The organism is Gilliamella sp. W8126 (assembly GCF_016102185.1).
GTDB lineage: Bacteria > Pseudomonadota > Gammaproteobacteria > Enterobacterales > Orbaceae > Gilliamella > Gilliamella apis_A.
The window spans coordinates 1-115,343 of record NZ_JACFPE010000005.1; the positions used below are offsets into that span (position 1 = coordinate 1).

General features: G+C 32.8%; 104 protein-coding genes, 4 tRNA genes, 4 pseudogenes and 1 riboswitch (1 of these 113 running past the window's edge). Of the genes and pseudogenes, 48 read left to right on the plus strand and 64 right to left on the minus strand.

Features of this window, described 5'->3' with window-relative positions; genetic code table 11:
* Window positions 1–302: 302 nt before the first annotated feature.
* Both H3S74_RS09305 and H3S74_RS09310 read right to left on the minus strand, forming a co-directional pair.
* Window positions 303–758 (minus strand): DNA polymerase III subunit chi, encoded by a 456-nt coding sequence (locus H3S74_RS09305; protein WP_198247736.1) that lies wholly within the window; start codon window positions 756–758, stop codon window positions 303–305.
* A 13-nt stretch (window positions 759–771) separates the two neighbouring features.
* Complete coding sequence (locus H3S74_RS09310) at window positions 772–2,256, minus strand: leucyl aminopeptidase (RefSeq protein WP_198247737.1); 1,485 nt, start codon at window positions 2,254–2,256, stop codon at window positions 772–774.
* Window positions 2,257–2,394: 138 nt separating this feature from the next.
* On the opposite strand from H3S74_RS09310, the gene lptF reads away from it, so the two are divergent.
* The gene (lptF, locus tag H3S74_RS09315) at window positions 2,395–3,498 is read left to right on the plus strand and encodes an LPS export ABC transporter permease LptF (protein WP_110447732.1); all 1,104 of its coding nucleotides are present in this window, start codon (window positions 2,395–2,397) and stop codon (window positions 3,496–3,498) included.
* 10 nt (window positions 3,499–3,508) lie between these two features.
* Window positions 3,509–4,573, plus strand: a complete 1,065-nt coding sequence (lptG, locus tag H3S74_RS09320) for an LPS export ABC transporter permease LptG (RefSeq protein ID WP_198247738.1) — start codon at window positions 3,509–3,511, stop codon at window positions 4,571–4,573.
* Window positions 4,574–4,789: 216 nt separating this feature from the next.
* Here the strand turns inward: lptG and msrB are convergent, their stop codons facing one another.
* Genes msrB through msrA form a run of 3 tightly spaced genes read right to left on the minus strand, consistent with a single transcriptional unit; the run spans window position 4,790 to window position 6,370 of the window.
* The gene (gene msrB / locus H3S74_RS09325) at window positions 4,790–5,227 is read right to left on the minus strand and encodes a peptide-methionine (R)-S-oxide reductase MsrB (RefSeq protein ID WP_110447730.1); all 438 of its coding nucleotides are present in this window, start codon (window positions 5,225–5,227) and stop codon (window positions 4,790–4,792) included.
* Window positions 5,228–5,287: 60 nt separating this feature from the next.
* Window positions 5,288–5,818, minus strand: a complete 531-nt coding sequence (locus tag H3S74_RS09330; RefSeq protein WP_110447729.1) for a cytochrome b — start codon at window positions 5,816–5,818, stop codon at window positions 5,288–5,290.
* Between the two features lie 3 nt (window positions 5,819–5,821).
* On the minus strand, window positions 5,822–6,370 hold the full coding sequence (gene msrA, locus H3S74_RS09335; protein ID WP_110447728.1) for a peptide-methionine (S)-S-oxide reductase MsrA: 549 nt from the start codon (window positions 6,368–6,370) through the stop codon (window positions 5,822–5,824).
* Window positions 6,371–6,523: 153 nt separating this feature from the next.
* Here msrA and H3S74_RS09340 point away from each other — a divergent pair, with 153 nt between their 5' ends.
* Entirely contained in the window at window positions 6,524–6,796 is a 273-nt protein-coding gene (locus H3S74_RS09340; protein WP_198247739.1) for a DksA/TraR family C4-type zinc finger protein, read from the plus strand.
* Between the two features lie 61 nt (window positions 6,797–6,857).
* Here the strand turns inward: H3S74_RS09340 and H3S74_RS09345 are convergent, their stop codons facing one another.
* A complete protein-coding gene (locus tag H3S74_RS09345) occupies window positions 6,858–7,520 on the minus strand; it encodes a DUF421 domain-containing protein (RefSeq protein ID WP_144188008.1) in 663 nt (220 codons plus the stop codon).
* A gap of 205 nt (window positions 7,521–7,725) precedes the next feature.
* Here H3S74_RS09345 and H3S74_RS09350 point away from each other — a divergent pair, with 205 nt between their 5' ends.
* Together H3S74_RS09350 and H3S74_RS09355 are read left to right on the plus strand one after the other, a co-directional pair.
* A complete protein-coding gene (locus H3S74_RS09350; protein ID WP_198247740.1) occupies window positions 7,726–7,935 on the plus strand; it encodes a hypothetical protein in 210 nt (69 codons plus the stop codon).
* Window positions 7,936–8,079: 144 nt separating this feature from the next.
* Entirely contained in the window at window positions 8,080–8,238 is a 159-nt protein-coding gene (locus H3S74_RS09355) for a hypothetical protein (RefSeq protein WP_158092547.1), read from the plus strand.
* Between the two features lie 38 nt (window positions 8,239–8,276).
* Here H3S74_RS09355 and H3S74_RS09360 read toward each other — a convergent pair whose 3' ends face one another.
* Window positions 8,277–8,816, minus strand: a complete 540-nt coding sequence (locus H3S74_RS09360; RefSeq protein WP_198247741.1) for an HPP family protein — start codon at window positions 8,814–8,816, stop codon at window positions 8,277–8,279.
* Window positions 8,817–8,931: 115 nt separating this feature from the next.
* Here H3S74_RS09360 and H3S74_RS09365 point away from each other — a divergent pair, with 115 nt between their 5' ends.
* From H3S74_RS09365 to H3S74_RS09390, 6 genes are all read left to right on the plus strand, one after another.
* Window positions 8,932–9,096 (plus strand): TetR/AcrR family transcriptional regulator, encoded by a 165-nt coding sequence (locus tag H3S74_RS09365; RefSeq protein WP_198247742.1) that lies wholly within the window; start codon window positions 8,932–8,934, stop codon window positions 9,094–9,096.
* Between the two features lie 137 nt (window positions 9,097–9,233).
* Complete coding sequence (locus H3S74_RS09370; protein WP_198247743.1) at window positions 9,234–9,926, plus strand: DNA alkylation repair protein; 693 nt, start codon at window positions 9,234–9,236, stop codon at window positions 9,924–9,926.
* Between the two features lie 3 nt (window positions 9,927–9,929).
* Window positions 9,930–10,862, plus strand: a complete 933-nt coding sequence (locus H3S74_RS09375) for a DUF1848 domain-containing protein (protein WP_198247744.1) — start codon at window positions 9,930–9,932, stop codon at window positions 10,860–10,862.
* A 337-nt stretch (window positions 10,863–11,199) separates the two neighbouring features.
* Window positions 11,200–12,057, plus strand: coding sequence for a methylated-DNA--[protein]-cysteine S-methyltransferase (locus H3S74_RS12600; RefSeq protein ID WP_367274794.1), 858 nt, complete (start codon window positions 11,200–11,202; stop codon window positions 12,055–12,057).
* Between the two features lie 252 nt (window positions 12,058–12,309).
* A complete protein-coding gene (locus H3S74_RS09385; protein WP_198247745.1) occupies window positions 12,310–13,521 on the plus strand; it encodes an MFS transporter in 1,212 nt (403 codons plus the stop codon).
* Between the two features lie 585 nt (window positions 13,522–14,106).
* Window positions 14,107–14,658, plus strand: coding sequence for a TetR/AcrR family transcriptional regulator (locus H3S74_RS09390; RefSeq protein ID WP_110447721.1), 552 nt, complete (start codon window positions 14,107–14,109; stop codon window positions 14,656–14,658).
* 253 nt (window positions 14,659–14,911) lie between these two features.
* On the opposite strand, the gene H3S74_RS09395 is transcribed toward H3S74_RS09390, so the two are convergent.
* The 9 genes from H3S74_RS09395 to H3S74_RS09435 form a co-directional block, all read right to left on the minus strand.
* A complete protein-coding gene (locus H3S74_RS09395; RefSeq protein WP_198247746.1) occupies window positions 14,912–15,373 on the minus strand; it encodes a hypothetical protein in 462 nt (153 codons plus the stop codon).
* Window positions 15,374–15,697: 324 nt separating this feature from the next.
* Window positions 15,698–17,758, minus strand: coding sequence for a BglG family transcription antiterminator (locus H3S74_RS09400; RefSeq protein ID WP_198247747.1), 2,061 nt, complete (start codon window positions 17,756–17,758; stop codon window positions 15,698–15,700).
* A gap of 51 nt (window positions 17,759–17,809) precedes the next feature.
* Window positions 17,810–18,448, minus strand: coding sequence for a ketohydroxyglutarate aldolase (locus H3S74_RS09405; RefSeq protein ID WP_065651934.1), 639 nt, complete (start codon window positions 18,446–18,448; stop codon window positions 17,810–17,812).
* 18 nt (window positions 18,449–18,466) lie between these two features.
* On the minus strand, window positions 18,467–19,348 hold the full coding sequence (dapA, locus tag H3S74_RS09410) for a 4-hydroxy-tetrahydrodipicolinate synthase (RefSeq protein ID WP_198247748.1): 882 nt from the start codon (window positions 19,346–19,348) through the stop codon (window positions 18,467–18,469).
* Entirely contained in the window at window positions 19,342–19,938 is a 597-nt protein-coding gene (locus H3S74_RS09415; RefSeq protein ID WP_198220418.1) for an SIS domain-containing protein, read from the minus strand. The genes dapA and H3S74_RS09415 overlap by 7 nt, the downstream gene beginning before the upstream one ends.
* 75 nt (window positions 19,939–20,013) lie before the next feature.
* Window positions 20,014–21,273: a PTS ascorbate transporter subunit IIC gene (locus H3S74_RS09420; RefSeq protein WP_086366104.1), complete on the minus strand. Its 1,260-nt coding sequence runs from the start codon at window positions 21,271–21,273 to the stop codon at window positions 20,014–20,016.
* Window positions 21,274–21,290: 17 nt separating this feature from the next.
* Window positions 21,291–21,581, minus strand: coding sequence for a PTS sugar transporter subunit IIB (locus H3S74_RS09425; protein WP_198220419.1), 291 nt, complete (start codon window positions 21,579–21,581; stop codon window positions 21,291–21,293).
* The gene (locus H3S74_RS09430) at window positions 21,574–22,038 is read right to left on the minus strand and encodes a PTS sugar transporter subunit IIA (RefSeq protein ID WP_198220420.1); all 465 of its coding nucleotides are present in this window, start codon (window positions 22,036–22,038) and stop codon (window positions 21,574–21,576) included. Before H3S74_RS09430 ends, H3S74_RS09425 begins: the two co-directional genes overlap by 8 nt.
* A gap of 1,068 nt (window positions 22,039–23,106) precedes the next feature.
* Window positions 23,107–23,376, minus strand: coding sequence for a DUF1883 domain-containing protein (locus tag H3S74_RS09435; protein WP_198247749.1), 270 nt, complete (start codon window positions 23,374–23,376; stop codon window positions 23,107–23,109).
* A 313-nt stretch (window positions 23,377–23,689) separates the two neighbouring features.
* Here H3S74_RS09435 and H3S74_RS09440 point away from each other — a divergent pair, with 313 nt between their 5' ends.
* Both H3S74_RS09440 and H3S74_RS09445 read left to right on the plus strand, forming a co-directional pair.
* The gene (locus H3S74_RS09440; RefSeq protein WP_198247750.1) at window positions 23,690–24,577 is read left to right on the plus strand and encodes a DUF1837 domain-containing protein; all 888 of its coding nucleotides are present in this window, start codon (window positions 23,690–23,692) and stop codon (window positions 24,575–24,577) included.
* A complete protein-coding gene (locus H3S74_RS09445; protein ID WP_198247751.1) occupies window positions 24,544–26,895 on the plus strand; it encodes a DEAD/DEAH box helicase in 2,352 nt (783 codons plus the stop codon). The genes H3S74_RS09440 and H3S74_RS09445 overlap by 34 nt, the downstream gene beginning before the upstream one ends.
* Before the next feature lie 85 nt (window positions 26,896–26,980).
* Here H3S74_RS09445 and H3S74_RS09450 read toward each other — a convergent pair whose 3' ends face one another.
* From H3S74_RS09450 to erpA, 6 genes and pseudogenes are all read right to left on the minus strand, one after another.
* Window positions 26,981–27,469, minus strand: coding sequence for a hypothetical protein (locus H3S74_RS09450; protein WP_198247752.1), 489 nt, complete (start codon window positions 27,467–27,469; stop codon window positions 26,981–26,983).
* A 103-nt stretch (window positions 27,470–27,572) separates the two neighbouring features.
* Window positions 27,573–27,758, minus strand: a pseudogene (locus H3S74_RS12710) (DNA-binding protein); the annotation flags it as partial.
* Window positions 27,733–27,912: an Arm DNA-binding domain-containing protein gene (locus H3S74_RS09455; protein ID WP_370547594.1), complete on the minus strand. Its 180-nt coding sequence runs from the start codon at window positions 27,910–27,912 to the stop codon at window positions 27,733–27,735. The pseudogene H3S74_RS12710 and the gene H3S74_RS09455, both read right to left, overlap by 26 nt.
* Before the next feature lie 265 nt (window positions 27,913–28,177).
* Window positions 28,178–28,253 (minus strand) — tRNA-Gly (locus H3S74_RS09460).
* Between the two features lie 17 nt (window positions 28,254–28,270).
* Window positions 28,271–28,358: transfer RNA gene (locus H3S74_RS09465), tRNA-Leu, on the minus strand.
* 201 nt (window positions 28,359–28,559) lie between these two features.
* Window positions 28,560–28,898, minus strand: coding sequence for an iron-sulfur cluster insertion protein ErpA (gene erpA / locus H3S74_RS09470; protein WP_160408775.1), 339 nt, complete (start codon window positions 28,896–28,898; stop codon window positions 28,560–28,562).
* Between the two features lie 158 nt (window positions 28,899–29,056).
* Between erpA and hemL the strand changes: the two genes are divergently transcribed.
* Together hemL and bcp are read left to right on the plus strand one after the other, a co-directional pair.
* Window positions 29,057–30,349, plus strand: coding sequence for a glutamate-1-semialdehyde 2,1-aminomutase (gene hemL, locus H3S74_RS09475; protein WP_198247806.1), 1,293 nt, complete (start codon window positions 29,057–29,059; stop codon window positions 30,347–30,349).
* Window positions 30,350–30,418: 69 nt separating this feature from the next.
* The gene (gene bcp / locus H3S74_RS09480; protein ID WP_110447716.1) at window positions 30,419–30,892 is read left to right on the plus strand and encodes a thioredoxin-dependent thiol peroxidase; all 474 of its coding nucleotides are present in this window, start codon (window positions 30,419–30,421) and stop codon (window positions 30,890–30,892) included.
* 153 nt (window positions 30,893–31,045) lie between these two features.
* Here bcp and H3S74_RS09485 read toward each other — a convergent pair whose 3' ends face one another.
* Window positions 31,046–32,572 (minus strand): MFS transporter, encoded by a 1,527-nt coding sequence (locus tag H3S74_RS09485; protein WP_110447715.1) that lies wholly within the window; start codon window positions 32,570–32,572, stop codon window positions 31,046–31,048.
* A 479-nt stretch (window positions 32,573–33,051) separates the two neighbouring features.
* On the opposite strand from H3S74_RS09485, the gene H3S74_RS09490 reads away from it, so the two are divergent.
* Entirely contained in the window at window positions 33,052–33,336 is a 285-nt protein-coding gene (locus tag H3S74_RS09490) for a helix-turn-helix transcriptional regulator (RefSeq protein ID WP_110447714.1), read from the plus strand.
* Between the two features lie 285 nt (window positions 33,337–33,621).
* Here the strand turns inward: H3S74_RS09490 and H3S74_RS09495 are convergent, their stop codons facing one another.
* The gene (locus H3S74_RS09495) at window positions 33,622–34,707 is read right to left on the minus strand and encodes an AI-2E family transporter (protein ID WP_110447713.1); all 1,086 of its coding nucleotides are present in this window, start codon (window positions 34,705–34,707) and stop codon (window positions 33,622–33,624) included.
* A gap of 49 nt (window positions 34,708–34,756) precedes the next feature.
* Entirely contained in the window at window positions 34,757–36,274 is a 1,518-nt protein-coding gene (locus H3S74_RS09500; protein WP_110447712.1) for a helicase HerA-like C-terminal domain-containing protein, read from the minus strand.
* Between the two features lie 108 nt (window positions 36,275–36,382).
* Between H3S74_RS09500 and H3S74_RS09505 the strand changes: the two genes are divergently transcribed.
* The gene (locus tag H3S74_RS09505; RefSeq protein WP_110447711.1) at window positions 36,383–36,598 is read left to right on the plus strand and encodes a YdcH family protein; all 216 of its coding nucleotides are present in this window, start codon (window positions 36,383–36,385) and stop codon (window positions 36,596–36,598) included.
* A gap of 384 nt (window positions 36,599–36,982) precedes the next feature.
* Here H3S74_RS09505 and mgtA read toward each other — a convergent pair whose 3' ends face one another.
* Window positions 36,983–39,691 carry a magnesium-translocating P-type ATPase gene (gene mgtA / locus H3S74_RS09510; RefSeq protein WP_110447710.1) on the minus strand — a complete coding sequence of 903 codons (2,709 nt, stop codon included), beginning with the start codon at window positions 39,689–39,691 and terminating at the stop codon, window positions 36,983–36,985.
* 698 nt (window positions 39,692–40,389) lie between these two features.
* Here mgtA and H3S74_RS09515 point away from each other — a divergent pair.
* The gene (locus H3S74_RS09515) at window positions 40,390–41,076 is read left to right on the plus strand and encodes a hypothetical protein (protein WP_110447709.1); all 687 of its coding nucleotides are present in this window, start codon (window positions 40,390–40,392) and stop codon (window positions 41,074–41,076) included.
* Between the two features lie 57 nt (window positions 41,077–41,133).
* Here the strand turns inward: H3S74_RS09515 and H3S74_RS09520 are convergent, their stop codons facing one another.
* The 8 genes from H3S74_RS09520 to hutW all read right to left on the minus strand — a co-directional run bounded on the left by H3S74_RS09520 (window position 41,134) and on the right by hutW (window position 49,338).
* Entirely contained in the window at window positions 41,134–43,050 is a 1,917-nt protein-coding gene (locus tag H3S74_RS09520) for a DNA topoisomerase III (protein WP_110447708.1), read from the minus strand.
* Window positions 43,051–43,239: 189 nt separating this feature from the next.
* Window positions 43,240–43,434: a GNAT family N-acetyltransferase gene (locus H3S74_RS12715; protein ID WP_110447707.1), complete on the minus strand. Its 195-nt coding sequence runs from the start codon at window positions 43,432–43,434 to the stop codon at window positions 43,240–43,242.
* A 426-nt stretch (window positions 43,435–43,860) separates the two neighbouring features.
* Window positions 43,861–44,862, minus strand: coding sequence for a zinc transporter ZntB (zntB, locus tag H3S74_RS09530; protein WP_181414658.1), 1,002 nt, complete (start codon window positions 44,860–44,862; stop codon window positions 43,861–43,863).
* Window positions 44,863–44,950: 88 nt separating this feature from the next.
* Complete coding sequence (locus H3S74_RS09535; protein ID WP_370547596.1) at window positions 44,951–45,727, minus strand: heme ABC transporter ATP-binding protein; 777 nt, start codon at window positions 45,725–45,727, stop codon at window positions 44,951–44,953.
* 13 nt (window positions 45,728–45,740) lie between these two features.
* Window positions 45,741–46,727, minus strand: coding sequence for an iron ABC transporter permease (locus tag H3S74_RS09540; RefSeq protein WP_294883886.1), 987 nt, complete (start codon window positions 46,725–46,727; stop codon window positions 45,741–45,743).
* Window positions 46,728–46,750: 23 nt separating this feature from the next.
* The gene (locus H3S74_RS09545) at window positions 46,751–47,389 is read right to left on the minus strand and encodes an NAD(P)H-binding protein (protein ID WP_198247755.1); all 639 of its coding nucleotides are present in this window, start codon (window positions 47,387–47,389) and stop codon (window positions 46,751–46,753) included.
* Window positions 47,390–47,406: 17 nt separating this feature from the next.
* Complete coding sequence (gene hutX, locus H3S74_RS09550; RefSeq protein ID WP_110447703.1) at window positions 47,407–47,907, minus strand: heme utilization cystosolic carrier protein HutX; 501 nt, start codon at window positions 47,905–47,907, stop codon at window positions 47,407–47,409.
* Between the two features lie 15 nt (window positions 47,908–47,922).
* Window positions 47,923–49,338, minus strand: coding sequence for a heme anaerobic degradation radical SAM methyltransferase ChuW/HutW (hutW, locus tag H3S74_RS09555; protein WP_198247756.1), 1,416 nt, complete (start codon window positions 49,336–49,338; stop codon window positions 47,923–47,925).
* Window positions 49,339–49,590: 252 nt separating this feature from the next.
* On the opposite strand from hutW, the gene H3S74_RS09560 reads away from it, so the two are divergent.
* The 5 genes from H3S74_RS09560 (at window position 49,591) to H3S74_RS09580 (ending at window position 58,068) form a co-directional block, all read left to right on the plus strand.
* Complete coding sequence (locus H3S74_RS09560) at window positions 49,591–50,442, plus strand: hemin ABC transporter substrate-binding protein (RefSeq protein ID WP_198247757.1); 852 nt, start codon at window positions 49,591–49,593, stop codon at window positions 50,440–50,442.
* A 104-nt stretch (window positions 50,443–50,546) separates the two neighbouring features.
* Window positions 50,547–52,850 (plus strand): TonB-dependent receptor domain-containing protein, encoded by a 2,304-nt coding sequence (locus H3S74_RS09565; RefSeq protein WP_198247758.1) that lies wholly within the window; start codon window positions 50,547–50,549, stop codon window positions 52,848–52,850.
* A 365-nt stretch (window positions 52,851–53,215) separates the two neighbouring features.
* A complete protein-coding gene (locus tag H3S74_RS09570) occupies window positions 53,216–54,067 on the plus strand; it encodes a hemin ABC transporter substrate-binding protein (RefSeq protein ID WP_110447700.1) in 852 nt (283 codons plus the stop codon).
* 90 nt (window positions 54,068–54,157) lie between these two features.
* On the plus strand, window positions 54,158–56,461 hold the full coding sequence (locus tag H3S74_RS09575; protein ID WP_110447699.1) for a TonB-dependent receptor domain-containing protein: 2,304 nt from the start codon (window positions 54,158–54,160) through the stop codon (window positions 56,459–56,461).
* A gap of 986 nt (window positions 56,462–57,447) precedes the next feature.
* Window positions 57,448–58,068: a hypothetical protein gene (locus H3S74_RS09580; RefSeq protein ID WP_198247759.1), complete on the plus strand. Its 621-nt coding sequence runs from the start codon at window positions 57,448–57,450 to the stop codon at window positions 58,066–58,068.
* Window positions 58,069–58,093: 25 nt separating this feature from the next.
* Here the strand turns inward: H3S74_RS09580 and H3S74_RS12720 are convergent.
* The 4 genes and pseudogenes from H3S74_RS12720 to dusA form a co-directional block, all read right to left on the minus strand.
* Window positions 58,094–58,629: pseudogene (locus H3S74_RS12720) on the minus strand (terminase TerL endonuclease subunit); the annotation flags it as partial.
* A 74-nt stretch (window positions 58,630–58,703) separates the two neighbouring features.
* Window positions 58,704–58,780 (minus strand) — tRNA-Arg (locus H3S74_RS09595).
* Window positions 58,781–59,087: 307 nt separating this feature from the next.
* Entirely contained in the window at window positions 59,088–61,103 is a 2,016-nt protein-coding gene (gene rep / locus H3S74_RS09600; protein ID WP_198201135.1) for a DNA helicase Rep, read from the minus strand.
* A gap of 96 nt (window positions 61,104–61,199) precedes the next feature.
* Window positions 61,200–62,126, minus strand: a complete 927-nt coding sequence (gene dusA, locus H3S74_RS09605; RefSeq protein ID WP_110448048.1) for a tRNA dihydrouridine(20/20a) synthase DusA — start codon at window positions 62,124–62,126, stop codon at window positions 61,200–61,202.
* Between the two features lie 125 nt (window positions 62,127–62,251).
* Between dusA and H3S74_RS09610 the strand changes: the two genes are divergently transcribed.
* A complete protein-coding gene (locus H3S74_RS09610) occupies window positions 62,252–62,626 on the plus strand; it encodes a DUF5362 family protein (protein WP_110447673.1) in 375 nt (124 codons plus the stop codon).
* 80 nt (window positions 62,627–62,706) lie between these two features.
* On the opposite strand, the gene bamE is transcribed toward H3S74_RS09610, so the two are convergent.
* Window positions 62,707–63,162 (minus strand): outer membrane protein assembly factor BamE, encoded by a 456-nt coding sequence (bamE, locus tag H3S74_RS09615; RefSeq protein WP_198247762.1) that lies wholly within the window; start codon window positions 63,160–63,162, stop codon window positions 62,707–62,709.
* Window positions 63,163–63,372: 210 nt separating this feature from the next.
* Here bamE and H3S74_RS09620 point away from each other — a divergent pair, with 210 nt between their 5' ends.
* Window positions 63,373–63,984 (plus strand): FKBP-type peptidyl-prolyl cis-trans isomerase, encoded by a 612-nt coding sequence (locus H3S74_RS09620; RefSeq protein ID WP_110447671.1) that lies wholly within the window; start codon window positions 63,373–63,375, stop codon window positions 63,982–63,984.
* A 37-nt stretch (window positions 63,985–64,021) separates the two neighbouring features.
* Here H3S74_RS09620 and H3S74_RS09625 read toward each other — a convergent pair whose 3' ends face one another.
* Window positions 64,022–65,215 carry an MFS transporter gene (locus H3S74_RS09625; RefSeq protein ID WP_198247763.1) on the minus strand — a complete coding sequence of 398 codons (1,194 nt, stop codon included), beginning with the start codon at window positions 65,213–65,215 and terminating at the stop codon, window positions 64,022–64,024.
* A 134-nt stretch (window positions 65,216–65,349) separates the two neighbouring features.
* Between H3S74_RS09625 and dapB the strand changes: the two genes are divergently transcribed.
* The 5 genes from dapB to H3S74_RS09650 all read left to right on the plus strand — a co-directional run bounded on the left by dapB (window position 65,350) and on the right by H3S74_RS09650 (window position 72,889).
* The gene (dapB, locus tag H3S74_RS09630) at window positions 65,350–66,171 is read left to right on the plus strand and encodes a 4-hydroxy-tetrahydrodipicolinate reductase (RefSeq protein WP_110447669.1); all 822 of its coding nucleotides are present in this window, start codon (window positions 65,350–65,352) and stop codon (window positions 66,169–66,171) included.
* Between the two features lie 9 nt (window positions 66,172–66,180).
* A complete protein-coding gene (gene tadA / locus H3S74_RS09635) occupies window positions 66,181–66,651 on the plus strand; it encodes a tRNA adenosine(34) deaminase TadA (RefSeq protein ID WP_110447668.1) in 471 nt (156 codons plus the stop codon).
* A 160-nt stretch (window positions 66,652–66,811) separates the two neighbouring features.
* Window positions 66,812–67,351, plus strand: a complete 540-nt coding sequence (hpt, locus tag H3S74_RS09640; RefSeq protein ID WP_110447667.1) for a hypoxanthine phosphoribosyltransferase — start codon at window positions 66,812–66,814, stop codon at window positions 67,349–67,351.
* Between the two features lie 53 nt (window positions 67,352–67,404).
* The gene (locus H3S74_RS09645) at window positions 67,405–69,087 is read left to right on the plus strand and encodes an autotransporter assembly complex family protein (RefSeq protein ID WP_181414675.1); all 1,683 of its coding nucleotides are present in this window, start codon (window positions 67,405–67,407) and stop codon (window positions 69,085–69,087) included.
* Between the two features lies 1 nt (window position 69,088).
* Window positions 69,089–72,889 (plus strand): translocation/assembly module TamB domain-containing protein, encoded by a 3,801-nt coding sequence (locus tag H3S74_RS09650; RefSeq protein ID WP_198247764.1) that lies wholly within the window; start codon window positions 69,089–69,091, stop codon window positions 72,887–72,889.
* Window positions 72,890–72,938: 49 nt separating this feature from the next.
* Here H3S74_RS09650 and mnmD read toward each other — a convergent pair whose 3' ends face one another.
* Window positions 72,939–73,652 carry a tRNA (5-methylaminomethyl-2-thiouridine)(34)-methyltransferase MnmD gene (gene mnmD, locus H3S74_RS09655; RefSeq protein ID WP_198220440.1) on the minus strand — a complete coding sequence of 238 codons (714 nt, stop codon included), beginning with the start codon at window positions 73,650–73,652 and terminating at the stop codon, window positions 72,939–72,941.
* 85 nt (window positions 73,653–73,737) lie between these two features.
* Between mnmD and H3S74_RS09660 the strand changes: the two genes are divergently transcribed.
* Window positions 73,738–74,466, plus strand: coding sequence for a 1-acylglycerol-3-phosphate O-acyltransferase (locus tag H3S74_RS09660; protein WP_198200183.1), 729 nt, complete (start codon window positions 73,738–73,740; stop codon window positions 74,464–74,466).
* A 21-nt stretch (window positions 74,467–74,487) separates the two neighbouring features.
* The gene (gene cmoM, locus H3S74_RS09665; protein ID WP_198247765.1) at window positions 74,488–75,264 is read left to right on the plus strand and encodes a tRNA uridine 5-oxyacetic acid(34) methyltransferase CmoM; all 777 of its coding nucleotides are present in this window, start codon (window positions 74,488–74,490) and stop codon (window positions 75,262–75,264) included.
* A gap of 50 nt (window positions 75,265–75,314) precedes the next feature.
* Here cmoM and H3S74_RS09670 read toward each other — a convergent pair whose 3' ends face one another.
* From H3S74_RS09670 to H3S74_RS09685, 4 genes are all read right to left on the minus strand, one after another.
* Window positions 75,315–76,655, minus strand: coding sequence for a gluconate:H+ symporter (locus H3S74_RS09670; RefSeq protein WP_363317448.1), 1,341 nt, complete (start codon window positions 76,653–76,655; stop codon window positions 75,315–75,317).
* 205 nt (window positions 76,656–76,860) lie between these two features.
* Window positions 76,861–77,862 carry a 4-hydroxythreonine-4-phosphate dehydrogenase PdxA gene (gene pdxA, locus H3S74_RS09675; RefSeq protein ID WP_198247766.1) on the minus strand — a complete coding sequence of 334 codons (1,002 nt, stop codon included), beginning with the start codon at window positions 77,860–77,862 and terminating at the stop codon, window positions 76,861–76,863.
* 75 nt (window positions 77,863–77,937) lie between these two features.
* Entirely contained in the window at window positions 77,938–79,236 is a 1,299-nt protein-coding gene (locus H3S74_RS09680) for a four-carbon acid sugar kinase family protein (RefSeq protein WP_198247767.1), read from the minus strand.
* An 84-nt stretch (window positions 79,237–79,320) separates the two neighbouring features.
* On the minus strand, window positions 79,321–80,076 hold the full coding sequence (locus tag H3S74_RS09685) for a DeoR/GlpR family DNA-binding transcription regulator (RefSeq protein ID WP_086360826.1): 756 nt from the start codon (window positions 80,074–80,076) through the stop codon (window positions 79,321–79,323).
* Window positions 80,077–80,316: 240 nt separating this feature from the next.
* Here H3S74_RS09685 and H3S74_RS09690 point away from each other — a divergent pair, with 240 nt between their 5' ends.
* The 5 genes from H3S74_RS09690 (at window position 80,317) to H3S74_RS09710 (ending at window position 84,622) form a co-directional block, all read left to right on the plus strand.
* Window positions 80,317–81,312, plus strand: a complete 996-nt coding sequence (locus H3S74_RS09690; protein WP_198247768.1) for an SIS domain-containing protein — start codon at window positions 80,317–80,319, stop codon at window positions 81,310–81,312.
* A 122-nt stretch (window positions 81,313–81,434) separates the two neighbouring features.
* A complete protein-coding gene (rfaD, locus tag H3S74_RS09695) occupies window positions 81,435–82,361 on the plus strand; it encodes an ADP-glyceromanno-heptose 6-epimerase (protein ID WP_198247769.1) in 927 nt (308 codons plus the stop codon).
* Between the two features lie 10 nt (window positions 82,362–82,371).
* Window positions 82,372–83,418: an ADP-heptose--LPS heptosyltransferase RfaF gene (rfaF, locus tag H3S74_RS09700; protein WP_198247770.1), complete on the plus strand. Its 1,047-nt coding sequence runs from the start codon at window positions 82,372–82,374 to the stop codon at window positions 83,416–83,418.
* 2 nt (window positions 83,419–83,420) lie between these two features.
* Window positions 83,421–84,383 (plus strand): lipopolysaccharide heptosyltransferase RfaC, encoded by a 963-nt coding sequence (rfaC, locus tag H3S74_RS09705; protein ID WP_198247771.1) that lies wholly within the window; start codon window positions 83,421–83,423, stop codon window positions 84,381–84,383.
* A gap of 38 nt (window positions 84,384–84,421) precedes the next feature.
* On the plus strand, window positions 84,422–84,622 hold the full coding sequence (locus H3S74_RS09710) for a YaeP family protein (RefSeq protein ID WP_198200194.1): 201 nt from the start codon (window positions 84,422–84,424) through the stop codon (window positions 84,620–84,622).
* On the opposite strand, the gene H3S74_RS09715 is transcribed toward H3S74_RS09710, so the two are convergent.
* The 3 genes from H3S74_RS09715 to trmA all read right to left on the minus strand — a co-directional run bounded on the left by H3S74_RS09715 (window position 84,615) and on the right by trmA (window position 88,149).
* Entirely contained in the window at window positions 84,615–86,018 is a 1,404-nt protein-coding gene (locus H3S74_RS09715) for a heavy metal sensor histidine kinase (protein ID WP_198247772.1), read from the minus strand. The two genes, H3S74_RS09710 and H3S74_RS09715, sit on opposite strands and share 8 nt — an antisense overlap.
* On the minus strand, window positions 86,005–86,691 hold the full coding sequence (locus H3S74_RS09720; protein ID WP_034902561.1) for a heavy metal response regulator transcription factor: 687 nt from the start codon (window positions 86,689–86,691) through the stop codon (window positions 86,005–86,007). The genes H3S74_RS09715 and H3S74_RS09720 overlap by 14 nt, the downstream gene beginning before the upstream one ends.
* A 360-nt stretch (window positions 86,692–87,051) precedes the next feature.
* Window positions 87,052–88,149, minus strand: a complete 1,098-nt coding sequence (gene trmA / locus H3S74_RS09725; RefSeq protein WP_198247773.1) for a tRNA (uridine(54)-C5)-methyltransferase TrmA — start codon at window positions 88,147–88,149, stop codon at window positions 87,052–87,054.
* A gap of 269 nt (window positions 88,150–88,418) precedes the next feature.
* Between trmA and srmB the strand changes: the two genes are divergently transcribed.
* Together srmB and H3S74_RS09735 are read left to right on the plus strand one after the other, a co-directional pair.
* Window positions 88,419–89,729 carry an ATP-dependent RNA helicase SrmB gene (gene srmB, locus H3S74_RS09730; protein WP_198247774.1) on the plus strand — a complete coding sequence of 437 codons (1,311 nt, stop codon included), beginning with the start codon at window positions 88,419–88,421 and terminating at the stop codon, window positions 89,727–89,729.
* A gap of 123 nt (window positions 89,730–89,852) precedes the next feature.
* Window positions 89,853–90,455 (plus strand): peroxiredoxin C, encoded by a 603-nt coding sequence (locus H3S74_RS09735; protein ID WP_034902551.1) that lies wholly within the window; start codon window positions 89,853–89,855, stop codon window positions 90,453–90,455.
* A gap of 127 nt (window positions 90,456–90,582) precedes the next feature.
* On the opposite strand, the pseudogene H3S74_RS09740 reads toward H3S74_RS09735, so the two are convergent.
* A pseudogene (locus tag H3S74_RS09740) lies at window positions 90,583–90,924 on the minus strand (multidrug efflux SMR transporter); the annotation flags it as partial.
* Window positions 90,925–91,633: 709 nt separating this feature from the next.
* Between H3S74_RS09740 and H3S74_RS09745 the strand changes: the two are divergent.
* From H3S74_RS09745 to H3S74_RS09760, 4 genes are all read left to right on the plus strand, one after another.
* Entirely contained in the window at window positions 91,634–91,918 is a 285-nt protein-coding gene (locus tag H3S74_RS09745; protein ID WP_198200202.1) for a DUF4190 domain-containing protein, read from the plus strand.
* A 150-nt stretch (window positions 91,919–92,068) separates the two neighbouring features.
* On the plus strand, window positions 92,069–93,001 hold the full coding sequence (locus H3S74_RS09750) for a tetratricopeptide repeat protein (protein ID WP_198200204.1): 933 nt from the start codon (window positions 92,069–92,071) through the stop codon (window positions 92,999–93,001).
* A 525-nt stretch (window positions 93,002–93,526) separates the two neighbouring features.
* Window positions 93,527–93,802 carry a hypothetical protein gene (locus H3S74_RS09755; protein WP_110447650.1) on the plus strand — a complete coding sequence of 92 codons (276 nt, stop codon included), beginning with the start codon at window positions 93,527–93,529 and terminating at the stop codon, window positions 93,800–93,802.
* Complete coding sequence (locus H3S74_RS09760; protein WP_181414649.1) at window positions 93,795–93,956, plus strand: hypothetical protein; 162 nt, start codon at window positions 93,795–93,797, stop codon at window positions 93,954–93,956. The genes H3S74_RS09755 and H3S74_RS09760 overlap by 8 nt, the downstream gene beginning before the upstream one ends.
* 1,337 nt (window positions 93,957–95,293) lie before the next feature.
* Here H3S74_RS09760 and H3S74_RS09765 read toward each other — a convergent pair.
* From H3S74_RS09765 to H3S74_RS09790, 6 genes are all read right to left on the minus strand, one after another.
* On the minus strand, window positions 95,294–95,722 hold the full coding sequence (locus tag H3S74_RS09765) for a hypothetical protein (protein ID WP_110447649.1): 429 nt from the start codon (window positions 95,720–95,722) through the stop codon (window positions 95,294–95,296).
* 388 nt (window positions 95,723–96,110) lie between these two features.
* Entirely contained in the window at window positions 96,111–96,311 is a 201-nt protein-coding gene (locus tag H3S74_RS09770) for a hypothetical protein (protein WP_198247775.1), read from the minus strand.
* Window positions 96,312–96,972: 661 nt separating this feature from the next.
* A complete protein-coding gene (locus tag H3S74_RS09775; protein WP_198247776.1) occupies window positions 96,973–97,599 on the minus strand; it encodes a hypothetical protein in 627 nt (208 codons plus the stop codon).
* 1,240 nt (window positions 97,600–98,839) lie between these two features.
* A tRNA-Lys gene (locus tag H3S74_RS09780) sits at window positions 98,840–98,915 on the minus strand.
* Between the two features lie 105 nt (window positions 98,916–99,020).
* Complete coding sequence (locus H3S74_RS09785; RefSeq protein ID WP_198200209.1) at window positions 99,021–99,335, minus strand: multidrug efflux SMR transporter; 315 nt, start codon at window positions 99,333–99,335, stop codon at window positions 99,021–99,023.
* Window positions 99,336–99,359: 24 nt separating this feature from the next.
* Complete coding sequence (locus H3S74_RS09790; RefSeq protein ID WP_110447637.1) at window positions 99,360–99,683, minus strand: multidrug efflux SMR transporter; 324 nt, start codon at window positions 99,681–99,683, stop codon at window positions 99,360–99,362.
* A gap of 613 nt (window positions 99,684–100,296) precedes the next feature.
* On the opposite strand from H3S74_RS09790, the gene H3S74_RS09795 reads away from it, so the two are divergent.
* Genes H3S74_RS09795 through H3S74_RS09805 form a run of 3 tightly spaced genes read left to right on the plus strand, consistent with a single transcriptional unit; the run spans window position 100,297 to window position 102,534 of the window.
* Window positions 100,297–100,953 (plus strand): nucleoside recognition domain-containing protein, encoded by a 657-nt coding sequence (locus H3S74_RS09795; RefSeq protein ID WP_198200211.1) that lies wholly within the window; start codon window positions 100,297–100,299, stop codon window positions 100,951–100,953.
* Window positions 100,946–101,419, plus strand: coding sequence for a YjiG family protein (locus tag H3S74_RS09800; protein ID WP_110447635.1), 474 nt, complete (start codon window positions 100,946–100,948; stop codon window positions 101,417–101,419). The genes H3S74_RS09795 and H3S74_RS09800 overlap by 8 nt, the downstream gene beginning before the upstream one ends.
* Window positions 101,420–101,433: 14 nt before the next feature.
* Window positions 101,434–102,534 (plus strand): M20 peptidase aminoacylase family protein, encoded by a 1,101-nt coding sequence (locus tag H3S74_RS09805; protein WP_110447634.1) that lies wholly within the window; start codon window positions 101,434–101,436, stop codon window positions 102,532–102,534.
* Between the two features lie 47 nt (window positions 102,535–102,581).
* On the opposite strand, the gene H3S74_RS09810 is transcribed toward H3S74_RS09805, so the two are convergent.
* The 8 genes and pseudogenes from H3S74_RS09810 to eco all read right to left on the minus strand — a co-directional run bounded on the left by H3S74_RS09810 (window position 102,582) and on the right by eco (window position 112,379).
* A complete protein-coding gene (locus H3S74_RS09810) occupies window positions 102,582–104,816 on the minus strand; it encodes a TonB-dependent siderophore receptor (RefSeq protein ID WP_198247777.1) in 2,235 nt (744 codons plus the stop codon).
* A 116-nt stretch (window positions 104,817–104,932) separates the two neighbouring features.
* Window positions 104,933–105,862, minus strand: coding sequence for an alpha/beta hydrolase (locus H3S74_RS09815; protein WP_198247778.1), 930 nt, complete (start codon window positions 105,860–105,862; stop codon window positions 104,933–104,935).
* A gap of 131 nt (window positions 105,863–105,993) precedes the next feature.
* Window positions 105,994–106,632, minus strand: a complete 639-nt coding sequence (gene ribB / locus H3S74_RS09820; protein WP_198247779.1) for a 3,4-dihydroxy-2-butanone-4-phosphate synthase — start codon at window positions 106,630–106,632, stop codon at window positions 105,994–105,996.
* A 147-nt stretch (window positions 106,633–106,779) separates the two neighbouring features.
* Window positions 106,780–106,918: riboswitch (FMN riboswitch) on the minus strand.
* Between the two features lie 107 nt (window positions 106,919–107,025).
* Entirely contained in the window at window positions 107,026–107,784 is a 759-nt protein-coding gene (locus H3S74_RS09825) for an ABC transporter permease subunit (RefSeq protein ID WP_110448047.1), read from the minus strand.
* 243 nt (window positions 107,785–108,027) lie between these two features.
* Window positions 108,028–108,912: pseudogene (gene potH / locus H3S74_RS09830) on the minus strand (putrescine ABC transporter permease PotH); the annotation flags it as partial.
* Window positions 108,913–109,224: 312 nt separating this feature from the next.
* Entirely contained in the window at window positions 109,225–110,361 is a 1,137-nt protein-coding gene (potG, locus tag H3S74_RS09835; RefSeq protein WP_220000047.1) for a putrescine ABC transporter ATP-binding subunit PotG, read from the minus strand.
* Between the two features lie 101 nt (window positions 110,362–110,462).
* Window positions 110,463–111,572, minus strand: a complete 1,110-nt coding sequence (locus tag H3S74_RS09840) for an extracellular solute-binding protein (protein WP_198201144.1) — start codon at window positions 111,570–111,572, stop codon at window positions 110,463–110,465.
* Window positions 111,573–111,884: 312 nt separating this feature from the next.
* Entirely contained in the window at window positions 111,885–112,379 is a 495-nt protein-coding gene (gene eco, locus H3S74_RS09845) for a serine protease inhibitor ecotin (protein WP_232350096.1), read from the minus strand.
* Between the two features lie 104 nt (window positions 112,380–112,483).
* On the opposite strand from eco, the gene ydiK reads away from it, so the two are divergent.
* Together ydiK and pssA are read left to right on the plus strand one after the other, a co-directional pair.
* A complete protein-coding gene (ydiK, locus tag H3S74_RS09850; protein WP_198247780.1) occupies window positions 112,484–113,536 on the plus strand; it encodes an AI-2E family transporter YdiK in 1,053 nt (350 codons plus the stop codon).
* 138 nt (window positions 113,537–113,674) lie between these two features.
* Window positions 113,675–115,030 carry a CDP-diacylglycerol--serine O-phosphatidyltransferase gene (gene pssA / locus H3S74_RS09855; protein ID WP_198247781.1) on the plus strand — a complete coding sequence of 452 codons (1,356 nt, stop codon included), beginning with the start codon at window positions 113,675–113,677 and terminating at the stop codon, window positions 115,028–115,030.
* 69 nt (window positions 115,031–115,099) lie between these two features.
* On the opposite strand, the gene H3S74_RS09860 is transcribed toward pssA, so the two are convergent.
* A protein-coding gene (locus tag H3S74_RS09860; protein WP_065613193.1) for a sugar-binding transcriptional regulator crosses the window boundary here: on the minus strand, window positions 115,100–115,343 show its 3' end. 728 nt of this gene lie beyond the right edge of the window; 244 of the gene's 972 nt are visible here — the last part of the coding sequence; its start codon lies off the right edge, out of view — the gene reads right to left on this strand; its stop codon occupies window positions 115,100–115,102.

The window sequence follows — 115,343 nt, forward strand, 5'->3', positions numbered from 1 at the left end:
GAAAATTGTTTAAAATTATAAAGACATAAAAAAACCTCGCAACCACTTTTTGAGGCTAAATTGTTAAATTTTGTAAATATTATTAATACATTAGATTTTTAAAGCATCAATTAGTAGCGTTAAAAAACCCGTTCCTCGAATTTTTTGGTTCTTTGCTTTTCGGACGTTTTTTTTGTTTGATGATTAGTTCTATATGGTGATTATGTCGGAGTAAATAAAAAGTATTTCATTGGTTTTTTTATATTTTATTTATCATATTTCTATAAATTAGTTTGGCTGAAGTCAATTTTTAATACTTTTGATCATCGACATGTAATTGGAATAGTTTTGAGATTAAAACCTGCTTCTTTATAAACTTTATATCTTTCTCTAGCTAGTGATTTTTGTTGTTCGTCGACAGGAACGAAATCGATAATATCACGATAAACACCGGCAAATTCTGGAAATTGTTGTTGTAAATTTATTAATAAATGTCGTGCACCACTACTGCGCTTTTGTGGCCAGCAGATTTCAACTGGCGATCCACCTTTTAAACCTTCACCAGCTAAGTTATGTGGAACAAAATCATCGGTATCAAGTTGCCATAAATATTCATCAATTCGCTCAGCTTGCGCTTGATCTTGGCAAGCAACCAGCACACGCTGTTTGCTGTGCCATGCTTCGACAATTTTTTCGCAGGCTAATTTTTCTTGAAATAATACCCCAGCATCATTAGCTGGGGCTGAGTTTTCCAGTAAATAGAAAATCACTTTTTTCATGATGTTTATCTACTTATTTTTGATCAAGTAAGTATTGAATTAACATCGCAACTGGTCGGCCAGTTGCACCTTTGTTGGCACCTGATCTCCAAGCTGTACCTGCTATATCAAGATGTGCCCATTGATATTTTTCAGTAAAGCGTGATAAGAAACAAGCAGCAGTAATTGTACCGCCATCTCGACCACCAGCATTAACAATATCAGCGCAAGTCGATTTGATTTGTTCTTGGAAATCACTATCAATCGGTAAAGACCATGCTTTGTCACCAGCTTTATTTGATGAAGTAATAAGTTGTTCCACCAATTGTGGATTGTTACCCATTACACCAGTGTAATGGTGACCAAGAGCCACAATACAAGCACCGGTTAATGTCGCAATATCAATGACTGTTTTGGGGTTAAAACGTTCAACATAAGTTAAGGTATCACATAAGACTAAACGGCCTTCAGCATCGGTATTAATCACTTCAACAGTAATACCTGACATGGTCGTTAAAATATCACCTGGACGATAAGCGTTACCATCAGGCATATTTTCACAACCAGCCATTACACCGATGACATTGATTGGTAATTTCAGCTCGGCTACTGCTTGCATTACGCCAAACACGGTTGCCGCACCACACATATCATACTTCATTTCGTCCATACCAGCAGAAGGTTTAATAGATATACCGCCTGAATCGAAGGTTAATCCTTTACCGACTAATACATAAGGTTGGGCTTTTTTGTCTTTAGCGCCATGATATTCAATCACCGTCATAATTGATTCATTAGCAGATCCTCGTCCTACAGCTAAATAAGCATTCATGTTGAGTTTTGCTAATTCTTTTTCGCCAAAACAGGTGACTTTTAAATTAGTATGTTGTTGACCTAAACTTTTACCCTGTTCAGCTAAGTATTTAGCATTACAAACATTCGATGGCATGTTAGCTATATTTTTCGTACTAACAATAGCGTTGGCAATAATTTGCCCTTGCGATAATTGGCCTTCAACTTGGTTGACTGTCTTTTTGTCACCATAAAGTAGTGTCAATTTTTGTAGGCTCGGTTGTTCTGATTTTGTTGATTTGAACTCATCAAAACAATAAGTTAATTCACTAACAATTTGCGGTAGTTGCTTAGCAATTTCACAACTTATTGCTGAATTTAAGGTCAAAATATCCCAACATATGTGGTTAACTTTTTTGCTCGCAAGCTCTTTAATTGTAGCTTGAATCACTTTTTTGGCAGCATTTAAATCAAAACTTTTTGCGTCACCACACCCCACAACTAATATTTTTTGTTTGGTTGAATTTGCCAATGTATATAAAAATGTAGTTTTACCTAACTGACAATTAATATCACCTGATTTTATCAATTGACTAATCAAACCATTATTTTCTTCATCTATCTCTTTGATTAAATTAGATTGTAATTTACCTAATTGGACAGTAATAACTAAACATTCTTCTTTTTGTTTAGTTATAGCAAGGTTGTTTTTAATTGCGTATTGCATAGGCTTCTCTTAAAAAGTATCGAATGTGAATAATAACATTTTATCGGTTCATTAAACGATAGCAACAAAAAGATAACGAAACAACACAAATCGGATTATAATAATGGGATTTGATAAGACGGACAGATAGGTAATAAAGTGATAATTCGCCGATATTTAATTAAAGAGACACTGAAAACACAAGGGGCAATATTGTTTATATTATTGCTAATTTTCTTTTCTCAAAAATTAATCAGAATTTTATCCAGCGCAATCGATGGCAGCATTCCTCGAGATTTGATTATGCCATTATTGTTGTTAGGTGTGTCAAATATGGCTGATCTTATCTTGCCATTAAGCCTTTTTTTAGGTGTACTTGTTACCTTTGGTCGACTTTATTCTGATAGCGAGATGGTCGCGATGCATGCTTGTGGCGTAAAAAAGCGACTTAACTATCAAGTCGTATTTTTACTTTGTGTAATAACATGTGCAGTAACTGCACTTAATAGTCTTTGGTTTGGCCCTTGGTCTAGCGTAAAAGAGGATCAACTAGTTGAGAACGCAAAAATTAATCCAAGTTTAGCAGGCCTACTTGCCGGACAATTTCAACAAACACCGGATGGCAATTCAGTAATTTATATTGGCAATGTCGATAACAATAAGTTAGACAACGTATTTATTGCCCAGATCAATCCTAGAAATAATCAGCGCCCGTCTATCATTATTGCCAATAAAGGAAAAACAGAAGAAGACGCCGATGGTAATCAAATCATCACCCTTGAAGATGCGAATCGTTATGAAGGCACTGTCCAGCTAAAAGATTTTCGTATATCGAATTTTCATAACTATTTGGGGATCATAAAACCTAAAGAATTAGATACAAGTGTTTATGATGATAAAGCTGATGTGCAACAATTAGGGTTACTTGAACTACAGCAGAATCCTACCGCTAAGGCCCAAGCTGAATTGTATTGGCGCTTAACGCTGATTATTTCTGTTCCTTTAATGGCTTTTTTAGTCATACCATTAAGTGTTTCAAACCCAAGACAAGGTAGATTAGCACAGATTTTACCAGCTTTATTACTTTATCTAGTCTATTTTTTAATTTCCAGTTCGATTAGAGCTAATGCTGGCAAAGGCCGACTAGATCCTGCTTTGTGGTTTTATCTCATTAATATGGGTTATTTTATTCTAGCTTTGATCTTAAATTGTTGGGATAACTTATTTATGCGTAAACTTCGTTTAAAATATAGTGCATTATAAGGGGAGAACGATGTTTTCGATTTTAGATCGTTATATTGGTAAAACTATATTAAATACCATTGGAATTTGTTTATTTTTATTAATTAGTCTATCAGGTATTATTCGTTTTATAGATCAACTCAGAAAAATAAAATTGGATTATGATGCTTTTTCTGTTGGTTTTTATTCTCTACTTATGGTGCCAAAAGATTTAGAAGTATTTTTTCCTATGGCAGCTCTGTTGGGAGGCTTAATCGGTTTAGGAATATTAGCCTCACGTAGTGAGCTAATTGTCATGGAAACGTCAGGGTTTAGTCGATTTAAAATTGCTTTAGCCGTAATGAAAACAGCCTTACCTTTAGTTATTTTAACTATGGCCATTGGCGAATGGGTTGCACCAATTAGTGAGCAAACTGCTCGCAATATGCGTTCAGAAAGACTTTATGGTAATTCGTTATTAGCTCGGCAAGGTAGTTTATGGGCTAAAGATGGTAATGACTATGTCTATATTGGCCATGTTGATAATGACAGCTCAATATCTAATATTGATATTTATAGCGTAGATAAAAATAAACTTCTTTCGATCACCCATGCTAACAGAGGTGCATTTGAGAATGGTGTTTGGACTTTGTCAGAAATTGAAAAAAACGATTTAAGCAATTCTAACCAAGTAACTAGTATCAATATGTTGACGATGCAATGGAAAACCAATATTACTCCTGATAAATTAAGTATTGTCGCCTTTGAGCCAGAATCTCTATCCGCATCTGGTTTATATCAATATTCACAATATTTGAAAGATTCTGGGCAAGATACCAAATATTATGACCTACTATTTTGGAAAAAACTGATTAAACCTGTGTCAGTAGCGGTAATGTTACTATTGGCTTTATCTTTCATTTTTGGCCCGTTACGTAGTGTTTCGATGGGGGTTAGAGTGATTATTGGTATTAGTTTTGGATTTATTTTCTATATTGCCGATAATCTTTTTGCTCAAGTCAGTATTGTAATGGGAATTTATCCTATTGTAGGTTCAATGCTAACCAGCTTAGTGTTTTTATTAATTAGTTATATTTTATTTAAGCGCAAAAATTAGCATATTTATGAGAATTATCATTACTCATTAAAAATGGTATTGGCATATACAATGCTCTGATATATGCCAATATTATCTTTCATATCAAACAAGCAAAATGTTCACAGCAAATATAAGCAGATTTACTTATATATTTGTTTATTAGGAGTAGAAATTCATTCAGGTAATTTTATTTTTCAGCATCTATTAATTTGATAAAAGATCCATTAAATTAATTTATTTAAATAGCCTTAAATATTCACCATAACCTTGCGTTTCAAGTTCTTCTTTTGGAATAAATTTCAACGCAGCAGAATTAATACAATAACGTAATCCACCTAACGCTGCAGGACCATCAGTGAATACATGACCAAGATGTGAGTCAGCCTCTAATGAACGCACTTCTATCCGGTTCATGCCGTGACTGTTATCTTCTTTTTCTATAATTTGTTGCTGATTAATCGGTTTAGAAAAACTGGGCCAACCACAGCCAGAATCAAACTTATCTAATGACGTGAATAGAGGTTCCCCAGAGACGATATCGACATAGATACCTTGCCGATGGTTGGCATTGTATTGGTTATCAAATGGGGGCTCAGTGCCATTTTGTTGAGTAACATGATATTGCATAGGAGTTAATGCTGATATAGCCTTATCTTTCATTGATTTATTCATGATTTATCTGCCTCACGTTACGTTATAGATGCTATTAATATTACCAATTTTAAGTTGATATTAGTCGTTACGGCTCAACATCGATTGCAATACTTTATCTTTAAGCCAAAAATAATGATACAACGCACCTAATATATGAATAATAACCAATATTGCTAAAGCGTAAGCAGTGATTAGATGCATTGAATGAAACATTTGATGTATTGAATTTGGCATAGCTATGGCCGGAACAGATATTAGACCAAAGACATTTAAATCTCGGCCACTCATCAAATAACCAGATAGCGGTACAATAAGCAGTAAAATATAGATGAATCCTTGAGTAGATTTAGACAATATCCGTTGTAGTTTTTGTTCTTTAAGTAAAACATCAGGTACACCTTGGTCTCGAATTACTATTATTCGCCATATCATTAATAGCAAAACAACAACACCCAAAGATTTATGCAATAAATAAACAATTGGCATACCACCTAAAATATTCGACATTGTCACTTTAGCTAAAAGCAATAAAGTAACAATCACGATTAACAAGGCTGATGACCAATGGATCCATTTTTGTTTATTGCTATACTGTGGATAACTTTGCATTGCTTACTCACTTTTTGTTGCAGGCTTATCTTGCCAATTGTCAGCAATAAAATTGGCTCGTCCAGATAAGCGATAATAACGGTTATAATGTTCTGGTTGTTTTTTATAGTAATCTTGATGATAATCTTCTGCCGGATAAAATGTTGTTGCTGGCTCTATAGCAACATTAATGGGATGATTAAATCGTTTACTTTCTTCTAATGTTTGTTTAGATGCGATTGCTTGCTGCTGTTGAAATTTATTATGATAAAAAATCACCGGTCGATAAGAATCGCCCCGATCAGCAAATTGTCCTTGAGAATCAGTTGGATCAATTTGTTGCCAAAAAATTTCTAGTAATTTTTTATAGCTGATCATAGTTGGGTCAAACGTTATCTGCACAGCTTCAGTATGACCAGTATTACCTTGGCAAACTTGTTGATAAGTTGGATTTACCGTGTGGCCTCCCGTATACCCAGACATCACACTAATCACACCTTCATATTTGTCGAAAGGTTTTACCATACACCAAAAACAACCACCGGCAAATGTTGCTTGCTCATATTGCTGCATAAAAACCTCCAATTAAATGATATTAATAGAAATGATCTTTATTTTAAAGCACAACACTTACTTTTACTTGATAGCTTTGCGGTTATATTACTTGAAACTGGTCAAATAATCACCATATTATTAATCTAATGTAATTGTTTAGGAGGTGAAATAATGGCTAGTGGCTGGGCATCTGATGATGCTGTTAACCAACAAATTGAAAGCACAATTATTGATGCTATTGAACTTGCCAGACGCCAACTAAAACACGATAAACCAAGTACTGATTTTTGTGTTGAATGTGGTGATGCAATTGCTAAAGCAAGACAACATGCTTTGCCTGGCGTACAATACTGTGTTAATTGTCAACAAGAAATGGATAAGCAATTGGCTAAGTCGGCAATCTTATATAACCGTCGTGGCAGTAAAGATAGTCAACTTCGATAATCTATCTGTTGATGGGAGGGAGAGAATGGTCCCTCCCTTTATTATTGTTTACTGTTATTAATTATTTTTTATTATCATGTTCAGCTTTACGCACTTCATCATAGGGATAAACTAATAATTTATCATCAAACCATTCAGCACAAAAAATATCTTTGATATCTTTATATCCTTGTTTTTTAATTTCATGCTTAAGCCAAGTTTCATTTTTATGTAATTGTTCAAGATTATCCTGACTAATCGCTCCATTTTCAATCACCAATACCGCTATATCTTTATCGCCTTTTTTGATAATAGTTAAAGAACCATTTAATTCGTACCAAACTTGTTTTAATTCACTAAATGCGCAAATTCCTTGAATATTAATTAACGTTTCGAAATCTCTAACTGGTAAATTCGCTTTAATAAAATTGTCAGATAGCAGATGACCATTTTTAACTAATTGTATCGGTTCACCGTCGATGGCATCGCGTAATTTTGAGTTTTTAGATTTGATGAATCGAACTAAAATAAGCAGTCCCGCCCAAATCGCTACTGCTCCAGCTGATTCCCATGCTGAAACATTAGCATTAAGTAACGTTCCTCCTACTAATGCACCAATAACCATACTCCCTACTTGATCTAATTGCGACATAGGCGCTATTTGGCTTTTACCAGATAATTTGACATAAATAAGTAAAATAATAAGAGCAACTAAAAATTTTGGAGCCATTTCGAGTAAATACATTTCCAACCTCCTAGTGTCTATCCAACCACAATGACCAACATTAATTAAATATGGTGTAATCGAATAAGTAACAGTTAAACAAGATGTATTAAGGACTAGCTAAATTTTTATTTATTTGAAACAAAAGACAGATTATTTTCTAATGGTGATTTGACAATAAAATGAAAGCATTGCTATTTTACTCTAAAAAGGATTTAAAAAAAATATGATACTTGTCATAGATGTTTACTATTTAGATGATAAAGCGAAAACCGTCGGTATTTTATTTGAACAGTTTGCTGACAGAATCAAGGAGATAAAATCCGTTATCACTGATTACCAATCGAAAGTTGCACCATATCAATCAGGCAATTCTATCAACTTGATTTACCATGTTATTAGCTCTATTTTATCAAGTCGATTTCATTGCGATTGAGACGATTATTGTGGATGGTTATGCCCATTTAAATGAAGGTGAACTTGGTTCAGGTGGTCATCTATATCAAACTCTTGATAAAAGATACCTATTATTGGTGTTGCTAAAAAGTTCTTTGCTGATAATAGCCAATATGTGATAGAAGTGACACGCAGCAAAAGTAATAAACCTTTATACATCACGACATTAGGAATAGAGTTAACTAAAACTGCAGATCATATTAAATCTATGGCAGGCAAACATCGCATGCCAGATTTACTTACCTATTTAGATCAACAAACCAAATTGTTTAAAATTGAATAGTATGCTGTTTTTTTGCTAATAGCAGTTATATCAATAAACTATGATTCCTTGTTATTATTAAATAGTGCCAACCAGTAAATAGGCCAATGTTTTTTATTGAAAAGATTATTAATTATATAAGCAATAGCAACTAATATTACTGCACCAGACAACACCGGAAATAAAAGAAAAGTAAAATCATAATCTATTTTATCTGCAGTTAGTAAAATAACTAATGGATTAGCACCTGCAGGCGGATGCACAGAACGAAAATATTGCATTGCGGCAATTGCAACCCCCACGGCTGACGCAGCAACAATTATATCGTTACCGAATAATTTAAGAAACACTAATCCAACAAAAGCCGATATCAAATGACCAAAGATGACATTTCTTGGTTGGGCTAAGGGCGAGTAAGATACCGCAAATAAAATTACACAACTAGCTCCAAATGGAGCCATTATATAGTCATTATCAGTAAATTGCGTTAGGCCAATAAGAAATAATATACTAACAAAACCACCTATCAAGCTTTGTAACAACTCAATTTTTTGCGGTTTAAGTGGCAATTTCTCCTTGCCGAAAATAAATGATTTCATTATTCTTTTATCCTATTAAATGAGTAAAATATATGTACAACACCAAAAATGAACAACTTTGTACGCTTTTATATTAGTACAGATCTGTTCATATATCAAACTCTTTGGATCAAAAATGAAAAAAACACCTAAATTAATAGCGGATACCGCCGAACAACTCTTTTATCAAAAAGGGTTTGCCAATGTCGGAGTTGATGAGATACGAGACCAATCAGGTTGCTCTAAAACATCGCTATATAAACATTTTGGTAATAAAGATAATCTAATTTTGAAATTTTAACGTAATTCTTGATTAGAAAATTAAATCTGATAGTCAGTTTTGAGCGAAACGCAGACATTTTTTACAATATAAAGAATATAATTATCAAATAGCAAGATTCAGATTGTAATACATAATAGAATTTATAAAATCCTATTATGAGAGAAAAAATACGCATAGAGCTTGAAAAAATAGCAGAAGAAAATTATCGAATCTTTGCTACAAAGCTGATTCCCAATGTTGATAATTTATTAGGTGTGAGATTACCTAGACTCCGTAAAATAGCAAAAAAAATAGCACAGCTCGACTATGAATACTACCTTGCGATGGATGATCCCTTATACTTCGAGGAAGTGATGTTACAAGGTATGATTATAGGTGAAATAAAATTACCATGGAATGAACGTTCACGTTATGTGAAACACTTTACTTCTAAAATTAATAATTGGTCAATCTGTGATAGTTTTTGTTGTGGATTGAAGTTTAAAGCCTCAGAAAAAGAGATTGTATGGCAGTTTCTACAACCCTATTTTGCATCAGATGCCCCATATGATATTCGCTTTGCTGTCGTCATGTTGCTTTTTCATTTTGTGAATGATGAATATTTGCAGAAAGTATTTACTTTGTTCAACCAAATCAAAAACGATGATTACTATGTTAAGATGGCTGTTGCATGGGCTATTTCTATCTACTTCCGAGAGTTACCTAAGTTAACGATGGCATACTTACAGAAAAATCAACTAGATGATTGGACTTATAATAAAGCATTACAAAAAATAACTGAATCTTTGAAAGTGGATTGTAATACAAAAATCATCATTCGAACCATGAAAAGAAAGAAAAATAAATAAATTATGATTATTAGTGCTAGCCGCCGAACAGATATTCCTGCTTTTTACTCTTCGTGGTTTTTTAACCGTCTAAAAGATGGTTTTGTACTGGTTCCTAATCCGAGGAATTCAAAGCAGTTAAGTCGCATTTTTCTATCACCCGATATAGTTGATTGTATTGTATTTTGGACTAAAAACCCATCTTCTATGTTAAATAAACTGGTAAAGCTTTCTGAGTATCCTTTTTATTTTCAGTTTACATTAACAGCTTATGAAGCAGACATTGAAAAACATCTTCCTGCTTTGCAAAAACGAATAGCTATATTCAAGCAATTAGCTGAGCAAGTTGGACAAGATCGTGTTATTTGGCGATATGATCCTATATTAATTAATAAACATTATACCATTGATTATCACATCGATTTTTTTAATCAAATTGCTTCTTCTCTTCGCGGCTACACGGATAGTTGTATCATTAGTTTTATTGATGATTATCCGCACATACAACAATCACTAATCAAAGAAGATATCAATCGATTACAGGTGGTTGACATATTTAATCTTTGCAGTTCATTATCTGAAATTGCTAGTGATAATCAACTAACTTTACAAACATGTGCTGAGGAAATTGAGTTGTTGAATTGCAATATTTCTCATGGTGCTTGTATCGATAAAACACGTATTGAAAAAATAACCGGCCGCTTATTATTGGCTAAGAAAGATAAAAATCAGCGAAACAACTGCCAATGTTTAGAAAGTATTGATATTGGAACATATGATACCTGTTCTTTTGGATGTTTATATTGTTATGCAACCACTTCAAAGAGAAAAGTACAAGCAAATAAGCGTCTATATAATCAATGTTCACCGAAATTAGTGGGGGATCTACTTGAAACAGACATAATCAAAGATAAGCCAATGCGATCGTTATTTTCTTTACAAAATGAATTATTTTAATAGCAAGATTCGGATTTTTAATTTTTGAAACTTTAAATATTATGAGATGTATCATTAATTAAAATAAAGAAAGCATGAAAAAGTTATCTAAAAGTGTTTATTTAAGACTGGTTGATAGTAGTGTTATAAGGCACATGTTAATAAAGAAATTCAAGTAACTTACATTGAAAAAACTTAAGAAGAAAGTTTGGAACTACTACGAATTGAGGTATTGACGCATATGTTTTTTTGTGAATAAAGTTTGTTATTCCGTGAGTAAGAACAAATTGGTCAATATTCAAATAAATAATAACTTGTTTATGTACCAACCTTAGTTCGGTGAAATGGAGTATTCATGATGCAAAAACAAGAACAAATCGATTTTGCTCGAATAAGAAAAGCTATCGGATATTTGAATGAAAACTATAAATCTCAACCAACACTTGAACAAGCCGCAGAGCATGTACATTTAAGTCCTTATCATTTTCAACGCATGTTTTCTAGCTGGGCAGGTGTTAGTCCTAAACAATTTCTAAGATACATCAGTATAACTCACGCTAAAAAACTTCTAATAGAAGAAAAAGCCTCATTATTGGATACCACCTATGAGTTGGGATTGTCGAGTACAAGCCGGTTACATGATTTGTTTATTGATATTGAAGGTATGACTCCAGGAGAGTATAAAAATGGCGGTGAAAACTTAGCAATTAACTATAGTTTTGTTGAAAGCCCTTTTGGAAAAACCATCGTTGCATCAACAACAAAGGGGATTTGTTATATTGCTTTTGTTAATGATGAAGTGTCATCACTTAAATTATTAAAGGACCAATATCCTAATGCTCAATTTCAAAAACATAGAGATCAGATTCAACAAAATGCAATCCTGGTATTTACACAAGATTGGTCAAGACTAGATAAAATTAAGTTACATATCAAAGGTACCGATTTTCAACTGAAGGTATGGCAGGCTTTATTGACTATCCCTATGGGAAAACTCTCAACCTATAGCAACATAGCAGACAAAATAAATAATCCAAAGGCTAGCCGTGCGGTTGGCTCGGCTATTGGTGATAATCCGGTAGCATTCTTAATTCCCTGCCATAGAGTTATAAAATCAACAGGATTACTAGGACAATATCATTGGGGATGTGATCGCAAAGCCGCAATGATTGGTTGGGAAGGAGCTAAAACAGATGGTTCAACATCTATAAGCTAAGTAAAAATCAAAGTGAGCTTCATACAAAAGTAACAAAAAGAATTAAGACAGAACCAATAAAGTTTGATTGTTATTAAAAATAAAATATCTACGAAAAGCTAAACTGCAATTCAGAAATGCACATGAAAACTGAAAATAAAATTTTTTTAGGCTGAACAAATTTTACAATAACCTAAAAATAAACAATAGAGTACAAATAAGGAATAGGACAAATGGAAAATGTTAAAAATAAAAAAATAATGGGAAGAGAAGATGAATAAATTACTAATTCATAAGATTTCTTATTCAAATTTATGTGCGCAGTTCTCCGAACAAATAATAATAGCAGTACTGCCGATTATAGCTGTGCTATCTATGAATGCTTCAGCAGCTGAAACAGCTTTTATACAAATGATAAATACTTTGCCTTTTCTATTACTCTCTATTCCTATGGGAGTAATTGCAGATAGAGTATCAAGAAAAAAACTAATGATCCTAATAGAAATAGTTCGAGCAACGGCTATATTTCTATTATTTTATTTGACGTTCTCTGGAAGTCTATCAATCAATAAAATTGCATTATTCGGTTTTTTTATAGCCATGGGTACAGTTATTTACAGTGTGGCAAGTCCGGCTTTAGTGGCATCTTTCATCATAAAAGAACAACTGATTAATGCCAATAGATCAATAGAAATTGCCAAAAGCGTGGCTTTTACTGCCGGTCCAGCTTTAGGTGGTATTCTTGCTAGTTATTTATCTGGCGAGTTAGCATTCATCTTAGCTTTTTTACTCTCTATAGTAAGTGCTATTTTTCTGATATGTTTACCTAAGGAACCACTTTTAAAAAAATCTGGAAGAAATATACTTCAAGAACTTTGTGATGGTTTGATTTTTTTAGTTAAAAATAAATATCTAATGCCAATAACTATCACGGCTTTTGTATTTAATTTATCGCAATACTTGTTATTATCAATTTTTGCTTATTATGTTATCAATAATCTATCCTTTACTTCTTTTGAAGTTGGAGCTTCATTAAGTCTAATCGGTTTAGGAATGTTAATAGGCTCATTTTTATACAAAATTATATCGAAAAAAATAAATTTTGGTTTTCAACTGACTTTAGGACCTATATCTGCTTTTATGGCCTCCATTTTGATGTTCTTAACCATTATATATCATTCCAAATCACTAGTTTTTATTGCTTTTTTCCTTTTTGGGTTTGGGCCTATTATATGGACTATATCAACAGTATCACTAAGGCAACTAGTCACACCTAGTAATATGATAGCTAAAGTATCATCGGTGATCATGACAGTTACATTTGGAGCTCGGCCTTTGGGAGCTGCTTTAGGTGTGTACATAAGTGCAAATTTAGGTGTTAATGCTTGTATTTCTGCAGTTTTAATAGGTTTTTTAATTCAGTTGATCATCATTCTTTTTTCAAAACCGGCCAAATTAAACAATTTATCTGATGCAGAAGAATAAAAACTGTATTAATTAAATAATAATATTATAGAGGTGAGCAATGTCCAATATTTTGGCCGTGCTCACTAATCAGACCTTAAATTTAATTACATCCACAGGACTCTAGTTATCAATTGAAATATAAGACTACCTATTATATTAACTCTCCTACAAACTAGCTTAATGTACGTTCTCCGACCAAAGCTAACAACACTTTAGAATGGTATTATAACCAATTAATTTTAAAAAACTAATTTAACAAAAACGGTAATTAATGCCTAATTCTGGATTAGGCTAATGGCTGCTGAAATAACGCCAATAAAATTACATAACTTGCTACAAAAGGTGCATCATAAATGGTGTAATGTGTAAATTGGCTAAAAATAATAAGGAATATTATAGAATCAAAATCAATAACTAAATATTGCAATAATTCAATATTTTTAGATTTTGGTGGCAACTTTTACTTGCTGAAAAAAAATGATTTCATTATTCTTTTATCCTATTAAATGAGTAAAATATATGTACAACGCCGAAAAATGAACAACTTTGCACACTTTTATATTGGTACAGATCTGTTCATATATCAAACTATTTGGATCAAAAATGAAAAAAACACCTAAATTAATAGCGGATACAGCTGAACAACTCTTTTATCAAAAAGGGTTTGCTAATGTCGGTGTTGATGAGATACGAGACCAATCAGGTTGCTCTAAAACAACGCTATATAAACATTTTGGTAATAAAGATAACTTAATTTTTGAGGTTTTGAAGATAAGGAATTTGCGCTTTCAACAAGATCTTAGCACGGCGATTAAAGATCTCGACCAAAATGATGCAATCATTCAGATATTCAAATGGCACCTAACTTGGTTTAAGCAAGATAATTTTAATGGCTGTTTATTTATAAGAGCAAACGAAGAGCTTCATCATGATCAGGCTATCAAGCAACTAGCAATTGAACATAAAGAATTTATTCGTCAACTCATTAGTCAACAACTCCCTCAAACGCCACTACATATAACTTTAACTAACCAATTAATGGTAGTATTAGAAGGATTACTTAATATTAGTGTTGTCTACAAAGATGATAAAACACTTTATGATGCGATGATTAATGATAGTTTTGCTTTAATTACCAATCTTCTTTGTAACTAATAGGTAAACATACTCAATTTTATAGCTATTCAAGTAATGATGAATGTGAATAATAAATTAGAATCTACTGAAAATATTATCAATAATTGAGCTAAATAATATCGAATAATTATTGATTATAGAAAACGAATCTTATTCAAAGGATGCAAGCAGTTATTTTGCATATTTTTATTAGCCAACAAATATGCAAAATTTTATAATTTAATTTATATCTATTATTTTCAAAGCAGTATTGAGAGAATCCTAAAACATTTTATTCATTATAGAGTTTATAGCTTTTTATCCCTTTATCGATCGTTTCTTGATAATTGCTAATATCATATTGTTTAGCATTAATAATCGATGAACATCTATTATGCGGAAATAATAGATAACTATAATCTAAACTTAAATCTTCTCTACCTTTTTTTTCATTATCTTTTATTTGAGCGTAAATATTATCCATTGCTTTTGGGGGATCTTCTTTATCATCAAGATAATCTCTAGACATACCCCAAAACGCTGATAAAGAATCTGTCATTGCTGGCATTTGCTCTAAAAAATCTCTATAACATTGTGCATAAATTTCACAATATGAATAATGATTAGCTTCACAATATCTCGTTGCTTCAGTAGTTACAAAATATCGCATGCTCTTATCTATATCACCATAAATACAACCAGATAATAATATTACTGTTGCTAAAAGAGAAAAACTGTAACCTAATATTCTCATAAATAAATCCTAATTATCCAATATCATCTTGATGTGTCCTTATTTAATTGTTTTTATAGCATATTCTAAATTAATTGTATAATTGCTAATAGAATTTTGATAATTACGTAACAGAGAGAGGCGTAGAAAAAATACAGAATTTGAATAGCAACGGAATCCTTTAATAACTTAACTTTAGACTTTTAAATACAGATATCGATCGCTCATTGATCCAATATTACCCACTATATAAAAATGATTTAGGGCATATTTTTAGTTATTGTAGAGTAAAGCTCCTTTAAATAGTTATAAAAAATGTTGAGGAGCATACTTTTATCGAATTACTTAAGGAAATCGAGATCTTATAAATGTCAGAATATCGTTTGCTTGAGTTGCAGTGTTTAATATTTCGTAAAAATCGGGCATCTCAAGCAAAGCAACCAGCTCTGACATTGCGTTAATATGGCTGGTTTTATTAACTGCTGCTAAAGTAAAAATATATTGCGTGGGAATTTTATCATTCTTAAAAATAATTGGTTTTTTCAATACCGTTATACTTAACGACAGAGAGTTAACACCATCTTCTGGTTTAGCATGAGCAAGAGAGACATTTTTGGTTATCAAAAAACTTGTTCTATTTGAATTAACATTTTCAATAATTTTCTCTATGTAACTTCGGTTGATATAGTTCTTTTGTAATAATGGCAATGCAGCTGTAAATAAGGCACTTTGCCAATCGTTAGCAGAGACATTTATTTGAATCAAATCTTCTTGGATCAAATGGCGAATGCCTAAACTTTGATTTTCTATCGTTGTATTTTTATCTGTTTTATAAAAATACTGATAAAGCTCTTTTTTAATACCATTTTCATTGGAAATTGTACCGTATTTTTTAAAAATATCGATCAAGTCAGTTATCTTCGGATAGGTCAAATAAGAGTTAATTTGCGAATAAACGCGCTCCAGCAATAAATACTCTTCTTCATCGGACATGATTGGCGATACGATAAAAAACGGTTTATTTTGGTTATAAAAAACCAAATTATTTACAGTACTAAAGATTATATCGAAAAAATTGGTCAGCTCTAAGGCTTCTGCAGTTTCCATTGGCCCTAAAAATAGAAAATCAGGGAAAAGAAACTTTAATCTATTATAGACAATTGAAGAACTGCCAATACCATTTTGACAAATAATTACGGCAACGATTTGCTGATTAGTTGATATTTTATTTTCGTCTAGAATTGCCGCAAAATAGATGGTTAAAAAAGATATTTCATCATCTGGAATATCATTATTAATGATCGGATAGATAACTTTTAAGGTTTCTTTTACAATCAAAAATAGTTTATTAAACTCTTCTTTTACTTTATCTAAAATTGGATTAATGATTGGCAAACGAAAAAGTATTCGGTAATACGCGGGTCTAAAATGGCTATAGAGTTTTTTCGAAATATCATCATTGTTATCAAATTTTATGCCTAAAAGCTGCTCAAATCTCGATAGAATAATTTGTACAATATTTAAAATCAGCTCCTGATCTACCGTCTTTATATCACGATTGCCAACTGAATTGCCCAGTAGTAGAGAAGTTAGGTATTGTACTTCATAAGTGTTATCATCTATTTTATATAATTTCAGCAATTCTGATGATATATGATACTCTTTCAACTTTATTATGATTTTATTTGGCATTGAAATAACAGGAATATATTCCAGTTTTTTAGCCATTCTAGGCAATAGGAATATCACTGTATAGATAAATTCTTTTTTCCTCTTTTCACCTAATAAAATTTCATTTTTTAGCATAATTTCATTGATATCGTTTTTGATATCAAGGTAATCAACCTTCTCTTGGTTTAAGAAAAGATCATATAGGAATGTATCATCTAAATTATTGGATAAATCTTTGAGTAAATTTTTTAGAAAAAAATTACGGATCGATAATTCATCTCCAACTAACGAATAACCTTTTTCTCTAGTATAAGTGATTAAAATGTCTTCGGAACTTAATAAAAGTTCTAGCTGTTTGATATCATTGGTTAAAGTTGTTTTACTAATATTTAATGCTGATAAAAAATGTAATGAAGAAAGATAAGTATTTACATGATAGAGCAACATTAAAAAAATATATTTTTGTCTTTCCTCTGTTGAAAAAATATAATTTTTGCCAATTTTTCCGTTAATTAAATTCTTAATTAGAAATGCTTTACTTTTATCAGGCAAAGAGTAATACAGGGCATTTTGAACAACCACACTTTGTTCATTTGAAGAGAGGTATGCATTAATTTTTAAAATTGAATAATGTAATTGTCGTTTAGTTATATTCAATAAATTCAATAAATACTCCTGATCACAAGATTTTTCAATCAGAGTTAGGATAATTTTCTTTGAATTTAAGTCAATCATACCTTCTTCCTTACAAAAAATATCAATGAATTACATAATTTATTAGTAATATCACGGATGTTTTTCCTTATATTTCTTTAATGCATTTGCAAGGCTAATTGCATTTTTACTTATTTCCTCAACCGATCCTTTAGTTAATAAAGAACCAATACCAATACATTCAATATCCGTATTTAGCCAATCATCAACATTTTCTAACGTAACGCCACCTGAAGACATAATAGGCACATAAGGCATCGGTGTTTTAATGATATTAACTAAAGATTTACCATAATAATTTGAAATAGGAAAAGCTTTGATCATAGCCGCACCATTCTCTAAAGCCGTGACAATTTCTGTCATGGTGGTACAACCGGGCATATAGGGGATTTGATAACGATTGCATATTTTGCATACTGCTTCACTATAATTAGGTGCTATGATAAATTTGGCGCCAGCAAGAATTGCTAATCGGGCAGTTTCACTATCCAGTACTGTCCCTGCACCGACTAAAATTTTGTCACCATATTCTTGGTTAAGTTGCTGAATTATTTGCCCAGCGTTATTGTTTGTGTAACTAATTTCTACACAATCAATACCACCGGCTAAAATACCCTCAATGATTTCTTGAGCCCTTTTGAATGTTTCAACTCTAGCTATCACTAAAAATTTACTTTGTTCTAACCGAGTAAGTATATTGGTTTTAAACATGATAATTCCCCACTCTATTTATAAGTGATAATAGTTTTTTATCGTATTGACTATGTCTTGGTTATCATTTGGATTCGTGACAGGTAAGACAGGTAATCGAGGTACGCCAACTTCAATACCAGATAAAGATAAACTTTGTTTAAGAACAGAAGGAATGGAAGCATATTTTAAAATCCGGCGAAATTCTTCAAGAGATTGTTGCCATTGTTCAGCTTTATCTAAATTACCGGCAATAAATTGCTTATATATTTCAACATTGTTGGTGGTTAGTAAATTAGATGTAGCTGAAATAGCACCAGTAGCACCTATTTTCAATGCTTTTAGGATGAGGGAGTCAGAACCAGAAAGAACTGAAAACTCATCTCGAGATGTGTTATCTATATAGCCAGCAATATTATTAATATCACCACTACTATCTTTTATACCAATGATATTACTGATTTTAGACAGTTTAGAAACTAGCTCAAAGGATAAATTAATTCCGGTATTTTTAGGTATATTATAAAGTACTATTGGAATAGCAAGGTTTTCGGCAATCATTTTATAATGATTATATAATTCATTTTCTTTCAATAAAACAAAGTACGGCGTAATTACCGATAACGCATCCACCCCGACAGCTATCATATGCTTACCCAGTTTAATGACTTCGTCAGTGGAGTTACCACCAGCGCCAGCATAAACCGGAACTCTTTTAGCCACTATTTCTACAACTTTTTTAGCAAATTTAATTTTCATATCATTTTCTATAACATGAAATTCGCCATTGGTTCCTAATACAAAAATACCTTGAACACCATTTGCAATTAATTTTTCAATTAAAATTTCTGTTGTTTTAATATCAATATTTCCAGAGGATTCGAATGGTGTAACCATTGCAGTTATAATTCCATTTAACATACTTTCTCTCCTCTTATAGAAGCACCTAAACTGCCACCTGGATGCCACTGATAATACATATTTTCGGTTAAACCTACGGATTCTTGAAGTTTTATTGATAAACACTGTAAAATAATGACTTCAGCAAGTATTGATATTCGCGGAGGTTTATTTAAGTTGTCCCCTTCTTGTTTTACTCCAGCAAATAAAAATATGTCACAGTGTTGAGCTAACCAAGAATTGTTATTGCCAGCAACACCAATAATTTTTGTACCTAGTTTTTGCAAAGTACAAATTGCTTTTTTTAACTCTTCAGTTTCACCACTATTGGAAATCGCAATCACGATATCACCAGGTAAAACTTGCCCTGCCGAACCATGAATAGTTTCAGTTCCATCTAAAAAATAAGCAGGTATTCCTATTGATGAGAATAACGAAGCAATATAATGAGCAACATAAGAAGGTTTACCGATTCCTGTAACATGTACCCGACTGCCTTCATTTTTTTTGCTGATAATTAAATCCTTTGCTTTATTTAAATTTTCTTCACCAATATATTTAATATATTCTGACAATTCCGATTTGATACAATCAATATATTTTTCTAACATACAATTCCTCTACTTACTCAATGGTTTGAAAAAGATGATTACTTTTCAAATCATCTTTAATCAAACCCTCATACATTACATGGTGAAATGAAGTATTTTTTCCAACAAAATACCAACAACGTTGTAGTCAATATTTGGGAAGGTTGAGCCTTCTATTCCCATATTGCCAAATATCGGATATAAAACGGTAGGTAAAAAGGCTAACAAGAGTCCAACCACAAAAGAACCTAACATAGCGCCACGCCAGCCACCTGTTGAATTACCAAATACACCTGCGGTACCACCAGAAAAGAAACAGATATGAGCAGCAGGAATAATGACAACTGGAAAATCCAATGCAACCATTATGGTTACACCAACTAAACCAGCAGCATAAGAACAAAGGAAACCGATAATTACAGCTGTTGGTGCAAAAGGAAATACAGTTGGGACATCCAACGCAGGACGTGAGTTTGGAATGAATTTTTCAGAAATAGAGACGAATGCTGAGGTGATTTCTGCTAAGAACATTCTTACACCAGTCATTAAAATTGACATTCCTGCAGTAAAAGTAAATGCTTGAATGAAAGGAAATACTAACCAATGTACTTTACCAGCTAATCCTTGAGTAAAGGTCTCACCTGCTTTAAATGCTGAAATATAGAACAAGACGAGCATAACAACTGCAACGCCCATTAAAAAATCGCGGAAAAAAGATAACCATTTAGGGAAATGAATATCTTCAGTTGTTTTGTCGCTATATTTGCTAAATATCTTACCTAATAAACCAGAAAGTGCATATCCAAACATATTAAAATGACCGATTGCTTGAACATCACTACCAGTAATTCTTCGCATGAATGGTTGACATAATTGTGGCAATGCACTTGAAGCGAAACCTAAAATCGTTCCACCGATTAAAATGGCTGCGGTATTAGATAAACCATAAGATTTTAGGATTAGTGATAATACACAAGCAAAGAATAGACTATGGCCAGTGGTAAAGAAGATATTTTTAAATGGTGTGATTCTGGCAAAAACTAAATTCATTGCAAAACCTAATATTAGCGTCACAGAAGTCACTAAAGCATATTCTGTTTGCGCCATACCAGCAGCTGCTTCTGGTGATGCAACGATACCAACAATATGAAAACCTTCTTGAAATAATTTATTAAAATTTTGTAGAGCACCTGTCATAAGAGCTCCACCAGCACTAAAAATTAAAAAACCAATGGTTGTTTTAAATGTGCCAGTAAAAACTTCTACCAACTGTTTCTTTTGGGCTAACAAGCCAACAAAGGCAACTACGCCGAGTAAAACAGCTGGAGTGCTAAGAAAACTAATTATAAAATCCATTTTAGACCTCTTATCAATTAAATTAATCCATCTTCTTTAAGAGCAAGCTCTAATTTTTCTTTTATTTCATTTTTATCCATAATATTTTTGATTCCGATAATACGTTGTGGAAGATTTTTCTTTTCTAAATCTTCGGCAACATCAGGTAACGTAATGATATATTTACCATTAAATCCAGAAACACCATCTAATGAAGAGTGCTCAAGGGCAATTGGAAAGGCATTTTCTTTGATGACTTCATTCAATTTAATTTTTAACATTAAACTTGACCCAACTCCTGCACGGCAGGCAACTAATGCTTTAATCATTTTCTATACTCCTTTCAAAGTTTTCTAAAAAATCTATAAAATCGTGCGGTTTTTTCACATCTTGTATAAAAGCTAAAAATTTCTCATCACTAAATAAAGATGCTAATTCTGACAATGCAGATAAATGATCGTCTCCGGTCGGTGAACTTAAGCAGAACAAAAACTTGACTGGATCATTGGCTGAATTTCCTGAAACGATAGCGTTCTTCAGTCTTGTAAATCCTATAGCAAGTTTTTTAGCGCCAGAATCCGATGGCGCATGAGGAATGGCAATATTTTTGGTAATGACAATATAAGGACCAATTTCTCTTAATATAGCGATAACTTTATCGACATAATTTGTCGTAACAGCTTCATCAATAACTAATGGTGACATTGATAATTCTATTGCTTCCTCAAAGCTACTAGCTTCAATATCAAGTTGAATATAAGAAGCTTTGATAAGTTTAGTTAACAAAGGTTTTCTCCTTTTGCAAAATCCATTTCAATTTGATTATACGAAGGCCTTGATATTAGACAATGATTATTGGGATTACTTTTTGTTGAGAAAAAACAAATAAAAAACAAAATGTGACTCTTAAAAATAAAAAACAGATAACCGGAGATTCTGATTAAGAATTTTATTGTTACAGACAAAACATAAAGTCATTTAAATTTGTCTGGATTGTGCTTGATATTGATCGATCATCTACAACTAAGAGAAGATTAATTGCAGAATAATGACAGAATAACTGACGTTCATAGACAATATTAAAATAATAGAATCGCCTTGTTAGAGAACTTTTTATGTTCAAATATAAGCAAAAATTGAGAATTACTAGTCCTATATAATTGTAGAATCGAAGCTATTCATTCCAATATTATAGAATTAACAATATTTCGATAATCTTTTAGAGGAAAATATTAGATAAAATAACTGAAGCATTTCTTTATTATTGAATCTTTTGATATTTGAAATTGGAGCGGGAAACTTAACTCAAATAAGCGAGCTAAGCGATTGAAAAAACAAATCTAATTTATACTTGATTTTTTCTGTCCTTAATTATGTCCTTATTTTTTGCGTAATCCAATGAATTTTGTTGGAAGCTTAAAAAAAATAATTTTCATGCTTACCTATTATTTGATGTGATATTAAAAATATTATTTCAACTCTGTTGAGAAATTATCAGTAGGTGTTGATGATGGTTTTGAAGTCATTCTCTTCTGTATTTTTACGTAAGCATTGTGTATTCGAGTTCCAAGTGGTCATTGTTGCAATGTATGATGGTCAGAATTGCTAATAAAATTGAACTGCTAGGAGCGAATAGCCATTATAATTTCACTATGAAGCAATAATACTAAAAGCTAATGATTTTGCTTGCTGTATTGGCAAAAATCCATATGTCTACTTTGCCCACACTTGAAGTTTAGATAACCACGCCAATACGCTGAGTTCTAATCGAATTTGAGCTGTATTCTCATCTTCTCAAACCCGAGTCGCCCAAATTAAACTGCCAGTTAAAGGTAAGGTGTTTTGAATGACTAGTTATTTAGGCAGAACTTGAACTCTGGATTCAACAGACCCTGAGTGCCCCCCTAGATCAATGACAACATGCCAATAGCCTGCATTTGGAATAGGAAGTCTACTAATAGATGTAGTCATATTACCACCGTAATATTTATATGGGCGGCCATTTTTGTAGTTACTGAAATTAGAGTTATCGAGAAGAAGTACATTAGCTGCATTACCTCTCAAGGTGACTTCTACAACTTGCCCTTGTGAAAGTTGCCCCAGATCATAGTGAGTGAATTCCATTGTATTCTCCTTGTTAAATGAATGTATTTAGAATATATATTACAAATGGATAAAAGTACATGCTTTTGTCTGACTCTGGTATTAACCACAGACCATCATACATTGCAACAGTAGCTACGCAAGCTGAATTGCGTGGCCAAGTTAGATTGGAATATGTAAGCTAATCTTATGATAAAAAAAGAAATTAGCTTTATAAATGCTATATTTCCCATATACTTTACTTTTGCATGGTTTTATATATATGTTATTATTGTAGTACCATCTAGTTATCTGTCATACTTAAAAAATATTGGAGAATATTTTGAGAGAATGCTTGCAAGAATTAGTAAAAACGACATTAATAAAAAAATATTCATTACCTGATAAAAAACACAGTATTAGTGGCATAAATATAAGTAATCATAACGATAGTGTATTTTTTTGTTCTTCAAATAATGATTTGGTCAAATTAATTTATAATTCAATAATAGATTATTCTTTCAATGAGTTTGAAATATCTAATCAAAATTATTCAAATTTACTATTTAAAGCGTTACAAACTAAAATTAGATATGAAGAATGGAAAAAATCATCAGAAAAAATAAAGTATGGTTTTTTTGGTGAGGTGATTCTTTATGCTATTCTTTGCCAGTATTTTAAGTCAAAGCCTCTAATCGCAAGAGGGTATTTTTATAATCCTCTTGAAAATTCAGAAACTAAAGGTTATGACTCTTACCATTTGGCTTGTTTTAATGAAAAAATTTACCTTTGGTTTGGTGAAGTAAAATTTCGAAACACATTATCAAGTGGAGTCAAGAGTGCAATAGAAGGACTAGATAAAGCATTGTCTGACGATTATTTATCAAAAAATATTTTATCAATGGAAAACCATAGAAATAATTTTAATCTAAAGAATAGCAAAATAGAAGAAATACTTAAAGCTTGGGGTGATAATCCCAATATAAAAATAATAGAAGAAATTAAAAAACATAATTTAACTCTAGTTTATCCTATTTTATTGATTTATTCAGATAAAAACCCAAATTTTGAAGAAAAAATAGTTAAAGCAGTCGAGCATATAAATACACATTGTATAAAAAAGAAATATTCTTTATCCATTAAATATAAACTTTTTTTTATTCTATTACCTTTAGATGAAGTTAAAAAGGTTAAACAGGAGGTTATTGAATGGATCGAGTCCAAGCAGCCTCTCTTATCATAAAAGACCTAAATTTATTTTTTGCTAAAGAAATGACAGAGGATCTTTTTTTAAAAAGAGTGTGTTCTTATTTTGATGGTATAAAAGGACTAGAACTAACTAGTGCTGATTATAAATTTTTGAAGTATATAGCAAATATTTCGGGAGTTCCTCATTATTACGATTTGCTTTTTTCTAGATTTGGTCATAAAAACAAACTAACGGAATATGATTTAAATACGTTTTCATCTGTGTTTTATGAAAGTTCATTGCATATAGATGAAAATATTAAAATTCATAAGTTCCAAAAAAAAATACTAGACCAGTTTGATCAAAATAGATGTAATAAGTATTTTTTATCTGCAACTACCTCATTCGGAAAAACATTTCTTATCTATGAAATTATAAAAAAGCTAAAATATAAAAATGTTGCATTAATCTTTCCCACTATTGCACTATTGGCGGAAAATTATGAGCGTTTATTAACAAATCAAGATTACTCTTATTTTCATCAGTTCAATATTCATACTTTGAGTGATATTCAAGAATTTTCAGACAAGAATATTTTTATCTTCACACCTGAACGTTATTTGTCATTTATTGATAAATATAAAGAAGTCCAATTAGATTTTGTATTTATTGATGAAATATATAAGATTGATAATGAATATTTGATAGATCAAGTTAATCAAGAGAATGAAAGAGACACTGCATATAGAATAGCTCTTAATGATATTTTGAAAAAAACTTGTGATATATTATTAGTGGGTCCTTATATTGAGTTTCCCGATAAAAATAATAAAAATTTAAATCAATCATTTAATATTTTTCTGCAAGAAAATAATTTTAGATTACTTGATTATAATAAATTTGAAATTGTAGCCAAAAACATTTCAATTATTAAAAATAAAAATACTGTCGCTGATGATAGCCTTGTCTTAAATTTAAAACAATGTAGTAAAAAAGATGAAAGAGTTGTTCAAATCATTTCTTCTATACGAAATATTAATGAAAATGTCCTTTTATATACAAAAGGATATGGAACAGCTGAGTCGAGGGCGAAATATATTATAAAAACAATAAAAATTAAAGATAGCAGTTTACATGTAGATCTAAAAAAATTTATTGATCACTTGAAGCAAGTTTTTAATTTTAAAGATGATTTTGGAAATATTTGGATTGTTGTTAGAGCACTTCAAAATAAAATAGGAATACACCATGGTCTAGTACCCAAATATATTCAGAAAGAGATAGTCAGTCTCTTTAATTTAGGATATTTAGATGTGTTAATTTCTACAACAACAATTACAGAAGGAGTTAATACATCTGCTAAAAATCTCATTGTATACAATAGTTCTAAAGGGACTAAAGAGCTAAAAAAATTTGATGCAAAAAATATAGTAGGTAGAGCTGGGCGTTTTCTGCATCACTACAGTGGAAGAGTTTTGATTTTAGACGAAAAATTTAATAATATTCTAACTGGGTGCGACTCAGAAATAAAACACAAAAATTATGACACTTCATCTGTAAAGAATGAAATCGATTATTTTATTACTGATAATAAATATTTATCGCCTGAAAATATTAGAGATAAGGAATCAATTATTTTATGCCAAAAAAAACTTGGCATACCAGATGAAATCATGTCGATGTTTAAAGTGATTGGATATAGTGATAAAATATATATTTTTCAAGAGATTATGAAAATATCTCAAAAAGATTTATTAGCTATTAAAAACTTAATAAAAAGTACTAATTTTTCTCCTGTTTCCATTGATTTCGATGGATTAATGATTGTTTTAAATATCATTAGTCCAATAGTTAAAAATAAAACACTTAAGTTCTTTATTGAAAATAAAACGTCTGTAAAACATGGTCGAAACGCAGGTAAATCCTATTCAACACTTGTTTATATGCTTTCAGCTTATTTACAAGGAGGTTTTTTAGGAAGCGTAAAATATAATCTGACTAGAGTGAATAAAAATGGCAAAAAATTTACTATAGATGAGTCTATAAGATTTTCATCCTCTTTTATTTTTAACATATTGAAATATCAACTGGTGAAATATCTCGGTGTCTTTAACATAATGTACAAATATAGTCAAGCAATTTTATTGAATAAGGATATCGATGATCTACTCGGTATTGATAAACTATTATTAAAGCTTGAATATAATGCGATGTCAGATAAGGGAAGATTAGCCAGTGATTATGGAGCCCCTAGTAAAATCATTGAATATTACGAAAAAAATGAAAATATAAAAATATTTGAAACATTTGACTCATTTGAAAAAGAAAAATTCTCTCAAATTGAAAAGGTTATAAATAAACGCTCTGTATAAAATAGACTGACAAGTTCAAATAGATTAATATAAGTTTATATTTACGGTCGTTGAACAAAGTAAGTGGATATAGTTTTTTTATAGTCTATCCCATCGGCCCTAGTTTTTTATAGCTCATTTTTAAATTATCAATAAAATCTTCACTGATAGTTGGAAGCCCGTATACATATTCATCCTTATTATGTATGCGAAATATTTTATATTGTGGAGTTGTACCGACTTTCCCAATATATATTGATTTAAATGGTCTACTTTGTAGAATTTTCTTATTAAGCTCATTATCGTCAATTAGATTATATTGGTCTGCTGTTAAATCAACAGCTATATCGTTTATTTCAAGCCAATAGTGTGAAATTGTTTCTTCTCTGTTTTTATTTTTTGCAAAACCACACACGCCATAAATTGTTTCATTTTTCCATTTATACAAAATATGATAGCAAAAAAGTAAGGATGTAAGTTTGCAAGACATGATGGGAAAGCTGTCTAGCAAAAGAGGAACATCTTTATTTTTATTACTCTCTAATAGTATTCTAAATTTTTTTGCTTCAATTGTTATTTGTTCAATAGTAAGCATAACAATCCTAATATTGTAATGATAAAAAAATAATGTATGAACTATTTTTACACTATTTCAATAATATGGAAATATATTAGCTTAATTTAATAGATACAAAAAATTAAGTACCATACACCTGCTTTACATACTTCCCACGCCCATCCCCATGCCCCAAATCCATCGACACTTTAGCCAATGCTTCTTGTTCGCTATAGCCTTGTTATAGGTAGTGATCTATTTGCTCTTAAGTAAAGGTATAACGTATACTATGGGGTGAAATCTTACCCGTTAAACCCAAACGAAATACGCTGCTTATATTGCCAATAAAACCGAAAATGCCAGCGCTTAGCGCCACTGGGTTCAATCCGTAACCCCAAACCACGCCCATCAAACAGCGTATATACAGACGACTTCGCCTTGGCGAGGCGAATACCTAAATTCGTTAAACGACTCATACTCATATCCTCTTGATAAAAGATAAAAACGAAAAAAGAAAGTAAAAAATAGAAAACATCAAGAGGTCGACCTACGACAAAATGAAGTAGAATCAGACTAAATTAGATAATGAGTACCGAAGTACTTAACTTGAAAAACGATACACTTTAAGATGTACTTAAACGTAGTACATTTGAGCGTACTTCAATGGCTTTGCTTGGAAAAATGAAATACGTAACGCCTTGATTATCTGTAACTTGCAGACGTTTTGGACATCTGTAGATTAATAATTGGAGCGGGAAACGAGGTTCGAACTCGCGACCTCAACCTTGGCAAGGTTGCGCTCTACCAACTGAGCTATTCCCGCATAAGAAGTGTTTTAAATGGTGCCCGGGGCGAGACTTGAACTCGCACGGCCAAAAAGGCCGAGGGATTTTAAATCCCTTGTGTCTACCGATTTCACCACCCGGGCTCAAAACTTAGTTCCGAAAGGTAACTGCGTTTTGGATGCTGTGCATTTTACCGATCTTAATTTTTACGTCAATAGAAAATTTAAAATAATTGTCTAATTGCTCAATGTTTGTCACATTTAAGGGAATTTTTAATCAATTCCCTTAAAATTCAGTTTTTCTAGGATTAAAAATCAAAATTTTGATTAATAATCTGACTTAAATTAAACACTAAAAGAAGAACCACAACCACAAGTAGTAGTTGCATTCGGATTATCAACGACAAACCGTGAACCTTGTAAACCTTCAATATAATCTATGGTGCCACCAACTAAATATTGCAGACTCATCGGATCGATAACCAAAGAAACACCATTTTTTTCGATAGCGAGATCGTCTTCATTTACTTTTTCATCAAATGTGAAACCATACTGAAAACCACTGCAACCACCACCAGTTATATAGACTCTCAATTTTAGATTCGGATTTTCTTCTTCTGTTACTAGAGATTTAACTTTATTTGCTGCCGCATCAGTAAAGTTAATTGGTAACGCATCGCTCATTTTATTCTCCTACTTTTATTACTGTTATATTATATACCTTTGAAAAAAGAAAATACAAAACGAAAACGTCGATTAGATAAATTTGCGTTAGCTAGCTTGAATTTAGCTTAATTTTGTGAATAAATACCACAACCTTAATTATAGAGATAATCATGATTATGCATAACACCTTTAAATCTGAAAAACTTTACCGTGAAGCATTAGCTTTTATGCCTGGTGGTGTTAACTCACCTGTACGAGCCTTTAATGGGGTTGGTGGTACGCCATTATTTATAGAAAGAGCTGATGGTGCTTATATTTATGATGTAGATCAAAAAGCTTATGTTGATTATGTTTTATCGTGGGGGCCGATGATTTTAGGACACAATGACCCTGATGTTGCCAATGCTGTTATTAATGCGGTACGCAATGGATTAAGCTATGGTGCGCCAACTGAGATTGAAACTAAAATGGCCAATCTAGTGACTGAGCTGATGCCATCTATTGAGATGCTGCGTATGGTAAATTCAGGTACTGAAGCGACTATGAGTGCTATTCGCCTTGCTCGGGGTTATACCGGCCGTGATAAAATTATTAAATTTGAGGGGTGTTATCATGGTCATGCGGATTATTTATTAGTTAAGGCTGGATCCGGAGCACTAACTTTTGGTCACCCTACTTCACCCGGTGTTCCTGAAGATTTTGTTAAAAACACTTTAGTTTGTGATTATAACGATTTAGAATCCGTCAAAAAACAATTTGAGCTGTATCCCAACGAAATAGCGGCAATAATTATTGAACCAGTTGCTGGTAATATGAATTGTGTACCAGCTAAAAAAGCGTTTTTACAAGGATTAAGAAGCTTATGCGACAATTATGGTGCATTACTTATTATTGATGAAGTAATGACAGGTTTCAGAGTTGCTTTAGGTGGTGCTCAAGAATACTATGGCGTTGTTCCTGATTTAACTTGTTTAGGTAAAATCATTGGTGGCGGAATGCCGGTCGGTGCTTTTGGTGGACGTTCGGAAATAATGCAAAAATTAGCACCAACTGGCCCAATTTATCAAGCGGGAACGCTTTCCGGTAATCCAGTTGCAATGGCTGCCGGTTATACTACTTTGAAAAAATTGATGGATGTTGGTATTTATCAGGAATTAGAAGAGAAAACTTCTTACTTAGTTAATGGCCTGTTATCTGCTGCAAAACGTTTCAATGTTCCTTTTATTGTCAATCATGCCGGAGCTATGTTTGGTTTTTTCTTTACAAATGCTGTAGAAGTGAGCAGTTATAAAGATGTTATGAATTGTGATATTGAATTATTCAAAAAATTCTATCATCATATGCTCGCTGAAGGTGTTTATTTTGCACCATCCGCTTTCGAAGCAGGTTTCATGTCACTTAGGCACACAGATAAAGAAATCAATCATACGATTGATGTAGCTAGTCATTTTTTTAAAAATTTAAGTTAAGTTGATAAAATAAAGTAATTTATACCCATAGCGATTAAAATTTTAAACTAAAACATAGGTAATAAATTTATGGTTAATCCGATAAAAGAAGGTGAAGAAGCACCTCAATTTTCTCTACCTGACCAAGATGGTGAACTAGTAAGTTCCAATGATTTTGAAGGTCAGCGAATTTTGCTCTATTTTTACCCAAAAGCGATGACACCAGGTTGTACAGTACAAGCGTGTAATTTACGTGATAGTGCTGACGATTTTAAAAAATATAATGTAGTTGTTATTGGTATTAGTACAGATAAACCAGAAAAATTATCACGTTTTGTTGATAAAGAATTATTAAATTTCACCCTACTTTCCGATGAAGATCATAAAACTTGCGAAGCATTTGGTACATGGGGTGAAAAAGAATTTATGGGGAAAACTTATGACGGAATTCACCGCATAAGTTTCTTGATTGGTAAAGATGGTAAGATCGAAAAAGTTTTCGATGACTTCAAAACCGCCAATCATCATACCGTGGTTTTAGATTATCTTAAAAACCATTGTTAATTTTTCAACTAAAGCCGATTATTTAATTAAACGGCTTTCTTTCGCTTTTCATATTATTTATCTTTGCAAAATTTGATCAACCATCAATAATCAGCTCATAACGACAAATCGCCATTGTCATTATCAATATTTATTCTAAAAATTATACATTATTTAATCTAAATTCTCTTTTATTTTCAAAAGCAGTAAACAAAATAAACTAATTATTACACTGATAATGGTTAATATAATTAAAGTACCATTAAAGGCTTTATGATAACTACCAATAATATCACTAAGCATAATTGACTGCATATCTGTCGGAATATTAGATAGTGGTAAGGCAAGATTCCCACTAGCCACAGAAGTTATCCAGTCATTGATTTCATCGACTGATGAACTATATTTTATTAATAGATTTGGTAATACATCATTAAGCTTAACAGATAATAATGAGCCATAAAGTGCAACAGCGATAGCTTCACTACCTAATCGGAAGGTGTTTAATAAGCCAGCAGCCATACCGGTCTGGTCAGGATTAACACAGCTTAACGCTAGACCATCAACAAGTCCTGCAGTTAGCCCCATACCTGTTCCAATCATAAATAAGGCCAAACAGATCAGATATATTAACCCATCAACACCACCACCAAAAAATAATAAAATTGCGCCCAAAATCATTAAAGCTAAACTAACAATAATAATAGATATTGCAGATATACCACATGAAACAATTTTTCCAGCAAGCAAAGGACAAAATAACACAGGGACCGTCAATGTGATCATAATTATACCAGCATAAGTGGGACTAAATTGCATCACCCCCGTTAAATAGCTTGGGTAATAGGTAAGCAAAGTAACAAAGCTAAAACTTGCAACAACAGGCACAAGAATCAACCCCATGTATTTTTTATTTTTTAATAAATTGAGATTCAAGACTGGATTGGTAATAGATTTTTCATAAATTACAAAGGTAAAGACCAAAAGAATCGTCATAGCTATTAATAGTAAGGTTTTTAAATTTACCCCACCTTGTTCAGTGCTGTTGCTAATAAGAAGCATCAACAAAAACAAAGCTATAGTGAAAATTATTGAACCAATTTTATCAAATGGAGTTTTATATTTATTTAAACTATCTTTAGTAATAGCTGGCGTCATAGATATAACTATTGTCAAGACAACAGTATGTAATATAAAAATAGCACGCCAGCTAAATATATCCAATAAAAACCCAGAAATTGTTGGTCCAAATGTAATCCCTAAACCTGCCGTGGTGCCAAAAAATGCAAAAGCTTTAGTTCTCTTCTCACCACTAAATGTTTTGATGAGTATAGCACTTCCACATGAAAATATAGCTGCACCACCAACACCTGCGAAGCCTCTAGCTATATCCAGCATTAGAGGGTTGATAGAGATAGAGGATAATAAAGAAGCAATTGTGTAAACCATGGCGCCAATTATAAAGACTCTTTTATGACCAAAATTATCAGCAAATGCTCCCCACAATAAAGTAAAACAAGCGAAAGTTAAATTAAAACTATTAACAATCCATTGTAGTGAGGTTGAGTTAGCAGAAAGATTTGCACCAATAAAAGGCAAAGCAATTGCCGTTCCTGAAATGGAGGTTGGCACTACAAATACAGCTAGTAATATGGAGGTTAAAACAATGGTTTTTTTAGAGTTTTCAATTCTTGAGTTCATATGTCAATTCTCTAGAAATATTTTATAACTGGTTAAAAATTAAATCTGAATGGGTAATCTATTAGAGAGCATCAAAAAACGATTCTTTAATACAAAAAAGCATATGCATTAGGAATGTAGACTTGCCAAAATAACATAGCAATAGATAATAATTAGGACTTTAGGTTTTGTATTCGTTAAAAATGACTATTTCCTTGATTATTACACTTTGCAATTTAAAACTTTTACCTAGTTTTATTCAACATAGTCTTTATTCCTTTACTATTTCAAGCAATATACTTAAAATTTTAATTCTGTTTTAATGACCTTATAATACTATCGGCAGATAACGTTCCATTAATATGATAGGTTCGATAATTATCGAACATGAATATTATTAATCTGCTTTTTGCTCATGTCAATTTTTTTTGATATTAATGATTATTTTTTGACGAAAGTATAATTTTAATTAAATAAGAAAATGAAGTTATAAGAATAAAATGAATTTAATTCAAATATTTAAAGCATTAAGCGATCCTAATCGCTTATTGATCATTAAAAGTCTAATAGAAGATGAACCTGGAGCTGAGCGACATTGCACATCATTTGGATTGCAATTAACAAGGGCGACTCGCTCACATCATTTCAAAATCTTAAGAGAGGCAGGACTGATATCACAGGTAGACAGGGGAAATTGTTCTCTAGCAACTTTAAGACGCGAGGAAATTGAAAAAGAGTTTCCTGGATTATTGGAATTAATTTCGACTAACTGGCAACCTATGTAAAAGAATTAAAGTTTTCTTATAGTAATATTTAGCAATAACATTTTAAAAATTATTTTTTTAAAAAAAACTAACTTTCGCAAAACCTTTTATTTTCAAAGAGTTTATACATCTGTAAAATATTCAAAAACTGACAATACAGCTTTTTGAATAATCTAGAAAGTAAAAAACAGTATTCCTATTAAATAATTTCAATATATAAGAGGCAATAAAAAGAGATCCTCTAATTAGTCTAAATCAAAGCCAACCAAACCATTATTAATTTTTCAACTAAAGCCGATTATCCAATTAATCGGCTTTTTTTTCGCTTTTTATATTATTTATCTCTTCAAGATTTGGCCATGCATTAATAATAGCTTTAACTAATGTCGCAAGCGGTATGGCAAAAAATACACCCCAAAATCCCCATAAGCCGCCAAATATAATAACAGCAACAATAATAACCAATGGATGAAGATTGAGTTTTTCAGAAAACAGATAGGGAACCAATAAATTACCATCAAGAGCTTGAATTAGAATATAGAAGAAAATTAAATAACCAAATTGTGCCGTGAAGCCCCATTGAAAGAGTGCGATTAATACCACCGGAATACTAGAGATAATAATACCAATATAAGGGATCAGTACGGAAAGGCCAACTAAAACAGCTAATAATAAGCCATAATCTAAACCAAAATACCAAAATGGGATATAAACACAGATAGTTAATATAACAATGTGTAAAACATTGCCGACTATATAGTTGGAAATTTGCATATCCATTTCAGAGGCGACTTTATTTAATATGGTACGATTCTTAGGCAATGCCTTAGAACAGTAACCCCATATTTTCGCTTTATCTTTCAATAAGAAAAACATAATAATTGGTACTAAAACTGCATTAATGGCCACTGAAACTAAGCTAAATAAAGAACTAATTGAAAACTGTAATAGTGAATTGCCTGTTTGCACAACTCTACTGGTTATACTCTGAATTATTGAATCGAATAGACCAACATCAATTAATTCAGGATAGTGTTCTGGTAAAGATGTAATAAATTTATTTGCAAAATTCAACATATTGGGAATATTAGTGATTAAGCTAACACTTTGTTGCCAAATTAGCGGTAACAAAATCATAATGCCGGTTAATCCGACAAACATAAATAGTAGCAGCACGATCACGACGGCTAATGTATGAGGAACCTTTTTGCGTTGCAAATAATTAACCGGCCTATCGAGTAGATAAGATAAAACAATCGCAATTAAGATAGGTAGTAAAATTTTGTTGAAGAAATAGATGATAAAAAATAACACAATGATAACAATCAGTAACGATACCACATGAGGATCGCTAAAGCGTTTTTTATACCATTCAATAAACAATTTTAACATCTATAACTCCTTCTTGTTGTTTTATTAGTCTATTTGTTGTTAATTAAACTTACTTTTTAAAACCACCCAATATCCCTCGAGTAATTTGCCTGCCTATTTGATTAACGACTTGCCTAGTAGCACTTTTAGCTACGCTTTGCACGACACCATCATGTTGCCCGCCTTTAGCGCCTTTCCAACCAAAAATTAGTGATCCTAGAAAATCCATTACACCACCATGTTGGTCATTATTTGATTGATTCTGCTCTGAATTTATCTCTGCAGAATATTGATTATTTTCGCTATTAATCGTGAAACCTTGTTTGAGTTTTTCATAAGCTGATTCACGATCTATAGTGTTTGAATATTTAGAATAAAAGCGGGATTGATGGATTATTGCTAATTGATCTTCTAAAGTCATGGTTCCCATTTTCGATTCTGGAGCAATTACCATCCCTCTTTGTACTACATTAGGACGCCCTTTTTCATCTAAAAATGAAATTAATGCTTCACCAACTCCAAGTTCCATTATCGCTTTTTCTGTATCAAAGTTTGGATTGGCTCGCATGGTTTGCGCTGCTACTTTAACCGCTTTTTGATCTTTAGGTGTAAAAGCTCGTAATGCATGTTGAACGCGATTACCTAGCTGGCCAAGAATAGTTTCCGGAATATCTGTTGGACTTTGTGTTGAAAAATAAATACCAACACCTTTAGAACGAATAAGACGAACAACTTGTTCGATTTTTTCTAATAAAGCTGGGGAAATATCATTAAACAATAAATGAGCTTCATCAAAAAAGAAAACCAGTTTCGGTTTATCAAGATCGCCAACTTCCGGTAAATGCTCAAACAATTCAGATAATAACCATAATAAAAATACTGAATATAGTTTAGGCGAATTATAAAGTTTATCTGCCGATAAAATATTAATAATGCCACGACCGTGTTCATTAACTTGTAGTAAATCATTAATATCTAACATAGGTTCGCCTAAGAAGAATTCGGCACCTTGTTGTTCAAGTGATAATAATCCTCGTTGTATCGCACCGATTGATGAGGCGCTAATATTGCCATATTGTGTAGTAAATTTTTTGGCATTATCACCAATAAACTGTATTAAAGTGCGTAAATCTTTAAAATCAAGCAATAACAGACCATTATCATCCGCTATTTTAAATACAAGTTGTAAAACGCCTGATTGAACATCATTCAGATTTAATAATCGAGCCAATAAAATAGGACCAATATCGGAAACCGTACTACGAACTGGGTTCCCTTTTTCAGCAAATACATCCCATAACGCTAAAGGTGATGAATCAGGGCGCCAATCAGTTACGCCTATATTTGCCAATCGTGATTGTAATTTGTCAGATAGTACCCCTTTTTCTCCTAAGCCAGTCAAGTCACCTTTAACATCAGCCAGAAAAACCGGTACACCAATTTGCGAAAAATTTTCTGCTATCTTTTGTAGGGTTACAGTTTTACCGGTACCTGTCGCACCAGTTATTAAACCATGGCGATTTGCCAACGATGCAAGGATGTATAAATCATTACCTTCACTTTTTGCAATAACGATCTTTTCACTCATAAACATCTCCCGTTCAAAAATTGCTATTAAAACAATCAAGAATATTGTAAGCTGAAATAGTAATAACTGCTATTGTTATTATTTTAACTCATCTTGTAAGGGGGCAGTATGTTTCCAGAATATCGTGATTTAATCTCTAAGTTAAAAAACACTGATTTACATTTTCAAAAACTGTTTGAAGAACACAATCAACTCGACCAAAAAATTAAGAATATTGAAACGGGTATTACCGTTGATACTTCTGAAACGATTGAAAGTTTGAAAAAACAGAAATTAAAATTAAAAGACCAAATTTATGAAGTTTTGAAAAAAGCAACAGCCTGATATTTCAAAACAATAATATTGATTAATTCTACTTTAAGCTATAAAAAAACCCCAAATTATGGGGTTTATCTCAATTTATCTTTTGCCTCTAATCTACCGTTTATTGTTTATTGACTTGTTCTTGTGCTTTTTTCAATTTACGGTTTTTAATTAGTGTAATTAAATTTTTGTGTGGGGTTTTCATTTTTTACTCCTCTTGTTGTTATTGTTAAATGAATGCTCCTTAAAATATTTTAAAGATGCTGATTAAATGTATAAATATTAGTTTATTAATAATAATGTTTAATCGCTTTTTCAATGATGTCATTACTATAACATAATAGTTCGATATTTATACATTTTTTAGTTAATGATGTAAGCATAACTTACATCAAGGATATTATTTTAGAACCATTGTCCAAAGCGTTTGATGTAAATCTTTTTCATTATTTGGGCAACAACACAGTAACTCAATAATGTTGCAACCAACCATGGGAAATAGGACCATGGTAATGGTTGAAGACCAATTAAGCTGCCAATTGGTGAAAATGGAATATAAATACCCACCGCCATAATTAGCATAGTCATAACAATCACTGGGAATGCTGCTGTGCTTTGAATAAATGGAATTTTTTGTGTTCTTAGCATATGTACTACTAAGGTTTGGGATAACAATCCTTCGATAAACCAACCTGAATGGAACAGCGATTCAGCTGCTACACTATTAGCACCAAAGACAAACCACATTAATGCATAAGTTGTAATATCAAAAATGGAAGATGTTGGACCGATCCAGATCATAAAGCGTCCAATATTTGGTGCATCCCATTTACGTGGTTTTTGTAAAAACTCTTCATCCATCTTATCCCATGGTAATGATAATTGTGAAATATCATATAACAGGTTCTGGATAAGTAAATGAATCGCCAACATTGGTAAGAATGGTAAAAATGCACTCGCAACTAATACCGAGAAAATATTACCAAAATTAGAACTTGCCGTCATATTAAGGTATTTCATGATATTACCGAAGGTTTCACGACCACATATTACCCCCTCTTCTAATACCATTAAGCTTTTTTCCAGCAAAATAATATCGGCTGATTCTTTAGCAATATCCGTTGCAGTATCCACCGAAATACCAACATCGGCATCGCGTAACGCTGGAGCATCATTAATACCATCGCCTAAAAAACCAACTGTATGACCGTTATCTTGTAATAATCGAATTATGCGAGATTTTTGTAACGGAGTTAACTTAGCAAAAATAGTACGTTGTTCAATTTCTACTTTTAGCTCTGCATCATCCATTGTTTCAATTTCAGTACCTAATAAAGGAATACCGGGCTCTAAGCCAACTTCACGACACACTTTAATAGTGATAATTTCATTGTCACCAGTTAAAACTTTAACCGCAACACCATGTTCATTTAATGCTGAAATAGCCTCATAAGCACTCTCTTTTGGTGGATCTAAGAAGGTTAAGAAACCACGAATAGCCAATGCTTTCTCATCTTGGACATTGTATTGCGTTTTAGTTTGTTCTGCTGAAATCTCTTTGACGCCAACAGCTAATACTCTAAAACCGTCTTTATTATAATTATGAGCCAGTTCAATTAATGCTTGTTTTCGTTTTTCATCTAGTGGTAAATATTCACCATTTTCATAAACGAAATCCGAAATAGATAACATTTCTTCAACTGCACCTTTACAGATCATTAAGTGATTATCATCATTGCCTTGCACAACTACAGATAAACGACGACGAACAAAATCAAACGGTAATTCATCTATCTTACGATAAAGACCAACGCCGACTTTTTTAACACTGGTTTTTTCTTCTGCAAAACGGATGATTGCTTTATCCATCAAGTTTTTCATTCCGCTTTGATAGTAACTATTGAGCCATGCAAGTTGTAACACAGATGGATCAACTTGACCGTTAATGTCTAAGTGATGTTCTAAAATAATTTTATCTTGGGTTAAGGTACCGGTTTTATCAGTACATAAAATATCCATCGCACCAAAATTTTGTATTGCGTTTAACCGTTTAACCACCACTTTGCGTTTTGCCATTCCTACCGCACCTTTGGCTAGGTTGGCGCTAACAATCATCGGTAACATTTCAGGCGTTAAACCAACCGCCACTGCTAAGGCAAATAATACAGCTTCTCCCCAATCACCTTTAGTAAAACCATTTATCAATAATACAATCGGAACCATTACTAACATGAAGCGAATCAATAACCAACTCACGCTATTTACGCCCCGATCGAAGGAAGTTTCAGCTCTGGAGCCCACAATGGATTTTGCTAACGAACCAAAATGTGTATCTGCACCAGTTGCCACAACAATCGCTTTTGCAGTGCCACTGACTACATTGGTACCCATAAAACAGATATTATTGACATCAAGAACATTATCTTTATTAATTTCAGATGGATTCACTTCTTCTGACGTTTTTTGTGATACCGCACCTAAGGTATCGTATTTTTCAACTGGAATTGATTCACCGGTTAATACTGCTTGGCTGACAAATAGATCTCTTGATTCGATTAAACGAATATCCGCTGGAATCATATCGCCGGCAGATAACAATACAATATCACCGGGGACAATATCACTTAGAGGCACTTCGATATGTTCAGCTGGCATATTTTTATTTGGCCGACGTAGAACTGTAGCTGTGGTTCGAATCATCGATTTGAGTGCCTCGGCAGCTCTATTTGAGCGAAACTCCTGCCAAAAACGGAGTAAGCCACTTAATGTTACCATGGTTAAAATGATAATAATGCCTGTTAGATCAGTCTCTTCACCACTTTGTAGTGGTAACCAATAGTCAGTCACAAAACTAACTATAGCTAATGTCAACAAGACAAAAATAAATGGATTTTTGAATGCTAGTAACAACTGAACAAAAGCCGAAGGAACTTTTTCCCGAGCTACTTCATTTTTACCATATTGTTCCAATCTTGATTTTGCATTTTCTTGGGTTAAACCAGAAAGGCTTGATTGAAATTTAGATAAAATGTTATCTAGACTGTTTTGAGCTTCCTCAAGTGCTTTTATAGTTAAAGTATTTTCTGTCTTTACTTTAAATTTGTTTTTAATCATAGTTGGTACCTATCTATATTTTTTAGACAAAAGAAACCTATTCCTTAGTTAAACATAACAAGGCATTAATAAGTTTTAATTGACCAAAATTTAAATGCAAAGCAATAAGTAGCCAATAAAGCTAATGCTTGGCACGAAATAAAATTATTGAAAAATAAATTTAATTAAGAATTAGATACAACTAGGTGGCTCTAAATGTTTATCAGTAAGATACAATACTCGTAAAAGTACTTTATGAGCACAATGATGTTTTGAGTTTGTGTGATAGCGTGTAGAAAATTGCATATCGTTCACCGTTACCGTTTTTATCAATTTCGGCTCGTGAACTGAAAAAATTACTATTTAGACAGGTTCATTAACCGATAATGATGTATTTGAATTTATCTCCCCACATTTTGGGGTGACCCGATTGAGTGTCCATATTTCTCCTGTAAATTGAACTCATCACTTTGTATTTCAACTTTTCTTAACCATCATTTTTAACCACCTTATAGTTAAAAAAGTAAGAAAAGCTCAAAGGCGAGCACTTTATACGCTTTTAAATTTAAGAAGTCAACATAATATGTAAAAATAGACTTATAACTGCCTAAAAACAGCACTAATAATGCGGTTATTAAAAAATATTGTATAGAATTAATACCTGTTTTATACAATATCAGTTACAATTGCCCAATTGTCATCAACATTGGTTAATCTGAATGGATCTTACACAACTATTACAAGATAATTGGTTTAATTTATTTCTTATTTTTACACTCTCTTTTGTTGGCTTTATTTATAAAAAAAACACGCCAAAAAACTACTTTGACAATATTATTAAATATGCAGATATTTTAGAAAAAGCACCACAACCAAATTATCAAAAAGATTATTTAAATAACATTAAGAAGAAACTAATTTGGGAAAAAGTCTGCTTCTATAAATCAGGTAATATTAATAAAGAGAGAATTGCTATCTCATTGGTTAATGCGGATAAACATAACATTATTGAACTATTACAATTAAATCAATTCACTCAATATTTTGCTATCAAACAAAATCGAATTACGCTACTAAAACCTTTTTTAATTAAAGAGGTAATTTTAAGTTCCGCTGTTTGTCTGTTTACATTTATTATGTTAATAACCAATTTGCATACTATCTTTAAATCAGCTTGGATTATTAATGTGATTATTTCTCTTTTAACAATTTTTATTATGATTTTTATAATTAGTCAATTTGCTAAAGGACCATTAAAAAGATTAAATACTTATCGCTTAATTTTGAAAGATAGTGACTTTTTAAACAGAGCAAATCAAGAATTTACGAATATACTTGCTGAAAATCACGAACTAAATGAGTCTATCGTTTCACAAGAAGTTGCAAATGAAGAAACAACAGACTAATTAAAATTATTTGGATTTATCCATTAAAAGGATAATCAATAATTACGATATTATTGACTATCCTTTTTTCATATTTGGGGATACAGATTGAATTTTCAATCGTGAATGTTTTAGTTGTTCAACCAGACTCAGCAAAGATGAATTTAATTGATGCATAAACTGCTGATAGCTAAACTCCTTTTTACTGATTTCTTCTAGTTGTAACTCCCAATGTGCAGTCATATCTGGCATTGAGACACTTTCAGGTAATGATAGAATTAAATTTTGACCAATTGGTGTTGAACGTATTGATTTACCTTGTCTGGTCAAAAATTGCCGTTTGAATAAAAGTTCAATTATTCCTGCACGTGTCGCTTCAGTGCCCAACCCATCTGTTTCGCGTAATATTTTTTTTATCTCAGGGTCTTTAACAAATCTTGCTATACCCGTCATTGCTGAAAGTAGAGTTGCATCGGTAAAAGGTCGTGGAGGTTGTGTTTCTTTACTAAGTAACTCTGTATCAATACATTGTACCAATTCGCCTTTTTTAACTAATTTGGTTAATAAGCCATTATTCTCGTTGCTATCTTTATCACTCTCGGCTTGATAGTTCTTACTTCTAAATAAAACTTTCCAACCTTCATCTAACATTTGATTGGCTTTAGAAGTAAACTTACCACCACCAATATCAACATCTATTTGTAATTCGGCATATTTATAAACAGGATAAAATTGTGCCAAATACTGTGTGGCTATCACTTGATATACTGCTTGCTCGTTAGAAGATAAATTATCCATTTTGGTTTTACGTAAAGTTGGAATAATGGCATGGTGTGCTTCAACTTTTTTATCATTCCATGCTTTAGAACGTAGAGTGAAATCAGCATCATTAACCGCAGTTTGCAGTTCTAAACAATTATTCTCGATGGCAGCTTTTACACCATTAATCTGTTTCAAATGCTCTTCTGGTAAAAAACGACAATCTGAACGAGGATAAGTAATTAACTTATGTTTTTCATATAAAGATTGGCAGATATCAAGTACTTCTTGCGCACTTAAACCATTCCTTTTTGCCATTTCAATTTGTAGGGCCGATAAATTAAACGGCATTGGTGGCGCTAATTCTTTCTTTTTGTTACTGACTTTATCAATAATGCCCGACTGATCTTTTATTCGTTGGCAAACATTTTCAGCCAACCGTTTAACCAATACACGACCTTCTTCATCCTGATAAGGTGCACAAGCTTCACTTGGTTGCCATTTGGCTTTAAATATTTCGTTATGTTTGGTTTGCAATATAGCAAATACTTCATAGAATGGTTTAGGAACAAATTGAGTTATCTCTAAATCACGCCTAACGACTAAGCCTAAAATAGGAGTTTGTACTCGGCCAATTGATAAAACGCCTCGATAACCATTACGTTGACCAACCAGAGTACAGACTCGGCTCATATTCATGCCATACAGCCAATCAGCCCTCGCTCGAGCTAATGCCGAGGTGGACAAAGGAATAAAGTCTTGATTACTACGTAACTGTTCAAGTGACTTTTCAACAGCACTGGCATTTAAATCACTAATCAAACAACGCTGGATAGTTTTACGTTTTTCCGGGGTTAGCTGACAATAGTTTAGTACTTCATCCACCAATAACTGCCCTTCTCGATCTGGGTCACCAGCATGAACAATCTGATCTGCAGATTTAATCAAATCCACTAAAATATTGAATTGCTTTTCAGTACTACTTTTAGGCATCAATATCCATTTATCAGGTACTATAGGCAAATCATCAAGTGCCCATTTTTTATATCGTTCATCATATACTTCAGGTGTGGCTTGTTCTAGTAAATGGCCAATACACCAACTAACAATATCACCATTACTGGCTTTTATAAATCCATTCCCTTTTTGATGAGGTTTCGGCAAAACATCAGCAATAGCCCTAGCTAAGCTGGGCTTTTCGGCAATAAATAAGCGAAAAGATTGATTAGATTGCATAATAATTATTATTAATCATAAATTTTAAACGACGTACCCATTATCTGGTTTATTTAAACTATAACTTAATTTGCTAGTAAGCTTAATAGCAGCCTGATTACTTGCATTGCAATAAAATGATATATGATTTAGTAACCAAGCTAAGATCAGCTTTGCTGAACTAATTAGCACTCGCTCCTCGCCTTTCACCTATTCTATAGATTCAACGTCTATTTTCATAATCTCATTATTAGCAAAATAAGATAATATATCTGCAACTATAATTTCATTTGTTAAAATGAGAAGTCTTACGCCAGCATTAACCAATTTTGCATAGAAATTGAGATTGTTACACAACTTTTTAGTCCATTCAAGTCTAAGAATTTGCTGAAAATAATTTAGCAATTAGTTTTAGTTGATAATTTTTTCAGCAATTTTGCATGAATAAAGATTCATCTATTTATAGTAATTAACAGATTTATATGAAAGCTGTAGCCAATTATTTTTTCATCACTATAGTTATAGGTGCTTTCAATTAAATTTTCCATAATTTATTAATTGGAACAATGTTAGTATCATCCTTATTACATCTTTGTGAAATATAACTAATCAGTTAAGGTTTCGGTTTAACATCTACAAAACAAGCAACCAATATTGATTACTACAGAATTATCTTGTAATTTGTTATCTATATAAGCATTGCTTAGATCTCTTTTCATATCAGCGGGTAAAAGTGTTTGTGGTACGCTTGCAAATAACAACTTTATTTTCTGTTTATTCCTAATTTCATGAATATTTACCATTTTTTATTTATTTTAAAAGTCAGTCCCTTTACCACCATTTTTTTAGCTTAAGCCATAAAACAGAAACTATGCTAATCACAATTAATAGTAGAATTAAGCCAATGAAAGACCACTCTTTTTCATTGAAAGGAATACCAGCCAAATTAACCCCAAGTAAACTTGTTATAAATGTAATTGGCGTAAAAATAATGGTAAATAGTGACATTAAATAGATACGCTTATTGGTCGATTCAGCCAAAATACTATTTATTTGCTCCATAACTGAACCAATCCTGATTAGGCAACTATCAATTTCAGAAACATAATGATTTTGTTGATTGGAAATATCATGAAGCCGTTGACGATCATTATCATCAATCCAAGATATTCTTTCGGTGGAAATTTTTACAAAAATATCACGCTGTGGCGAAAGTAGACGACGCAGTATGAAAAGTTGTTTGCGCACCCTACCGATTTCTTTATGGGAAAATATTCGCTGATTTAATAATAAATCTTCTAATTTTATTATTTTATTGTGAACACCATCAAAAGATAAATTCACTTGATCACATATTAATTCTGAAAGTTGTATCAGCCAATCGGCAACATCAACAGGGCCAATACCTTTTTCTAAATTTTCTTTTAATTTAATGATTGCATCTATTTTTTGATGTCTGGTTGAAATGATTAAATTATCGGTGATATAAAAACGAAAAGTAACAATAGGATCAGGTAATTCATTTGGAGTAAAGTTTACCCCTTTCAAGACCACTAAAATACCTGAATCACAACGGATCTCCTTTGGAAATTGATTAGCTTTAATCAACTCATGTTTAACAAGTTCCGGTATTAAATTTGTTTGATTAACCCAATTAATAGTTTCAGTTTTAGCAAAATCCAGATGAATCCAATATGGTTGCTTAGTAGAAGCTTTAGTTTTATCGTTTAAAGGATTTGCTTTTCCTTTACCATCTAATTGGCAACTAAAAACAGGTTGTGCTGCAAGTAGATCTGAAACCAGAATAGAGTTATCACTATTTTCGTTAGTCATCATCAGCCCCATTTATTAAGTTTGCTTAATTATATACTGATTTTGCGTTAAAATGCAGCGAATGATTAGTAATCGATATTTTTTACTATTAAGGATTCAAATAGATTTGCGGTATTGATGATTGGCTAGGATGAACCAAAATACCTAAATCAACCCCATACCAACGTTGAATATTCTCCACTGTCAGTACTTGTGACGGGGCACCTTGTTCAACAATTTTACCTTTATTAAGCAAAATTATTTTATCCGCATATAAGGCTGCTAGATTAAGGTCATGTAAAACACAACAAACGGCTAATTTTTGTTTAACTGCTAATTGCTTTAATAATCGTAATGTATGTTGTTGATGATAGAGATCGAGAGCTGATGTAGGTTCATCTAAAAACAATAATTTTTCACTAGGTTCCGGTTGCCATAATTGTGCTAAAACTCTGGCTAATTGTACCCTTTGTTGTTCTCCGCCAGATAATCCTCGGTAATCACGTTCAGCAAATTGCAAACAATCTGTTTGTGACATAACTTCATCAATTGCTTCATTAAAATGGACTTTACCATAAGGGGCTCGCCCCATAGCAATAACTTCTTTTACCTTGAATGGAAAAGTAAGTTGGCTTTGTTGCAGCATCACTGTTCTTGTTTTAGCCAATTGTTTCTGAGGCCATTGGGACAAGGGACGGTCAAGTAAATAGCATTCACCAGAAGATGGTTTTTGATAACCAGTTAATAGGCGTAACAAGGTTGATTTACCTGCACCATTAGGGCCAATAATAATAACAATTTCACCAGATTTTATCGATAAAGAAACATCGTCAATTATCATACGGCTGCTATAAGCAAATGTCAGATTTTTAGCAATTAACACTATAAAGTTCCACCAATTATTTATGTCTTAAAATAAGCCAAAGAAAATATGGACCACCAATAAGGCTCGTTAAGAGACCAACAGGAATTTCTGTCGGGGCAACTAGCGTCCTAGCTAAGGTATCTGCTAACAAAAGTAAACAGGCTCCACCTAATGCAGATCCAGGAATTAACCATTTATGATTTGCTCCAATTTGTAAACGAATCATATGCGGAACAACTAGACCAACAAAAGCAATGATGCCACTTACCGCAACTGATGTACCAATTAACACAGCACAAAGAAGTAAAAGATAGCGTTTAGTGCGTTCAACATTAATGCCTAAATAATGGGCATCTTCATCACCTAATTGTAATATGTTAAGCTGGTGAGCTAGCTTAATTAAGCACAATAATGCTGGAAAAATTAACGATAGCGACACAATCACCAGATCCCATGAACCTTTACCTAAATGGCCCATTGACCATAAAGAAATTTGTCTTAGTTGAGATTCATCGCTGATATAACTCAAGCCGCCCATTACTGCCCCAATGATGGCATTAATAGCAACACCGAGTAAAATCATTTTAGCTAGATTACATTGTTCATTAAGGCTATAAAGATAAATAAGTGCACAAATAAATAAGCTACCAGCAAATGCTGCAACCATTTTGCCGTAAAGCATCATAATTGGCGGGAAAACAGCAGGAAATAAAATTGTCATACCAACCATTAAACTTGCTCCACTACTAATACCTAACAAACCAGGATCAGCTAAAGGATTTCTAAATAACCCTTGCATCACAGCTCCTGCGCTTGCTAATGCCATACCAACAATTATCGCTAAAATAATTCTTGGAAGGCGAATATTGCACCAGATATTCCATAAAGGATCATCAAATGGCAAATTCATTAGTTGTGTAAATGATAATTTTAATGCTCCTGTGTTTGCAGAATAGATCATTAAAATTAATAGCAAAATAAATAATCCCAATAATAATATTGCTTGGCTAGATTTGCGCACCAATTAACCTCATATATTTAATACTAATAATTTACTGTTAGATTTGGGTCGACAACACTATATATACAGTTATCAAATTGTTGATTAGCAATTTTATCAATGATTATTCTGGCTAATTCTTTTCGATATACAAAGCCATGAACTTCTTGAGCGGTATAGCACTGACCTTTACCGGTTATCTCGCCATCACGCAAACCACCAGGTCTTAAAATCACATAATTTAATAAACTTGTTTGTAACCAAACTTCAGCTAGTGATTTTTCCCGGACAGCATAACCAAAAGCTTGTTTAGCACGTAGGGATAGTGTTATCCATGAGTCGCCACAACCAAGTGAAGTGACTAAAAGCATCTGTTTAACACCAGCTTGTTCAGCACAATCGATAATAATACGTTGAGCAATATAATTCCCCGTTTCACCACCTAGCGTTGAAATAATAATAGCTTCAGGCCCTGCTTGCTGACAGATCTTTTTAACTAGTTCTTTATCGGTTGCATCACCAACATGAGTTTCAATACCTTGTTCCGCTAATTGTTTAGCAAATAAAGCATCTCGAACTAATACAATACAACGCCACTGAGGATGGCATTGTTTTACTAATTGAGATACTTGATAGCCAGTACCCAGATGTGCGCTTACACCAAAAATAATTAATGTTTTCATTTGTATAATTCTTAAAATTAATTGATTTTTTCGGCTAATGCTCGGAATTTTTCAAGTTGATCTGCTTTTAATTGGTGTTTTTCATCACGACCGACAAAAATTTTAAACATTGATTGACCTAAATGATTAAGGAAAATTATCGATGCTGTCGACATTTTCATAAATTTTCGTTCGATAAACGCAATATGTAGACAATGTTCCGCTTTGATATGACCACTTAAGCCTTTTTGATGACGTAAATTAAAATATTTTTGACTATGCGTTCCAGGGGGCAGTTCTCCAGAAATCTCGGCAATAATATCCCCAGTATGAATTAAAAATAATACGTCACCCCAAGTTGTTACCTCCTCCCAAATCATATCAAAATTGCTACCATCAACAATTTTAACATCAGGTATTGCTTGGATTACTTGTGTAAGTGTCACTTTATAATCTTGCGCGATTTTTTCTAATAATTCTTCTGGATTTGATTGCATATAAGTTGCAAGATTATTTAAAACAGTTGGTTTATCTGCCATAGTAATTTCCTTTAATCATTTGTTTTTTAAATGGATATTTTGCATATGAGGATGAGCTTTAGCTACACCATTACTTTTTTGCATGGTTTGTCTAGCTTGTGCCATTTGTTTTTGTAATTCGAGATGTTCAGGATTATTAAGTTGTAATAACAGTTGCTGTAAGGCTTGTAATAGATTACTCGACCAAAATCGTCCCGATAAGGTAAGTCGTAAACAGTGATCTTCATTTTGTAATAGCCCTACTTCATGCCATTGTTTGATTAGTGGATCAAACAATTCTGCACGATCGGTTAACTGAGTTAAATCAATTCGGCCTTTCTCGATGCCAGCTTGTAACTTATGTAACCAATCGCCAAGTAATGGTTTATCTGTTAACATCATTATTGGTTTCTTACCTTGGTCTAATAATGCATAATACTGATTTAAATCACGATGGATCATATAGGATTGACCATTTAATTTACCACCAGCACAAGAACCAAATCCAAAAAAATGTGAGCCTTGCTTTATGAAAAAATTATATAAATTGCGCTCACGACTGGTTTTAGCCCAATGAGCATTAGTTAAATGTGTCCAGCCTTGTTTAGCTAAATACTCGGCACCTTGATGGTAAAAACCACATTTATCAATAACCGATGGTAATTCAATTCTTCTATTTTCAACCCCTTTCGCTAAAGGAGTAGTTGGCAAAAGATTTAAAGAATAAAGATCAACGCCATCAAGCGGAAGTTGATCGGCAATTGCTAAATCTCTTTGCCATGTAGCCGTTGTTTGATTAGGTAAACCAAACATTAAATCACAAACTAGTGCCACACTATCTCGTGAAGCAATGTTTTCGAAACGTTGAATAATCTCCTTTTCCGATGATTGGCGCCCTAATTTTTGTCTAATTTCAGTATTAAATGTTTGTACACCTATCGAAAAACGATTAGCTCCAGACTCAATATAACTATCAATTTTTTCATCATCAAAATCAGAAATTCGACCTTCTACGGTAATCTCACAATCAGGCGCTAAAGGGGCATGTTGTTTAAAATAACTAATTACTCGAGCTAATTGTCCAGTCGCCAATGCTGAAGGTGTTCCACCACCAAAATAAATAGCATGAATTGGGGCCGACTGCATTGCTTTACTATTGATTTCTAAAGATATTTCCTGTAGTAAATAGTCTATATAAGTTTTGGTATCAAACTTACGTAATGGATTTTGATAAAAACCACAAAACTGGCAATGAATATCACAAAAAGGAATATGTAGATAAATTAACCTTTTTTTGCCAGCTAAATTTGAATTTAGTAGGTTATTCCATTGTTGCTCTAATTCTGGAGGCGGAACAGGTAAACTGGCTTGTAATGGCATTACAGCCCAACGATCTTTAAAGGGTAAAACTGAATTTAAAGCGTAATAGGCACTTACATCAAATGATTTCATAACTTCCATTCATAAAAATAATCTTGCAGAATTAAATAATAATTATTCTCATTTATCAATATTTTTTTCATTATTTATTTATTTGTTATGTAATATGAATTTGCTATTTATTTGAATAATAAAATTATTTTAGCTTTAGTTCCTATTTTTTAAAAACTTCTTATAAATTATTATTAATACATATTGATAATGATTATCATTTTCAATATATTGATTGGTCTATTTGTAAACTTTTTAATGAGAAAATACAGAATGAAAAAGAAATTTATGGCAAATATTTTATTATTCATATTCATTTTTAGTGTACATAACTTTACTAATTTCAGTTATGCAAATGAGAGAATTGTTATCGCTGGTGGCGCACTGACTGAAATTGTGTTTGCTCTAGGTGCTGGTGATCAGGTTGTCGGTGTTGATAGCACCAGTCACTTTCCTCAAACAGTAAAACAACTTCCTCAAATTGGTTATTTAAAATTACTAAATATTGAGTCAATACTATATCTTAATCCCTCACTAGTTATTAGTTTCAATGATACTGAAACCGATAATATTCTTCAGCAAATAACCCAAGCAAAAGTTGCTGTTCTAGCGTTGAAACGTGTACCAGCCACAATTGATTTACTTTATGAAAATATTAATAAGATTGCCGTAAAATTGGATAAACAAGAAAAAGGCCAAGAACTAATCAATCAAATCAAAAAGAATCTTTCTAATATCCAAACTCAAATAGCGACGCAACCACATAAAATAAAAGTGTTGTGTATCATGAATATGGGGGGAAGCATTTTGATTGCAGGAAAAAATACGACTACAGACGCTTTAATCACTATTGCTGGTGGTGAAAATCTTGCTACTCATAATAGTGTTAAAACTTATACAACTGAATCCTTAATTGCTATGAATCCAGAGGCTATTATTTTAACCACACATTCAATCAATGAATTAGGTGGTTTAGATAAAATCAATACTATTCCTGGTATTTCAGAGACAGAGGCATTTAAAAATAATCGAATTATCATTATTGATGATAGCTATTTGTTCGGCATTGGCCCAAGAGTAGATGATGCAGTAAAAATACTCTTTCAAGGTTTTTACCCTCAATAAATTTTTAGAATAACTATTTTTATATTTTTTATTAATATTTTTATCATTTGAAGCAATAAATGAGCGTTCTTGTTATTTATTACATTATCGATTAAAGGACTAGAATGTTAAATTTTAAATTTTTAAAAAATACCAGTTCATTAGCAATAGGTTTAACCTTAGCGTTACCTGCTATTGCTGCTGATAAACCTAATGAGCAAAACGATATTGATACTATTACCGTTACCGCTCATGAAGCAACGAAAAAACCCGGAACAAATACCGAAATTTCAGAGCAAGATATTCGCCGTGATGGTGGGACTAATTTTGGCACCATTATGCGTTATCAACCGCTGATATCAGCATCTGGTAGTATTTCCGGCTCAAGTAGTGGTAAAAGCAGTTGGGATCGTGGTGGATTTACTGGTTATAATATTCGCGGTTTAGATGCTAACCGTGTTTCAATCGATATTGATGGTATGCCATTACCTATTGCCCAAGGTCGAGTTAATGGTGTTGGTCGGGCAGGATTTGGTTCTTATGGTATTGGACGAGATTATATTGATACTTATATGTATAATAAAGTTGATATCCAATCAGGCGCAACCTCGGTAAGTAACGCTAACAATGCTTTAGGAGGCTCCGTATCATTTCAAACTAAAACCGCCAGTTATTATCTTTATCCAGGAAAAACCAGCTATTTCGGTTTTCAAAACAACTATGACAGTGCCGACCGAAGTTATCACCAAGGTTTAACCATGGCTGGTGGTGATGAGTATCTCAATGGTATTTTAGTATTAAGCCGACGCGATGGGCAACAAACGCGTAATCATGGCGATTCAATCAGTAGCTATCCGGAAAATTGGCATTCTAATTCAATCTTAGCTGGTTTTGGTTGGCAAATGACCAATGAACATTTAATCAACACCACTGTTGATTACAATAATAAAACCAAAAACGCTCATTATGATACTTGGGATAGATATGGTAAAAAAGTTGAATCATTTGATAAACAAAGAAGCAAAAACAATCGTTTCAATCTTGCAATTAAAGATCAATGGAAACCGACAAATATCAGTTGGATTGATAGTTTAACCACACAGTTGAATTATCAACAAACCCATGTCTATGACAGTACCGACCTCCGTCATAAAACTAGAGGTAATTTTAATACCCAAACGAACTACAATACCAAAGCTTATAACTTTATTACCACTTTAATCAAAAGTTATGATAATCAACGCATTAGTGCTGGTTTAAATGGTAAATGGAGTGAAGATGAATCACCATTTTTTACATCGGCTGAATCAGAAAATATCATTATTCTTCCCGATGGTCCATATAGTAAACCACAAGCCGATAGTCGTAGTTATCAACTCGGTGGCTTCTTCGAAGATCGAATAAACTTTAATGTTAATGATAGTAATAATTTTTATTTAGTTCCTGGTGTCAGAGCCATTTACCAAAATACTAAACCGCGTAATCTTGAAAATATGTCAGTGACGAATATTAATAGCAATCGGTTAGGTAAACAATACAATAGTAACAGCGATTTTAAAGTATTGCCTTCGATGTCATTTATGTATGATATTACCCCTGATTTTACTGCCTATTTGCAATATCAACGTGCAGCACAAATGCCAAATCAGAATCAACTTTATGGCTCTTATTTAGCCCATAGCAGTATTGCTTTATTAGTTGGTGATTCAAATCTTAAAACCGAAACTAGTGACAACTTTGAATTAGGTTTAAAAGGGCAACCTGTATCAGGTGTGACACTTTCATCATCAGCTTTTTATAATAAATATAAAAATTTCATCGCCTATACTCGCTATAAAAAAGATTTTTTAGGCATTGGTAACCGTATTGTTTATCAAGCAGAGAACCGTGATAAAGCTTATATTTATGGAGCTGAACTAAGCAGTGAATTCAATATCGGAAAATGGATTGAACCGGTTAATGGTTTAAGTGCCAGATTCGCAATTGGTTATAACCAAGGCAAATCAAAATCGAGTTATTTAGGGGATAAATATATTGAAATGGATTCTATTGCTCCAATAAAAAGCATTATCGGCTTAGCATGGGATGATCCAAATAAGTTTTATGGTATAGCAATTACGGCAACTTTCCAAAAAGGCAAAAAAAAGGAAGCTACATCTCGTGAAACTTATAACAATGAAGGTAAACCTATCCCTAATTCCAAAGATGATTACTTTAGAATTGCTGGTCATGGTATTGTCGATTTAACAGGTTATATCAATATTACCAAAAATGTGAAACTAAATGGTGGGATCTACAATCTTACTGATCAAAAATATTGGGATTATCTAAGTAATAATAAATTATATAGTACATCAGATCATAAATACCTAGATATGTTTACTGCACCAAGTCGTACTTTCCAATTAGGTTTAAATATTGATTTTTAATCTTAAAAAATAATCACTCCACCGATAATTGGTGGAGTTGATAAAAATAGTTTTTTTCAGAAAAAAATAACAACTAAAATTCATTATTAATTATCATCAAATGATGACTTAACCTGCATTTATAGCTGTAATTGTTGATTATTTAGCTAATAATTGGGAGTATTTGAAAAAATTTTTTCAATTTTATTTTTATAATTTATTGATTATAAATTTATTATTTATTTAAAAAAAAGTTTATTTTTATTCTTAAATTTGCTTTTTTTTGCCCTGCTACAGCAAATCCCTATAGATTTTATGTTGATAATGGTTATCATTTTCACTATATTATCCAGTCTAATTTTTAAGCCATGGTAGGTACATAAATCATGAAAAAGAAGTTTATGGGAAAATTGGTGCTATTTTTGCTAATTTTCAGTATTAATAGCTTTATTAATGTTTGTTCAGCTAGTCAAAGAATCGTTATTGCCGGCGGCGCCCTTACTGAAATTGTGTTTGCTCTGGGTGCTGGTGATCAGGTTGTCGGCGTAGATAAAACAAGTAGTTTTCCTGAAAAAGTTAAACAATTGCCACAAATTGGTTATTGGAAATTATTAAACATTGAAGGCATTTTATCGTTAAAACCATCACTGTTTATCACGTTAAATGATGTTGAACCTGAAAATATTATTGATCAAGTTAATCAGTCAAAAGTAGATGTTCTAGCGTTGAAACGTGTACCAGGGACAATTGAATTACTTTACGAAAATATTAATAAAATTGCAGTTAAATTAGATAAACAAAAAGAAGGTCAAGTGCTCATCAATCAAATCAGGACGAATCTTGCTGACCTAGAAACGAAAATTACTACACACCCACAAAAAACTAAGGTTTTAGCTTTAATGAGCATGGGAGGAACTAACTCAGTAGCAGGGAAAAACACAACTATTGATGCATTAATTACCATTGCTGGTGGTGAAAATCTTGCTAATCATAATAGCTTTAAAAGTTATACTGCCGAATCATTAATTACTCTTAATCCGGAAGTCATCATATTGAATAAACATTCAATTGATCAACTAGGCGGACTAGATAAAGTTAATACTATTCCAGGTATTATTGAAACTGCAGCGTTTAAAAATAATCGAATTACCATTATTGATGATAGCTATTTGTTCGGCATTGGCCCACGAGTTGATGAAGCAGCCAAAATACTTTTCCAAAGTTTTTATCCACAATAAGTTATTTTAAAGAATTTAATAAAATTTTTAATAATTGAAGCAATAGATGTGCACTTTATTATTTAGTATATCAGATTTGAAAGGACTAACATGTTAAAGTTTAAATATTTAAAAAATACCAGTTCATTAGCAATAGGTTTAACCTTAGCGTTACCTGCTATTGCTGCTGATAAACCTAATGAGCAAAACGATATTGATACTATTACCGTTACCGCTCATGAAGCAACGAAAAAACCCGGAACAAATACCGAAATTTCGGAACAAGATATTCGCCGTGATGGTGGGACTAATTTTGGCACCATTATGCGTTATCAACCGCTGATATCAGCATCTGGTAGTATTTCCGGCTCAGGTAGTGGCAAAAGCAGTTGGGACCGAGGTGGATTTACTGGTTATAACATCCGTGGTTTAGATGCTAACCGTGTTTCAATCGATATTGATGGTATGCCATTACCTATTGCCCAAGGTCGAGTTAATGGTGTTGGTCGGGCAGGATTTGGTTCTTATGGTATCGGGCGAGATTATATTGATACTTATATGTATAATAAAGTTGATATCCAATCTGGCGCAACCTCGGTAAGTAACGCTAACAATGCTTTAGGAGGCTCCGTATCATTTCAAACTAAAACCGCCAGTTATTATCTTTATCCAGGAAAAACCAGCTATTTCGGTTTTCAAAACAACTATGACAGTGCCGACCGAAGTTATCACCAAGGTTTAACCATGGCTGGTGGTGATGAGTATCTCAATGGTATTTTAGTATTAAGCCGACGCGATGGGCAACAAACGCGTAATCATGGCGATTCAATCAGTAGCTATCCGGAAAATTGGCATTCTAATTCAATCTTAGCTGGTTTTGGTTGGCAAATGACCGATGAACATTTAATCAATACCACAATCGATTACAATAATAAAACCAAAAACTCTCATTATGATACTTGGGATAGATATGGTAAAAAAGTTGAATCATTTGATAAACAAAGAAGCAAAAACAATCGTTTCAATCTTGCAATTAAAGATCAATGGAAACCGACAAATATCAGTTGGATTGATAGTTTAACCACACAATTGAATTATCAACGAACTAATGTTTATGACAGTACCGACCTCCGTCATAAAACTAAAGGCAATTTTAATACCCAAACTAACTATAACACGAAATCTTATAACTTTATTACGACTCTAATCAAAAGTTATGATAATCAACGCATTAGTGCTGGTTTAAATGGTAAATGGAGCGAAGATGAATCGCCATTCTTCTCATCAGCTAAATCTCCAAATGCATCATTTTTTCCTGATGGAGATTATAGTAAACCTCAAGCCGATAGCCGTAGTTATCAACTCGGTGGCTTCTTCGAAGATCGGATAAACTTTAATGTTAATGACAGTAATAATTTTTATTTAGTTCCCGGTGTCAGAGCTGTTTACCAAAATACTAAACCTCGCAACCTTGAAAATATGTCATTATCAAAAATAAATAGTAGTCAATTGGGTAAACAATACAATAGCAATAGCGATTTTAAAGTATTACCATCCATGGCATTTATGTATGATATTACCCCTGATTTTACTGCTTATTTACAATATAAGCGAGCTGCACAAATGCCAAATCAGAACCAACTTTATGGCTCTTATTTAGCACATAGCACTAAGTATGTATTAGTGGGAGATTCAAACCTAAAAACTGAAACTAGTGACAACTTTGAATTAGGTTTAAAAGGGCAACCTGTATCAGGTGTGACACTTTCATCATCAGCTTTTTATAATAAATATAAAAACTTTATCGCTTATACTCGCTATAATAAAAACTTCGTTGGCGTTGGTAACCGTATTGTTTATCAAGCAGAGAACCGTGATAAAGCCTATATTTATGGTGCTGAACTAAGCAGTGAATTCAATATCGGAAAATGGATTGAACCGGTTAATGGTTTAAGTGCCAGATTCGCAATTGGTTATAACCAAGGCAAATCAAAATCGAGTTATTTAGGGGATAAATATATTGAAATGGATTCTATTGCCCCAATGAAAAGCACTATCGGCTTAGCATGGGACGATCCGAACAAATTTTATGGTGTAGCGATTACGGCAACTTTCCAAAAAGGCAAAAAAACTGAAGCAACATCTCGTGAAAGTTATGGTAATGATGGTAAACCAATTGCTAAATCTAAAGATGATTACTTTAGAATTGCTGGTCATGGTATTGTTGATTTAACAGGTTATATCAATATCACCAAAAATGTGAAACTAAATGGAGGGATCTACAATCTTACTGATCAAAAATATTGGGATTATCTAAGTAATAATAAATTATATAGTACATCAGATCATAAATACCTAGATATGTTTACTGCACCTGGCCGTACATTCCAACTAGGTTTAGACATTGATTTCTAAAATCAAATTATCCCAAGAATCAAATAACCCGCTTTTGCGGGGTATTTGATTATCATAACTGATATAACTATTGATTAACTTTATTTTTTGAATAATAAGAGTATATAGCAAAATCAGTTTAATCTTTTTAGCTATACTTTAATTTCAAGCAAAAATAAACTATTTAATCATTTAATTAAATCAAATAATTACATGATTATTGTAATCTTTGTTATATTATGCTCTTTTTTATCCAACTGAAAATCTAGGTGCAAAAATTAAGAAGAGAAACATGAAAAGATAACAACATATAGGAACAATTATAAAAAATATCCCGGTAATTCTTAAAAATTTATGAGATGAGAATAAAAGCAATATACCAATCGCTAATACAGCAAAATAAACCCACCAATAAATAATCAAGGTAAGTAAAAACACTCCCCAACCATTTAACACCATATTTAATTCCTTTTAAATCGTTTTATATCTACTGCCATAGATTCTATCATTATTTGAAAAATTTAAAAGCATGTGAAAAATAGATATTATTAATAAGTCACTATAAAACAAATCTAAAGCTATAATTGTGTTAATAACAACCAAACTACAATATGAGTATCAAAGCAACTGAAAACTAGACACAATTAATTCGCCAAAATGAATTAAATGTTGGAGATGATAAAAAAAGCTTTTTAAAATACACAACACTTAAGCCATTATTATTAACAACTTGCTTGTTAATAATTTTTATATAATCCCTACCGCATTGAAACTTAGAAGATAATTAATTGTTGTTAAATAATTTTATCGGTTTTTTCATTGTAAAAATAAAAATCAAATAGTTAATGATATTTTATTTATAATAAAAAAATCAAAACAAAGCTTTTTGTGATTTCATTACACCAAAAAAATTATATATAATAATCAATAAATTAAATTCATGTTTTTTTAGTGTTGTATGTTATTAATAACATATTAAAATATAATATTAAATAATGGAGTTTACCATGGAATATATTATTGGAACGCTAATAGGGGCTGTAATTGCGTTAATAGGTGGAATAATAACTGCTAAACTTAATAACAGAACTGTCGAAAGAACAACATCTAAATCACTTGAAGAATACTCAAAATTATTAATTAAAGATCTTGAAAAAACAGGCCAAGAAATTCAAGCTAAAATAGGAGTTGAAGTTTTATCAAAATATAGACAAGCGTGGATTAATGATTTAAGAAAAACCATAAATGATACCTACCACTTAATTAATATATCCACAATTAAACTAAATACTAGCATCCGATCGGGTAAAATTGATAAACCGGTAATTGAAGAAATACATAAAAATATTTATAAAGTTAAAAAACTCAGAAATTATTTAGAATTACTATTGAACCCTCGTGAAGAAAGCTATGAAAAAATAACTGAAGCGATAGAATTAGTTCCGAGTCATCTTCAAAGTATATTTGATACAGCTGTTGAATATTCAGATAAAAAAATAAGCAAGGATAATGCAGAAGCTATAATGAATATCCACTTAGTCCAGATTGATGGTTTGAAAAAACAAATACTGAAATCTACGCAGCAAGTGTTAAAAGAAGAATGGGAAAGAGTAAAAAAAGGAGTTTGATTATAACTCACTCAATCCCTTTAAATTAGTCTAACGCTTGTTTTTGTTCGTCTGATAGGTTGATATCTACCTCACCATACTCAAGCAAGTAAGTACCGAATGACATTAAAAAAGCAACCGCAAGGTCTCTCTTGTTGGCGGTTTTCTTTTTATTTGGTTTAATATTGGCATTAGCATCTGTACCCATAACCACGTTACCGATTGCCCAAGTCAGAACAGTATCGCATTGTGTTTAATTCGTTTACGGCTAATAAATACTTCAGCATTTTTTGAAATTGTGCTATAGCGTGCATAAGTCTGTGGGAATGATTGAACATCCAAACCGATATTTTGTAATTGAGTGCGTAATTGTGTGGCGTTGCATACATCAAAGCCGATTAGCTTAATATTAAACTGCTCACTGTCTTTTAAAATATTATCACGAATTTGGTCATAGTCGACATAATTCTCTTTCGTTACTCGAATCCAGCCTTTATTTACCCATTTACGATATATCTCACAATTTTTATCAGCCACCTGAGTAAGCAGATATTCAGGAATGTAATGCCGTGTTAATAATCTTGTGTCAGTATTATCATATAAAACTACTTATTGAGGGATTTTTAGAATGTATTTAAACTTATTTGAAATTCGGATGGCGTCCCCTACAGGATTCGAACCTGTGACCTACGGCTTAGAAGGCCGTTGCTCTATCCAGCTGAGCTAAGGAGACATTAAGTAGCAGAATTAATATAACGCAGAGTATTATATAAAGCTATTTTGATCCGTCAATGCTTTTTAATCGATTATTAGGTTATATAGTCAAAATATCATCAATTTAATGGCATAATCGCTATATTGAAAATTTTTCTAATAAAAAATCGGGTATTTTGCTAAAAATAAATAAAAATTTATTTATTATTAAGCCTAAAAAACCCCTTTCCTCAATTTTTTTATATTATTGATAATTTAGTCAGATTTAATTATAAATCATGATAGCAGTTCGATGGCTGTCTTATCTCAATTGAAATATTAGTCTTTTATTTAGCATTGGCTATTTGTGCTTTTAGCATAGCTAAACGACTTTGCCCTTGTTGCATCTTTTTCTCAGGTGATAATTCATGACGCTGATCTTGCCATGCTAAATCGTCTTGAGGAAGTTCAAGTAAAAAGCGGCTTGGTTCTACATAAACTGTTTCTCCAAATTGTTTTCTCTGTCGACTAAATGAAAAGGTCAATTCCCGTTGTGCTCGAGTGATGCCAACATAAGCAAGCCGTCGTTCTTCTTCAATATTATCTTCATCTATACTGGTTTGATGTGGCAATAATCCTTCTGACATGCCAATTAAGTATACATAAGGAAACTCAAGCCCTTTAGACGCATGTAATGTCATTAATTGTACTTGATCCAGTTCTTCTTCTGTTTCATTACGCTCTAACATATCACGCAAGGTAAATCTAGCTACAGCCTGCTCTAAAGTTAATCCTTCATCGATATCATCACCCTGTAACATATCATTTAACCAGCTCACCAACTGTTCTACATTACGCATGCGCATTTGCCCAGCCGTTGGCGAAGATGAGGTTTCATAGATCCAACTTTCATAATGAATACCATGTAAGAGTTCATGAATGGCAGCCATCGGCTCTATATGCGATTTTTCAATCAAAGAATCAAACCAGTGAATAAAGGTATGCAATGTCTCCATGCGTTTACCTGAAAGTAATTCCGTTAATCCCATATCATGGCTTGCTTGATATAAGCTAACTCCACGATGATTTGCCCACTCCCCTAATTTTTGGATGGTTGCAGGTCCAATTTCACGTTTTGGAGTATTAATAATCCTAATAAATGCATTATCATCGTCAGGATTGGTTAATAATCGAAGATAGGCCATTAAATCTTTGATTTCAATTCGAGCAAAAAAAGATGTACCGCCTGAAATTCGATAAGGAATTCGATATTGCATTAGCATTTTTTCAATTAAACGAGATTGATGGTTACCTCGATACAAAATGGCATATTGACCATATTGGCTATTATTGGCAAATCGATGTCCAATTAAGTCATTAACCACTTTTTCTGCTTCATGTTCTTCATTATCAGCTGATATAACTTTTAGATGTTCTCCATAACCGAGTTCGGAAAATAATTTCTTTTCAAAGATGTGAGGGTTATTTTCAATTAAAATATTGGCAACTTTTAATATTCTTCCTGATGATCGGTAATTTTGTTCTAACTTAATTACTTCTAGTTGAGGAAAGTCCTGCTTGAGTAAAACTAAATTTTTAGGACGGGCACCACGCCATGAATAAATTGATTGATCATCATCGCCGACAACCGTAAATTTAGCTCGGCTACCTACCAATAATTTAATAAATTCATATTGACTAGTATTGGTATCTTGATACTCATCAATTAATAGATAACGAATACGGTTTTGCCATTTTTCTCTAACTTCTTCATTGGTTTTTAATAGCAATGTCGGTAATAAAATAAGATCGTCAAAATCTAATATGCTACATGCTTTAAGTTGCTTTTCATAAAGTTGATAACAATGAGCAAATAGCTTTTCTTTATTAGTTTGTGCTCTCGCCATTGCAATGGTTGAATCAACAATATCATTCTTCCAATTCGAAATAGTTGAACGTAACTGATTAATAAGATCTTTATCACCATCTAACCATTGCTGGGTAAGCTCTTTGAGCAAAGCGAATTGATCATGATCATCAAATAGTGAAAAATTAGCTTTAATACCAAGATGTTTATATTCTCGACGTACAATATCTAGTCCTAAGGTATGGAAGGTTGAAATTTTTAACCCTCTTGCCTCAGGCTTACTCAACGATTGGGCTATGCGTTCTTTCATTTCCCGAGCCGCTTTATTAGTAAAAGTCACGGCAACAATATGTCGAGGTAAATATTCTTTTACCCGAATTAAATAAGCAATTTTATTAATAATTACTCGAGTTTTACCTGAACCTGCACCTGCTAGTACCAGACAAGGCCCTGAAACATATTCGACAGCTTGTTGTTGACTTGAATTTAAACGCACAGAAGAGAACCCTAAGTAAAATTGTTCGCTAGTATATACTGAACCGTCGAGCATGTGCAATCAAGCATACTTCGAAACATCTCATAACATTTGTCGCTATTGAATAAAAGTTAATGCCTGTTCAACAACTTCAATTCCTACCCCTTTTTTATGGGCATTTTCACTCAAATAGCGTCGCCACTGTTTAGCCCCCTTTCTACCATTAAAGATACCTAAGGTATGACGCATAATATGATTGAGCTGAGCGCCTTGAGTTAGCTGCGTTTCAATATAAGGATAAAGTTCTTGTATTGCAGCTATAGGATCAGGAATTGGAGCATCAGAACCAAAGATTTGTTGATCAATTTGCGTCAATAGAATAGGATTTTGATAAGCCTCACGACCAACCATAACACCATCAACAAAAGTTAAATGCTGCTTGATTTCATCAATGGTTTTAATTCCCCCATTTATGGCGATTGTTAGATGAGGATAATCACGTTTCAATTGATATACTCGCTCATAATCAAGAGGTGGCACTTCGCGATTTTCTTTTGGACTAAGTCCGGAAAGCCAAGCTTTACGAGCATGTACAATAAATGTTTCGCTATAAGGCATGACTTTATCAATAAATTCACATAAAAATTCATAACTATCTTGATTATCAATACCAATACGTGTTTTTACCGTAACGGGAATACTAACAGCATTTTGCATGGCATCAATACAATTTGCGACTAAATCAGCTTTCGCCATTAAACAGGCACCAAACATACCATTTTGTACGCGGTCGGAAGGGCATCCGACATTGAGATTGATTTCGTCATATCCTCGTTCTTCGGCTAATTTTGCACATTTAGCCAATGCAATAGGATCACTTCCACCTAGTTGAAGACTCAAAGGGTGTTCTTGGCTATTGAAAGCTAAATAATCGCCTTTACCAAATAAAATTGCCCCTGTAGTTACCATTTCACTATAAAGTAACGTCTGTTTAGTCAAAATACGATGAAAATAACGACAATGCTTATCCGTCCAATCCAACATGGGAGCTATTGAAAAACGATTTAATATAGATTTTTTTTGCAAATTAGCCTCGACATAAAAAAATAAAATGTTATTCTATCCGCCATTTTTTGATAGTACAACAATATATAATGTAAGGAATAAATATGGATCTTAATCAACCGAAAAGTATTACTATTAATTCAACTGAAATGTTAAAAAAACAGATGAAATTTATAGCAATAATGCAACAAATCTATGGAGTTATAATGATAATTATCGGCGCCTTATCTTGTTTAGGGATCATATCTGCTATCATCGGTATTCCGGTAATTTTAGCTGGTGTAAAACTATTCAAATCAGGCAGCACATTTGGTATGGCTGCAAATTTTGATAACGAACGAAATCTTGTTGAAGCTATTGAAAATTTACATGGCTATTGGAAGTTTACATTAATTGCTTTTATTTGTTCTATTTTATTTTTCATCATTTATATGATTCTTATAGTAGCGCTTATTTCTTCTATTGGTGGTCACTACTAATAGACCGATTTAATCGAATTTGACATTGATTGAACATAGACATAAAAAAACCTCGTTATAATAACGAGGTTTTTTTGATTCTATTCTGATTCCGATTCGGGTTCTGATGATTGTTGATTCGTTAGGTTATCATTATCATCTTCAGACTTTATGTCAATAGGATCTGAAATTTCCTGTTTATTCATTTCCTCTAATGACAAAGAACCTTCTAATGTAGAAGTTTTAATATCACTCACTACCCCCATCCCATCAAAATAAACGGCATAAGTGATTTGGCTCACATTACCATGGCGTGGCTGTTGGCGAAAAACATAATACCAAACATTATCCCCAAAAGATGAGGTTAACATTGGCGATCCCATAATAAATACCACCTGCTCTTTGCTTTGGCCTACTTGTAATAATTCTATTGCATCTTTTGTTACATAATTACCTTGATTGATATCAGGTCGATAAACCCAACGATCAACAAGTGAACAACCAGTTAGTAACATACTGGTCACAATAGCAAGCGAAATAGATTTACGAAACGGCATTTAAAATCATCCATTCAAAAATACAATAAAACTTATTATCGCTGATATTTTAACTAAGCGCTAGATAAAATAGTAAATTCTTCTCTAAATTTATATTAGAAAGCATTGTTATATTGATGATAATTAATAGGAGTTGATATTTTTCTTCTTATCTTTAATCGTAATGCTCTATAATAACTAACTTAATATTAACAATATGACAGGTAAAAAATGAAATTAGATACTATTGAGCAAAAAGCAAGTTACGCAATTGGACTACAAATTGGCCAGCAACTGAAAGAGTCGGGCTTAAATAATTTAGAACTTAATGCACTAAAATTAGCTATGGAAGATGTATTAAGTGGTAACCAACCGGCTTTACCTTTACAAGAATTGCATGATGCTCTTCGTCACGTTCATGAACAAGCTTCTAAAGAAAAAGCGAAGCAAGCTGAAAAAATTGCCCAAGCAGGAAAAGACTTTTTAACGGAAAATCTTAAAAAAGACGGCATAAAATCAACTGAATCAGGTTTACAATACGAAATAGTTAAACAAGGTACTGGCGCATATCCAAAAGCAACTGACCGAGTGCAAGTTCATTATACTGGGCAGTTGATTGATGGTACGGTATTTGATAGCTCTGTTGAACGGGGGCAACCGGCTGAATTCCCTGTTAATGGTGTTATTCGTGGTTGGGTTGAAGCGTTACAATTAATGCCTGAAGGGTCAAAATGGCGGTTATATATTCCTCAAGAATTAGCTTATGGTTCTCAAGGTGCAGGAGCGTCGATTCCACCATATAGTACTCTAATTTTTGATGTTGAATTGTTAAAGGTTCTCTAATAAAAATGGACGTAGATAGCGTCCATTTTTGTTATATTTAACTATTACGTATTTTAGGTAAGTAGCAAGTACATAACGCAGCTAACAATAATAAAGCACTGGCTATACCAAAGGCAATAAAGTGATTATGCCATGTGTCATAGGCCCATCCACCCAACCACGAACCAATCATTGCGCCAATTTGGTGACCTAAATAGGTTAAACCTGAAAGCAAACCAACAATTTTTACACCGTAAATATCAGCAGATATGGCACTTGATAAAGATAAAGCGCCAGCCCAGACTAACCCACCTAATAAGGCTATGGTATAAAGTTGCCATTGCGTTGCTGCAATAACTAATGCTATAAATCCTATACCCCGAACAAAATAGATCATAGCTAATACAAATTTTCGTGGCACAATATCTGAAATATAGCCAAGCAGTAATGTGCTAAATATTGCCACCAGACCAATTAAACCTAGTCCAGAAGAACTGGTTATTGAATCAAACCCATGATCCATTAACATAGGAACACCGTGAGTCCCAAGTAAATTCATGCTAAATCCACAAGTAAACAAACCAAAACTAAGTAGCCAAAAAGGTCGCGTTTTTAAGACTTGACCTAACGTCATTTCAGGTTTTAAATCATGATTATTCTCAGTTGTATCAGTATCACTTTTTTTATCTTTCATAATAAAGAGCGCTATCGGTAAAGCTAACAGCATAAAAAATAGTGAAAATGCTATCAATGTAGTTTGCCATCCATAGGGTGGAATAAAATAAGCAAATACAGGTAACATAACGGCAATGCCCGCCATACTGCCACTCGATAAAATAAACAAGGCCAATCCGCGATGTTTGCTAAACCAACGAACAACAATCGGTGTAAAACTTACCGAACCGACAAACGAGGTACCAAAAGATAACGCGATCCCAAAGGATAACAAAAAATTCCAATAATCAGTTATATTAGCTGCCCAAACAGACGAAATAATAATAATTAGTGAACCTAATAATAATACAAAGCGTGTTCCATATTTGCTAACTAAATAGCCGGCTATTGGCATCGCAATTCCTGAAAACAGCATACCAATAGCAATAATACTTGATAAAGTACTACGACTAAATTGCAGATCATTGGCGATAGGTAAAAAGAATACCCCCATACTCATCCGTAATCCGCTTGAGAGCAGTGTTAACAATGCAGCAGCAATAACAATGTTCCATCCAAAATACCATTTACAACACATAACGTATCCTATTTTTATTATAAGAATAATAGGAACAAAGTATAACATTTTGCCTTTTAGCTGGTATATAACTTAATAGTTTTCCGCTATAATATTTGTTTATGTATATAAGGTGATAATGTAAGGAAAGTTATATGTCTACAAGTATGATTCGCATCGCTATTGCTGGCGCTGGAGGTAAGATGGGTCGTCAACTCATTCAAGCCGTATCCCAAATTGAAGGTGTGACTTTAGGCGCTGCTTTTGAAAGAGAAGGATCATCGTTGATAGGTAGTGATGCTGGTGAGCTTGCTGGTATTGGACTGTGTGGTGTAAAAGTCACTGATAATCTATTAAAAGCAAAAGATCAGTTTGATGTATTAATTGATTTTACTCGTCCTGAAGGGACTCTAGCACATCTAACTTTTTGCGTCGAACATAAGAAAATGATGATAATCGGCACAACTGGCTTTGATGAAGCAGGTAAACAAGCAATTGCTAATGCCGCACAACAAATTGCAATTGTATTTGCTGCTAACTTCAGCGTTGGTGTTAACTTAGTACTTAAATTACTCGAAAAAGCCACCCAAATTATGGGTGATTATACTGATATCGAAATTATCGAAGCCCATCATCGTCATAAAGTCGATGCCCCATCAGGTACCGCTCTTGCTATGGGCGAAGCTATTGCTGATGCACTTGGTTGTAACTTAAATGAACGTGCAGTTTATTGCCGAGAAGGCCATACCGGAGAAAGACAAAAAGGTGCAATTGGTTTTGCTACTATTCGAGCTGGTGATATTGTAGGTGAACATACTGCTATCTTTGCTGATGTTGGGGAACGAGTTGAAATTAGTCATAAAGCTTCAAGTCGAATGACATTTGCTAATGGAGCAGTACGTGCTGCATTATGGCTTGCTAAGCAGCCGGTTGGACTTTATGATATGCGTGATGTACTTAATCTAAATAATTTATAATATTAAAGCATGACAGATGAAATTTGGATGCGTCATGCATTAGAATTAGCAAAATGCGCTGAATCTATAGGAGAAATTCCGGTCGGCGCAGTAATTGTTGATGAAAACGGACAACTTATTGGTGAAGGATTTAATCAATCAATTATTAAGCATAACCCAACTGCTCATGCAGAAATCATGGCGATTGAACAAGCAGGTCGATTTTTACACAACTACCGTTTAGTCAATACAACATTGTATGTTACTCTTGAACCTTGTATTATGTGTGCAGGTGCTATTATACATAGTCGAATCAAACGTGTAGTGTATGGTGCTAGTGATTATAAAACTGGTGCTGCTGGTTCTTATATCAATATTCTTTCCAGAACGGGCATTAATCATTTTGCCCAAATAACTAGTGGTGTTTTAGCTAGTGAATGTAGCTCAATGTTAAGCAACTTTTTCAAAAAACGTCGTTTAGAAAAAAAACAAAATAAATAATATTGTCATATTACAGTTAACCATTGACTTAATATTAAAAAATGAATTCTATAAATCATTTGTTAATTATTTGATAAAATATTGGCTTAGTTATTCTTTTTACCTGCGAAAATTGCTAAAATCTGTTCTGATTTTTTAAGATATATACTGAGCATTATTAATGAAAAAACATACATTAGAAACCATGATATCTGCTGAAGATATCCAAAAGCGGGTAAATGAAATAGGTCAACAGATAAGTCAAGATTATGCAGGCAGTCAAAATGAGCTTATTTTAGTTGGTTTGTTAAGAGGTTCTTTTATCTTTATGGCAGATCTAAGCCGAGCAATTAGCGTTGGTCACGAAGTCGACTTTATGACGGCCTCAAGTTATGGCAATGCAGTGGTAAGTAATAGAGATGTCAAAATTTTAAAAGATTTAGATGAAGATATTCGTGACAAAGATGTACTGATTGTTGAAGATATTATTGATACTGGCAATACGCTTAGCAAGGTAATGGCTATTTTAAAACTACGTCATCCTCGTAGTATCGAGATTTGTACATTATTAGATAAACCTTCACGCCGTGAAGTTGTAGTACCTGTAAAGTATATCGGTTTTTCAATTCCTGACGAGTTTGTAGTAGGTTATGGTATAGATTATGCGCAGCATTATCGCCATTTACCATATATTGGGCATGTAAAATTACTTGAATCCTAAACTTTATCGAGGTGTATGTGTCACGATTTTCTCGCTCATTATGCGTACTTTTAATGGTAACAGCCACATCAAGTTATGCCGATATGAAGTTATCAATTAAAGGATTGTCGGGAGAACTTGCGGAAAACGTTGATGCACGCATTTCGTTAATCACACCAGATAAAATCAATAATTCGTCTAGTTTTAAGCGATATTTTGAAAGTGAAGCACAAAAAGCCCTCCGAGCATTAGGGTATTATTCCCCTACTTTTAGTTACGACGAAAGTGATCCTAAAATCCTCGTTGTTAAAGTATCACTTGGCGAACCGGTTAGAATTAAACAATTAAATATTAATATTAATGGTGAAGGTAAACAAGATAAAGATTTTCAAGAATTATTAGCTAAACAACTGCCTAAAATCGGTGAAATTTTAAATCATGGCACTTACGAAGCATTCAAAAAAGGCTTAGAAAGCTTATCATTAAAAAAAGGCTATTTTGATGCTGAAATGCCAACCCATCAATTAGCTGTATCTCAATACGATCATCAAGCTTTTTGGAATATCGATTTTAATACCGGTAAACGCTATAAGTTTAGCGAGGTTAAATTTCCAGACGCAAAAATTCGCCAAGATTATCTTGCCAACATCGTACCTTTTAAAGAGGGGGATGAATATTCGGCTGAACAGCTATCATTATTAAACCGACGCCTTAGTTCAACAAACTGGTTTAACTCAGTGGTTGTTACACCGGATTTTCCTAATCTAACAGCAGACAAAGCGTTACCTATTGATGTGGTAACCACGCCACGTAAAAAAAATGCCATGGATCTGGGTTTAGGTTTTTCAACAGATAACGGCGTGCATGGTAAAATTGGTTGGAATAAACCTTGGATCAATAGCCGAGGACATAGTTTTCAAAGTAATTTATCTCTATCATCACCTGAGCAAATTATTACGATGAGTTATAAAATACCTTTGAAAAAATCACCTATTGAACAATACTATACCATTCAAGGTGGTTATAAAAAAATTGATAATAATGATACCTACTCGCGCTCTTATACCTTAGGTGCTCTGCGTAATTGGGATAACTTTGATGGTTGGCAAACAGCTCTAGGTTTTAATATGTTACATGACGACTTTACTCAAGGGGATGCAAGTTTTAAAACCTTTTTATACTATCCATCACTTAGTATTTCGCGTATTCGTAATGACGGTAATTTATTATCTATGTGGGGCGACTCTCAACGTTATTCGGTTGAAGGCGCTGCCGAATCGTTAGGATCTGATATTAATTTAGTCCGTTTTCAAGCCCAACAAACGTGGATTCGTTCAATTAAACAATCACATCGTTTTATAGCTAGAGGTAATTTCGGCATTATTCAAGCAAGTAACTTTGATAGAGTGCCACCTTCTTTTAGATTTTTTGCTGGTGGTGATCGCAGTATTCGTGGATACAGCTATCAATCTATCTCACCTAAAGATAAAAAAGGTAAACTTAAGGGGGCTTCAAAAATGATCACAGGATCAGCGGAATACCAATACAACCTAACCGGTTCTTGGTGGGGTGCTGCTTTTGTTGATACTGGAGAAGCAATAGATAAAGTCGATACAGCTAAATTTTATACCGGTACCGGCCTAGGTATTCGCTGGGCTTCTCCTGTTGGGCCAATTAAGTTTGATTTAGCAACACCACTAAATAAAAAAGATAAAGGCTCAATACACCTATATATTGGTTTAGGAAGCGAACTATAAAATGGCAAAAAATCCAATAAGAGCGAAAAAGGCTGAAAAAATAAAACGAATACGTAAATGGAAAAAACGTAGCATTGTCGTGCTTTCCATTTTTGTTTTCCTTACCACGTTTATAATTTTAATGATTTACACCTCTTTAGGTGTAAAACTAACAACCTATGTTCTTAATAAATATTTACCTGAATTAAAAATAGCACAAGTTGAAGGTACATTCCATGATTTACATATTAAAGGACTGTCACTTGAACTACCTGGTGTCAATGTACAGGTGAAAGATGCAACATTCAAATTGTCTGGTTTATGTTTAATACAGACAAAAATTTGTGTTAAACAATTTGATGCTGATGGGGTTAATGTTGTAATTAATACTGACGAAATAGAACTTTCACCTGATGAATCAACGTCAGAAAAACGACAAATAATTAAAACACCATTACCTATTGAATTAAAACAAACCCATATTTCAGATGTCATAGTAAAAGTTAACGATATGCAATTTGGTATGTCAGACTTTACAGGCAAAGCTAACTGGGTCAATGAAAAAATCTATGTATATCCTGCTATTGCTATGGATTTACAAGCAATATTTGCAGATTATCCTGCAAAAAAGTCTAATAACCAGATAGATGATAATCTACCGCTTGACCAACAAATTAGGCAACTATTTAATCAACCTTTAATAAACTCACTGCCACAAGTTAGTATTCCACTCGATATTAATGTTACAAGTTTAACCGGGAACAATTGGTTATTACACATTGCAGGGCAAGATTATCATTTCAATCAAGTGAATATCAAAACAGAGATGATTAATAATCATATTATGGTTAAACATGTCGACACCAATGCAATAACACCTTATTCGAGTGGTCATGCTTATGTATCAGGTGAAATAACCTTAGGTGATAATTGGCCTATTTTTGCTTATGTTAAGGCCGATACAGAGAAAAATCATCTTAATGGGCAGTTTTCAGGACACTTATTAGGTAAATTATCAACTTATACTCATGTTGCTGGGTTAAATCAAATTGCTATTGAAGGGCAGATAAATTTTATTGAAAAATATTTACCATTAATTACAAAACTAGAAGGTAAACATATCCAATGGCCAATTGAGGGAACTCCGCAATATCAGCTTGATAATTTTGCTATAAGCTTAAATGGCAATGCACAAAAATATAATATGCTTGCTAAAGGTTTGATTAAGGGAGATGACTTACCTGATACTTCTGTTGATATTATTGGTGATGGTACCAACCAATCTGCCTCTTTTGAGCATGCCAATATTAATTTTCCACAAGGTGATATTAATCTTACCGGTCAATTAGATTGGCAAAAAGCTCTTAAATGGGATGCTAGTGTTAAACTTAATAATGTTGATATAACTAAAGAGTTACCAACCTTTCCTATTCGCTTAGCCGGTCAACTAAAAACTTCGGGTATGCTCGAAGGTGATTTATGGCAATTAAAGATTCCTGATATACAATTAAAAGGTAACATAAAACAAGCTAATTTTTCAGCTAATGGCGATCTATTTATCGATTCTAATCGTACTTTAGTATCCAAAAATCTAACTATGCTTTGGGGCAAAAACCAATTAAATATTAGTGGTTCTACTGACAAAGGTAATTTAAATAGCCAACTTAATTTAAATTCTTTGTCATTATTAGCTGATAATCTAAATGGCGCCATCATAGGAAATATTAGAATGACAGGTAATAAAGCCTCACCTGTTATTGAAAACAATATAAATATTAACGATTTAAATTATGAAAATATTTCAATCGCTAAAGCAAATCTATCAGGCAAAATCCAATACAACGATCAACTTAGCGGGCAATTGAAGCTAATTGCTCAAAATATCGATATCGCTAACCAAAATATTAAAAAAGCTAATATTGAACTATCAGGTAATGAAGCTCGCCACGCTTTAAACATAAGTTTTGAAGGTAGCCCATTATCGATGGTAACATCATTGAGTGGACAATTAGATAAACAACAGAACAAATGGACCGCAAATATACCGCATAGTTTACTTACATTAGCTAATAATAATCGTTGGCAATTAGCTAAACCTATCTCTCTATCTTATGATATTACTAACCACGTTCCAACTATAGGTGCACATTGTTGGCGTAGCAATAATTCTAGTATTTGTTTAGATAAATCTTTGTCAATAACTAACAATAACCAGACAACTATAACACTAAAAGATATTGATCTTGCTAAATTACCTATACCTACTGATGGTGAAACAAAAATTAATGGTTTTATTAATGGCAAAGCAGATATTAAATTCAATGATGCTAGCAAAATTCCAAGTATCAAAGCCAATATAACCAGTAATAGAGTTTATATTAAACAGATGATCAATAATCAAGCTCTGCCAATACCATTTGATATGTTTAATATCAATGCAGAATTTAATGAACAACAAGCTAAATTAGATTGGCGTTTTGGTTTAAATAAATTAGGTAAAATAAATGGTGATCTTTCAATAAATGATCCAACTGGGAAGAAAGATTTAAGTGGTCAACTCAACATCGATAATTTAGCCCTAGCAATTATTAATCCGCTATTAAGCAAAGATGAATATGCTAATGGCGCCATCAATGGTATGGTTAAATTTTCTGGTTCTTTAATCGATCCTAGTTTAACCGGCGGTATCAATTTAAAACATAGTGACATAAAATCTAGCCAATTACCAATCGATATCAAATCGGCTATGCTTGATATTAAATTCAATGGTAAAACTTCAACAATGAAAGGAATATTGGCCACTAAATCAGGTAATATTAATATTAATGGTCAAGCCAGTTGGAATAATTTGGAAAAATGGCAAGCAACCTTAAATGTTAATGGTGCAGCCATGGATGTCACTGTGCCACCAATGATTGTCATGTCAGTCATTCCAGATATTAAAATAGAAGCAACACAAGATGAACTGACAATTCTTGGTAAAGTTTCAATTCCTAAAGGTAAAATCACTGTTGATTCGCTTCCACCATCAAGTATTGATGTGTCACCAGATGAAGTCATGTTGGATCGAAACCACAAACAGGTTCAAGCACAAAAATTTGGTATGAAAATTAATAGTCATATTGAAATCAATATCGGTGATAAAGTCACGGTAGATGCTTTTGGTTTGCAAGCCTCATTAAAAGGTAAACTCATTGCAACACAGACGAATAAAGGACTAGACTTACACGGTGAAATATTAATTCCTAACGGTCGATTTCATGCTTATGGTCAAGACTTAATCATTAATAAAGGCATTATCACTTTTTCTGGTCCAACGGACCAAGCTATGTTAGACATAGAAGCCATTCGTAATCCTGAAGCAATGGATAACAGTAATATTACGGCAGGTATCCGAGTTAAGGGATCATCAACAGATCCTAAAATTGAGATTTTCTCCGATCCGGCTATGTCACAACAAGAAGCTCTCTCTTATCTAATTCGCGGTCAAGGTCTTGATAGTTCTGACCAAAGTGATAATGATATGATGACAGCGTTTTTAGTTGGTGTTGGAACCGCCAAAACAGGACAATTTATCGGTGATATAGGTAATGCATTTGGCATTAAGAATCTCTCGTTAGATACTCAAGGGGCAGGAAATAATTCAAAAGTGGTTGTAAGTGGTTATATATTACCTCATCTACAGCTAAAATATGGTGTAGGTATATTTGACTCACTAGCTACATTTACCTTACGTTATCGTTTATTGCCAAATTTATATGTCGAAGCAGCTTCTGGTATTGCGCAAACACTAGATCTTATCTATCAATTCGAGTTTAATTAATAGTAGTTAATTCGTATTAGTTCGCCAAAAGTTAAATTGGCGAACTAATTTAGATTTTTTGGCCGATTAGCATTTCACGTTTTATACCAAATCCTTTCCGTTTTTCAACATTAAATCCAGCATTAATTAAATTACGTCGGACAAAACCTGCTGCGGTAAAAGTTGCAAATGTTCCTTTTTCTCTCGTTAATTGATAACAACGTTTAAATAAAGATTCATTCCACATATCAGGATTTTTGGCTGGCGAAAATCCATCAAAAAACCATGCATCAATTAAACTATTTTGTTGAACTAGGAAATCGGCAAAGCAGCTAATATCGTCATAACATATCAATAAATTCGTTTCATCTAAACTGCCAACATCGGATTTTATTAAGAAATCTTGCAATTGCTTAGCTAATGGCGATAGAGAATCTTCACTATTAATAACTTTATCATGAATTTTTGATATTTCACTGGCAGATAAAGGATATTTTTCAACACTAAAAAAATTCAATTTTTTCAAATTACTATTTGGATTTTTCTGTCTAAATTGTTTAAAAGTTTGCCAAGCAACTAAAAAACTTAAACCTGAACCAAAACCGGTTTCACCAATAGTAAAAGTCTCTTGCTGATGTTGTAAAAATCGCTCATATAAACAATTCCCTTCAATAAAAACATAACGAGTTTCATCTACTGCACCGTCAGTATTAAAATAGACATCATCAAAGTAACGAGAGAGTGGAATTTGATTATCATCCCAAATGATAGTTGATTCGAGCATAAACATCCTTTAAGCGATATTTAACAAACTGTATATTCATATAGATTACGTATATAATACGCTAAGTTAACTTATGAGGTAAATTATGGTTTTTCTTTTTCGCTTAATCAGTGTGTTATTTATTGGTATTATAACTTGTGTGCTAGGCGTTATTTTTTGTTTATTCAATCCTCGTAACCCTAAAAATGTGGCTAGATTTGCCCATCTTTTTAGTTTTTTCTTCAAACCAATTTTAGGTGTAAAGGTTGATACACGTAGACAAGCAAATATTAACAATTTAGGCAGTTGCGTATTTATTGCTAATCACCAAAACAACTATGATATGGTGGTTGCTGCTGACATTGTACAACCCAAAACCGTTACAGTGGGTAAGAAAAGCCTTGCTTTGATTCCCTTTTTTGGACAACTTTATTACTTAACAGGCAATATTTTGATTGACCGTAATAATAAATCAAAAGCTCGAGACACCATTAACTTAGTTGTTAACGAAATAAAAAAACGAGGAATATCTATATGGATGTTCCCCGAAGGTACTCGAAGTCGTGGACGCGGATTATTACCATTTAAAACTGGTGCCTTTAAAGCTGCTATAGCCGCTGGCGTTCCTATTGTGCCAATTTGCGTATCAGATACCAATAATATAAAACTTAACCGCCTTAATAATGGACATATGATCGTTGAGATGCTTCCGCCAATCGAAACCCAAAATCTACGTAAAGAAGATGCTAGAATATTAATGGAACAGTGCTATCAATTGATGTCAGAAAAAATTGCCCAAATTAATTTAGAAGTGACTAAATTAAATAACAAATAATTGAAATAATAACTCTATACTATGACAAAAATTGATCGTAATTTTGATGATATCAGCCATAAATTTGCCAAAAACATTTATGGCACAAACAAAGGTAAGATTCGAGAAGCTATCGTTTGGCAAGAGCTAGAAAATATATTAGCTAGCTATCCATCGAATAAACCATTAACTATTTTAGATGCAGGCGGTGGACAAGGTCAGATTGCTTGTCGACTAGCAAAATTAGGTCATAACATTACTGTTTGTGATATTTCCGAGCAAATGCTGGAATTAGCAAGAAAGCAAGCCGAACAAGAAAATCTAAGTTTAAATTTTATTCATTGCCCTATTCAAGATCTAAAGCAATTCATTAAAATACAATTTGATATTGTGATTTGTCATGCCGTTTTAGAATGGGTAGCCGATCCAATCCAAATAATACAGTCGCTCAAACAATACCTTAAACAAGATGGTTATTTGTCATTAATGTTCTATAACTATCACGGGCTATTATTTAAAACAGTGACTTTAGGTAATTTTGGATATACTCAAACCGGTCTTAATAAACGTAAAAAGAAAACTTTATCTCCCGATTATCCTCGAGATCCAAATCAAGTATATCAATGGTTGAACCAACAAAATTTTGAGATCATCAATAAAATAGGTATTCGATTATTTCATGACTATTTAACCAATAAGTCAAAAGCCGAAACACATTTTAAGCAATTATTAGAAATTGAAAAACAGTTTTGCCAAACTGAACCCTATCTCAGTTTGGCAAGGTATATTTTAGTTACCGCAAAAATTAATAACAACTAATTTAGAGAAAAGATTAAGGGAAGCATATTCCTTTACACTCCCCTATTTTTTTAGAAGAAAATGGCATTAACAATTAATAATGTCACTGTTCCTGCAGCCCAAAGTACGGTAGTTGTCATACTCCAAACTTTAATTTGTTCTTTAACTTCAGTAACGCCTAGTGAACGATTCACTACCCAAAAATAAGCATCATTGAAATGAGAAAACATAAATGAACCAATAGAGCAGCCTAATCCAGCCATAATCGGATTTACCCCCAATGTTCCAATCATTGGTGCAGTAATACTTGCTGCGGTAATCATGGCAACTACACCAGAACCTTGAATTAAGCGAATCAAAGTTGAAATTGTCAATGGTAACAAAATACCAGGCACACCAATTTTTACAATATATTCAGCAATAATTTGACCTGTTCCTGAGTCACGTAACACCATTCCTAATGCGCCACCACCGCCAATAACAAGCAATATAATACCAGCAGAACGAATTGAATTTTCCATTTGATGCACAACATCTTTTCGAGGAAATGAGTTAGTTAATGCCATGATAGCAATTAATAAACCAATGCCCACAGCTACAATTGGGTGTCCAATTGTTTTTAACATAATGGCAATAGAATTATCCCATTTCATTTCATTTACTAAAGTAGCGGTTAATATCAAAATAATCGGAGTGACAATTGGTGCAAACGATGCTAATGCACTTGGTAATTGTTGATCATCTTCTAAATTTTGCGAAGTAACTGTTAGACGTTCACGGGTAAAATTCTCACCATCCTCCGTAGGAATTTGATAAATACTACGACCAACATGGCGAGTATAAATAAATCCAGCAATAGTAATAGGTATAGCAACAACCATTGCCCATAGCATATATTCACCAAGGCCAATACCAAATTGTGAAACTACACCAAATGGCCCTACCGCTGGTGGAATCATACTGTGGCTAATAACAAGCCCCATAGCCAATGTTGAACCAAGTCCGACTACTGATTTACCTGTACTACGCGAAATAGCTTTCACTAACGGTAATAAAACAATAAATGCTGAATCACAAAATACAGCCAAACTCACTAATAAACCGATAATGACTAATGCTAATTCTTCTCTGCCTTTTCCTAAAAGGTTAATAAAAACTTGAGCCATTTTTTGCGCTGCACCACTCATCTGCAAAACTGACCCCATCATAACGCCAAAACCAATAACGATCCCTATGTTACCGAGCGTATTACCAAAGCCTTTACTAATCGTTGCGATCATAAATTCACCAGGCATACCACCCAATGAGCCAGTAATTAAAGCGGATATAATCAATGCAGGAAATGCCTGAATTCTTGTTTTCAAAATCATAAATAGTAACAAAGTAATTGCAACAAGTAGACCGGCAACCATTCGCCAGCTGCTCTTCTCAATACTATGTAAACTTCCTAGATAAAAAACAATTAATCCGACAACCACTAAAATAATGCCATTTAATAAGACATAAGGATAAAGTGATTTATTATTATTTTCTTTTTTAGACATATGCAAACCCTCCTTCGATAATGACATAATCATTACCGAAAAATAAATTGTTATAAGTAAGAATAGCTACTTATTAACGTTTGAAATTTGGTGCGTATAGCGCAGCTAAACGTATAGCCTCAATCAAACTTACTGGATTAGCGATTCCTTTTCCGGCAATATCATTTGCTGTGCCATGGTCAACAGATGTGCGAAGAATCGGCATTCCATTAGTGATAGAAATGGTACGATGAAAATCAACCATTTTCGTTGCGATATGACCTTGGTCATGATACGGAGATAAAACAGCATCATAGCCACCACCCATAGCAAAATGGAAAACACTATCAGCTGGTTTAGGGCCATTAATATCAATCCCTTGTTTACGAGCCATTTCAATACCTGGTAATAAGACATCATCATCCTCATGACCAAAAAGACCATGTTCTCCGCAATGTGGATTAATACCGGCAACCGTCATTCTCGGTTTATTGATCCCCAATTTAACCAATGCATCGTTACAACGAATAGCATAATCACAGACTCTTTCTGGCGTTAATGATTCAATAGCTTTGACCAATGCTAAATGACGAGTTAAGAAAAATACTCTTAAATCTCGAACTTGAAACATAGTAAGTGGGTCTTGACTATCAGTAAGATCTGCTAATATCTCGGTATGACCAATATAGTTAACATTACCAGCTTTAAGGGATTCTTTATTGATAGGTGTTGTTGCAATGGCATCAAGTTTTTTTTCCATAGCAAGCTCAGTGATAACTTTAATATAATTGAATGCTGCTTGACCACATTGTCCTTCAATTTGGCCAATTTTAAACGTTTCATAATTTAATTCGCCACACTGAATAAGATTCAATACATTAGGTTTATCTTGTATTTGAGTTAGATCGGTAATTTCATTAATTTGTAAGTTTACTTTTGAAAACTTACACGCATCAGCTAACACCTTTTTATCGCCTGTTACCAGTACACATCCATATTCATATGTTTCTGGTGCTGCAATACTTTTCACGACAATTTCAGGGCCTATACCAGCCGGATCGCCCATAGGAACTCCGATTAAACAACGACGTTTCATTTATTACTCCTTTAAAATTACTCAAAATTTGCTCAACTTATGTTGTTTTATCTAAGTTGAACTAGTTATAAGGTATTAATGCTTCATGCTTTCATGTGATGAAATCTTGGTACTCAAATAGTCGATACAATGAACTAAAGTATTATCGTTACCGACAAATCCACCTTTTGTTACTATCGAATAACCATCACATTTCCCTCCAACAAGGTGTCCATAAACCGTTAATGGCTCAACTTCATCTTTAAGTAAGAAACCACTACTTCCTAATCGATTTACAACATTTACCGTGACATCTCCACCACTGGTATAAATACCTCTAATAATAGATTCAGGGTGGAATAAGACTTGAGCAGTTATTTCGGCAATAGCCTGATTCAAGGTATTACTAATTTCACTCATACTCATATTATTGCTAGCAGCTAACTTAGCTAAATCACAAACATGCTCTGGCATTTCAACGGTATCAATGCCGATCACATCAAATTGATCAACCTTTTCCAGTAATTTATCTACAATTGGTTTAGCTTTCTTGATGTCTTTAGAAATTTCTATCAATTCATCAACCAATATCGTTTCTAACCAAACTTTTCGGTCATATTTCAATTTTCTTATTTGTCTTTGAGTAAGATCAGACACACTTCCTATTGCGACAAACACTTTGTTGGCCATCTTTCGTTCTGATGAATAACGTAGATCAGCAAATTGGGCAGTAAATGGCCCCGGATCAACACAAAAAACAGGCAAATTAACATTATTCGCTGCTTGCGCTATCACACTAATGTCAGTATCCGTAGTCGCATCAAATATGACAATTCGACCACCTTGTTGATATATTTGTTTTAAACGCTGCTCAATTCTATCTTTACCTTCTAAAACATCCTTGAGAGCAATATGTGAGACTGGATATCGAGACTGGCAACGAAATAATTCTAAAATTGAAGACTCCGTCATCGGATTTTTAGGATCATTACGCATTGCTGTATTCTGTAATGGGATACCATTAACTAATAAAGATCCGCCAACACAAATTCGATCACTAGATGGATACACAGGTACAACTAAAGCCATTAGATTAGGATCATTGTCGATAACCGCATCAACTTCTGCCCCTAAATTACCTCGCAGCGTGGAGTCTATACGTTTACTAATTAAAGGTTGATATTTGCTAAACTGGCTTATGCAATCGACAACCCGTGAATACGCCTCTTTATAAGGTATTGAACGTGAATCAGTTGCAAATGAAATCACATCAAATCTAGAAAGATCTTCATTAAATTTTTCTAAACATGTAATTGCATTAAACCCTTTTTTGCTTAATAAAGCACAGGTAGCATTAGCTCCTGTCAAATCATCAGCTACAACGGCAACTTTCATATTTTTGCTTCCTCTCAAAAATTAAGCTCAATAAATGAACTTTTTATACATCTACCAAAATTAACTAACTATTAGTTACATCACTTAATAAATATATTTAATATCCTGTTTTATTAATTGTTTTTCAAAATTACTAGGAAATTGCTTTTCAGTTATAAGATAATTAAATCGATTTAAATCGCAGATTTTAAAACGACATCTAAGCCCCAATTTACTGCTATCAACCAATAGAACCGATTGAATAGATCTAGATAATGCCATCCATTTACAGTCAGCTTTAATCTGTGTAGTGGTCAATGCACCATCTTCTAGATTAAAACCATCCGCACCAATAAAGGCTAAATCAATAACCTGCTCTGATAGATACTTCATGGCTTGAGTGTTATAAGCTGACGCATTTGTTGTTTGTATTTCACCAGGACAAATAATCGTGTTCACTTCTGGCCGGGAAGATAATTCCAAAGCCACATGTAAATCTAAAGTAATCACTGTAATTGGAACATTGATATTCAAGGCAAATTCACGCATCGTTGTTCCTGCATCAATAAAAATTACCATCCCTGGTTGTAATAAACTTACCGCTATTTTCCCTACTCTTTTCTTACCTTCAGAAAATCGATTCTGTTTGATGTTATATAGGGGGGTGCCATTTAAAAAACTTCTTTTTATTTCACCTCCATACGATACTTTGATTAATCCTTTTTCTTGTAAAAGTTTTAAGTCCCGTCTGATACTCATATGTGAAACGGAAAATAAATTAGATAGTAAATTGATATTGGCAACATCATATTCATCTAAGTACTCTAAAATTCTTTTATATCTTGGTAATTCTTGTTTCATAGTAAGTTTCCCAATTAAGTTGGCGCCATTGTAGTAATAAAATAATCAACAAAATGTTAATCTTTTAACACTTTCACAATCCAGTTTAACAAATGTGATCTGAATCAAACTTTCACTTTTTCTTGGTTAGTTTTTTGTGAATCAATAAAATTATTTTCGGTTTTATGCATACAATTTATGCTTCTATTTTTTCAATCTTCACCAGAGTTAATTTAATTCATAAATAAGGATAATTTAGATATGACAACAAAATCAGAAAGTTCTTTGGTAAGCAAAAATGAAATTTTGCAACTTGCCAAACAAGTTTTAAAACAAGAAGCTGCTGCAATAGAAGAAATTGTTAACTCAATTAATGAAACTTTTTTACATGCAGTAGAATTAATTTTGCATACCAAAGGAAGAGTTATCGTGACAGGAATGGGAAAACCTGGCTATATTGCTCGTAAACTTTCCGCTACATTTATGAGCACCGGTACTCCGTCTTTTTATTTGCATCCAGCAGAAGCTATTCATGGTGATTTAGGTTGCATTACAAAAGATGACATTATTATTGCCCTCTCAAACAGTGGAGAAACAGCCGAAATTATTAATATTTTACCGACTATAAAACAAATTAACATTCCATTAATCTCAATTTGTGGTAATCCATTATCAACTTTAGCTCGCTTTGCGACCTACAATTTAGATGCCCATGTATCCAAAGAAGCATGCCCTCTCAATTTAGCACCAACAACAAGTACAACGGTAGAATTGGCCTTAAGTGATGCACTGGCAATATCAGTGATGCATGCAAAGAAATTCAGCTCACAAGATTTTGCTTTTTATCATCCAGGTGGAAATCTAGGCCAAATACGTTTAATGACAGTGCAACAATTAGTTGAAAAACATAATAGAAAGGTTGCTATTACCGCAGAAAAATCTATTTCTGACGCTATTTTTGCTATGACGAATTCGGGGATAGGCGCTGTTGCGATAGTTGATAACAATAATGTATTACTTGGTATAATTACAGATGGTGATATTCGTAGACAATTACAATACCAACCTAATTTGTTAGATATTCAAGTTTCTGAGTTAATGATAACCACACCAATAACCATTGAACATAGCCAATATGTATCAGAGGCTTTATATAAAATGGAACAACATAAACCTAGGCCAATAACCGTTTTACCTGTGATTGATAATAAAAAACAATTTATTGGCATGATACATATCACAGATATATATCACTAAATCAAATTTTATGATCATCTAGAAACAACAAACAAAATTAAGATAACTAAAAGAGAACTCGAAAATTTGCCAATAAATCGTTATTATAGTGTCATTAATTTCATTAGCTAAAGGTTGTAATTATGATAGTTGTTACTGGTGGTGCCGGTTTTATTGGAAGTAATATTGTTAAAGGTTTAAATGATTTAGGCCGAAAAGATATTTTAGTAGTAGACGATTTAACCGATGGAACTAAATTTGCCAATTTAGCAGATTTAGATATTGCTGATTATATGGATAAAGATGAGTTTATTTCAGCAATAGTCTCCGGTGAAAATCTGGACATTGAAGTTATTTTTCATCAAGGAGCATGTTCATCTACTACTGAATGGGATGGCAAATTTATGATGGAAAATAATTACAACTATTCAAAAGATTTGCTGCATTATTGTTTAGATTTTGATATTCCTTTTTTATACGCTTCTTCCGCCGCAACTTATGGTGGACGTAGTGACAATTTTATTGAAGATAGAATTTATGAAAAACCTTTAAATGTATATGGTTATTCAAAGTTTTTATTCGATCAATACGTACGAGAAATTTTACCAAATGCAAATTCGCAAATTTGCGGTTTCCGTTATTTCAATGTTTATGGACCTCGTGAAAATCATAAAGGTAGCATGGCTAGCGTTGCATATCACTTGAATGAACAAATAACCAAAGGCGAAAAGCCAAAATTATTTGCTGGCAGTGATAATTTTAGACGTGATTTTATTTACGTTGGCGATGTGGTTGAGGTTAACTTATGGTTCTGGAAAAATAAAGTTTCTGGCATTTTTAATTGTGGAACTGGTCGTGCAGAATCATTCCAATCAGTTGCTGATGCAGTTTTAGATTATCATAAAAAAGGCGAAATCGATTATATTCCATTCCCTGAACACTTAAAAGGACGCTATCAAAGCTTTACTCAAGCTGATCTGACTAAATTCAGGAAAACAGGTTGTCCTATTGAGTTCAAAACAGTGTCTCAAGGAACAAATGAATATATGCAATGGTTAAACCAACAATAAAGGAACCTCAATGAAAACGTTGATTATTGGTCCTTCATGGGTTGGAGACATGATGATGTCACAAAGCTTATATCGCACATTAAAACAGTTAGATCCATCTATTGAAATTGATGTGATGGCACCAGCTTGGTGCCGAGCTTTATTAGATAAAATGCCTGAAGTAAATCAGTCAATCGCTATGCCTATAAGCCATGGTGAGTTTGCTTTAAGCAAACGTTATCAGTTAGGAAAGGAATTACGCAATAATCAATACGATCAAGCTATCATCTTACCTAACTCTTTTAAATCAGCACTCATTCCTTTTTTTGCTAAAATTGCTAAACGTACTGGTTGGAAAGGTGAGATGCGTTATGGCTTATTAAATGATTTACGAGTGCTGGATAAACAAGCCTTTCCATTAATGGTAGAACGCTATGTCGCTCTCGCCTATCCTAAGCAGAACATCCACTCAGCAAAAGATATTCCTCAGCCAATTTTATGGCCAAAACTTAATGTTTTAACCGATGAGGTTGAACAAACATTATCTACATTTAATATTACCAGTGAAGAACCATTAATTGGTTTTTGCCCTGGAGCCGAATTTGGCCCCGCCAAACGCTGGCCTGATTATCATTATGCTGCATTAGCCGATAAGATAGTTAAACAACACGCTAAAATTATTATTTTCGGTTCAGCAAAAGATAAAATAGTTGGCGAACAAATTATTGCTAAAATGAATCATGGAGAACACTGTATTAATCTTGCTGGGCAAACGGAATTAGGGCAAGCAATAAATCTGATTGCTGCGTGTAAAGCTGTCGTCACCAACGACTCAGGGCTAATGCATGTAGCTGCAGCTCTGGATAAACCTTTAGTCGCACTCTATGGGCCAAGTAGTCCTGATTTTACCCCACCTCTATCCAATAAAGCAGAAGTGATCCGTTTAATCACTGGCTATCATCGCGTTCGTAAAGGTGATGCTGAACAAGGCTATCATCAAAGCCTTATTGATATAAAACCAGATTTAGTATTTGAAACATTAATGAATCTTATCGTTCGCTGTGAAAAGAGCTGTTAATTATGCGCGTGTTAATTGTTAAAACTTCATCTATGGGTGATGTATTGCATACTTTACCTGCTTTAACAGATGCTGCTAATAGCATACCTAACATAACATTTGACTGGGTGGTTGAAGAAAACTTTTGTCAAATTCCCAGTTGGCATTTCGCAGTAGATGACATTATTCCGGTCGCAATCAGGCGTTGGCGAAAAAACTGGTTCGCTAAGTCTATTCGCCAAGAACACCATCAATTTATAGCACACTTACAGCGTAAACAGTATGATTGCATTATTGATGCTCAAGGGCTAATTAAAAGTGCGTTTTTAATCACTCGTAAAGCGAAAGGTATTAAACATGGTTTGGATCGCCAAAGCATAAAAGAACCAATTGCTAGTTGGTTTTATGATGTAAAACATCATGTTCCTAAACAGATGCATGCCATTGAACGTGTTCGTATGTTATTTGCAAAAAGTCTTAACTACTCACAACCAGATTCGATTGGTGACTATGCTATTGCTGATCATTTTTTAACATCATTACCACCTGATAACCAAAAATACTTGATTTTCCTACATGCAACTACCCGGGATGAAAAACATTGGACAGAATCGGCATGGCGTAATTTAATTGAGTTAATTGAGCCTACTGGCCTTAAAATTAAACTTCCATGGGGAGCACCGCATGAACAAGAACGTGCATTGCGATTAGCCCAAGGATTCAAACACGTTGAAGTATTACCTAAATTATCTATCAATGAAATTGCAACGGTTATTGCCGGAGCCAAAGCTGTAGTATCCGTCGATACTGGATTAAGCCACTTAACAGCAGCATTAGATAGACCTAATATTACTTTATTTGGTAATACCGATCCGAAGCTTATTGGCGGATATGGAAAAAACCAACATAGCATCATTTCAGCAGATAAAATGATGCAAACCATAACAGCTGACGAAGTTTATCAACAGTTAATAACATTTATTTAAATCATATTTAAATTTTTTTAATCTATAGGATAGTAAAAATGAACAAATATAGTGAGCTAATTCGGGAAAAATATGCACAAATTGGTAGTAATGATTTAGGTTATATTGATGATGCTTTAGGTGCAGTAATGACAGTTCTCAATGAGATAGTTGATAATCAACAAGTACCAACTGAATTACGAGAAAAAGCCGCATATGCTGCAGCTAATCTACTAATCAGCGATTTTGACGTTAAATAACTGTAGGAAGTTTAATAATAAATCGAGTTGATAAATCATCAGATTCGACATGAATATGACCTTTATGCGTGTCGATAATAGATTTAACGATTGCTAAACCAATCCCTGTTCCCGAGCTATCTTTACCATTACGGTGCCGTGATTCATCAACTCGATAGAAGCGATCAAAAAGATGTGGTAAATGGCGACTTTCAATCTTTTTACCTGGATTAGCAATAATAATTTGGATTCGTTTTTGATTTACTTGACTCAAGCTAATTTTAATTGTCTGATTTGCAGTAGTATATCGAATAGCATTGGATAATATATTACTTATCGCTCGCCCTAACATCATTTTATCCCCTTCTATATGAGAACAACTACCTTCTATTTCAAAAGTTATATTTTTTTCATCGGCTAAAGGTTCAAAATACTCACACATCAAACTAATCATTGAATGAAGATCAATATCAATAAGATTAGGAACTAATTGATGATTATCTGCTTGAGCTAAAAACAGCATATCAGAAATCATTTGAGACATTTTTTCATACTCTTCTAAATTAGAATATAAAATTTCTCGATATTCATCAGTTGATCGCGCATTATTTAATACTATTTGCGTTTGTGTGGTTAAATTAGTAATTGGTGTGCGCATTTCATGAGCAATATCAGCAGTAAAATTGCGTTGCCGATCAAAAACATCTTCCATTCGATGAAGCATATTGTTAAAAGCTTTAACCAAACTAACATATTTCACCGGTACAGACTTGGTTGAAATACGATAATTTAAACTTTTCATATTAATACCTTCAATCTTTTTAATTAAACGATTGATTGGTTTTTGCGTAAAATATATTGAGATTAATGAACCGATTAAAGCCAAAACACAAGCAATAACGATAAGTAAACCCAAACCATTTCTTAGTCGCTTAATAAATTCAAGCTGTAAATCACGCGCTACTGCAACTATCGTCGTATATTGGCGACCTTCGTCTAATAGTACTCTAGAGGCTCCGATACGATAAGATGATTTATCAATGTTCCAAATTGCAGTGCTATTTTCGGTAATTAAACGATCAAAATCTTCTTGTGATAAAGCAATAGATAAATTTGGACCTCGGGTGCGATAGACAATTTTTCCTGAATCATCAATAATATAAACAAATAAATGATGATGACCAGTTAAAATAAGTAAAAGATTTTGAAAGAATTCATCACGATTTTCATCGGGTGAATAATAGGTCAGCTCACGCTCGATTGAGGTAATGACAGAATTGAGTTCGGTGACATTTTGCTGAATCGAAATTTTTTCAAAAGTATGTTCAATAAGATAGCTAAAACAATAAAGTAGCCCACAGGTCAGTAGGCATACAATAAGTGGTATACGAAATGATATGATGTTAGTTTTCTTCATCCAATACATCTAATTTATATCCCATTCCTCGGACTGTATGAATTAATTTCGGTTCAAAATCAGCATCGATCTTGTTCCGCAAACGCCTAATTGCCACATCAATAACATTGGTATCACTGTCAAAATTCATATCCCATACTTGAGAAGCGATAAGTGATCTAGGAAGCACTTCACCAGGATAACGTAAAAAATATTCCAGTAATAAAAACTCTTTATTGGTTAAATCAATTCTTTTATCACCTCTGGTTACGGTTCGTTTAGGTAAGTCCATAACAAGATCAGCAATACTTAATTGATAATTATTAACCTGTGGTACATTTCGTCTTAATAATGACTTAACTCTTGCTAATAGTTCAGCAAAAGAAAATGGTTTTACTAAATAATCATCAGCGCCTAAATTTAGACCTTTAACTTTATCTTCAACACTCCCCATTGCCGTCAGCAGAATAATTTGCGTATCTTTACCAGCTTCACGTAAAGACTGCACTATCTTCCAACCAACAATATCGGGAAGCATGACATCAAGAATAATTAAATCATAATCTTCAGTCATTGCTCGATGATAGCCATCTAAGCCATTATCGGTGAGATCAACAATAAATCCTGACTCAACTAATCCTTGGCGTAGATATTCACCTGTTTTTTGTTCATCTTCAACAACTAACAATTTCATATTGAATATTCCTTAATGTTCTATCAGGTTATCGAAATTGCATAATGCAGTAATAGGATATATGAAAAAGGGAAATGGCATCATGACAATTTAATGACTATTTTGTAATCTAATGGTCATTAAATAGTCGGGTTAGATTTGTTATAGTATCGCCACAATGATTCATGAGGCTAGACAGTATTGTTTCATTGTTTTATTTCCTTTCATCCATTCCTTGCAATTTAATGCAGCCCTAGTTGATCTAGGGTTTTTTTTTGACTTTAATACTTACTGACGTAAATTTATCCATGGATTACGGCTAATTCACTATAAAACAAATTTCATTTTAGCAAATTTAACCGTAATTGAATATGGTTGATGTTAGTTTTTACGAAGAACAATACCGGTTTCAATATGATCGGTATAAGGAAATTGATCGAACATCGCAAAATGTTCAATTTGATGCGTTTTAGTAAGTTGTTCTAAATTATTTTTCAACGTATTAGGATTACAAGAAATATAAATAATTCTTTGATAACTTTGGATAATCTCAAGCGTATTATCGTCTAATCCTGCTCGTGGAGGATCGACTAATACGGTTTGACATTGATAATCATCTAAATTAATACCCTGCAATCGATTAAATTGTCGTTCTTTTTTAATTGCACTGGTAAATTCTTCGGCCGATAATCTGGCAATAATTAAGTTATCAATATTATTTACTTTAATATTATGTTGTGCAGAATAAACCGATGCTTTTGCGATTTCAGTTGCCAACACCTTCCTAAAATTTTGTGCTAATGCAATCGAAAAATTACCGTTACCACAATAAAATTCGAGAAGATCACCTTTAGAATCTTTAGTAACGGATATTGCCCACTCCAACATTTTAATGTTGATAGCAGCATTAGGTTGGGTAAAACTGTTTTCCACTTGTCGATAACTAAAGTTATTATCAAATATGGGTAAAGTCTCATCGACATAATCAACATTTACAGCAATTTTTTGATTACTAGCTCGACCAACCAAATTGGCAAAAATACCCTGCTCCGCTAATTGTTGTTTTAAACACTCAGCTTCTATTATCCATTGGTCATCTAATTTTTTATGATATAAGAGTGTTATTAATAACTGGCCGCTCAATGTGGAAAAATAATCAATCTGAAAAAGTTGATGGCGCAACTTATCGTTATATTGAAGTAACGGTAAAATTGTTTGCATGGCACGATTAATTAATTGTGATGCAATTGGGAAGCTATCAATTCTTACTCTTTTTTTAGTTTTTTTATCATACATAATATGATAAAGCTCCTCACCGTTATGCCAAATTCTAAATTCAGCTCGCATACGATAGTGACTAATTGGTGAAGAGAAAACCTGTAAATCGGGTAATGAAAAATCAGATAATAATTTTTTTAAATTGGTTATTTTATTTTGTAACTGCTGGTTATATTTGTCGTTAGAAAAAGATTCTGTCATATTTATAATTCGATCATCAATTTAACTAAAAAGAATAGTATTAAGTTTGCTACCTTGTTATTTTAGTTATTTTAGCATAAACCATAAATTATGATAAGTTTAACCATTCATAGTTGGCCAATAAATAATATGGTAATCATGAAAAATTGTTTTTTATTCTTACCTATTTTCGGCTCTGTTACTTAAAGATTATGTTAGTTAAGGATAAACATTGTAGTTATAACAATTGCCGTTATAATGTGGGACAAAATGATAGATAAAAGAGCACTATGACTACACAAACTTTTTCCGATTTACAGTTAGATGATATCCTAATTGACAATCTACAAGCACAAAATATTAATACACCGACGGTAATCCAAGCACAAACTATACCAGTAGCATTAGACGGTAAGGATGTTTTAGGATCGGCGCCAACCGGAACCGGTAAAACCTTAGCTTTTTTGATTCCAGCTGTACAACATTTACTTGATTTTCCTCGTCGAAAACCAGGACCACCACGAATTTTGATACTAACCCCTACTCGAGAACTCGCAATCCAAATAGCTGAGCAAGCAAAATTGCTTACGCAATCAACTCACCTAAGTATCGCCACCATTACTGGTGGAGTTGCTTATATGAACCATGCTGAAGTGTTTAGTAAAAATCAAGATATTGTCATAGCCACTACGGGTCGATTATTACAGTATATTAAAGAAGAAAACTTCGATTGCCGTGCGGTTGAAATGTTAATATTGGATGAAGCAGATCGCATGTTAGATATGGGATTTGCTCAGGATGTAGAAACTATCTCTGCAGAAACTCGTTGGCGCAAACAGACGTTACTATTTTCAGCTACACTTGAAGGTGATGGATTACATAGCTTTGCTAATCGTATCCTTGAGGAACCCGTCGAAATCAATGCCGACCCTTCGCGAAAAGAACGAAAAAAGATTTTGCAATTTTATTATCGTGCTGATGATTTTGCCCATAAAGTTGCATTATTAACGCATTTATTGAAACAAGAAGAAGTGAAAAAAACGATTGTCTTTGTTCGTAAACGGGAAAGAGTACATGAATTAGTAACATTACTTCATCAAGCAGGTATTCAAAGTTGTTATCTAGAAGGCGAAATGGTTCAAGCCAAACGTAATGAAGCAATCAAAAGAATTAGTAATGACACCGTAAATGTGTTGGTTGCAACAGATGTTGCCGCTAGAGGAATAGATATTGACGATATAAGCCATGTTATCAATTTCGATGCGCCTAAAACCGCTGATGTTTACTTACATCGCATTGGTCGTACTGCTCGTGCTGGAAAAAAAGGTACCGCAATAATGTTAGTTGAAGCTCACGATAATGAGTTATTACTAAAAATTGAACGTTATATACGTGAACTGATTAAATTAAGAACCATTGATGAATTGCGACCAAAAACTAAAGCACCTAAACCTGTGACCAAAAAGAAACCGTCACAAAAAGCTAAACAAAAAAGTGTAGCTAAAAAGCAAGAAGATACGAAAAAGAAAAAGGTAAAACAGCGTCATCGAGATACTAAAAACAAAGGTAAACCAAAGAAAACGATAATTAAAACCGAATAATAATTTATTTATCATAGTTTAAACTTATGAAATCAATCGCTGATAACAGCTTGGCGTATTGATACATACTGCTATAATTCACCACAAATAAATTACAAATTTAGTTACACAAGGAGACATTTTATGACATTAGTAACTCGTAAGGCACCAGACTTTACTTCATCTGCAGTGCTTGGTTCTGGTGAAATAGTAAATAATTTTAATTTAGCCGAACATATCAAAGGCAAATATGCAGTCGTATTCTTTTGGCCTATGGATTTTACTTTTGTATGTCCATCAGAAATCATTGCTTTTGATCACCGTCTTGAAGAATTCAAAAAACGTGGTGTAGAAGTTATTGGTGTATCAATGGATTCTGAATATGTCCATAATGCATGGCGCAATACTCCACAAGATAAAGGTGGTATTGGCGAAGTAAAATTCCCTATCGTTGCAGATATCAAACATAGCATTATGCAAGCTTACGGTGTTGAACATCCTGAAGCAGGTGTTGCACTTCGTGCTTCATTCTTTATTGATAAATCAGGCGTTGTTCGTCATGAAACTATCAATGATCTTCCAATTGGACGTAACGTTGATGAAATGCTACGTATTGTTGATGCTTTCCAATTCCACGAAGAACATGGTGAAGTTTGTCCTGCACAATGGACTAAAGGTAAACAAGGTATGCAAGCAAATCCAAATGGTGTTGCTAGCTACTTAAAACAACACGCAAGTGAAATCTAATTTTATTCAAAGTTGATATTTTTACATACCTTTCTTCTAACTTTTACCGGAGTTTAACTCCGGTTTTTTTATTTTTAAAATGCAAAAAACTTAATTAATATTTTTATTATTAGGGTTTAAATCTATATCAATGTCCTGAAATATTTGAAAAAAGATTAATAATTACTACTCCAAAAATAATAAATCCCATACCAATCAATGCAGCAAGATCCAATGACTGTTTTAAAAAAATCCAAGCAATTAAACTAATAATGATAATCCCTATTCCCGACCAAATTGCATAAGCAATACCAACCGGTATCGTTTTTAAAGCTAATGATAAAATATAAAAAGAAGCACTATAACCAATTATGGTAATTATTGAAAAAGTCAGATTAGTAAATCCATTAGATAATTTGAGTGAAGATGTTGCAATCACTTCACAGATAATTGCAGCGAAAAGTAGCAGATATGCGTTCATAGTTTTACTCTCAAATTGGTTAAAATTTTAATAAATAGAATATAGACTTGTTATGATATATTTTGTGAACAATTGAGATAATTAAGCGAGCTAAATCGTTAATAATTTATGAAATATTACATGTGTTAAATGGTGGCTTTACAATAACTATTAATAACCAATTAATATGAATAGCAATTTGCCACTATTTACAAAAATAAATACAAAAAGTCAGCTATTTCTATATGACTTATTCATTATACCTAAAATTTAGTGACTTAGCAGTGCCTTTTTAGATTGTACAAATCTAAAGTTTTTTACTCTAATAATAATGTTAATAACTTTTTTTGATATGATTTATTCTTTTCAAGCTATCTGTCATTAAAAGTGCTTTTATTTATACTATAACAAGATTGAATCCGTAAAATAGATCTACCTAATTATTTTATGATTAATCTCTCCATAATTGTATCGATTTAATAATCCGCCTAGACTTTCAGACATTAAAAAGATAAAAAATCATAATAAAATAAAATGTTTACTATTGAAATTATGTTTTTTATTTTTTCATTCTAACGTATTCCTTATTAGAAAAATAAAAAGATTTCAACGATCAGTTACACAACATATAATAGATTTAAACTATCATAATATATTATATTGATCTGTAAAACCGATCATAATATAATTTGATAACTTTTTATTAACTTAAAATTTTAAATAAATTTATGGAGTAGGAATGGAAACAAAAAAATTTGATAGAAAACCAATAAGTTTAATAGCAGTGGCGGCTATGATATGTGGTATTGCCTCATTCATACCCTTTTATATTAACTATATAAACACAATATTTCTTATTTTAGCTATAGTTTTAGGAATAAAAGCTAAAAATGATATTCGATACAACAAAGAGAAAAGTGGCTTAATATTTGCTCAAATAGGCATTTATTCAGCAGTTATACAATTTGTAATGGTTATTATTATTTTTTTTCCACTTATTCCAATGTATTTATTTAGTGATTGATAGCCTAAAAATAAAACAAGGAATTAATCATATTCTATTTGAAATATAAAGAATTCTAACAGAATAAAAAATTCTTAATTATAAGAATAATATTACTTAATTAATTTAAATAACCTCAATACACGATAAAATAATTAGTAGGAAATAAAAATGTCATTCCAGCAATCTATTGATTCAGCTATTAAGCAGAAAGAAATTTTCTTTATTGGCGAAAAATTACCATCTGATTGGTATGAAGGATTTATATTATGGGGAAAAATAGCCCAAACAGGCGATCCCAAAGCTTTATTTAATATAGCGTATTGTTATTTCACTGGAGAAGGAACAGTCAAAGACATCAATAAAGCAATTGAATATTATGAAAAGTCAGCGCAAAATGGCATCGCTGATGCTTATTATCATATCTATAATAAGTTAAAAAATATTGATGAAAAAAAAGCATTAGAATATTTAGAAAAAGGTGTTATCAATGATTCACTTTTATCCAAGAAATGTATAGAAGACGCTCGCACAACCTACCAATACAACGAAAAATGGAAGCTCTACAACAAATATCATACAGCTATTCAAGAAAGTATTAAAAATAATGATATTCAAAAAGTTAAAAATGAACTAACGAAAGCAAAACAAGAAGGTATAGGAGATTGGCTTGAAGAGCTAGAATGTGGTATCCAACTACAAGCTAAAATTTATTATCAAACAGTAACAAAACGAAGCATAAAAGATATCATTCATCATAGTGACGGTAGTTCATCTCATACTTATGATTATGATTTCTCTTATAGATGTAAAATAAAATTATATAATCCTACAAATAAACCAATAGAATGTTTCTGTTGTGGTGAACATAGAATCATTAATCCAAAACAAAAGAAAACAGTCTATGGAATTATGAAAAACGTATACCCTGGATGCATCCAAGTAAACTATACAATTTATCAAAAAGACCAACCCAGATATTTCTTTTTTTCATTACCTAATATACATATCAAAAAAACATATGGAATATTTAATAAACTATTAAAGACATTAGCTTTTTGCCTAGCAATTCTAATAGTAGTTAAGTGTAGTTCTAATATATAAGAGAATAAAAGAGGGATAACCCTCTTTTTTATAATACCCTTTATTTTTGAAAATTAAGGCATAACCACTGATGTCATTTTAGCAAGTTTTACCCAATATGCTTTTCTTATAATATTGTTAGAATCATGTAATTATAGTCTAGACATGTAAACTGCGATAAATTTATTAAAATCTCATCAAATTGACCTGCAAAATATTATCAGGCAGGAAATTATGTTTATATTGCTGGGTTTATAATTTAGATAATGTTAAAGCATTATCACAATATCATTAGGTAAAATTTACTTAACAACAGATGAACAAGATAAACGTCATTTTGTAATAAAAATCTTAATTAATAATATAAATTTCAAAAACGAAAATATGTTATATTTGAATTTGATTGTTAATTTTTTGAAGATCCTTAAAAAGGAAGATGTTTAATAGTAGATCGTGAAGGAATAACCCTAGACCAATTTATTATTATACAGTGTCATTAAAGTACAAGTTCAGTACAATAACAGAAAGTTACAACGATTTAAGAGAATGAAATTAGTTGCACCTCAAGATTTAAAAAACTACCGCATTTATGTATTAAAACAAAGAAAAGGCGGAAGTGAAGTACTTCTAGAAACGAGAACAAACACAACAAACTTTGAGCTAGCAAAAGCCGCTTTTTGGCAATTGTATAATACGCACTATGATAATAAGCATCTATTATTAATGACTTGCAATAGCAAAAAGTTATACATTTATCGTTATCAATCATCTCCCGGCGATGAATGTTATATTTCATCTGATACAGAGTTAAATTATGAATAGAGAAAGACAACGAAAAAATGAACAAGCTTATCGAGACAGGAACGCTGGACGCCCTCGTTTGCCAGGTAAATATTTAACAGAACAAGAGAGTGAACTCCTCAAAAAATTAGCCACAATCTGCGGGACTCAAAAAAAGCTATTTTTGCCGGGTTAGAGCTATTAGATGAAAAATAAAAAAAAAGATAAAATAATTATTGATTAATCGTTCGCGCAATCAATTGTAATCACAGAGTTTAGAGATAATTCGATTGATCTGATAGACTCCAGAATCATAGTAAATATACAATTGTGAAAGATTTTAATTTTCCCACTACATCTCAAGAATGACACTGAATGACGTATCAATCGCAATTTATGCCAACCGAAATCATTTATCTTATAAAAAGATCGCAGAAACAGTCAGTAAAAAAATTTTGAAGACAATCATATTAAAATAATATTAATAACCGACCAAAACCGAATAAAACCAATTACGGCTGCCATTTTACCACCACTTAGATGTTATTAAATGGATTTTGTCTAATGGCATCCTCAAAGTGATTGGGTGCAAATTGAGCCTAACGCATTGTCATTTTAATATCTGTATGACCAAGTATTTTTTGCAATAGTAATATATTATCACCATTCATCATAAAAAGGTCACAAAGGTATAACGCAAAACATACAATAATTGCTGATCTGGTAACTCTATTTCAGCTCTTTTAATGGCAGAACGGAAAGCCAAGTAATACGGAGTAAAAAGCTGAACATTTTTTTGGAATTTAATTAAAAAGTTCATCATTTATAGGGACGGGGGTTATGCTTGCCTTAAGTATTAATATAGGTAATTTTCCCGTCTTTGACTTGAGAGCTTTTTAAACTTTCAACTGTACTCCATATGGCATCAGTTGCTAAACCAATTTTAACAATGACCGTTAAATCTTTTGCTTTGCTCTACTCCGCTGATGCTAGTAACAATTTTATTTGGTCTGGGAGCAGGTACGCCATTTCTTGCTCATCAATTGTAAATTGTCTGATGCGCTCAACCGGTTTTTTATGTTTCTATTATCCCATTAGTATCAGTTATTAAACATCGATTTTATATAGGCTAACTCAAGGTTTAACGTTCGAGGTACAACGGTTTTAACTCGTTCTGGGCGATATATTTCACCATTCAGCCGCTTGGTGCGGTAGTCTGTAAAAATTTTCGATGTAAATTTATTAGCTAGTGGATTATTAATGCTTTTAGAAATAAATAGCAAACTAGTTTACACATTTTCACCATCACTTAACGCCTTACCACGGGCGTCGAGCCAAATTTCGATTAGAGCTAATAAGCACCACCTATCATTTTTTCAGCAATCTAATGCTTAGTTATTGCTTGCTCCTTTATATAGTTTTCGTATGCGGCCTCGCCTTTTGTGACAAACGTTTTTCGAATGCACCACCCATCTTCCAGATATTTCTCAAAAAGCCACTTGCCATTTTTTTGTTTTCTGATAGACATAATTGTTAGTCGTCGCTATATAAATATTCACAAAGCCCATTAATATTGAACGTTGATACCGATGTCTTATCGTTAAATGTATATAAAAGATCAAGATCAACAAGATAGTTTTCAAAAGATGATACAAATTTTTCGTTTTTACAGAGTTTTTTATCAAAAAATATATCTGCATATATATCAACATCTTTTTGAAGAAATTCATCTATGCTACCTTTATAACGGTAATCATGAATTATTGATTCATCGGATGAAATTATATTTCTTAATGACATCTTATCGTCAACTTCTATTGGAAAATCACCGAATTTTTTTTCATAATTTTTTTTTGCAATTTCAGCTAGTTCTCTTAGTACATCGCTTTTATCAGCAAAACTTGGTGATGTAAATAAAATGCATGCAGCCAAAGGTAAAGCTAATGCAATAATTTTTTTCATCTCCCTATCCTTATTTTTAGTTCTTAAAAATACTATTTTTTAATAGCATATATTCATCATCTGCTATTGCTTCTTCTTTTTTTAATTTCGAAATACGCTTTAATTTCTCCAAATCATCGTTTGAAAATTCAATAGATTTTTCTATATGTTGTCATTGATGTTAGGGCTTTCTTTACCTGTATATAGCCATTTGAGATTAATCCCTGAGAGCTGAAACGCTCGCCGTGTTCTCATAAAAGCGGTATACCAACCTTGTTCAGTTCACTGCCAAATTGTGATTGTAGTGATTACACCTATATCAATATAAGCAAATTCTCAATTTCACTAAGCTGAATTACTAATTTACGGTTAATAATAATAAAATTAAGAAAGTGAATTAATACTTATTTCAGTTTTTTCTTTTTTGATCTAATCGCTGTTCAATTAACTTTTCTTGAATTGATGATCCTGCTGCAATGTTATTTATATTTACTTCCTTATTTACTTTGACCATTAATTTCATTTCGTCTTCTGAAAACAAGCTTTTACATAATTGACAGTAAGTTGATAAATAATTAAGAGCATACTCTTTATTTTTATCGAAAATCAAAATAGCTCCATCTAGTTCAGAGTTATTTTGATATTAAACATAAATTAATTTATCGTAAAGAAAATTTTTTCTAAAAGCATAATTATAGTAGTTAAAATATGGCAGTTTATAAAATGCGGATGACGTGTATTTAGGAAATAACTAGTTACTATTAAAACTATCTCTTACTTTAGTTATCAATGTCGCAATCTGATTACCATTTATAACTCGTTGTACTGCTAATTGATTAGCCATCCGTATTCCATTTAAGTTCTCTATTAATTCTTTAGAGTCAGCTGTTACAATTTCAATGCTAATTATTCTACTATATTATTTAATATAATAGCTGTGTTAAGTATCTGTTTGATTTTCAACAATATTGAAATCACCATAAATTTTTTTTAACTCTGGTTCAGCAATTTTAAATAAACATCTTTCAAACTTTATTTTTTCTTTGTTTGTATATGCCATTTTATTACCTCCTTACTAATTCTTTCTAAAAATCAATATAAAAGTTATATCATAAATTTCATTTTTGTATAAATAAAGTTGTAATTTTGAACTGTATGACTACACTGCACGAAAACGAAAGATCAACGGAGGATCAAACAATATTTTAAATTCTGACAAACTGTATATATATAAAAAAATCTCACAGGTATCGTTATAGAAAGATAGGTCATTATTTCAAATCAGAATCATCAAAAATAGAATAATCGAATTTCCATTTGTGACTTGGATTTTTATTACATTGCATAATATTTTCACTATAATTTTTATTTATTTTTATTTGTCTAAGTGATAAGTTTCCATCACATTTATGTACATTACATTTCCCTGTAATTTTTGTAATAAAAACCGCTCCATATCTATTTGATTCAAGGCTATACCCTAATGGTAAAAGAAGAAAGCGGCATCTAATTAGTAATAACCCAATTACAAAAGTTACCGCCAAAATCCCCAAAAACAGTATAAACAGAAAAATCACAAAATAGTTTACATTTAAAATATCTGTAAAAGCATTTGTAAAAATGGTTATAATATCAGCTAATAAACCTATAGCACTAATAATACTTATCCATTTTGTTTTTACTGTTTTCCCTACAATACTTAATTTCTTAATGCTATTTCGACTCATAAAACAATCATTTTTAGCAACTTGAGGATTATTGATAACTATTGGACCATAATTATTTCCCAGTATATTGTTATTTATATTATTATCGCCGTTTATTTTATTGTGATTTATTATTGATTGATTAAGAGATTTTTGTTTTTCTCCACAATAGCAACAAAATGTTGAATCCAATGGTATCTCTTTTTTACAACAAAAACATATCATATTATCTATACCTAAATTAAGATTAAAAAACAGATGCTAATTACATCTGTTTCGATTATCTCTTATATATAAATATTGCTAATTAATCAAGTAAATAAGGTTCAAATATTACAATCTCCTCTCCCATCCAATCATTGAGCTGTAAAAACCTGACCTAAAGTGGTTTAATTTCGTTTCGGGCAAATACTTTTGATGCCTTTTCTGGATCACCAAATCCACTCGTATTTTTAGGAGAGATCCCCATCAGTGATGGTGGTACTCGGTGTGCTGTTAAGACATCATCTTGAATGACTGATTTAATATCGATAAAGTTATCTTTAGCTGCAACCCCACCAACTAGAATAAGTTTTAAATCATCCTATTTACCATTAGGAACATACATTAATAAATTACGAAAGTTACCTAGTCCGCGACTGTTTGTATCGCCTTTTTTAGTTCATCAATATCTTTTTCATTACGTAATTGATTTGATAAATATAAAATAAATTAGGCATGCGAATCATTTTTAACATAACGCTGCCTAAATACTATCTCTAGGTTATCCAGCCAAATCGAATTAATGGGAGCTAGAAATTTGGGTAATTCATAAATGTCTTGATTGATATCAGGCGCTAACATATTCCATATCGGGCCTTTTTGAATTCGTGATCCTCAAAATTTTGATATATGTACCAATATTGGCTTGATTCAACGGCTCACGGGTATATTTTGCCAACGTTATTTTTAACCCATCGATTTGCCTCATCATGTTTGCGCGTTTTCCTAAATAACAATTTCCTAAAATTAAATAATCATTTTCTATTCGTTCAAATGATTAGCGAAATAGATACTTATGATGAATAAACGTACTATAATTAATATTATTTTGAGAACAGAACAAGGTTAGTCTTACCACTCAATGAAACGGCGCTCTTTCTAGCCCTTTACCAGCCCACCATAAATAGACGTGACTAAGCTTTACGCATAAAAATTCCACTTAAGTGGTTTATACACCGTTGAACTAACAAGAGGTCAATCTCGACGTTAAATTTTGCTAGCATTAATCCAATTTAACAAAAGAGTATTTTTATGACAGGGGTTATTTAAGATTAGGTAAACAGGCAAAATATAAACCATATTAAAAATATAGTTACCGCCACTTAATATTTTTTAAGATTTTATCGGAAGGAAAAACAACAGGCAAATTATTGATTTTATAGGATTTTAATGGTGGGTTGTGAGGGGATCGAACCCGCGACCAATTGATTAAGAGTCAACTGCTCTACCGACTGAGCTAACAACCCACTAAAGGAATGAAAACTATTGTATAGAAGTTTAGATTTTAATGCAAATACTCTAAAATAAAAACAGCCTTACCAACTAATTTAAAAAAATAAATTAATTTTGCATTACATAGTTAAATGCAAACCTACAATACCAACCACAATTATAGTAAGACCGAATATTCGACTAAAATTTTTCGGTTCCTTAAAAATAAACATATTAGCCAATACTGCACCTGAAGTACCTAGCCCTACCCATACTGGATACACAATACTTAAATCCAGATACTTTAATGAAAAATAAAATAATGAAAACGAAACAAAAAAACCTCCCCAATATAGCGTTAATCGGAATAAATTTTTTTGTTGTGAATAAAGTTTAAGACCTATAGCACCAATAACTTCAAATATTGCAGCAGTTAAAATAAATAACCATCCCATATGATATATCCAAATTTTAGTTAATTAGCTATCAGCTCGTTTAAGTTGCACAACACCAATAATAATTAATGCAACAAAAAATATTTCAATAAGTTTGATTTCTTTACCAAACAAGACCATATCTATAACTAATGAACCAATCGCACCTACACCAGAAAAAATCGCATACACTGTACCTGTAGGAATAGTCTTACATGCACTGGTTAAAAAGGTAAAATCAACAACGATTACCATTATGACAATAACCCAATGCCACCACTGACTTGCGGTAGTGAAACCAAATACCCAACACAATTCAAAAAAGCAGGTGAGAACAACAAATGCCCACTCTTTATTCCTGCTGTTCATAACGACCTCATCGATTAATTATTTTCAATTTTTATTGCTTAGTATTGTCTTTTCATTAATGTGTTCAATGAAACAAATGATGGTTCGCAAACAAGAACGTTTGCCACCTAAAGATTATGATGTTTATGCAGAAAAACAATTCAACCTTATATAAATTGCAAGATAATTATTGAAATATTTTTGTAATATTTCATTATCATTTTTTATCCTGCATAAATAATTCTATAACGAAGGATGAAAAATGGCAAGTCTATAATTATTGATAATTCAATGCTTTTAAATAACTTTCTTATTAAGAATAAGATATTTTGAAACCTTCATTTAGCCAATCTTGTTATTATTAAGAAACCTATCAAAAGCTGTAATTGCATTTTTCAATTTTAATTTAGATAGTTTGCTTGTAACCCAATTATCAAGGCAAGTTAGGAATATTAAAATAAATTAATTTATAAAATATTTTGAGGAAAGGGGTTTTTTTAAAATAAAATCAATATAGAATACAAAACTTGGCACTTTATTTAACTCTGAGAATCAAAACAAATAAGGTCCATTGAATAAACTTATTTAATACTGCGATTAAAGAATAAATCAAATAAATCAAAAGGAATCGACAATGTCAAAAAAATCGGACAATGAATTTAAAGTCGGCATAAAGGCTTATGTGTCACTTATTGTGGCCATACTGTTCTTTTCCGGACTATTTTATAACGTAGATGGAAAAGCTTGGTTAGGCGCATTTGATTTTACCAGTTTAAGTGGTAAGTTTGGTACAATGCTCCATCCGGAGAAAAATACATTTGTTGGTGAAGGTGGTAATAGCGCCAGAGCCGGCTTTATTTTCGCTCTTTCATTAATTCCAACTGTAATGCTTGCATTAGGGGTCTTAGAAATCTTTACCCACTATGGTACGATCCGTGCGGCTCACAAATTGTTAACACCATTACTTAAACCTATATTAGGTGTTCCGGGTAAAACAGGTTTGGCATTAATTACGGATTTACAAAGTACTGATGCTGGAGCGGTGTTAACCAAAGAATTATACGATGAAAAACAGATCACTAAAAAAGATCTCGTCATTATTAGTGCATGGCAATATTCTGGTGCAGGGTTAATAAATAACTATTTTTCTATTGGTTCAGCGCTTTTTGCGTCGATGTCTGTTGCAATATTTACGCCACTGGTCATTATGATTGTATTGAAATTTGTCGGTGCAATTTTAGTCCGCCTTGTATTAAATTCAGTTTATAAAAAGGATTTTATCAATGAGTAATTCAAGCAATCAAAAGCAGACTAACAACCCTTTAGATATTTTTGTAATTGGCGCTCGTAAGGGCTTTAATATTGCCATTAACAATTTAATGCCAAATATTATTATGGCATTTGTTATTACCGAAATCTTAAAAAGACTCGGTCTAATGCAATTAATTGGTGAAGTATTTGCCCCAGTCATGGGACTATTTGGATTACCTGGTGAAGCAATTACCGTTTTATTGACAGCTTGGTTATCAGCTTCCGCTGGAACTGGTGTTGCTGTAAATTTAATTAGTGGTGGTATTCTCACTGGTACTGATATCACTATTATAGCACCAGCTATCTTCTTAATGGGCTCACAATTACAATATATGGGCCGTCTACTTGGTGTAGCAGATGTGCCTAAAAAATATTGGCCACTATTAATGATTAATAGTATTGTTAATGCGTTAATAGCTATGATCATTATGCGATTTATTGTGTGATAAAGGAGATATCTATGTCGAATGTACTCGAGCACTATCACTACTTGCACCAAATTCCTGAGCTAGGATTTGAAGAAGTTAAAACATCAAACTATATAGCAAATAAACTAGAAGAAGCTGGCTATAAAGTAACCCGTAATATAAATAATACTACGGGTATTGTTGCAGAATATGACACTGGTAAATCAGGTCCTGTACTGGCATTACGTGCGGATATGGATGCCTTAGGACACATTATTGATGGCCAACATTGTGCCAGACACACTTGTGGCCACGATGGCCATTCATCAATGTTATTGACCGCAGCTCAAGAGCTTATCAAAGAAGGAAATATCAAAAAAGGTAAACTAAAATTGATTTTTCAACCAGCTGAAGAGTTAGGTTCTGGTGCACTGGCTATGATTGAAGGCGGTGCAATTGATGATGTTGATATGATCATCGGTTTACATGTTCGCCCTAAAGATGAATGCCCTAAAGGCTTTGCATCAGCTGCTATGTTCTATTCCGCTTCAACCACAGTTGAAGTAGATATTCATGGTATTCCTGCTCATGGGGCAAGACCTCATTTAGGCGTTAACGCTTTAGATGCGGCAACTATGGCTATTCAAGCAGTAAATACCATTCATCTTGCTCCTAGTTTAACGTATAGCGTCAAAGCAACACGTTGTATATGTGATGCAGGTGTAACAAATGCTATTCCGTCAGAGGCTTATGTTTGTTGGGATTTACGAGCACCAACCAACCCAGCTATGGATGAATTAAAAGCCAAAACACTCAAAGCGATTGAATTAAGTGTAGCATCCATTGGTGCTAAAGCTGATATCAAAGTATCGAAAGAAATTCCAGCAGCCGAAATAGACGATGAAGTAACTAAAATCATTGCTGAATCTATTACCGATGTACTCGGAAAAGAGGGATTAAAAGATCCTATTTTCACACCTGGTGGCGAAGATTTCTTCAATTATCCACGTGAAAGAGATGTAAAATCTGGTTTTTGGGGCTTAGGTGTCGATTTAACACCAGGTTTACATCATCCTGATATGACTTTTGATACATCAGCATTAGAAAATGGTGTAAAAATTACTAAAACTTGTGCTTTGAAGGTTTTAGGTTAAGCGAATAAATCCGCCGATTACTTCGGCGGTTCCTTGTAAATAATACTTTAAAATGAGATGTTAGTATTAATAAATAGCGTTCTACCTGGTTCATTATAAGTTGCTGCACCAGCCCCACGAACGGTTACTCTACCATTTCTTGATTGTCTTACTGTTGAAGAATTACCTTCTCTAAATAAACGTTTATCAAACAAATTATCAACACCAGCAGTGAATGTAAAATGCTTGTTAAATTGATATTGCCCACTTAGATTTAAAAGAGCATAAGGGCTTAGTTGATTAGTTGAACTATCAGTAAGTTTATCACCAAAATAATCATATTTTCTCGGTCGTTGTTTACCATACCAAGTAACAGCAGTTAACAATGAAAATTTGTCAGTTGCTTGCCAATCTATTGAAGAATTTATAGTGTATTTTGGAATGATTGACAAATAATCACCCGTTTTTTTATTTTTTGACTGCCACATCCAAGTTAGATTATTACGAAAATTAATTTTTGAAGTAACAGGAATAGTTAAACTACCTTCCAGTCCTTCAACCACCGATTTAGGTACATTTTGCCACTGAAAAATATTAGAATTTGTATTACCTTCAGTTTGCCCAATGGGACTCATACCAGAATCTATTTTATTATGATAATCATTACGGAAATAAGTTAAGCCAACAATTAAGCCTTCATTATTGTGAAACTCTAAACCAATTTCTTTATTTACACTTGTTTCCGCTTTTAAGTTTTTGTTACCTATTAAGTAGCAACTACCACCCGCACCATAACAGCCTTGTCCACGACTATAAAGCAGATAATTAGGGTTAGTTTGATATAAATTAGGTGCTTTATAGGCTCTAGCAATACCCAGTTTTAAACTAAAATAATCACCTATTTCCTGAAATAAGTTCAAACCCGGACTCCAGTTACTACCTGATTGACTTTGATGATTATAGCGTATCGTTGGTGTCAGCATAGTAGTTTGAGTCAGTTCGATATTATCCTCAACAAAAACACCCCAAAGATTAGCTGAGGCATTTTCACTACGATATTTATTTTTAATCCATGGTATACTTTCACCTTCTGTAAAAGTTTGTGTATTTGAAGTTGGATCTTTCATCTTTTGATGATTATACTCACCACCAATAGTCATGGTTTGTGGTAACAGGATGGTTAAAGGAAAATTAGTTTCATTATGTAAGGTAAAATTATTATATTTAATCGTTGAAAAATTATCATCTTTAAAGCGGCCTTCAGTGCCACCAGCTAAACCTTCATTCAAACGAGTATTCCGTGTTTTTTCAAGTTGGATATAAGACATGGTATTTACGCCATTGTCCCAATAACCACGATGAGTAACTGAGTAATTTTGACGATTCATTCTATTAGTTTCATCGTTATAAAATCGACTAACCAATTCATTAGGATTATTATTTTGAGTGTCACCAGCGTAAATATTACCTTGACGACTAACACTTGTCTCAAATTCTAGTGATTGTTTATCAGAGATATCCCAACGAAGAATGCCATTTATATCTTTATTACGCACACCTTCACGACCTGCACTAACCGAACTTGGATTAATTTGATGTTTTTTATTGATATCCCAATCATCAGCCTCAGTTTTGTTGAGATTACCATATAAACGCATACTTAGATTATCCGTTAATCCACCTGTTAATAAGATATTTGTTCTTTGGGTTGCCCCTTCTTTACTATGTGAAGGTAGATTTAAATAGCTATTCCACGAAATATGCCACTCTTTGGTTGGCTGCTTAGTGATAATATTCACTACACCGCCGGCAGCACCATCACCATAACGAGCAGCGGCTGGACCACGAAGGACATCAATTCTTTCGATAATATCAGAAGGTACCCAATTCGTATCCCCTCGAGTATCCCGCTCACCTCGCCAACCATAGCGAACTGACATACGACTTTTTACTGGTCGACCATCAACTAAAATTAATGTGTTTTCTGGCCCCATACCTCGAATATCAATTTGTCGGTTATTACCCCGTTGGCCACTAGTTGAGTTACCCGTCAAACTGACACCAGGCATGGTTCGAATGATTTCTGAAATATCATTTTTGGGTGGCATTTTAGTTAAATCTTTTTGCGTAATCACTGAAACACCTAGAGCTTGTTTGGTCTGCTCAGCCGCAGTTACGATCATAACCTCATCTGAATCGCTGTTGTTATTAACTGATGAATGAGCATTATCTGCATATGCATTGTGACAAGCAAAACCGATAAGTGCTGCTAACAAACAAGTCGATTTATATTTTGTATTCATATATTATCCCTGACAATTTTTATTAATAATGGTTATCATTATTAATTAGGTCGGAGTAATATAAATTAAAATTATCTATATTCAAGCTGATTCTGAATATTTGGCTAAATAAGTTTTTATTTAACTCTAAAATTTAATTGAATACCATCTTGCAGAGCAACGACAGCAGCAGTTTTATGGGATTGTTCAGGATAAATTTTGTAACTTATCGTTAGGTTATGAATATTAGCCTGTTTTAATCGAGTAAATAATTGTTTTGAATAATCAACCATTTTCCGATTCTGACGATGTTTTAGTAAAAGTTTTCGTTTTTGTTCTGGTAAATTATAATCAATCAGCAATAAAGATTGTTCAGCTCCACCCACAGAGATCAACAAATTAACAGGTTGTTTTAAAGAATGTTGATGATTTAGTAGATATTTTGATAATACACTAAACATATAACCATCACTAAACCATAAAGATGGGCTTGATATCACATAGGTATTAAAAATGGCAGGTTTAGTTAAAAAAATGTATAAATTAAATAATCCTCCATATGAATGACCAAAAATGGCTTGCTGATTAGGATTAATAACATAGCGCTTTTCTATTTCAGGTTTAAGTTCTTGAGTTAAAAAATCATAAAAGGCATCAGCACCACCATATTTACCTGATAAATTAATTTGCTTATTAGGTAAAACTTCAAAAACATAATTCTCAGGTTTGGGGAGAAAATCAAGATCACGACGGGTTTGATTAAAATAATCAATGGCGACAATTATACCTTCTTGAATAACACAACGTTCACAAGCCTGATTGGTAATTATCTCGTTAGTTGTTAAAAAGTAGCTGTCACCATCAAGTAAATAAATAATTGGCCAACCACCCTCGGGAGTGGTTTTATTAGGGGTATAAATAGTTACTTTATAATCGCCATTTGATTTTGAATGAAATATTTCAGTTTTTGTGTTTGGAACAATCACATTTTTTGATAGATTAGATTTTGACTGACAGCCAGTTAGGATAAAAATCATTAGAATATACAAAAAACTTAGTCGTGACATAAATTACGCCAGAATCTCAATTATCAAAGAAGTATAAGATATGCTAAATAAGAGCAATTTACCAATAATAAACTAAATAAAACTGAGAGTACTGTCGAATAATTAATCCGACAGCTAATAGTCGGTTACAATTACTTTGATTTAAGATAAGCGACAATATCTTCAATGGTTACCACTGGTAGTTGGTGTTGTTTAGCAAACGCGACAACTTGTGGAGCTCTTGCCATTGAACCATCATCATTAGTTATTTCACAAATTACTGCTGCTGGTTTAAACCCCGCTAATGTTACTAAATCAACCGACGCTTCAGTATGCCCTCGGCGGTTCAGCACTCCACCTTCTTTAGCAACTAATGGAAATACATGGCCAGGATGATTTAAATCTGTTGGTTTAGCATTATCAGCTACCGCTGCTTTGATAGTCGTTACTCTATCTGCTGCAGATACCCCTGTTGTAACACCTTTTGCCGCTTCGATAGAAATAGTAAAGGCAGTATGATTTTTACTAGTATTATTTGCTACCATCATCGGTAATTCTAATTTATCACAATAAGATTGTGGCATACATAAACAAACTATACCGCTGCCATGACGAATAGTTAATGCCATTTGCTGAGTAGTAATAGTTTGTGCTGCCCAGATAATGTCACCTTCGTTTTCCCGATCTTCATCATCTAAAACTAACACCCCAGATCCAGCTTTGATTGAAGCAATTGCTTTGTTTACTCGCTCGATTGACGTGCCAAATTCATTTAAATTAAACTGATTCATGGTAGATACCTATCCTGTTTTATTAAACTAATTATATTTATCCTTAATTAGTATGAAGTTATTAAGTTATAAATATGTTAAATACCAGAATCAGGGCAAGTGCTTGACCATAGTGATTTAGCTATAACGCTAATTATAGAAAAGATAAGCTACTCTCTTTCATCCAGACTTTAACTGTCGGCTTTGGAATCTCACCAAATCTGCTGTCCTTAATAAAATCAATTTTTACTAAGCGCTCGTGGGCTATACCACCGGTGGGGAATTACACCCCGCCCTGAGAATTTTGTCAGTAAACTGACTGTGCACACTATAATATAAAATAGATAAAAAAACACGGATATTTTATTAAGATAAAAAAATTGCCGCATTAAGCGGCAATAATTAATCGATAGATTATCGCATACGAATTTCACGCAAATGTCTTTTTTCGGCTCGACGCATCCAAAGCCATGAAATAAAGCCAATAATACCAACAATTAGTAAAATAATTGTTGCTAAAGCATTAACTTGCGGATCGACACCTAAACGAACCTTAGAAAATACTAGTTTCGGTAATGTCATTGCACCAGGTCCAGTGACAAAATTAGCAATAACCACATCATCAAGTGATAAAGTAAATGCCAATAACCAACCGGAAACCAGTGCAGGAGCAATCATTGGTAAGGTAATAATAAAAAATACCTTCAATGGATTCGCACCAAGATCTAAAGCCGCTTCTTCAATTGACTTATCTAACTCTCGTAATCTTGCACTAATAACAACCGTTACATAAGCGGTACAAAATGTCGCATGAGCCATCCAAATAGTCATTGCACCGCGTTCTTTTGGCCAACCAATCGCTTGTCCCATACCTACGAATAGCAATAACAAAGCTAAACCAGTAATGACATCAGGCATAACTAATGGTGCTGTAGTCATAAACGAGAACAAATTAGAGCCACGGAATCGTCTAAATCGAATGACGGCAAAAGCGGCTAAAGTACCAAGAATAATCGCCAAAGAAGCTGCGCCTGCGGCAATAGACAAACTCAATCCAACCGCTTTAAGTAAAGCTTCATTATGTATTAATTCAACATACCATTTAGTTGAAAATCCTGCCCATACCGTTACAAGCCTTGAACTATTGAACGAATAAACAATTAAAATAACCATAGGGATATATAAAAAAGAAAATACTACTATGAGAATTAACCCTTTTAAACATCTCACTAATAACGCGATTGTTACAATAGTTGTTAAAATAAGGCTAAATAGAAAACACCCTACATATAAGCTACCACTACTTAATAACGCAAATCCTGATGCAGAAATCAAAACCGATAGCACTATTGAACCTAATAATGTAGAGATAAAAACAATCAATGCTGAGCGCATGACTAATGGTAAATTATTCATTTATTTACCTCCCATTTGTCGGTTTTGAAACTTATTAAAGTAGTAAATAGGCACAATTAATATCAATAACATCACTGTTGCAACGGCTGAAGCGGCTGGCCAATCGTGATTATTAAAGAATTCAGCCCATAATTGGGTACCAATCATTAGACCATCAGAAGGACCTAATAATTCAGGAATAACATATTCACCTACCGCAGGAATAAAGACCAACATCCCACCGGCAATCACTCCATTTTTGGTTAACGGTACAATAATCTTAAAGAAAGTTTTAATTGGTTTACAACCAAGATCTAACGCAGCTTCAATCAGCGTTGTATCGACTTTACTTAATGAGGTATAAATTGGTAATACCACAAAAGGTAAGTAAGAATAAACAATACCGATATAAACAGCTAGGTAAGTTTTCATGATGATTAATGGCTGATCAATAACCCCTAACCACATCAAGAAATTATTTAATAGACCATTAGGATTTAAAATACCAATCCATGCATAAACCCGAATTAGAAACGAAGTCCATGATGGCAATATGATTAATAGTAATAAAATATTTCTGGTTGACGGTTTACATTGCGAAATAGCCCAAGCTAAAGGATAACCGATCAAAATACATAACAAAGTTGAAATTGCAGCAACTTTTAATGATTGTAAATACGAGTCTAGATAAATTGTATCTTCCAGTAGATTAAAATAATTACCAACGTTTAAAACAATATTAACTAGGCCATCTTCATAACTAAACAGTTCGGTATAAGGTGGCACGGCTATCGCTACTTCAGAAAAGCTGATTCGAAATACAATCAAAAACGGTAATAAGAATAATAACAACATCCAAAAATATGGAATAGCTATTACCAATAAACGGCCATATAGTGTCATCAGGTCGGATTCATCACGTTGTAATCGCATCTTTCGATAAGCATAATAGATCGCAACTAAACCTAACCCTGCAGGTATATAGACAATACTACCCGCTATAATTAGCCGATAAGCAAATTTAGATGGCTTATAATGTGCCAAATATGTGCCTAGACAGGATAATAATAGACTTAATACCATTGCCGTGAATAACGCATCTAAAAACAGATTGTCAAATGCATTTATTGTTACAAAACGTAAATAAACACCAAGTAACACTAAGGCATTTAACAACAAACCCCATAAAATGGATCGCATCAATATATCCTCTTGTGTTTATTCGGTAAGCACAACGCAACTATCAATTTCCCAACTAAGATTAACAATATCACCCCAAGTTGGCATTCCTTTACGATAACGATGTTCATTTTGTAGTTGAGCAATAATAATTTGTCCACTTTGTAATTTAACGTGATAAATAGAAAGATCACCTAAATAGGCAATTTCAACTACTTCACCAGTTGCAACATTGTAACCATTGTCTGGAATTTCATCACAAAGTTTAATTTTTTCAGGCCGTAATGCGACTTGAATTGGTACACCTTCTACTGCAGGTGAATCATAATCAACTTTTAATGGATGTTTAATCATCGGACAACTGATGATTAATCCATCTTCTAAGGTTTCTTGTAAGATGCCATCAAAAACATTTACTGAACCAATAAACTCGGCACTATAACGGCTGTTTGGATGTTCATAGATTTCTTCAGGCTCACCTATTTGCACAAATTGGCCTTTATTCATAATCGCAATACGACCAGCCATGGTCATAGCTTCCTCTTGATCATGGGTAACCATTACACAGGTTGCGCCTACTTGTTCTAAAATGCTAACTACTTCAAGCTGCATTCGATCACGAAGTTGTTTGTCCAATGCCCCCATTGGTTCATCTAACAATAGTAATTTTGGTCTTTTAGCTAAACTTCGAGCTAATGCAACGCGTTGTCTTTGACCACCTGATAGTTGATGAGGTTTACGTTTGCCAAACTGCTCCATATGCACAAGCGCCAACATCTCTTCAACACGATGTTTAATTTCATTTTTATCTAATTTATCTTGTTTTAATCCAAAGGCAATATTTTGCTCAACCGTCATGTGAGGAAAAAGAGCATACGATTGAAACATCATATTAATAGGACGATTATAAGGAGGTACTTGTGATAAATCTTTACCATCTAAAATAATTTGTCCAGAAGTCGGTTGTTCAAAACCGGCAAGCATCCGCAATAAAGTTGATTTACCACTACCAGAAGCGCCCAATAAAGCAAAAATCTCTCCGGTATAAATGGTTAAATTGACATCATCAACGGCATAATAATCATCATTAAAAACTTTAGTTAAATTTTTGATCTCCAATAATGGAGTTATCATCTTTTTTTTAGGCTGTACCTGATTTGTTGTTTTATCGTTCACGCTTTTTTCCTCATAACAACAAGCCAAAAAAAACGAGACGGAAAGATTTAAAATCTCCCCGTCTAGAATATATAAGTCAATTAGTTGACATTTTCAAACGGTTATTTACCCGTTTTCAATTTTGTCCATGTGCGAGTAATCACACGTTCAAGTTTAGGTTCTTTCACCGTTAAAGTGAATAATTTTTCCATCACTTCTGGTTTTGGATAAACCGCTGGATCATTTTTCACTTCTGGCTTAACAAACTGATCATTTGCAACTTTATTAGCGCTAGCGAAATTAACATCATTAGTAACTTGAGCTGCAATTTCAGGTTTCATAACAAAGTTCAAAAACTCATGAGCCTCATCAGGATTTGCAGAATCTTTTGGAATAGCAAAAGTATCAAAGAACACTAATGCGCCCTCTTTCGGAATTTGATATCCAACATGCACACCATTTTTAGCTTCGTTCGCTCTATCACGGGATTGTAAAATATCACCTGACCAACCTAAAATCACACAAATATCACCATTAGCTAAATCAGTAATATATTGAGATGAATGGAAATAACGGATATTTGGTCTTACTTTTTCCAACAATTCGTAAGCTGCACCAGTATAATCTTTTGCATCAGTACTATTTGGATCTTTACCTAAATATTGAAGAGCACTTGCTAAGATTTCAGTTGGAGCATCTAAGAATGCCACACCACAATCTTTAAGTTTTTCCATATTTTCGGGTTTGAAAACTAAATCCCAACTGTCAACAGGAGCATCCTCTCCAAGACGTTCTTTAACTTTATCAATGTTATAACCAATACCAGTAGTCATCCATACATAAGGGATTGCATACTTATTATCTGGATCATGGTTAGCCATTAATTTCATTAAATTAGGATCAAGATTTTTCCAATTAGGCAATTTACTTTTATCTAACGGTAGATAAATATCAGCTTTAATCTGTCTAGCTAAAAAACTATCTGAAGGTGAAACTACATCAAAACCAGAATGACCGGCCATTAATTTACCTTCAAGAGCTTCATTGGAATCATACACATCATAAACCAGTTTAATACCAGTTGATTTTTCAAAATCAGTGATTGTGCTATTACCAATTTGACCGGCCCAGTTGTAAAAATGCACCACACGGTCTTTAGCTACAGCAGATTGAGATAATGCTAGTGATACACCAGCGATGATTGAAAGAATTGTTTTACGTTGAGTAAACATGCTCACCACTTCTCCTCTAGTTAGGGATATTACATGTTAGACACAAGCCCATTGTTTAATACAACGGACCCCCAAATTTTACCATTATTACTAATTAAATAATATGGTGAAACCGAGGTAATCAGGCAATCACAAGTTATTAATATAATTAATGAACATGTCGAGCTAACCTTGCATTACGAGGGATAAAATACCTTTTTTTTTTCAGATGTCTACTTAAAAAATCAAATATTCTAAGATTAAGGGCTAAGTGACTATATTTTAATCAATCAACCCTTTTTTAGCTAGCTATTAACAATTAATTTACTTTTTTTATTCGGCACTAGCTTGCAAAATTTTTGCTTCTGGTTGCCATACACGATATTTAACCGTCAAATCGTTTGGAACGTAGAATACTAATGGTAAACGGCTGTTATAATTCAATAAACCTAACTTATGGTTGATAGAAACAAATTTATTCTCGTTAGCGCCTTCAGGGCAAGCCATCATTGTAGAAATGCTACCTTTAGTTTCTTCAACGACATAGTAAGAATATCCCCAACCTTTAAGCTCTTCTTCTTTAACAATTCCACCTAAACTTTGAGTATTGCAATCAACATTCATCTCTTTACCAATTAAAATCTCTACTTTAGCATTAACTTCATCTTTTAAGTTAGGTAGATGAATAACATAACGAGTAGAGCCTACTTTTGCATCCGGATAGGGAGCAATTTCATTTAGTTTTTGAACTTCTTGCGGCGCTTTTTGCGTATTTGCGCAAGCAGATAATGCCACACCCATCAAAGCTAATAACATTAATTTTTTCATGTTTATTTCTCCAATAAAATTGTCTAACTTAATACGTCAACGTATGCTTTTTAGAACATAATGCGTATAATAACATTATCTAGATTAAAGAATATGAGATAAAAATGCCAGCAGAAAAAAAAACTGATGATTTATTAAAATTAATTCTGAATTTACTCTTAATAGGCTTACTTATTGTTCTAACTTATCGAGTGATTGAAGTATTCCTATTTGGCTTTTTTTGGGCAGTAATGGTGGTTATTGCAACTTGGCCATTAATGATCAAAATTCAACAAAGACTTTTTAATAAACGTTGGTTATCTTTATTAGTCATGGCAATAATTCTGGCATTTGTCTGCGTTATTCCTTTTATTTTAATCATTAGTAGTATTGCTCAAAATGGTCACTATCTGGTCGAATGGGTTAGAACTTTATCACATCGAGAATTACCTACCTTCGACTGGTTGGTAAATATTCCTATGTTTGGCGAAGAAGTCCACCAAAAATGGCTTGAACTTATAAAAACAGATGGTTCACAATTAATATCCGATATTCAACCTTATATAGGTATTATGATTGGTTGGCTTTTAGAGCAAGTAACCAATATTGGAGTTTTTATTTTCCATGCCGGTGTCATGATTATTTTTAGTCTATTATTGTTTCTTAAAGGCGAAAGTATCACTAAATATGTTTATGTTTTGGCTAATCGTCTATCTAAACAATACGGCACAACTACTGTTACCTTAGCAGGCCAATCAATACGAGCGGTGGCATTAGGCGTAGTTGTCACTGCTATTACATTAGCATTAATTGGCGGAATGAGTTTTATCTTTACAAAAATGCCATTTCCAGGCATTTTAACGTTAATATTATTTATCTGCTGCGTCGCTCAAATTGGACCTGTTATTGTCATGTTAGGTTGTATCATTTGGCAATTTTGGGATGGGCATATTATATCAGGAATAGTTTTAATTGTTGTGGCTATCATTTTGACCACCCTAGATAGTGTAATGCGAGCATATTTGATAAAGAAAGGCGCCGATCTCCCCTTCCTACTTATCTTATTTGGAGTAATCGGCGGAATTCTAGCCTTCGGAATTATGGGTTTATTCATCGGCCCAGTAGTCTTAGCCTTAAGCTATAAAATTATTCAACAATGGGTTAATGAACAAGCATAAAAACATAATTAGGTATAAAAAAGAATCAATAAACCGATCTATTAAATTATAGATTAACCCCTGAATAATAGGAGTATTATGTTCTGACGCAAATTGTGGTATTCTACACTTTGTGTCAGTTTTAATGATATTTAGAACATGCGAATACCCTTTATAAAATATAATCATCAAAAACATTTAAATGAATTAGCCAAGCTTGAACAAAAAGCCGAACAATATCAAATTGTTTACGATCCTAAATCTTATAGAGTTGCGTTGCTTGAACAGATTAAAAAAGCTCAACATCGTATCTATATTGTTGCACTTTATCTAGAACAAGATGAAGCTGGCCGTGAAATTCTTAATGCACTTTATCAAGCCAAAACCCAACAACCAAATTTAAACATCAAAATTTTTGTTGATTGGCATCGCGCTCAACGAGGTCGAATTGGTGAAGATAAAACTAAAACCAATGCGCGTTACTACTATGATTTGAAACAACAACATCCATCTATTGATATTCCGTATTATGGTGTGCCGGTTAATCGTCGAGAAGTTCTAGGTGTATTACATTTAAAAGGATTCATAATTGACGATACTGTAATCTATAGTGGTGCTAGCATTAATAATGTTTATTTACATAAACTTGATAAATACCGTTATGATAGATATCACTTTATCACTAATAAAGTTTTAGCGGATACAATGGTAAATTATGTTAATGATAATTTTCTGCCACTTGATGGCGTTCAAAGATTAGATGTTAGTGAACATAAAACACGTAAACAAATTAAGTCAGAAATTAAACAACTACGCCAACATCTTATGGATGCTAATTATCAATACACGGGAAATAGTGATAGCGATACTTTATCCGTAGCACCAATTGTAGGTCTTGGCCGAAATAATCAGCTGAATAAAATTATTCACCATCTAATAAACACGACTGAACAAAAAGTCACTTTTTGTACGCCTTATTTTAATTTACCTAATATATTAGTGCGTGACATCATCCGTTTATTAAGAAAAGGTAAGCAAGTTGAAATCATTATTGGTGATAAAGTAGCTAATGATTTTTATATTCCAGAAGATAAACCATTCAACATCTCCGGTGGTTTACCTTATTTATACGAAATCAACTTAAGAAACTTTGTTGAACGGTTACAAAATTATATTGATAAGGAACAGTTAATCATTCGATTATGGAAAGATGCTGATCAAACTTATCATTTAAAAGGTATTTGGGTTGATGATGAGTGGATGATGATTACAGGTAATAACCTTAATCCAAGAGCTTGGCGTTTAGATCTGGAAAATGCCATACTTGTTCATGATCCTAAACATGAATTACAACAACAGATGAATCAAGAACTCACAACTATTCGTGAAAAGACAACAATCGTCTCCCATTTCCAACAAATTCAAGCAAGCCAATTCTATCCAAAACAGGTACATAAATTAATTAAACGTTTAAGCCGGATTAGAGTGGATAGAATTATTAAGCGATTATTATAATTAAATTCGATTTAGATTAATCAAGGCTATTTGTAATGTGAATACAAATAGCTTATTAGCTAAATTAGATTAGATTTTATTTTGTTGTAAACTTAGTATAGTTCTAGCGTTTGAAGCACTTGTCGCAATGATATCAATTACGCCCGAACGTAGTGCACCTAAAATTGCTGTTGCTTTAGTATTTTCCGATGCAATAGCAATAACACATGGAATATTACGTAATTCTTCAATACTTAAGCCAATCACTCGATCATTCATGGTTGTATCAACAGGATTGCCATTGATATCAAAAAATCCATATCCGGCAATATCA

Bases quoted from the DNA above. Each gene is read 5' to 3' on its own strand.
- H3S74_RS09305 (WP_198247736.1), bottom strand. From the start codon at position 758: ATGAAAAAAGTGATTTTCTATTTACTGGAAAACTCAGCCCCAGCTAAT.
- H3S74_RS09310 (WP_198247737.1), bottom strand. From the start codon at position 2,256: ATGCAATACGCAATTAAAAACAACCTTGCTATAACTAAACAAAAAGAA.
- lptG (WP_198247738.1), top strand. From the start codon at position 3,509: ATGTTTTCGATTTTAGATCGTTATATTGGTAAAACTATATTAAATACC.
- msrB (WP_110447730.1), bottom strand. From the start codon at position 5,227: ATGAATAAATCAATGAAAGATAAGGCTATATCAGCATTAACTCCTATG.
- H3S74_RS09330 (WP_110447729.1), bottom strand. From the start codon at position 5,818: ATGCAAAGTTATCCACAGTATAGCAATAAACAAAAATGGATCCATTGG.
- msrA (WP_110447728.1), bottom strand. From the start codon at position 6,370: ATGCAGCAATATGAGCAAGCAACATTTGCCGGTGGTTGTTTTTGGTGT.
- H3S74_RS09340 (WP_198247739.1), top strand. From the start codon at position 6,524: ATGGCTAGTGGCTGGGCATCTGATGATGCTGTTAACCAACAAATTGAA.
- H3S74_RS09345 (WP_144188008.1), bottom strand. From the start codon at position 7,520: ATGTATTTACTCGAAATGGCTCCAAAATTTTTAGTTGCTCTTATTATT.
- H3S74_RS09350 (WP_198247740.1), top strand. From the start codon at position 7,726: ATGATACTTGTCATAGATGTTTACTATTTAGATGATAAAGCGAAAACC.
- H3S74_RS09360 (WP_198247741.1), bottom strand. From the start codon at position 8,816: ATGAAATCATTTATTTTCGGCAAGGAGAAATTGCCACTTAAACCGCAA.
- H3S74_RS09365 (WP_198247742.1), top strand. From the start codon at position 8,932: ATGAAAAAAACACCTAAATTAATAGCGGATACCGCCGAACAACTCTTT.
- H3S74_RS09370 (WP_198247743.1), top strand. From the start codon at position 9,234: ATGAGAGAAAAAATACGCATAGAGCTTGAAAAAATAGCAGAAGAAAAT.
- H3S74_RS09375 (WP_198247744.1), top strand. From the start codon at position 9,930: ATGATTATTAGTGCTAGCCGCCGAACAGATATTCCTGCTTTTTACTCT.
- H3S74_RS12600 (WP_367274794.1), top strand. From the start codon at position 11,200: ATGCAAAAACAAGAACAAATCGATTTTGCTCGAATAAGAAAAGCTATC.
- H3S74_RS09385 (WP_198247745.1), top strand. From the start codon at position 12,310: ATGAATAAATTACTAATTCATAAGATTTCTTATTCAAATTTATGTGCG.
- H3S74_RS09390 (WP_110447721.1), top strand. From the start codon at position 14,107: ATGAAAAAAACACCTAAATTAATAGCGGATACAGCTGAACAACTCTTT.
- H3S74_RS09395 (WP_198247746.1), bottom strand. From the start codon at position 15,373: ATGAGAATATTAGGTTACAGTTTTTCTCTTTTAGCAACAGTAATATTA.
- H3S74_RS09400 (WP_198247747.1), bottom strand. From the start codon at position 17,758: ATGATTGACTTAAATTCAAAGAAAATTATCCTAACTCTGATTGAAAAA.
- H3S74_RS09405 (WP_065651934.1), bottom strand. From the start codon at position 18,448: ATGTTTAAAACCAATATACTTACTCGGTTAGAACAAAGTAAATTTTTA.
- dapA (WP_198247748.1), bottom strand. From the start codon at position 19,348: ATGTTAAATGGAATTATAACTGCAATGGTTACACCATTCGAATCCTCT.
- H3S74_RS09415 (WP_198220418.1), bottom strand. From the start codon at position 19,938: ATGTTAGAAAAATATATTGATTGTATCAAATCGGAATTGTCAGAATAT.
- H3S74_RS09420 (WP_086366104.1), bottom strand. From the start codon at position 21,273: ATGGATTTTATAATTAGTTTTCTTAGCACTCCAGCTGTTTTACTCGGC.
- H3S74_RS09425 (WP_198220419.1), bottom strand. From the start codon at position 21,581: ATGATTAAAGCATTAGTTGCCTGCCGTGCAGGAGTTGGGTCAAGTTTA.
- H3S74_RS09435 (WP_198247749.1), bottom strand. From the start codon at position 23,376: ATGGAATTCACTCACTATGATCTGGGGCAACTTTCACAAGGGCAAGTT.
- H3S74_RS09445 (WP_198247751.1), top strand. From the start codon at position 24,544: ATGGATCGAGTCCAAGCAGCCTCTCTTATCATAAAAGACCTAAATTTA.
- H3S74_RS09450 (WP_198247752.1), bottom strand. From the start codon at position 27,469: ATGCTTACTATTGAACAAATAACAATTGAAGCAAAAAAATTTAGAATA.
- H3S74_RS09455 (WP_370547594.1), bottom strand. From the start codon at position 27,912: ATGAGTATGAGTCGTTTAACGAATTTAGGTATTCGCCTCGCCAAGGCG.
- erpA (WP_160408775.1), bottom strand. From the start codon at position 28,898: ATGAGCGATGCGTTACCAATTAACTTTACTGATGCGGCAGCAAATAAA.
- hemL (WP_198247806.1), top strand. From the start codon at position 29,057: ATGCATAACACCTTTAAATCTGAAAAACTTTACCGTGAAGCATTAGCT.
- bcp (WP_110447716.1), top strand. From the start codon at position 30,419: ATGGTTAATCCGATAAAAGAAGGTGAAGAAGCACCTCAATTTTCTCTA.
- H3S74_RS09485 (WP_110447715.1), bottom strand. From the start codon at position 32,572: ATGAACTCAAGAATTGAAAACTCTAAAAAAACCATTGTTTTAACCTCC.
- H3S74_RS09490 (WP_110447714.1), top strand. From the start codon at position 33,052: ATGAATTTAATTCAAATATTTAAAGCATTAAGCGATCCTAATCGCTTA.
- H3S74_RS09495 (WP_110447713.1), bottom strand. From the start codon at position 34,707: ATGTTAAAATTGTTTATTGAATGGTATAAAAAACGCTTTAGCGATCCT.
- H3S74_RS09500 (WP_110447712.1), bottom strand. From the start codon at position 36,274: ATGAGTGAAAAGATCGTTATTGCAAAAAGTGAAGGTAATGATTTATAC.
- H3S74_RS09505 (WP_110447711.1), top strand. From the start codon at position 36,383: ATGTTTCCAGAATATCGTGATTTAATCTCTAAGTTAAAAAACACTGAT.
- mgtA (WP_110447710.1), bottom strand. From the start codon at position 39,691: ATGATTAAAAACAAATTTAAAGTAAAGACAGAAAATACTTTAACTATA.
- H3S74_RS09515 (WP_110447709.1), top strand. From the start codon at position 40,390: ATGGATCTTACACAACTATTACAAGATAATTGGTTTAATTTATTTCTT.
- H3S74_RS09520 (WP_110447708.1), bottom strand. From the start codon at position 43,050: ATGCAATCTAATCAATCTTTTCGCTTATTTATTGCCGAAAAGCCCAGC.
- zntB (WP_181414658.1), bottom strand. From the start codon at position 44,862: ATGACTAACGAAAATAGTGATAACTCTATTCTGGTTTCAGATCTACTT.
- H3S74_RS09545 (WP_198247755.1), bottom strand. From the start codon at position 47,389: ATGAAAACATTAATTATTTTTGGTGTAAGCGCACATCTGGGTACTGGC.
- hutX (WP_110447703.1), bottom strand. From the start codon at position 47,907: ATGGCAGATAAACCAACTGTTTTAAATAATCTTGCAACTTATATGCAA.
- hutW (WP_198247756.1), bottom strand. From the start codon at position 49,338: ATGAAATCATTTGATGTAAGTGCCTATTACGCTTTAAATTCAGTTTTA.
- H3S74_RS09560 (WP_198247757.1), top strand. From the start codon at position 49,591: ATGAAAAAGAAATTTATGGCAAATATTTTATTATTCATATTCATTTTT.
- H3S74_RS09565 (WP_198247758.1), top strand. From the start codon at position 50,547: ATGTTAAATTTTAAATTTTTAAAAAATACCAGTTCATTAGCAATAGGT.
- H3S74_RS09570 (WP_110447700.1), top strand. From the start codon at position 53,216: ATGAAAAAGAAGTTTATGGGAAAATTGGTGCTATTTTTGCTAATTTTC.
- H3S74_RS09575 (WP_110447699.1), top strand. From the start codon at position 54,158: ATGTTAAAGTTTAAATATTTAAAAAATACCAGTTCATTAGCAATAGGT.
- H3S74_RS09580 (WP_198247759.1), top strand. From the start codon at position 57,448: ATGGAATATATTATTGGAACGCTAATAGGGGCTGTAATTGCGTTAATA.
- dusA (WP_110448048.1), bottom strand. From the start codon at position 62,126: ATGTTGGATTGGACGGATAAGCATTGTCGTTATTTTCATCGTATTTTG.
- H3S74_RS09610 (WP_110447673.1), top strand. From the start codon at position 62,252: ATGGATCTTAATCAACCGAAAAGTATTACTATTAATTCAACTGAAATG.
- bamE (WP_198247762.1), bottom strand. From the start codon at position 63,162: ATGCCGTTTCGTAAATCTATTTCGCTTGCTATTGTGACCAGTATGTTA.
- H3S74_RS09620 (WP_110447671.1), top strand. From the start codon at position 63,373: ATGAAATTAGATACTATTGAGCAAAAAGCAAGTTACGCAATTGGACTA.
- H3S74_RS09625 (WP_198247763.1), bottom strand. From the start codon at position 65,215: ATGTGTTGTAAATGGTATTTTGGATGGAACATTGTTATTGCTGCTGCA.
- dapB (WP_110447669.1), top strand. From the start codon at position 65,350: ATGTCTACAAGTATGATTCGCATCGCTATTGCTGGCGCTGGAGGTAAG.
- tadA (WP_110447668.1), top strand. From the start codon at position 66,181: ATGACAGATGAAATTTGGATGCGTCATGCATTAGAATTAGCAAAATGC.
- hpt (WP_110447667.1), top strand. From the start codon at position 66,812: ATGAAAAAACATACATTAGAAACCATGATATCTGCTGAAGATATCCAA.
- H3S74_RS09645 (WP_181414675.1), top strand. From the start codon at position 67,405: ATGGTAACAGCCACATCAAGTTATGCCGATATGAAGTTATCAATTAAA.
- H3S74_RS09650 (WP_198247764.1), top strand. From the start codon at position 69,089: ATGGCAAAAAATCCAATAAGAGCGAAAAAGGCTGAAAAAATAAAACGA.
- mnmD (WP_198220440.1), bottom strand. From the start codon at position 73,652: ATGCTCGAATCAACTATCATTTGGGATGATAATCAAATTCCACTCTCT.
- H3S74_RS09660 (WP_198200183.1), top strand. From the start codon at position 73,738: ATGGTTTTTCTTTTTCGCTTAATCAGTGTGTTATTTATTGGTATTATA.
- cmoM (WP_198247765.1), top strand. From the start codon at position 74,488: ATGACAAAAATTGATCGTAATTTTGATGATATCAGCCATAAATTTGCC.
- H3S74_RS09670 (WP_363317448.1), bottom strand. From the start codon at position 76,655: ATGGTTGCCGGTCTACTTGTTGCAATTACTTTGTTACTATTTATGATT.
- pdxA (WP_198247766.1), bottom strand. From the start codon at position 77,862: ATGAAACGTCGTTGTTTAATCGGAGTTCCTATGGGCGATCCGGCTGGT.
- H3S74_RS09680 (WP_198247767.1), bottom strand. From the start codon at position 79,236: ATGAAAGTTGCCGTTGTAGCTGATGATTTGACAGGAGCTAATGCTACC.
- H3S74_RS09685 (WP_086360826.1), bottom strand. From the start codon at position 80,076: ATGAAACAAGAATTACCAAGATATAAAAGAATTTTAGAGTACTTAGAT.
- H3S74_RS09690 (WP_198247768.1), top strand. From the start codon at position 80,317: ATGACAACAAAATCAGAAAGTTCTTTGGTAAGCAAAAATGAAATTTTG.
- rfaD (WP_198247769.1), top strand. From the start codon at position 81,435: ATGATAGTTGTTACTGGTGGTGCCGGTTTTATTGGAAGTAATATTGTT.
- rfaF (WP_198247770.1), top strand. From the start codon at position 82,372: ATGAAAACGTTGATTATTGGTCCTTCATGGGTTGGAGACATGATGATG.
- rfaC (WP_198247771.1), top strand. From the start codon at position 83,421: ATGCGCGTGTTAATTGTTAAAACTTCATCTATGGGTGATGTATTGCAT.
- H3S74_RS09710 (WP_198200194.1), top strand. From the start codon at position 84,422: ATGAACAAATATAGTGAGCTAATTCGGGAAAAATATGCACAAATTGGT.
- H3S74_RS09715 (WP_198247772.1), bottom strand. From the start codon at position 86,018: ATGAAGAAAACTAACATCATATCATTTCGTATACCACTTATTGTATGC.
- H3S74_RS09720 (WP_034902561.1), bottom strand. From the start codon at position 86,691: ATGAAATTGTTAGTTGTTGAAGATGAACAAAAAACAGGTGAATATCTA.
- trmA (WP_198247773.1), bottom strand. From the start codon at position 88,149: ATGACAGAATCTTTTTCTAACGACAAATATAACCAGCAGTTACAAAAT.
- srmB (WP_198247774.1), top strand. From the start codon at position 88,419: ATGACTACACAAACTTTTTCCGATTTACAGTTAGATGATATCCTAATT.
- H3S74_RS09735 (WP_034902551.1), top strand. From the start codon at position 89,853: ATGACATTAGTAACTCGTAAGGCACCAGACTTTACTTCATCTGCAGTG.
- H3S74_RS09745 (WP_198200202.1), top strand. From the start codon at position 91,634: ATGGAAACAAAAAAATTTGATAGAAAACCAATAAGTTTAATAGCAGTG.
- H3S74_RS09750 (WP_198200204.1), top strand. From the start codon at position 92,069: ATGTCATTCCAGCAATCTATTGATTCAGCTATTAAGCAGAAAGAAATT.
- H3S74_RS09755 (WP_110447650.1), top strand. From the start codon at position 93,527: ATGAAATTAGTTGCACCTCAAGATTTAAAAAACTACCGCATTTATGTA.
- H3S74_RS09760 (WP_181414649.1), top strand. From the start codon at position 93,795: ATGAATAGAGAAAGACAACGAAAAAATGAACAAGCTTATCGAGACAGG.
- H3S74_RS09765 (WP_110447649.1), bottom strand. From the start codon at position 95,722: ATGAAAAAAATTATTGCATTAGCTTTACCTTTGGCTGCATGCATTTTA.
- H3S74_RS09785 (WP_198200209.1), bottom strand. From the start codon at position 99,335: ATGGGATGGTTATTTATTTTAACTGCTGCAATATTTGAAGTTATTGGT.
- H3S74_RS09790 (WP_110447637.1), bottom strand. From the start codon at position 99,683: ATGAACAGCAGGAATAAAGAGTGGGCATTTGTTGTTCTCACCTGCTTT.
- H3S74_RS09795 (WP_198200211.1), top strand. From the start codon at position 100,297: ATGTCAAAAAAATCGGACAATGAATTTAAAGTCGGCATAAAGGCTTAT.
- H3S74_RS09800 (WP_110447635.1), top strand. From the start codon at position 100,946: ATGAGTAATTCAAGCAATCAAAAGCAGACTAACAACCCTTTAGATATT.
- H3S74_RS09805 (WP_110447634.1), top strand. From the start codon at position 101,434: ATGTCGAATGTACTCGAGCACTATCACTACTTGCACCAAATTCCTGAG.
- H3S74_RS09810 (WP_198247777.1), bottom strand. From the start codon at position 104,816: ATGAATACAAAATATAAATCGACTTGTTTGTTAGCAGCACTTATCGGT.
- H3S74_RS09815 (WP_198247778.1), bottom strand. From the start codon at position 105,862: ATGTCACGACTAAGTTTTTTGTATATTCTAATGATTTTTATCCTAACT.
- ribB (WP_198247779.1), bottom strand. From the start codon at position 106,632: ATGAATCAGTTTAATTTAAATGAATTTGGCACGTCAATCGAGCGAGTA.
- H3S74_RS09825 (WP_110448047.1), bottom strand. From the start codon at position 107,784: ATGGTTATTTTAATTGTTTATTCGTTCAATAGTTCAAGGCTTGTAACG.
- H3S74_RS09840 (WP_198201144.1), bottom strand. From the start codon at position 111,572: ATGTTTACTCAACGTAAAACAATTCTTTCAATCATCGCTGGTGTATCA.
- eco (WP_232350096.1), bottom strand. From the start codon at position 112,379: ATGAAAAAATTAATGTTATTAGCTTTGATGGGTGTGGCATTATCTGCT.
- ydiK (WP_198247780.1), top strand. From the start codon at position 112,484: ATGCCAGCAGAAAAAAAAACTGATGATTTATTAAAATTAATTCTGAAT.
- pssA (WP_198247781.1), top strand. From the start codon at position 113,675: ATGCGAATACCCTTTATAAAATATAATCATCAAAAACATTTAAATGAA.